This window comes from Pseudoxanthobacter soli DSM 19599, assembly GCF_900148505.1.
GTDB classification, from domain to species: Bacteria; Pseudomonadota; Alphaproteobacteria; order Rhizobiales; family Segnochrobactraceae; genus Pseudoxanthobacter; species Pseudoxanthobacter soli.
The window spans coordinates 287522-369228 of record NZ_FRXO01000006.1 but is presented as its reverse complement, the minus strand read 5'-3'; the positions used below and the strand labels follow the sequence as shown (position 1 = coordinate 369228).

The following is an 81707-nucleotide window of genomic DNA, read 5'->3' as shown; positions in this document are numbered from 1 at the left end:
ATCCTCAAGATGATCGCCACCGGCGAGACCGAAGGCGTCGAGCCCGCGCGTTTCGCCGCCGCACCGGTCTCCGGCAGGGCAGGGGAGGGGGCTGCGATCGAGAGGTTCACGAGTTGGGACAGCGTGCGCGAGCGTTATGTCGAGATTGCCGGCCGGCTTCATCGCAAGGTGACGGACGTGGAGCTGGCCGAGATCGAGGCTGCGTTCGCGGCACTTGGACAAGCTGTGTCCAACATTCTGGAAAGTCACATCAAATTCCAGAATATCGGCGCCAATGAGTCTCAGAACGAGCGGCACAAACAGAATTCAAACCCAAACCGTTCCCTTGATTCTGAACCTCGCTTTCAAGAAAGCAGGGGCGAGGCCGGGCACAACACAAAACCCGCAGGGCAGGGGAGGGGAGAAGGGGCAAAACCAGGCACTGAGCCTGATGCCAGCACCACGGCCGAAATCGGGATTGAGGCCGATAGCAAATCGGAGGACACCCCGCCTTTGCCCGACGCGGATAGGGCAGGGGAGGCCGAAGCGCCGCCCGCGGCACGGCCGGACGGTGCGAAACCGGCCCGCGCCGCATCCGACGGTGCCTTCCCGCTCGGCATGGTGATGCAGGCCTGTCCGGACCTCGCCTCCTATGCCCCCGACGGCGTCCGAAACTGGCGCGATTTCCTAGACACCGCCGCCAAGGTCCGGCCCATGCTCGGCATCAGCCCCAGCGCCTGGGAGGAGGCGGAGAGCGTCATGGGCGAGGTCCGCGCCGCCATCACCGTCGCCGCCATCCTCCAGCGGGCCGAGACCATCTCCTCGCCCGGCGGATATCTCAGAAGCCTCACCGCAAAGGCCGAAACCGGCGCCTTCTCCCTCGGACCCATGCTTATGGCCCTCCTCGCCGCCAACAAGCCAAATCTCAGGAGATCAGCATGAGAAAGGCGATAACCCATTGAAATGGCGCCATACCTTGTGCGTTTAACAATTCAAGAAGGCCATTCATTGCGTCACGGGTCGATTTGCCGGATCGGAGCTGCGCCCCTCGCGAGCCGCCAATGCTGGCCGAAACCGCGCTCGCAAGGCGTCTTGCCGTCGAGCCTTCCGGGCCGGGAAAGCCCTATCGCGATCCGAAGCGCGCCTTGGCCGCTTCGGTCACGGGTGTGAACAGGCTGACGAGGGTGCCCTCCGGGTCACGGCATTGGAATGCGCGATTGCCCCATGGCAGCAGCTTGGACTCGTGCACCAGCTCGACCTCGTCCTTCAGGCGGGCGAATACGGCATCGACGTCGGCGACCATGAATTCCAGGATCGCCGTGCGGTTCGCGCCGGGCGCAGCACTTCCGGCTCTGAAGAGCGCGACCGTCTCGGCGCTGCCGATAGCCAATGTCGCGGCGGGGGTGACGATCTCGGCGAATTGCGGAGCCAGCCAGTCGGCGGTCTGGCCGGTCACCGTTTCATAGAAGGCAACCATCGCCGAGATGTCGGCGGCGATCAGACGGGTGGAGGCGAACTTCATCGATGGAGTCCTGTCGGGAACGAACCGGGCTTGTGTCCGACGGGTTTGTCGCACATCGCTGCTGACAGCGTTCCGTCAGCAGCGAGTGAGGGGCCGATGCGCCGCGCCGATCGCCTCTTCCAGATCATCCAGATCCTGCGCCGGTCCCCGAAACCGGTGACGGGTGCCGCCCTGGCCGCCGAACTCGAGGTGTCGATGCGCACCGTCTACCGCGACATCGCGGACCTGATGGCGCAGCGGGTGCCGATCGTCGGCGAAGCCGGCGTCGGCTACGTGCTCCACGCCGATTTCGACATGCCGGCGCTGATGCTGACGCCGGCTGAACTGGAAGCCATCGTTCTCGGGGTGCAGTGGGTCGTCGAGCGGGATGATCCGGCGCTGTCTTCTGCGGCCCGTGACGTTCTCGCCAAGGTGGCGACGGTCGTTCCCGGACATTTGAGGCCGTTCATTGCAGACCCCAGCACGGCGATCGAGCCACCCCTCGATGCCTCGCAGGGGGTGGTGGCGGTCGCGGGCCTGCGTGACGCCATCCGCGGACGGCGGAAGCTGCGCCTCCTGTACCGTGCCGGGAACGGCGAGCGCTCCGAACGTGTCGTATGGCCGGTCGTGCTCGGCTATTCCGACACCCGGCGCATCCTGATCGCATGGTGCGAGCGGCGACAGGCCTTCCGCCATTTCCGCACCGACCGGATGGAGGCCGCCGAGATCCTGGCGGAGCCGATCGGCGAACCGCGCAGCCTGCTGCTGCGGCGTTGGAAGGCATGGCGGTCGACGGAGCTGGCAGAGCGGGCGGACATGCGCCGCCCTTAGAGGGCTTGTCCATCTGACGGGAACATCAGATGGACGAGAAATCGCTCCAGATTCAAAAGCTTGAGCCTATCCTTGTCGTACAGATCGATCTGATCTGAACGGGATAGGCTCTAAGCTGTCCGGCAGGCGGTCTCGCCGACAGCCGGCGCCGTGAAACGGCCGCCGGCTGTCGTGAGAGGGAATGCGGTCGTCACGCGCCGTAGCCGACCATCCCCTTGATCTCCAGGAAGTCGCGCAGGCCGAAATCGGCATATTCGCGTCCGTTGCCGGACTGCTTGTAGCCGCCGAACGGCGCGAACAGGTCCCAGTCCGGATAGTTCAGATAGATCGACCCGGCCCGCAGCCGGCGGGCGACGCGGCGGGCCTGATCCATATCGCTGCCCTGGACATAGGCGGCGAGGCCGTAGGGCGTGTCGTTGGCGATGGCGACGGCCTGATCGACGCTCTCGTAGGGGATGATGGCGAGCACAGGCCCGAAGATCTCCTCGCGCTCGATGCGCATGCCCGGCTTCACGTCACCGAACACGGTCGGCTTGACATAATAGCCGGTCTCCAGCCCGTCCGGCTTGCCGGTGCCGCCGGCGACGAGCGTCGCGCCCTCGTCGATGCCGGCCTGGATCAGCGCCTGCACCTTGGCGAACTGCACGTCGCTGACGAGCGGACCGATCTCGGTCCCGGTGTCCGTGGGCGCTCCGACGCGAACCGCCTCGGCGGCGCGGCGGGCGATGGCGAGCGCCTCGGCGTGGCGCTCGGCCGGCACCAGCATCCGGGTCGGGGCGTCGCAGGACTGGCCGGTATTGGAGAAGCAGGCGTTCACGCCCTTCGTCACCGCCACGTCGAGATCGGCGTCGGGCAGCACGATGTTGGCCGACTTGCCGCCCAGTTCCTGCGCGACGCGCTTCACCGTCGCCGCGGCGTTGCGCGCGACATCGGTGCCGGCGCGGGTCGAGCCGGTGAACGACACCATGTCGATGTCGGGGTGCGAGGCGAGCGCGGCGCCGACTTCCGGCCCCGTGCCGTTGACGAGATTGAACACGCCCTTCGGGATGCCGGCCTCATGGACGATTTCGGCGAACACGATGCCGGAAATCGGCGCGATCTCGGAAGGCTTCAGCACCATCGTGCAGCCGGCGGCGATGGCGGGCGCCACCTTGCACATGATCTGGTTGAGCGGCCAGTTCCACGGCGTGATCAGCCCGACGACACCGACCGGCTCGTGGGTGACGACGGTCGCGCCGCGCACTTCATCGAATTCGAACCGCCGGAAGGCTTCAATGGTCGCCTCGAGGTGGCCCTGACCGGCATAGGCCTGCGAGTCGCGCGCGCGGGCGATGGGCGAACCCATTTCGCGGCTGATCGCCTGGGCGATGTCCTCGTAGCGGCGCTCATAGACCTGGAGCAGGCGCTCGAGGAGCGCGAGGCGCTCGTCCTTCGAGGTGAACTGGAAGCTGGCGAACGCCGCCCGCGCTGCCGCCACCGCCCGGTCGACATCGACCTGCGTGCCGAGCGAGGTGGTGGCGAACGCCGTCTCGGTCGCCGGGTCGATCACGTCGAGCGGCCGGGCTTCGGCCGGATCGACGAAGGCGCCGTCGATATAGAACTTCTGCGTGTTGGGGCTCATGGGGTGTCTCTCGTCGCGGGAAAGCAGGGGGATCAGATGCCGAGCGCGTTGCGTGCGCGGCCATAGGCGATGCGGATGGCCGCGCCGATCGGCCAGAAGCGGTGAAGCGGAAAGGTCTTGAACGGCCGCACCGGCATGTCGAGGGCGTTCGCGTCGGTGCCGGTCGCCCAGCGGGCCAGTTCGCCGCCCATCGCCGTCGCCATGGCGACGCCCCGGCCATTGTAGCCGATGCAGGCCATCAGGCCCGGCGCCGGGTTGGCGAGGGCCGGATAATGATCGGCGGTGATGGCGAGCTGGCCGTTCCAGCCGTGGGTCCACTCCACGTCGCCGAGGAACGGCCACAGCCTGCGGGTGTAGCGTTTGAGATCGGGGAAGCGGTCGGGGCCGTGCAGCGGCCGCAACCGGCTGCGTCCGCCGATAAGCAGCCGGCCGGCGGCATCGAGCCGGTAATAGACGGTGATGGATTCGTGCTCGTAGAGCACATGCCGGCCGGGCAGGATGCGGTCGGTCATGGCCTGCGGCAGCGGCGCGGAGGCGATGATGCCGCCATAGACCGGCACGACGGAGCGCTTCAGCCCCGGAAAGAGGTCGTCGGTGTAGCCGTTGGTGGCCAGAATCACCCGGCCCGCGCGCAGCCGGCCTTTCGGGCCGGTCAGCGTCCATCCGTCGGCGTCGCGCGTCAGCCCGCCGACCGGCGTCTGCGGGAACAGGTGCGCGCCGGCCGACGCCGCGGCCTGGGCCAGTCCGCGGCTGTAGGCGAGCGGATTGAGCGAGCCGCCGCGGCGGTCGAGCGCGCCGGCGGCGTAGCGCTCGCTGCCGGTGATCGCGGCCATTGCGGCGCGGTTCAGAAATTCGACCGGCGCGCCGCGCCGCTGAAGGTCGGCGGTCGCGCGTTCGAGAAAGGCGACCGAGCCGGCGCTGAAGGCCGCGCGGATCGTGCCGGTGCGCCGGGCCTCGCAGGCGATGCCGGCCTCGGCCACCATCTGGAACACCTTGTCCGGCGCGGAGCCGGAAAAGGCGATCATGCGGGCGCCAAGGTCCGGCCCGAACGTCTTCTCGATCTCGGACGGCTCGTGCTTCAGCCCCGGATTGACCTGTCCGCCGTTGCGGCCGGAAGCGCCCCAGCCGAAGCCGTTGGCCTCCACGACCGCGACGCTCACCCCCGCCTTGGCGAGATGATAGGCCGTCGACAATCCGGTGATGCCGCCGCCCACCACCACCACATCGCCCCGCCAGTCGCCGGAGAGCGGGGCGACCGGCGGTTCGGCCCCGGCCGTGAGGGCATAGACGGTGACGGCGTCTCGGTCACGGCGGCCGCTGCCGGCGTTGTCCGGGGTGTGTGCGTTCATGTCGGACCATCTCCGGCCGGGTGTGCGCAGGGGCCTTGCGAACGATGGCCCGTGGCACGGTGTCCGCGCAGGTGCGGCGAGCGGCGCATGATCAACCGGCGGCCGGCAGCAGCGCGCACGCCGCTCCGGCGCGCACCGACACGGACACGCGGTCGCCCTGTCCGACGGTCGGCGGCAGCGTGCCGCGGGTGACATCGGCCATCAGCGCCGTGCCGTCTGCGAGGTGCAGATGAACGCGCAGGCTTCGCCCATGGAACGAGGTGTTGTCGACGACGCCCGCAGTCGCGCCGGCGGACGGCTCCTCTGCGGCCGTCAGCACCACATCCTCGGGTCGGATGCCGGCGACGATCTCCGGTCCGGGCGGCACGGATGTGCCGGGACCGGACGCCACCGGGAAGGTCATTCCCCCGGCGGTGACCGTCGTCGTCGCGGCGTCCGCTCCGGCGATCCGCGCCGGCAGCAGGTTCATCGCGCCGATGAACCCGGCGACGAAGCGGGTGGCGGGACGGTCGTAGAGCGTGGCCGGCGATGCCGCCTGCTCGATGTGGCCCCGGTTCATCACCACGATGCGGTCCGAAATCGACAGCGCCTCGGTCTGGTCGTGGGTCACCATCACGAAGGTGGTGCCGAGGTCGCGCTGCAGCCGCTTCAGTTCGAGCTGCATCTGTTCTCGCAGATTGGCGTCGAGCGCGGAGAGCGGCTCGTCGAGCAGCAGCAGCCGCGGCTCGCAGACCAGCGCGCGCGCCAGCGCGACCCGCTGCTTCTGCCCGCCCGACAGGGCCTGAACGCGCTGCCCGGCCTTGTCGGACAGCCCGACCCGGGCAAGCGCCTCGCTGGCCCGCCGCTTCCGCTCCGCGCTCGCCATCGCGCGCAGCGACAATCCGAATTCGACATTCTCCGACACGTTCATGTGCGGAAACAGGGCGTAGTCCTGAAACACCGTGTTCACCGGCCGTGCGAACGGGCGCAGCGCGGTGATGTCGCGGCCGTCGATCAGCAGCCGGCCGGCGGTCGGGCTCTCGAAGCCGGCGATCACGCGCAGCGTGGTGGTCTTGCCGCAGCCGGAGGGGCCGAGCAAGCTGAGGAACTCGCCTTCCGCGATGTCGAGGCTGATATCGTCGAGCCCCACGATTCCGCCGCCGAAGCGCTTGCTCACCCGTTCCAGCCGCAGCAGTGCCTCATTCGCCATCGCGCGGCTCCTTCATCCTCTGGCTGTTGACCCAGACGATGCTGCACCGCTCGGACCGGGTGTTCCTGAAGGCGTGCAGCAGCGTGCTCTTGAACGCGAAGCTGTCGCCGGCGTGGAGCACGTAGCGCGTGGAATCCACCGTCAGCTCGATCTCTCCCTCGGTGACGAGCCCGAACTCGTGTCCCGAATGGGAATAGGCATCCGTGCCCCCGCCTGGCTCGACGATCACCATCATGCCGGTCAATCCGGCACCGGGGGGCGACAGCAGATCCTTGGCGATCCCCTCGGACTGGACCGGCAGCGGGCGCCGTTTGCCGGCGCGCACGCAATAGAGGTCGTTCTCCACCGCATCGTCCGCCACGATCAGCGCCGAGGGCGGGACGTCGAGCGCGGCGGCGAGCGGCCAGATCACCCGCACCCGCAGCGAGGTCAGGCCGCGCTCGATCTGGCTGAGGGCGCCGATGGAGATCCCGGCCCGGGCGGCCAGATCGGCGAGCGAGAGATTGCGGGCAAGCCGCAGGGCGCGCACGCGCCGCCCCACGCGGATGTCGGCCTCGTCGGCATCCTGGCTGGGTCTCTCCGTCATATCTGCAGCGTCATTCATCCCGCGATCCCTGTCGGCAACGGTCGTCCCGGCGGCGATCGCCGCCGGGAACGGAAGGCGACGTCAGCCGCCGGCCTTCACCTTCTCGAACATCTTGGCGAGTTCGTCGGCCTGCTTCATCGGCCCGGTGAAGATGGTGGTCTTCAGCGCGACGTTCGGGTCGGCGGGAAGCTGCAGGCTCTCCAGCGTCTCCTTCGGCACGGCGTCGAAGGCCGTCGTCGTCGAGGCGCCGTAACCGTAGTCCTCGATCAGCTTCTGGCCGGAACTCGCCTCCAGCCGGCTGTTGATGAAGTCGTAGACGAGATCGGCATGGGGCGTGCCCTTCAGCATCACGAAGCCGCAGGCCCAGGTGAGCATGCCTTCCTTCGGCTTCATGAACGTCACCGGCACGTTCTGCTTGCGCAGTGCCACCGCCGAGGCATTCCACGTCATCGCGGCGACGAGCTGTCCGCTGGCGAGCGCCTGTTCCACCGAGGTCATGTCGGTGGTGTAGCTCGACAGCAGCGGGCGCTGCTCGCGCAGCTTGTCCGCCACCTTGTCCATCTCGGCCGGCGTCATGTCGAACGGGTTCACCCCGGCGAGCACGGCGGCGACCAGCGGGGTGTCGTGCACCGCGTCGATGGTGGCGAGGCGGCCGCTATAGGCCTTGTCCCACAGAAGGTTCCAGCTCTGCTCGGGATCCTTCACGAGGTCGGTCCGGTAGAGGACCGAGGTATTGCCCCAGTCCCACGGCACCATCCACACCTTGCCCGGTCCGGCCTGCAGGTCCGGCAGGTCGCGGAACACCGGGAAGATCTTGTCCCAGTTCTTGATCCGGGAGATGTCGATGGGCTCGATCAGCCCTTCCTTGTTCCAGCGCGCGACCTTGTCGTAGCAGGGATGCGCGATGTCGGGCCGGAAGCCGGCTTTCACTTTCGTGAAGGCATCGTCGTCGTCGCCGAAGGTCGAGGCGTCGACGCCGTCCGGGTGCTCCTTGAGGAAGGCGGCGTCGAACTCGGGCAGCTCGTAGCCGGACCAGGTGAAGTAGGTCAGCTTGTCGGCCGCGCTGGCGGCGACCGGCGACAGCGCCGTCGCGCAGGCGACGGTGGCGGCAAGGAGGCTCGAAAGGATCGTTCTCGGCGTCTGAGACATGTCGGTCGTCCTCTGGTCGACGCTCTCTGGCGTCCTTCTGGAAGGGTTCAGTTCGGCAGGCGACGCAGGCCACGCCGGCGCAGCAGTTCGGCGGCACCGGCAATGACGATGGAGGTCACGAGGATCGCGGTGCCGAGCGCCATGACGGTCGGCAGCGATTTCGGAAAGCGCAGCTGGCTCCAGATGTAGAGCGGCAGGGTCGGCTGGGTGCCGGCGAGGAAGAAGGCGACGATGAACTCGTCGAAGCTCGTCAGGAATGCGAGCATGAAGGCGGAGACCGCCGCCGGCAGCGCCAGCGGCAGCATGATGCGGCGGAACACGACGGCGTCGCTGGCGCCGAGGTCCTGCGCGACTTCGGGAATGCTGCGCGGCACGGCGGCGAGACTGCCGCGGATGACGATCACGGTGGTCGGCAGCGCCACCAGCACATGGCCGAGCACGATCGCGAGCCGCGACGGGCCGAGGCCGATCAGGTTGACCGCGATCAAAAGCGCGATGCCGATCACCACCCCGGGAATGAGGATCGGCATCCGCGCGAGCCCGGCGATCACCCGGGAGAGCCGCGACCCGATCGTCAGCTCCGCATAGGCGATGGTCAGGCCGCACAGCGTGGCGACGAACGCCGCGCTGATCCCGATGCCGATCGAGGTGAACAGCGCCGCCCGCAGTGCCTCGTTGCCGGCGAGCCCGCGGTACCAGTCGAGGGTGAAGCCCTGCAGCGGAAACGCCGCCTGGACGGAGTTGTTGAACGAAAACAGCGGGATCAGCACGATCGGCAGATAGAGGAAGATCAGATAGCCGACGATGTAGACGCCGAGCCAGCGCGGCCTGCGGGGACCGGGAAGGGGGGTGTCGTGGCTCATGCGCGGCTCCCGAAGCGGCGGTCGATCCGGCGGACGCCGAGAATGACGACGAGGATCACCAGCATGACGACAAGGGCGATGGCGGAGCCGAACGGCCAGTCCTGCGCCTTGCCGAACTGGGCCTGGATCAGGCTGCCGATCATGGTGCTGTTGGGGCCGCCGACCAGCGCCGGGGTGACGTAGTCGCCGACGGTCGGCACGAACACGACGACGGCGCCGGCCAGCACGCCCGGCATGGAGTTCGGCAGGATGATCCGCCGGAACACGGTGAACGGCCTGGCGCCGAGATCCGCCGCCGCCTCGGTCAGCGACCGCGGAATGGCGTCGAGCGAGACCAGGATCGGCAGGATGGCGAAGGGCGCGTAGGCGTGGGCGAGCGTCAGCACCACCGCCGCGGGCGTGTTGAGGAACGCGGTCGAGGGCTCGCTCCAGATGCCCGCCGCCATCAGGCCGGAATTGAGCACGCCGTTATAGGCGAGCACGATCTTCCAGGCGAACACCCGCAGCAGATAACTGGTCCAGAACGGCAGGGTCACCAGGAACAGGATCAGCCCGCGCGACCGGGCGTGGAACGACAGGTAGAACGCGACCGGATAGGCGGTGACCACGGTTGCGGCGGTCACGAGGCCGGCGATCACGAGCGAGCGCAGGATCACGATCCCGTAGAGCGGCTCGGTCGCGAGAATCTGGAAATTCCCGAGGGTGAAGCCGGCGCCGAACAGCGAACCGTCATTGAAGCGGAAGGCCAGAACGCACAGGAGCGCCAGCGCGAAGAGGATCAACCCCAGGGTGACGGCCGCGCCGGGCAGCGTAAGCGCCAGGCGGAAGGCCGTGCCGCCCGGCCGGGTCCGTTCAGAAGTGCCGCGCTTGGCCATCGCCGCCTCAGTTTCATGAAACTGACGCAGAGTTTTTCATTTTCATGAAACTGTCAAGCGCGCATGAACGACCCGCCGCGACCGCTGCCGGCGCGGGGGACCGTCGCGCGGTCCGGCGTTCGGGCACCGCATCGCGAGCGCAGCGCCTGTTTCGTCCGGCGCACGCGTCAGGAGAAGAGGGGAGGGAGGCGGCGCGCCGGTTCGTCTTCCGCCGCCGGCACCGGGCCCTCGAGGCGGCGGGCGCGCCAGAACGGCTTGTCCGGCCAGCGCGTCTCGGCGGTGTAGAGCGCGGCGCGAAGCCGGAGGTTCGCCGTGAAACGGGCGAACGCAATCGCCTGATAGGCCGCGAACGCCCCGGCATTGCCGCGCTGCCGATCCGTGATCGCCGCCGCGGCGGCGATGCCCTCCATCAGGGCCTTGGTGATGCCCTGTGCCGTCAGGGGATCGCAGCTCCAGCCGGCATCGCCCGCCGCCAGCCAGTCCGGGCCCGCGATGCCGCTCAGGATCGCCGAGGATGCGCTGCTGCCGCCGGCCGACAGGATGCCCGCCGGACGGGCGGCAGCAACGGCCGGGCCGACGAGGTGGGTCGCCTCCAGAGCGCGACGGAAGCCGTCGGTGCTGCGAAGCGAAAGGCCGGCCTCCGCGGCCGCCGCCGGATCGGTCGCGACCATCGCCACCATGCGGTCGCCGGGGATCCGGGTGGCGTACCACCAGCCGTAGGGCACGGCTTCGAGGAATGTCCGCGCCGCCGTCGCCCCGGTCGCCTCCACCGCCAGGACGGCATGGCGCACCGTGAGCTCGTCGACCGGATTGCGGGCGATCCCGAGGCGGCGCAGCGCGGTGGCGCCGGCGCCGCTGGCGTCCAGGAGAACGTCCGCCTCGATCGCGCCGGCCGCCGGTCCGCGAGCGAAGGCGAGGCGGAAACCGCCCGCCTCCGCGCGGCGGACCTCGGTGAGGTGCCCGGCGACGAGGGCGATGCCGCGGGCGCGCACCTCCTCGCGCAGCGCCGCGTCGAAGGCCGCGCGGTCGAGATGCCAGCCGGCGCCGTCCGGATCGCCCAGCGCGTCGTTGTGGCCGGGCGTGTCCTTGCCCCACAGCGACGTGGATCCCGAGCTTTCGAGCGGGCGGAGCGTGGCTGCCCGCCCGTAGGCGCCGAGCCGCTTCAGCAGGCCCACCGCGAAGGCCGGAATGGTCTCGCCGAGCCGGAATGCCGGCGCCCGGTCGCGGTCGAGGACGACGACGTCCGTGAGGCCGGCCGCCTGCAAGGCGAGGGCGGCGGCGCATCCGGCGATCCCGGCGCCCGCGATCGCGACTGAGACCCGGGCGGGAAGATCGTCAGGGCGCCGGCGGGACATTGAAGGACGGCCACTCCGCAACCGTCTGGTCCGGGGACGTCTCGAAGAAGCTCGCCACTTCGAGGAAGGGATCGTCGGCCGATGCCGGCCGCGCCGCGGGGTCGATCCGGCTCGCCTGCACCACGAAGCCGACCTTGTACCAGTTCAGAACGAACGCGCGCTGAACCTGGAAGCGTCCTTCGAGCGCCGGATAGTGGGTCGTCGTTCCCGCGCCCCGCACGGCATAGACCTGTTGCCCAGGGGTCCATCCGCGTTCCGCGTCGAAGTGCGAGAGCGATTGCGGGTGCACCACGAAAGGCCGTTCCGCCGGCCACGACCAGTAAAGCGTCTTGTCGCCGTTCGGATTCGGGAAGGGCGGGTGGATCGTGCACTGGTTGAAATCGGTCAGCCAGGGCACCGCCATGAACTTGGTCAGGTCGCCGGGCTCGACCGGCGCGTCGCGCAGGGGCACGTAGCCGACGCCGAGGAACGGGCGGTCCTTCCGGGCCGCCGCATAGTCGAGCGTGGCCGCGTTGATACGGAACGGGCCGCATCCGGCGGTGCGCCAGTCCCGCCGGAACAGGTGGGTGTCGAGGATGACGAAGGGATATTGCAGACCCGGGTTCATCCGGCCGGCGACCCCATTGACGAGCGTCACCCGGTCGAGGGTCTCGCCGGGGCCGAGCGGCCTGCGGGGGTTCTCCGCGAGCAGCTTCCCATGCCACTGGTGCAGCATGAAATATTGCGTCGGGGTGATCGACAGGAACGGCTTTCCGGCGGAGCCGAGCGAGAGCGGCATCAGCGGCTGGCCGATCGAATCCTGCGACGGCACGAACGGGTTGCGGATGAGCGACTTGAAGTTCGGCAGCTTGGCCGTCGGATCGTCCGCGGGCTTGATGTCGCCGATCGCGTCGTGTGCCATCACGGCGTAACGCGGCAGATGGATGTTCCAGCGCAGCAGCTTCACCGCCTGGAACAGCGGGCGGATATCGTCCTCGAACACCGGGCGGAACCCCGGCATGTAGCCCCTGCCGTCGTGGAGTTCGGGAACTAGGCCGAGTTCACGGACGAACACGTCGTAGACATCGTCCCAGACCGTGACGACGTTGCGGACCTGCGGCGCGAACCCGGGCGCCCCGGCGAGCGCCCATGCGCCGGCGACCGTCTCCACCGATCCGTCCTCGAACACCAGCGTGGCATCGACCGGGCCGTCGGAGACGTCGTCGAACCACTGGTCGTGCTCGATGAAGATCGGGCTGCCTTCGAGCGAGGGCACCTTGCCGTCGACCATGATGCCGACGGTGTTGCCGAAGCCGGGCGCGAAGATCAGGCGGCCGGTCTCTGCCTCGATGCGGATGTCGCCGAGGCTGTCGATCGGACGCAGCGGCACGTCGAGCGTGAAATGATCGGCGGGAAAGCTCTTCGGATAGTCGGCGGCAACGGCGACGGTGCCGTCCGGCTTGGCGAAACTCGCGGGCGTCGTCCGGTCGAAGGCCGCGACCTTGCCGGCGTCCGCACGGGCCGACAGGGCGCGTGGTCCTGGATCGATCACCAGGGTCGCAAGACGCTTTTCGCTGTCGAGCGGCCCGTCCCCGGGGCGGCGGACCGGCGGCGTTCTGCCGTCGCGGTAGAAGCTGAGATTGACCTCCTCGGCCCCGCTGTTGTGGGAGAAGTTGTTGAGCTTCTTGTTGGCGACGTGGACGGTCCAGACGATGTCCTTCACGGTCCTGCCGTCGACGACGCTGCCGAGGACGATTTCCTGCCCCTCGCCGGTGGGCCAGCCCGCCTCGGTGTAGGCATAGATGCGGTATCGGGTCGCCTGGCGCTTGAGCCGCCCCTCGGCATCGCGGAACCCGTCTGCGTCGAGCGGCGCGCCACTCGACGGGTCGAGAGGCAGGCCGCCCCACAGCGCCTCTCCGGTCGTGGCGAGTTCGCCGGCGGCGGTTTCCGGGGCGAGATAGAACGCCGCGCTGTTTCCGACGCGGGAAAGCCCCATCGCGGGATGGATGCGGAACGTCGTCCGCTGCGGCCGGGCGGGCTCGCCCTCCGCGGCGGCCGCGGGCACGGGCGCGCTGAACGGCAAGACGGCCGCGACCGTCGTCGCGGCGCCTTTCAGCAGTTCCCTGCGGTCGAGAGCCGGATGTGCGAAATCCTCGCGATCCATGGTTGTCCTTCCCCCAAAAAGGCCGCCCACTTGTCATGCAAGAGCTATCCGGGCGAGAGGACGTGAGCAAGCATGGGCCGTGCTCGGAAAGGTTGAGGGGCCGGCCGATCGCGGGCCGGGATCCATCTCCGCCCGACGGAGGCTCCCGGTCGGGGCTTCGAAGAGCGGCGGGCAGGCCGGCAGGGGCTGCGGCGGCCCCTCCCGGCGCAATCCGGCCCGAAGCCCCTCCCGGTCGGACGGAGGCATCCGGGCGCGACGCAGCCGCGCCGGATTCGACAATCGAACCAAGACCTTATCCGTGAGACGGCCCCGCTCCGCGCGCGATGGCTCAGGCTTGCCGCGACGCTCAGGCCTGCCGTGCGGCCTTGTCCGATCGCGCGGCGGCGGAGGCGATCTCCAGGGCCGGATAGAGCGCGCTGACGGCCTCCACGTCGGCGGTGAGTTCGGCGATCATCCAGTCGCGGACCTTGCCCACGATCGGGCGCGCCGGCTTGTCGCGCAGCCGGACGAGATGGCAGCGGCGGCCTGTGACCATCAGGTGCTCGCGCGCCGGCACCAGCGCGCGGGTGCGCAACCAGTAGGCGACGACGTTCAGCCATCCGAGCGCGACGCCCTGTCCGAGCAGCGCGGCCTGAACCACGATGGCGTAATCGGAAAAGATCATGGAGTTCTGCGAGGTGCCGCCGTCGGCGGGGGCGAACAGCCGCGACCAGTCCGGCTGGGCGTCGCTCAGGTTGATCTTGGTGTCCGGCTCGCCGATCCTGCCGTCGTGCACGCCGTGGCCGGCCCGATAGTCGGGGCTGCAGATCGGCAGCAGCATCTCGGGCATCACGAACACCGCCTCGTGGCGCTCGTCGGCTCCATCGACGAAGCGCATGCCGAGATCGACATCGTTCACAGGGCCGGACAAGGCGCCCATCACAAGCTGGAAGCGCAGGTCGACCGTCGGAAACACCCTCTTGAAGTCCGCCATGCGCGGCATCATCCAGTGCGTGGTGAAGCCGGTCGAAACCGACAGCGTCACGGTTTCCATGCCCGTCCGCCGGTCCTCGATCTCGCGCAGCGCGCTTTCGATGCCCGCGAAGCCGCGCGCGATCGCGTCGAACAGCAACTGTCCCGTCTCCGTCGGAACCACACCGCCCGGCTGGCGGACGAACAGCACCGTGTCGAGATGGTCTTCCAGGCGCGAGATCATGCGGCTGACCGCCGCCGGCGTGACGTTCAGCTCGTCGGCGGCCCTGGAAAAGCTGCCGCAGCGGGCCGCGGCCTCGAACGTGAAGAGGCCATTCATGGAAGGAAGGGATCGCCGCAGGAAGGTCATTACATTTTGTAACACCCCATCGTCTTTTTTTCAATTGTGCGGAACGGTCATGCTTGGTCTGTTGGCTAACAACACGGGCATCAGACCCGCCACCTGACCCAGGGGAACAGGACGGATCGACGGAGGTGAGGTCGCTTATGCGTTTCCCGTTCAGATCGAGCCGATCTGAACGGAGGAGATGCTCAAAGCGTCGAATCTGGAGCGATTCCTTGTCGGCGGATGAGTCCGTCCGCTTGGAAAGCGCTCCAGGCACCCGCGCATGTCGGTGCCATCGGGTTCCTGCAAGACCGCGCCGTCAGGCTTCGGGACGTGTCCGAAGCTGAAAATCTGCAATGGAATCCTATGATTGAACAACCGAAGAGAGAGCGCGTCGGCGTTTCCATCAGGAAGGCGACAAAAGCCTACGGGACTTTTCGCGCCCTTGATGAAGCGAGCCTCGATGTCGCCCCCGGCGAGTTCGTCTCCATTCTCGGCCCGTCCGGCTCGGGCAAGACCACGCTTCTCGGCATTCTCGGCGGCTTCGTCCAGCCGAGTTCCGGTTCGATCTGGATCGGGGATCGGGACATTACATTCGAGCCGCCGCACAAGCGCGACATCGGCATCGTCTTCCAGAACTATGCGCTGTTTCCGCATATGAGCGTCGGCGACAACATCACTTTCCCGCTGCGCGCCCGCCGGCTGCCCCGCTCCACCTGGGCCGAAAAGCTCAAGTCGGCGCTCGAGATGGTCGAACTCTCCGGCTACGAGAACCGGCGCATCCACGAACTCTCCGGCGGCCAGCGCCAGCGTGTGGCGCTGGCGCGCGCCATGATCTTCGAACCCGGCCTGATCCTGATGGACGAGCCGCTTTCGGCGCTCGACAAGCAGCTTCGCGAGACCATGCAGATCGAGCTCAAGCGGCTGCACCGGCGGCTGAGCGCCACCATCATCTATGTCACGCACGACCAGCGCGAAGCGCTGACCATGAGCGACCGCGTCGCGATCATGAACAAGGGCCGTCTGGTCCAGGTCGATACGCCGGAGCGCCTGCACGATCACCCGGCCAATGCCTTCGTCGCCCGCTTCATCGGCGAGGCGACGCTGCTGCCGGTCCAGCGCGGCGCCGACGGCGCGGTGCGGCTGGGTGGCCAGGTGATGACGACCGCGCACCCCGTGCCCGGCGGCGAGGCGCTCTATCTCGTCGTCCACGCCGAAAAGCTTGTGGTGGCCGACGGCTCCCAGGCGCCGGGTTTCAACCGGCTCTCCGGCATCGTCACCGACACGCTCTACCAGGGCGAAAGCATCCGCGTGTTCGTCCGTCTCGATGTCGGCGGCGAACTGAGCTTCCGCCTCCCCAGCAACCATGCCGGCCGCGCGCTGATGAAGGCGCCCGGCGACGCGATCACCGTCGCCCTCCATCCCGAGGACACGGTCATCGTCCCGGAAGCGGCCTGAAGCGACCCCATTCTCTGCGTTCAACGAGGAAGAGACGATGCAACTCACCCAATTCAAGGTCATGACCTTCGACGTGGTCGGCACTTTGATCGATTTCGAAAGCGGGGTCCTCAACGCCGTGCGTACCCTCGGCGGTGAGAAGGCCGCGAAGGCCAGCGACGACGAGATCTTCGAGCCCTACAAGCGCGGCCGCGACAAGTTCTACGGCCGCTCCTCCTTCGCCATGAAGGACGTCTACCTGTCGCTCGCCGACGAACTCGGCTTCAAGAACGACGAGGCCACCGCCGAGGCGTTCCAGCTCGCGGTGCTGCGCTGGCCCGCCTTCGCCGATTCCGTCGAGGCGCTGGCCCGGCTGCGCAAGAATTTCCGCCTCGTGGCGATGACCAATGCCGACCGCACCGCGTTCTCGGCCTATTCGGACACGCTCGGCAACCCGTTCCACGACAGCGTCACCTGCGACGAGGCCGGCTGCGCCAAGCCCAATCCGCAGTTCTTCGCCTTCAACAAGGGCCGCCAGTCCGCCTTCGGCTTCAAGCAGTCTGAAATCCTGCATGTCGCCCAGAGCCAGCATCACGATATCGGCGTGGCGCGCGAGCTCGGCTACACGACCTGCTGGATCGAGCGTCGCCAGGGCCAGAACGGCTTCGGCGGCACCCCGGTGCCGAAGGTCGTGACGAAGCCGGACTTCCACTTCTCCACGCTGAAGCAGCTCGCGGACGCCGTGGACGCGGAACTCGCCGCCGGCGTGAAGACGGCGGCCTGATCCGGACGATGCCGATGACCGCCCGCCCCCCCTTTCCCGACATCGCCTCGCTCTGGCAGGAGACGGCATCCGCGCGTCCGGCCTTCGGAACGCTGTCGGGCGGTCATCGCTTCGACGTCGCCATCGTCGGCGGCGGCTATACCGGCCTGTCCGCCGCGCGCTATCTCGCCCGGCGGGGCCTGTCGCCGGTGGTGATCGAGGCGAGCCGGATCGGCTGGGGGGCGTCCGGCCGCAATGGCGGGGTCGTCTCGGGCAAGTTCCGGCTCTCCTTCGCCGACATCGCCGCGCGGCACGGCATCGAGACCGCGCGGCGGATGCACGATCTCGGCATCGAGGCCATCGACCATGTCGGCGAGCTGGTGGCGGAATACGGCATCGCCGCCGCCGAATACCGGCCGACGGGCTCGCTGCGCTGTGCCCATAACGCCGTGTCGCTGGAGGCTCTCGGGAAGGAAGTCGCGTGGCTGCGCGGCGCGCTCGGCGATCGCGCCTGCTCCATGCTCTCGCCCGGGGAGATGGAAGCCGAGACCGGCTCGCGCGATTTCGTCGGCGGGATGCTCAACACCCACGGCGGCGTCATCCATCCGCTGAACTTCGTGCTCGGCCTCGCCGCCGGCCTTCAGGCGGCGGGCATCGCGATCCACGAGCGCTCGCCGGTCACGGCGATCCGGCGCGACCGCGACGGCATGGTGGTGGAAACGCCGGATGGCACCGTGTCGGCGCGTCAGGTGGTGATCGCCACCAATTCCTACTCGGATCTCACGCCGGCGACGGCGGCGGTGCGCAAATCCATCATCCCGTTCCGCTCGGCGATGATCGCCACCGAGCCGCTGACGGGCACGGCCGGGCAGGGCCTGCTGTCGCGGGGGCGCAGCTACACCGAGACGCGCCGCATGATGCGCTGGTTCCGCAAGGCCGGCGACCGGGTGATGTATGGCGGTCGCGGCGCCTTCGGGAAGACCGATTCCGAAAGCGCCTTCGCGGCGCTCCACAAGGCGATGGTGCGCCAGTTCCCGGAACTGGCCTCGGTCGCCGTTACCCACCGCTGGTCGGGCCTCGTCGCCATGACCATGGACAGCCTTCCCCATCTCGGCCGCCTCGACGACAGGGTGGTCTATGCCGTCGGCTACAACGGAACCGGCGTCGCCATGGCCTCCAACATGGGCCGCTACGTCGCGGCCCTGGTGGCGGGCGAGACGCCGGACCTCGGCCTGCTCACCTCGACGCCGCTCAGGGCGGTGCCGTTCTACCCCGTCCGGGAACCCGCCGTCCGGCTCGTCGCCGGCTGGTACCAGTTCCTCGATGCCATCGGGCGCTGAGCGGATCTCGTTCAGATCGAACCGATTGGAGCCGCCATCCGCCGTCCGGCCCCGTCCGCCCGGCGGCCACGCTCCAGGGCCCCGAAAGTCGCCTGCCATCCGGGACATCGTGTCCTGCCAAAACAGAGGAGAACGACGAATGCGGTACCGAGTTTCCATGATCGCGCTTTGCGCGTCAGCGGCGATCTTCACGGCCGGCGCGGCGCGCGCCGATCAGATCACCTTCGTCTCGCAGGGCGGCGCCTACCAGGAGGCGCAGACCAAGGCGATCCTCGATCCCGTGGCGGCGCAGCTCGGCATCACCATCAATCAGGACAGCTCCCCCGATGCCTGGCCGGTCATCAAGACCCAGACCGCCTCGGGCAAGGTCATCTGGGACGTGGTCGATACCCCGGCCAAGGATTGCATCCGCGGCGGCGAGCAGGGCATGATCGAGAAGCTCGACTTCTCGCAGATCCCCAACGCCGAGAAGATGCCGGCCGAGTACAAGAGCCCCTATTCGGTCGCCTATGAATTCTATTCGAGCGTGCTCGCCTACAACAAGAAGAAGTATGGCGACAACCCGCCGAAGACGTGGGCCGATTTCTGGGACGTGAAGAAGTTCCCGGGCACCCGCGCCCTGCGCAACCATCCGCTCGCGACCCTCGAGGCGGCGCTTCTCGCCGACGGCGTTCCGGCCGACAAGCTCTACCCGCTCGACGTCGACCGCGCCTTCAAGAAGCTCGAGCAGATCAAGCCCTACATCACGGTGTGGTGGACGTCGGGCGCGCAGTCGGCCCAGCTCCTCGCCGATGGCGAGGCCGATATGGAGATGGCGTGGAACGGCCGCGTCGCCGCCGTCGTCAAGGAAGGCGCGCCGGTCGGCTACTCGTTCAACGAGGGCTTCCTGCAGTACACCTCGCTCTGCATCCTCAAGGGCGCGCCCAACGCGGCCACCGCGGTCAAGTTCGTGAACGCCGCGCTGACGCCCGAGATCCAGGCGAACTTCCCGGCCTATATCGATTACGGCCCGGGCAACCCGGAAGCCTACAAGACCGGCAAAATCTCGCCGGAGCGGGCGGCCGAGATGCCGAGTTCGCCGGAGAACGCGAAGCTTCAGGTGCTCGTCTCCGACGCGTGGTGGAGCTCGCCGGCCGGCGAAGAGGCGCAGAAGCGCTGGGCCGAGTTCATCCAGAAATAAGGACCGGCCTGCGGAGGGTCATCCATGGTGCAGTCGACGATAAACCCCGCGGAGCGGCATGAGCGGCGCGAGCAGATGCTCATGCTGGCCCTGCTGGCGCCGGCCCTGCTGGTCATCGTGGCCCTTCTGGTGGTGCCGCTGCTGTGGCTCGCCTGGCAGTCGGTCCGTCAGGACGGGGGCTTCACCCTCGCGCACTACGCGCGCTTCCTGACGGATCAGGTCTACTGGATGACCTTCCTGCAAACCTTCCGCATCGCGGGCATCGTCACCGTGATGACGATCCTGCTCGGCTATCCCGTCGCCTACGTGGCGGCGGGCCTGCCGCAGCGCTGGAGCATCGTCGTTCTTTCGATGGTGCTGCTGCCGTTCTGGACGTCGGTGCTGGTGCGTGCCTACGCCTGGCTGATCCTTCTGCAGCGCAACGGCATCGTGAATTCGGCCCTCACCGGCCTCGGGCTGATCGACGAGCCGCTGCGGCTCGTCAACAACGAGCTCGGCACCATCATCGCGACCATCCACATCCTGCTGCCGTTCATGGTGCTGCCGCTCTACGCCACCATGAAGAAGATCCCCGGCGAACTGACGATGGCCGGCGCCAGCCTCGGCGGCTCGCCGCTGCACGTCTTCCTCAGGGTGTTCCTGCCGCTTTCGCTGCCGGGCCTGGTCGCGGGCACGGTGCTCGTCTTCGTGCTCACGCTCGGCTTCTACATCACGCCGGAGCTTCTGGGCGGCGGGCGCACCTACATGGTCTCCATGTTGGTCTCGCGCAATATCGAGGTCTACAACGAGTGGGGCGCCGCCTCGTCCATCAGCGTCGTGCTGATGATCTGCGTCTTCCTCGTCTTCCGCCTCGCCAGTCTCCTCATTCCGTTCGAACGCATCATGGGAACGAGGTGACGCATGAGCCTGTCCCGGATTGTCCTCTACGGCCTCGTCGCCCTCATCCTCGCCTGGCTGATCATCCCGATCCTGATCATCCTGCCGATGTCGTTCTCCGGCGCGCGGTTCCTGGCGTTTCCGCCGCCGTCTTGGTCGCTGCGCTGGTATGAATCCTATCTCGGCAGCGCGGCCTGGATGCAGGCGACCCGCGTCAGCCTGACGGTCGCGGTCTCGAGCGCCGTCATCGCCACCATTCTCGGCACGGCGGCGGCCTACGCGCTCAATCTCACGCAGTCCCGGCTGGTGCGCAGCCTGCAGGCGCTCCTGCTGCTGCCGCTGATCGTGCCGATCGTCATCACCGCCGTCGGCGTGTTCCTCGTCTACGCCCAGGTCGGGCTGCTCGCCACCATGACTGGCCTCATCCTCGCCAACGTCATGCTCGGCCTGCCTTATGTGGTGACCTCGGTCCTCGTCGGCCTGCGGAAGTTCGACCACACCCAGGAGATGGTCTCGCGCAGCCTCGGCATGAACCGCTGGCGCACCTTCTTCGTCGTCACGCTGCCGCAGATCCGCCCGAGCGTGATCACCGGGCTCCTGTTCGCCTTCATCTCGGCGATCGACGAGACGGTGGTGTCGATCTTCATCTCCGGCGGCGAGTACCAGACCCTCACCAAGCGCATGTTCACCGCGCTGCGCGACGAGATCGACCCGACGATCGCGGCGATCAGCTCTCTGCTGACGGCGATCTCCTTCATCCTGCTGATGCTCGCCGCGCTGAACGCGCGCAATGCCGAGCGCCCGCAGGGGCATTCGTGATGATCGTGGATCACCTGATCCTGGGAGGCGGTTCGGCCGGCTGCGTGCTGGCCGCCCGGCTCTCGGCCGATCCCGGAAGAACGGTCGTGCTGGTCGAGGCCGGCCGCAACATCTCCGCCGACGACATTCCCGACGCGATCCGCAGCCGCTATCCCGGCCGTGCCTATCTCGACACCGGCAACATCTGGGCGCGGCTCACGGCGCTGATGGGTTACGCCCGGTCCAATGCCGCGCCGCGCACCTCGCGGCGCTACGAGCAGGCGAAGCTTCTCGGCGGCGGCTCGGCGATCAACGCGCTGATGGCCAATCGCGGCGCCCCGGCCGATTATGCCGAATGGCAGGCGCTCGGCGCGGACGGCTGGGGCTGGGACGACTGCCTGCCCTATTTCCTCCAGATCGAGGCCGACCGCGACTTTTCCGGGCCATTGCACGGCAGGGACGGCCCCCTGACCATCCGGCGCATATCGGACGCGCGGATTTCGCCCTTCGTCGACCGCGTCATGAAGACCCTCGACCGCCGCGGCCATCCCATCCGCGCCGACCAGAACGGGCCGTGGGAAGACGGCACCTTTCGCGGCGCCGTCGCGGTCAGCGATGCCGGCGAGCGGCTGCCGACCTCGCTCGCCTATCTGACGGCGGAGGTCCGGCGCCGGCCCAATCTGCGCATCGTCACCGAATGCGTGGCCGACCGCATCCTGTTCGAAGGCCGCCAGGCCGTGGGCGCCGTCCTGTCGGGGGCGGCGAGCGAGACCGTCCGCGCGCGGGAAGTGATCGTGTCCGCCGGCGCCATCCACACCCCGGCGCTCCTGATGCGCTCGGGCGTCGGTCCTGCCAACGATCTCGCCACCATGGGCGTTCCTGTCGCCGTGGACAGCGGTGCCGTCGGCCGGAACCTGATGGAGCATCCCTCGATCGCGGTCGCCGCCTATCTGCCGCCGCACATGCGGGTGCGCGACCCGGCCGAGCATCACGAGCAGGCGATCTGGCGCTTCTCCTCCGGTCTGGAGGGCGCGCCGCAGGGCGACATGCACGCCGCCATCCTGTCGCGCTCCGGCTGGCATTCGGTCGGGCTGCGCATGGGCAGCCTGTTCTTCTGGGTCAACAAGTCCTATTCGCGCGGCGTCGTCAGGCTGGCCTCGCCCGATCCGCGCGCCGAGCCGGACGTCGACTTCCGCATGCTCAGCGACGCGCGCGATCTCGAACGCCTCAAGCTCGCCCTGCGCATGGGGGCCGCGGCTCTGTCGGATCCGTTCATGGACGGCCATCGCGGCACGGTGTTTCCGTCGAGCTATTCGCCGCGCGTGGCGAAGGTCGCCGTGCCCGGCACCTGGAACGCGCTGCAGCGCGGCCTGCTGTCGGGCCTGCTCGACGTGGCCGGGCCGCTGCGGCCGGCGCTGGTGCACGCGGCGGTCACGCTCGGCACCACCCTGCAGGGCCTTCTTGACGACGACGACGCGCTGACCGAATTCGTCCGCCGTCATGTCGGCGGCACCTGGCATCCCTCCGGCACCTGTCGCATGGGCGCGGCCGGCGATCCGGCGGCGGTGACCTCGCCGACAGGGCAGGTTTACGGCGCCGGGGGCCTCAGGGTCTGCGACGCCTCCCTGATGCCGTCGATCCCCTGCGCCAACACCAACATCCCCACCATCATGATCGCCGAGCGCATCGCCGATTTCGTGCTGGACGGCCGCTGAGGCGGCTGGAGACCGACATGGACAGATATCTCACGTTCTATATCGACGGCGCATGGGTCGATCCGGCGACGGACGCCCGCCTCGCCGTCGTCGACCCGGCGACGGAACGGCCGTTCGCCGAGATCGCCATGGGGTCCGCGGTCGATGCCGAACGCGCCATCGCCGCCGCGCGCCGGGCGTTCGCGTCGTTCTCGCTGACGTCCCGTGAAGAGCGCCTCGCCCTCCTCGAGCGCATCGTCGCGGTGCTGAAGCGGCGCAACGACGAGATCGGCGACATCATCTCGCGCGAAATGGGCGCGCCGCGGCGGATGGCCCGCGACGAACAGGCCGGCATCGGCATCGTACATTTCGAAGAGACGATCCGCGCCATGGGCGCCTTCGCCTTCGAGTACGCCCAGGGCACCACCCGTATCGTCCACGAGCCGGTCGGCGTGGTCGGGATGATCACGCCGTGGAACTGGCCGATCAACCAGATCGCCTGCAAGGTCGCGCCGGCGCTCGCCACGGGCTGCACCATGGTGCTGAAGCCGTCGGAAATCGCGCCTCTCAACGCGGTCCTGTTCGCCGAGGTGCTGCACGAGGCCGGCGTGCCGGCGGGCGTGTTCAACATGGTGCAGGGCGACGGCCCCGGCGTCGGCACCGTGCTGGCCAGCCACCCGGATATCGACATGGTGTCGTTCACGGGTTCCACCCGCGCCGGCATCGCGGTGGCGCAGGCCGCGGCTCCGACGGTGAAGCGGGTGCATCAGGAACTCGGCGGCAAGTCGCCCAACATCGTCCTCGCAAGCGCCGATCTCGCCGCCGCCGTCCGCTCCGGTGTCAGCCGCTGCTTCGCCAATTCCGGCCAGTCCTGCAATGCGCCGACGCGGCTTCTGGTGCCGGCCGGGCGGATGGAGGAAGCCGTGGAGATCGCGCGGCAGGCGGCGGAGGCCGTCCGTGTCGGCGACCCGTCCGATCCGGCCACCGAACTCGGCCCCGTCGCGAGCCGGGCGCAGTTCGACAAGATCCAGGGCCTGATCCTGAAGGGGATCGAGGAGGGCGCGACCCTCGTGGCCGGCGGTCCCGGCCGCCCGGCGCACCTCGAAGCCGGCTATTATGTCCGGCCCACGGTGTTCGCCGGCGTCACCAACGACATGACCGTCGCGCGCGAGGAGATCTTCGGCCCGGTGCTGTCGATCCTGGGCTATCGCTCCGAGGACGAGGCGGCAGCCATCGCCAACGACACGCCCTACGGCCTGGCGTCCTACATCCAGGGCGCGCCGGACGAGGCCCGCGCCTTCGCCCGCCGGCTCAGGACCGGCATCGTGCGCCTCAACGAGGCGCCCTGGGACGGCGCGGCGCCGTTCGGCGGCTACAAGCAGTCGGGCAACGGCCGCGAGTACGGCACGTTCGGCCTCAACGAATTCACGGAAATCAAGGGCATCGTCGGCTTCGGCGATTGACCCTCGGCCGGTGTGGCGGCGCGCGCCGTGTCAGCCCCGCATTCCTCTCAGGTGAACACATGCTCAAGCTGAAAGACCCCTCCCTGTTCGTCGAGCGGGCGCTGATCGGCGGCGTCTGGACGCATGCCGCCGGCGGCGCGACCGTCACCGTCGACGATCCCGCCACGGGCGCCGCGCTCGGCACGGTGCCGGATTGCGGCGCCGACGACACCGCCCGCGCCATCGAAGCGGCGGCCGAGGCCTTCCGGAGCTGGCGGCTCACCACCGCGGCCGAGCGCGCCCGCCTGCTGGAGCGCTGGCACGACCTGCTTCTGGAGAACGCAGACGACCTCGCGCTGATCATGACATCGGAGCAGGGCAAGCCTCTTGCCGAAGCGCGCGGCGAGATCGGCTACGGCGCCTCCTTCATCAAGTGGTTCGCCGAGGAAGCCCGCCGCGGCTACGGCATGACCATCCCCGCGCCGACGGCGGACCGCCGCATCGTGGTCAACAAGGAGCCGGTCGGCGTCGCGGCGGTGATCACGCCGTGGAATTTCCCGAATGCGATGATCACGCGCAAATGCGCGCCAGCGCTCGCCGCCGGCTGCACCGTGGTCATCAAGCCGTCTGAGTTCACGCCCTATTCCGCGCTGGCTCTGGGCGTGCTTGCCGAGCGCGCCGGCATTCCGGCCGGCGTGATCAACATCGTCACCGGAATGCCGAAGGCCATCGGCGCGGCGCTGACCTCAAGCCCCGACGTGCGCAAGGTCTCCTTCACAGGGTCCACCGCCGTCGGCTCGCTGCTGATGGCGCAATGCGCGCCGACGGTGAAGCGGCTCAGCCTCGAACTCGGCGGCAACGCGCCCTTCATCGTGTTCGACGACGCCGATCTCGATGCGGCGGTCGAGGCGGCCATCGTCTCCAAGTTCCGCAACGGCGGCCAGACCTGCGTCTGCGCCAACCGGCTTCTGGTCCAGGCAGGCGTCTACGATGCCTTCGCGGAGAAGCTCGCCGCGCGGGTCGCCGCCATGCGCGTCGGGCCGGGCGTGGAGGAGGGCGTGCAGATCGGGCCGATGATCAACGCCGCGGCGGTCGGCAAGATCGCGGCCCATGTCGAGGACGCGCTCGCCCATGGCGCCCGCAACATCACGCCCCGGGACGCGCTGCCGGCCGGTCCGCTCTATGTGGCGCCGATGGTGCTGACCGGCGCCACGACGGCGATGCGGCTCGCGAGCGAGGAGACCTTCGGCCCCGTGGCGCCGCTGTTCCGCTTCGAGACCGAGGCGGAGGCGATCGCGATCGCCAATGCGACGCCCTACGGCCTCGCGGCCTATTTCTTCACCGAGAACCTGCACCGGGCTTGGCGGGTCGGCGAGGCGCTGGAATTCGGCATGGTCGGCCTCAACACCGGCAGCGTGTCGATGGAAGTCGCGCCGTTCGGCGGCATCAAGCAGTCGGGCCTCGGCCGCGAGGGCGGTCCGACCGGCATGGACGAATATCTCGAGACCAAGGCCTTCCACCTGGGCGGCCTCAAGACCCGGCCGCTGTGAGCGGACCGTGCGGGACATGACGATGAACGAGCGCACCTACGATATCGCCGTGATCGCCGGGGACGGCATCGGCAAGGAAGTGATGCCGGAAGGCGTCAGGGTCCTGGAGGCGGCAGCCCGCCGCCACGGCTTCACGCTGCGGCAGAAATGGCACGATTTCGCCCATTGCGACTATTACGCCCGGCACGGCCGCATGATGCCGGAGAATTGGAAGGAAGAGATCGGCCGGCCCGATGCCATCTTCTTCGGCGCCGTGGGCTGGCCGGCGATCGTGCCGGACCACGTCTCGCTCTGGGGTTCGCTGCTGCAATTCCGGCGCGAATACGACCAGTACGTCAACCTGCGCCCCGTGCGGCTGATGGAAGGCGTGCCGTGCCCGCTCGCGGGCCGCAAGCCCGGCGACATCGATTTCTGGGTGGTGCGCGAGAACACCGAGGGCGAATATTCCGCCATCGGCGGCCGGATGTTCGAGGGAACCGACCGCGAACTCGTGATGCAGGAGACGGTCATGACCCGCAAGGGCGTCGACCGCATCCTGAAATTCGCCTTCGACCTCGCCCGGACGCGCCCCCGCCGGCTGGTGACCTCGGCGACCAAGTCCAACGGCATCGCCATCACCATGCCCTACTGGGACGAGCGGGTGGAGGCGATGGCCGCGTCCTATCCCGAGGTGTCGTGGAACAAGTTCCACATCGACATCCTCACGGCGAACTTCGTGCTGAAGCCGCACATCTTCGACGTGGTCGTCGGCTCGAACCTGTTCGGCGATATCCTGTCCGATCTCGGCCCGGCCTGCGCGGGCACCATCGGCATCGCGCCTTCCGGCAACATCAATCCCGAACGCGAGCATCCCTCGCTGTTCGAGCCGGTGCACGGCTCCGCGCCGGATATCGCCGGGCAGAACGTGGCGAACCCCATCGGCCAGATCTGGTCGGCGGCGATGATGCTCGATCATCTCGGCGAGAAGGGTGCCGCGGCCGAGATCGTCGCGGCCATCGAGGCCGTGCTGAAGGAGCCCAGCCTGCGCACGCGCGATCTCGGCGGATCGGCCGACACCGCGAGCTGCGGCAAGGCGATCGCCGCGCTCCTGTCCTGACATTTGTGGAGTTCGGACCGATGTCCAACCTGATCGTCTTCGACCTCGACAATCCCGGAACGCCGAAGGAGAGCAAGGCGCTGCCCGAACGTCTGGTCGACGGCGACCCGTCCTACAGGACGTGGGAGCAGGACACCGTCGACGGCGGCCGCATCCGTTCCGGCATCTGGGAGGCGACGCCCGGCGCGATGCGCTCCATCAAGGGCGAGACCTGGGAATATTGCACCATCCTGTCCGGCGTGATGGAACTCACGGAGGACGGCCGGGAACCCCGCCGCTTCACCGCCGGCGATACCTTCGTCATGCGCCCGGGCTTCACCGGTACCTGGCGCACCATCGAGACCGTGCGCAAGCTCTGGGTGATCGTGTCGCCCGAAAGCGTATGATCCCATCTGATCCCGATGGTGTTCCGGCCCGCGATCAGCGGGCTGCGAGCGGTGAGTGCGCGCGGGCGCGGTGGCGGCCCTGGCCCTTGGGTCCGACGAGGGCGCCCTCGTCGACCATCACGGTGCCGCCGAGGATGACCGTCACCGGCCAGCCCTGCACCTCCAGCCCCTCATACGGGGTGTAGTCCGAGCCGTCGTGCAGGTCCGCGTGGCGGATGGTGCGCCGCACGGCCGGGTCCCAGATCGCGATGTCGGCGTCCATCCCGACCGCGATCCGTCCCTTGCGCTCCAGCCCGTAGAGCTGGGCATGGTTGGTCGCGGTGAGGGCGACGAAGCGCGGCAGGTCGATCCGTCCCTTCATCACCCCTTCCGAGAACAGGATCGGCAGCCGGGTTTCGACGCCCGGAATCCCGTTCGGGATGTGGCGGAAGCTGGTGCGGCCGCGGGCGTTCAGCTTGCCGGAGGGGTCGTCGAACAGGAACGGGCAGTGATCGGAGGAGAACAGGTCGAACACGCCCTGCTCGATGCCGCGCCAGCAGGCGTCCTGCTCCTGCTTGTCGCGCGGGGGCGGCGAGCACACGAATTTCGCCCCCTCCCAGTTGCTGCGGTCGAGATCGTCGGCGGTGAGCATCAGATATTGCGGGCAGGTCTCGCCCACCACCTTGCGGCCGCGCGCGCGGGCCGCACGGATTTCGTCGGCCGCCGCGCCGTTGGAGACATGGACGATCACCACCGGCACGTCGACCACTTCGGCGAGCGACAGCGCGCGATGGGTCGCCTCGCGCTCGACCACCACCGGGCGGGTGCTCGCATGGGCGCGCGGCGCGACGTCGCCGGCGCTCTCGTGCTGGCCGATCAGATAGCGGATGGCGTCCTCGTTCTCGCAATGGACGAGCACGAGCGCTCCCGTCCGCCGCGCGACGTCCATGGTGGCGAGGATTTCGGCATCGTTCAGCCGCAGCCCCTCATAGGTCATGAACACCTTGAAGGAGGTATAGCCGTCGGCGACCAGCGCCGGCAGTTCCTGCCCGAGCACCGCCGGCGTCGGGTCGGAGACGATCATGTGGAACGAGACGTCGGTGTAGCACTGGCCCTCCGCCAGCGCGTGATAGGCGGTCACCGCCTCGCGCAGCGACTGCCCCTTCTGCTGCAGGCAGAACGGCAGCACGCAGGTATTGCCGCCGAACAGCGCCGAGCGGGTGCCGCTCTCGAAGCCGTCAGCCATGCGGATGCCCTCGCCCGAGGGCTGGGCCATGTGGACGTGGCTGTCGACGCCGCCGGGCAGGACGTAGCGTCCCGTCGCGTCGAGGGTGCGGGCGCCGTCCGGCAGGCTCTCGCCGATCTGGACGATGCGCCCGTCCCGGATGCCGATGTCGGCGGCGAACACGTCGGATGCGGTGGCGATGGTGCCGTTGCGGATGACGAGGTCGAACATGGGTGCTCTCCGATCCCTGGTGTCAGACCATCACGTCGCCGCCATTGGGGGAGAGCGACTGGCCGCAATAGTAGCCGCCGGCGTCGGACGCCAGCATGAGCGCCGTCGGCGCGATCTCGTCGACGTGGCCGAACCGGCCCATCGGCAGCTGGGCCTGCTTCATGGCCCGCCAGGCATCCGTCAGCCCCATCAGCATGTCGGTCTCGATCGGTCCCGGCGCGATCGAATTGACCGTCACCCCCTTCGGCGCCGCCTCGTAGGCGAGCGCGCGGGTGAAGCCGACGATGCCGGCCTTGGCGGCGCAATAATGCGCGAGGCCCGGCGCGCCCTTGTAGGCGAGCTGCGAGGAGAAGTTGATGATCCGGCCCCAGCCCTTCGCGGCCATCGCCGGATAGAACCGCTGGGTCACCATGAAGGTGCCGCGCAGGTGCACGCCGATCATGCGGTCGAACGCGGCCGTCGTGATGTCCTCGAACGCGAGATCGCCGCCGATGCCGGCGCAGTTGACGAGGATGTCCACCGGGCCGAGGGCATCGGCACTCCAGGCGGCGAGGGCGTCGACCGAGGCCTCGTCGGCGACGTCGCAGACGGTGTGGACCACGTCGTGGCCGGCGGCACCGAGGCGGGCGGCCAGCGCGGCGGCATTGGCGTCGTCGCCGAACTGGCAATAGCCGACGCGCGCGCCGTGGGCGAGGAAGATCTCGACGATGGCCGCGCCGATGCCGCGGCTGCCGCCGGTCACCAGAGCGGTGCGGCCGGCGAGGCTGAAACTGGTCATGGTCCTGTCTCCGGAATGGCGCTGTCAGGCGCGACGGTCCGCCAGCCACGCGGCATAGGCGCGAACGCCGTCCTCCAGCGTGTGGCGCGGCACGAAGCCGAGATCCCGCGCGATGGCGGTGGTGTCGAAACGGTGCTGGTAGTCGTCCAGCGGATCTGGTCCCGGGGCGACGTCGATGTCGGCGCCGGGCAGCACGCGCCCGACCACCTCGGCGACTTCGCCGATGGTCAGGAAGCTGCCGCCGGTTGCGGTGTAGACCGGTTGCGGGCACGACGGCGCGTCGTGTGCGCGCAAGAGCGCGTCCACCGCGTCGTCGACATGGATGAACTGGCGGGGAAAATCGCGCCCGAATGGCAGTCGGCTCGGCCGGCCGGCCTGCGCGTCCTCGATCAGGGTCCGGATCACGCAGTCCGTGGTGCGGCCCGGTCCGTAGACCCAGCACAGCCGGACAGCCACCGCGTCGAGGCGATGCTGCTGGCGATAGCCGGCCAGTAGTTGTTCGGCCGCGACCTTGGTGGCGCCATAGACGCTGGAGGGCCGGAGCGGCGTATCCTCCGCCAGTCCGGGCGTGCCGGCCTCCGGCGCGCGCGTCGGGCCGAAGGCGCTGGTGGACGAGCAGAACACCAGCCGGCGCATCCCGAAGGTCCGCGCCAGTTCCAGCATGTTGGCCGTCCCGGTCACATTGGCCTGAACGATGCCGTAGGGGTTGTCGATCATCACCATCGGCCCGGAGACCGCGCCGCAATGGATGATCGAGCCGACGCCCTCGGCACGCGCGAGGCCATGAAGCCGGTGGATGTCGCCGAGATCGGCGATGGTGACGGGGTGCTGGCCCGGCTTGAGCGCGATGTCGATGCCGAGCGCCCGCCGGCCTTCAGCGGAGAGGCGCGCCAGTACGCGCTGGCCGATCAGGCCGGAGGCACCGGTGACGAGAATGGTCGGTTCGGATGTCGTTTGGCTCACCGCAGAACTCCCTGCAGATGGTCTTCATGGGGCGGCGCGGCCTGTTCGATGGCGAGCTCCGCCGACAGCAGCTTGCGCGTATAGGGGTCCTTCGGCCGGGCGAAGACCTCGTCCATGCTGCCCGCCTCGACGATCCGTCCCCGGTTCATGACGGCGACGTCGTGGGCGAGCGAGCGCACCGAGTTGAGGTCGTGGGTGATGAACAGGGCCGAGAGCTGCATCCGGCTCTGCAGGTCGCGCACGAGATCGATGATCTGGGCACGCACCCGGATATCGAGCGCGGTGGTCGGTTCGTCGAAGATGACGAAGTCCGGGCGGCTGGCGAGCGCCCGCGCGATGCCGACGCGCTTCTGTTCGCCCGCCGTGAGTTCATGGGGAAACAGCTCCGCGGTGCGCGTCGGCAGGTCGACGAGCGCCAGCACCTCGTGGACCCGCTTCAGGCGCTCGGCGGCGGACATGGTCTCCAGCATCGCCAGCGGCTCGTTGACGAGCTGACGCACCCGCCAGCGCGGGTTGAGCGCCACATAGGGTTCCTGGAACACCATCTGGATCCGGCGGCGCAATCCGCGGAAGCGCGCCTCCGGCCAGTGGGTCACGTCCTCCCCGTCGAACAGGATCTGGCCCGACGTCGCCTGCAGCAGCCGCACGAGGCACTGGCCGATGGTGGTCTTGCCCGAGCCGCTCTCGCCGACGAGGGCGAGGGTCTCGCCCCGGCGCACGGTGAAGGACACGCCGTCGACCGCGCGGACGAGTTCGCCCGGTCGGCTGCCGGGGAAAATCTTCACGAGGTTCTCGATGGCGAGCAGCGGCGCGGCGTCCGTTCCGGTCCCGCGAAGCGAGGGAACCGGCCGCGCCCGCGCCGCGTCCAGGAGCGCACGGCTGTAGGGTTCGCGCGGCGCGGCGATGAATTGGGCGGTCGGCGCCATCTCCTCGATCCGGCCGCCGCGCATCACCGCGACGCGGTTGCAATAGTGCGCGACGATGCCGAGATCGTGGGTGATGAGCACCACCGAGCAGCCCATCCGCCGGCTGCGCTCCACCAGCATGTCGAGCACCTGCACCGACACGGTGGCGTCGAGCCCGAGGGTGGCGTCGTCGGCGAGCACGATCTTCGGCTCGGCGATCAGGGCCATGGCGATGACGACGCGCTGGGCCATGCCGCCGGACAGCTCGTGGGGATAGGCCTTGGCGCGCTCCTCGGGGTTGACGATGCCGACATCGGCGAGAAGCTGCACCGCCTGAGCCCAGGCGGCCTGCCGCGACAGCCGCCGGTGGCTGCGCAGCACGCGCACGAGCTGCGCCCCCACCCGCTCGACCGGATCGAGCAGCGCCTTGGCGTTGGTGCCGATCAGCGACACCGTCCCGCCGCGCAGGGCACGGCGTTCGCCCGGCGTCATCTGGCTGACGACGCGGCCTTCGACCAGCACCTCACCGCGCTCGCGGCGCACGCCCGGGGGAAGCAGGTCGATGATCGCGCGCGCCAGCAGCGACTTGCCGGCGCCGGTTTCGCCGACGATGCCGAGGATCTCGTGCGGCATCAGCCGGAGATCGAGCCCGTCCAGCAGGACGCGCTCGCCTTCCTCCCCGTCGGCGACGAGGGTCAGGCCGTCGATCCGCAGCACGGGCGTGTCGGCGGTTTCGCTCGTCATGCCGTTTCTCCGGTGGTCTGCGGCCGGCGCCCGGCGCGGGCCGGCTTGCGGGCACGCGTGGGATCGAGCGCATCGCGCATCACGTCGCCGAGCAGGGCGAAGCAGAGCACGGCGACGACGATGGCGAGCCCGGGGAACAGCGACACCCACCACACGCCGAGGATCATCTGCTGGGCACCGGTGGAGACCATCAGCCCCCATTCCGGCGTCGGCATGCGCACGCCCGCGCCGATGAACGAGAGGCCGGCGGTGAGCAGGATCGCCATGCCGATCGAGATCGAGACCTGCACCATGGCCGGCATCATCGCGTTCGGCAGCAGGTGGCGGAACATGATGTGGCGGTCGGTGGCGCCCGAGCACCGCGCCGCCGCCACGAACGGCCGTTCCCGCAGCGACAGCACCTCGGCGCGGATCAGCCGGGCGAAGATCGGGATGAACAGGATCGCGAGCACGATCGCGACGTTCCAGATCTCCTGGCCCATCACGGCCACCAGCGCCATGCCGAGCACGAAGATCGGAAAGGCCTGGATGAAGTCGAACAGCCGCATGGCGAGGCTGGACGCCGGGCCGCGATAGAAGCCGATCAGCAGGCCGAGCGGCACGCCGACGGCGAAGGCGACGGCGACCGAGACGACGCTGATCAGAAGATTGATGCGCGTCGCGTAGACCACCCGCGAGAACACGTCCATGCCGGTGATGTCGGTGCCGAACCAGTGCGCGGCGGAGGGCGGCTGCAGCGAGGCGAGGGCATCGGCCTCCACCGGGCTGTAAGGGCTTATCACCGGCGCGAACACGATCATGACGATCTGCAGCGCGAGCAGCAGGAGGCCGATCACAGCCGCCGGGCGTCGGAGCGCGAGGGGCAGCTTCATACCTTGATCCTCGGGTCGGCGAGTTCGTAGAGGATGTCCACCACGAGGTAGACGACGAGAATGAAGGCGGCGGCGACGAGGATGAAGCCCTGCAGCGCCGGGTAGTCGCTGTTCATCACCGCCTGCACGGCGTACTGGCCGAGGCCACCCCAGGAGAAGATCGTCTCGACCAGCACGGCCGCGCCGAGCAGGAAGCCGACCAGGAAGCCGATGATGGTGATGATCGGCGGCAGGCTGTTGCGCATGGCGGCGCGGATGATCACGCGCTCCGGCACGCCGCAGGCCCGGGCATGGCGCACGAAATCGGACCGCCAGACGCCTGCGAAGATGCTCTGGGTCATCTTCATCAGCGCGCCGGCATTGACGATGGCGATGGTCAGCACCGGCAGCACGAGGCGCCCGGCGGCCGATGTCAGCGCGGCGAAATTGCCGGCGATCAGCGCGTCCACCGTGTAGAAGCCGGTGACGTAGGGCGGCGGGTTCATCATCGCATCGATGCGCCCGAACGGTGCGGCCGCCCAGCCGAGCATGGTGAAGAACACGTAGATCAGGATGAGGCCGATCCAGAAATCGGGAATGGCGCCGGCGGCGAGGCCGTAGATCCGGGCGCCGACATCGACGGTCCCCCCCGGCCGCACCACCGATGCGACGGCGACGGCGAAGCCGATGATCACCGTCAGGATCATGGCGTAGGTGATCAGTTCCAGCGTTGCCGGCGCGCGCTCCATCAGGTCGACCGTCACCGGATTGGAGGTGAAGATCGAGATGCCGAGATCGCCGTGCAGGACGTTGCCGCAATAGGTGAGGAACTGCACCCACAGGCTGTCGTTGAGGCCGAGCCGGTCACGCAACTGCGCCACCGCCTCCGGCGTCGCCATGTTGCCGAGCAGCAGCACCGCCGGATCGCCGGGCAGCAGGCGGATCAGGAAGAACGTCACGAACAGCACGCCGAACATCTGCGGCACCAGCAGCGCAAGCCGTGGCAGCACGATCTGGAGCGCGCGCGGAACGCGCTCCCAACGTCGTCTCAGGGCGAGGAGCATGTCTGCATCTCCGCAATCATCGCGAGAAATATCGCCGGTCTGTCTTCGGCAGCGCATTCGGAACATTCCGTCATGCGCGCGGCATCCATGCAAAAGTCCGGCCGGAAGCCCGCGGGCCTCCGGCCGGCATGGCTCATTTGCTGAAGTCGTACCAGGCGTTGCTGTTCGGCGTGTACCAGGAGAAGCCGTTCACCTTGGCGCCTACTGCAAGTTGGTAGCCGGGATTGAACAGGAACACCCAGGGGGCTTCCGAGACCACGATCTTCTGCACGGTCTTCATGTCCGCCTCGCGGGCCGCCTGATCGGTGGAGGTGAGCGCCTTGTTGATGAGCGCGTCGACCTCGGCGTTCTTGTAGTGCGAGAAGTTCACCATCGACTGGCTGTTGATGAACAGGTTGGTCACGTAGGCCGCGTCGGGCACGATCGCCATGTCGCGGATGAAGAACATCGGCATGGTGCCCTTGGTGTAGCGCTCCACCAGGCTCGATGCCGGCAGCTTGACGAGGGTCACGTCGACGCCGGCCCGCGCGAAGGCGGTCTTCAGGATCACCGCCATCTGTTCTTCCAGCGGTTCGCCGGTGCGGTAGCCGAGTTCCGTCTTGAAGCCGTCGGGATAGCCGGCCTTGGCCAGCAGTTCCTTGGCCTTGGCGACGTCGTCCTTGTAGGGGAAGCCTTCGTCCGTATAGGCCGGGTAGATCTCCGAGACAGGGCTCTTGGTCGGCCGGGCGGTGCCCATGTAGACGCTGCTCTCGATGTCGGGCCGCGGCACGAGATAGTTCATCGCCTGGCGCACCTCAACCTTGTCGAACGGCGGCAGCGAATTGTTCATCTCGAGGCGGTGCGTGTAGTTGCCGAACACCTCCCACACCTTGATCGTCGGCACCTTCTTGGCGAGGGCGATCTCGCGCGGGGTCAGCCATTCGGCGACGTCGATCGAGCCCGCCTGCAGCGCCGCGAGGCGGTTGGAGGAGGTCGGCATCTCGCGGAAGATCACCTTCTTCAGCTTGGCCTCGCCCCGGTAATAATAGGGGTTGGCCTCGTAGATGACTTCCTGGCCCGGCGAGAACTTCGCGATGTGATAGGGCGCGAACGAAGCCGAGTCCGTCGACAGGAAGCGGGAGGCCCAGGGATCGTCCTTGGTGATGTGCTTCTTGGCTTCCGTCGAGTCGATGATGCCGAGGTCGTTGTTGATCCACAGCCGCGCCAGCAGCAGCGAGGGGTGCGGGATCGAAACCTTGACGGTGTAGTCGTCGATCTTCTGGAAGGAATCGAAGCTCTCGATCTTGAGGATCTGCGTCATGTACCAGTGGAACGTGGCCTTCATGTTCCAGCCGCGCTCGAAGGTCCACATCACGTCGTCGGCGGTCATCTCGTTGCCGGCGGCGCTCTTCACACCCTTGCGCAGGTGGAAGGTGATGGACTTGTTGTCCGGCGCGATCTCGTAGCTTTCCGCCAGCGCGCCCTCGATCTTGGAGAAGTCCTCCACCTTGGCGCCGTTCGGGTCGTCCTTCATCGCGTAGACGAGCAGGCGCTCGAAGATGTTGCGGCGCGCCTCGTGGCCGGCTTCGGTCGGCGGATATTCCTGGTCGAGGGATTCGGGCGTGCGGGGGCCGGCGACGATCAGGGTCTCGTTCGCGCTCTGGGCGTGCGCGGACGGGCTCGCGGCCATCACCGCGAAGGCGAGGGCCGAGAGCGTATACGACAGGCGGTTCATGCGCATCGGGTGGTCTCCTCGGGCAACGGGTCAGAGGGGGGAGGAAGGGAGGGGAGGGGCAGGCACTGCGCCCAGCCGGATGCCGACCGGGGAAATGTCGCGGAACTCGCAGTCCGCGTCCGAGCCGTCCTTGTGGACGTGCATCGCGAGACGTCCCGATGCGCCGAGCATCGTCATCGGGACATGCCAGACGGCGGTGCGGTACTGCACGCCGGTGTCGCCGGGCACCGCGAAGGCCGTGAGGCCGTCGAGATCCGGTCCGCCGTCGGGCGCATCCGGCGCGACGACGACGAGATAGCTCTCACCGTCGAGGGGCAGGAACGCCTGCGTCGAATGGAGATGGCGCTCCATCAGGCTCACCACATGCCGGCCGGGTTCGCTCGGTCCCGGGGGCGCGACGACCTCCAGCACCGCCCGGGCCCCGGGCCGGCCGTTGAAGGGCAGGATGGGGCGGGACACCTCCGCCACCACGTCGCCGAACGGGGCGAACGCCTCGGGCGTCAGGGGCTGCGCCGCGATCTCACGCATCGCCCGCCTCCTCGGAACCGGCGTCGCGTTCGAGCCAGGCGCGGGCGATCTCCTCGCGGGTCGTGAACCAGACGTCGTGGTACTGGCGCGCATAGTCGAAGAAGCGCTTCAGCGAGCGGATGCGGCCGGGGCGCCCGATCATCCGCGGATGCAGCCCGATCGACATCATGCGCGGGCCGCGCGCCGCCTCGGCGTACAGCACCTCGAAGCTCTCGCGCATGTAGAGGAAGAAGTCCTCCGCCTGCGCCAGACCGGGTGAGTTCCAGAAGCGGATGTCGTTGACGTCGCAGGTATAGGGCACGACGAGGCGCCGATGGTCGCCGACCGTGACGAAATAGGGCACGTCGTCGTTGTAGGCGTCGGAATCGTAGAGGAACCCGCCTTCCTCCGCGACGAGGCGGCGGGTGCGCACGCTCGGTCCATAGCGGCAATACCAGCCGACCGGGCGCTTGCCGCAGGTTTGCTCGAAGGAACGGATCGCGCGGACGATGTGGTCGCGCTCCTCCTCCTCGGTGAGGTGGAACACCTCTTCCCAGCGATAGCCGTGGCTGCAGATCTCGTGGCCGCCGGCGACCGCCGCCCGCGCCACGTCCGGGTTCTGCTCGAAGGCGACCGCGCAGGCGAAGAACGTCGCCGGGATGCGGGCATCCGCCAGCGAGTCGAGGATGCGCCAGATGCCCACGCGGGAGCCGTACTCGTACATGGATTCCATGGCGAGGTTCCGGATGTCGCGCGGGAAGGCGTAGCTGCCCCATTCCGTCATCGGCTCCTGGTCGGGGTCGCCCATGGCGAACGAGCGCTCCGAGCCTTCCTCGTAGTTGATCACCACGTTGATCGCGAGGCGCGCGCCGTTCGGCCAGGTTCCCGCCGGAATGCGCGGGCCGTAGCCGACGAGATCGCGCTCGGGCGCTGAGAGGGAAGGAGATGACATACCGGCCTCACATATTGCCTGCACTATTGCGTGCAATATTGAAGGCAATGCAATGGCCATGCCAGCGTGCGCGAAATGGGCTGCCGGGGAGGAAATTTTTCGGCGGGCATGGACGATTGCGCCGCCGCGCAGGCGCCGCGCACGCGGCAGCCGTCGGCCGCAAGCGGCCGCGGGGGCAGGGGGCATCGGGATCGGGTGGGACCGGTTCGCGTGGCGATTCCGCACGGATTCACGGGCGTTCGGCACCGTCCCGCTGTCTTGCGGAGGCAGGGAGATTCCGGCCCCCGGCGGGCGGCTTCAGCCGCGCAGGAATTCGTAGATGTCGGCTTCCTGCCGTCGGGCTTCCGACAGGTTGAGGCTGGAGACGATATGCTCGAAATGGTGGGTCATCTCGTGGGCCGCGTCATCGGGCCGGTTCGCCTCGATGAAATCCACCACCCGCTCGTGCTCATGCGTCAGGCACAGGATGCCGGTCTTTTGTTCATAGACCGACTGGATCAGCACGCCACGGCGGATCAGCACCGCCAGCATCTTCTCGAACACCGGGTTGCGGGCGATCTCCGCGATCAGGTGATGGAAATGCGCTGCGACCCGGTTGACGCTTGGATCCTGCCTGTCGAACATCTCGCGCTCGTGGCGCAGGTGCTGGCGCAGACGCTCGATGTCGGCCGCCGTCGCCCGCTGGCAGGCGAGGCGGACCACGATGCATTCGAGTTCCCGCCGCGCCTCGTAGACGTGGTGCGCATCCTCGATGGTCGGACGCGAGACGAAGGCGCCGCGATTGAGCTGGAACACGACGACATCCTCGTCGCGCAGCCGCTCCAGCACGCGCCGCACCCGCGACCGGGGCACGTCGTAGGCTTCGGCCAGCTTGACCTCGTTCAGGTGCTCGCCGGCCCGCAGATGTTTGTCGATGATCGCGTCGACCAGCCGCTCATAGATGAGGTCTTCCGTGGGGTGCTTGCCACGAAGCCGGACCCCGTTATCCTCGCTGGACATGTCCACCCGCGCCGCGACATTTCGGTCTGGTTCTCTTAAAGCATGGGCGAGTTCGGCGGGAAGCGCAATTTTAAGGCACATGCCGCTTGAGGCACCTGGCGGCTTAAGGCACATGGCCGCTTAAGGCTCTTGGCGGCGACGGTGCCGGCCTGCCGGTGCGCAGGCGCGCGGACGCCAGCAGAGGGGCGCGCCGCCGCTCCGTCGATGCCGACCCCCTTTGCCGTCTCCGTCCTGGCCCCGCATCCGGCACCCGTATTGTGGGACGAAGGCGCCGGATGCGGGTTCCGGACGACGCCCCCTGACCGACCGTGGGCAACGACGGCAGGGGAACGGCCCGGATTCGGACGCCTGAGCCGTCCTTGTGGTTCAGAGCGCGCGGATCGGAACGCGGCGTGTTCTAGGCAAAGGTGCCGCCGGAGGACGGATCGACCGCCTTGTGCCTGAACGCGTCGGCCACCGCGATGAGGCCGAGAACGAGGGCGATCGCCGTCGGCAGCAGGATCGCGCCGGTGCTGAGCACGTATTCTCCGATCAGGAAGCCGATGCCGCCGCCGGCGGCGAAGCCCAGCAGCACCAGGAAGAAGATGCCCGACCACAGCAGGTTCGGCTGCCCCTCGATGCCGGTGCGCTTGAACAGGCCCTGCACGAGAAAGTTGAACGCCATCTGCACGACGAAGGTGACCGCCACGTTGCCGTAGAGCATGCCGTGGTTCTTGTGGAACGCGTTGCCCTGCATCCCGGCCACGAAGCTGATGCCGTAGGCGATATGGTGCGGGTTGATCCCGGCGTCGCCGATCAGGCGCTGATGGGCGAAATAGGCGAACACCAGCAGCATGGCGGCCTGCAGGAACAGCACCACCGGCGTGAAGATCTCGCCGCGCTTCAGGATGGTCGTCATCAGCGCGCCGCAGAACGCCGAGCCGAGCCCGAACGCGATCACGGACACGAAGGGAAAGGTGAACTTCTCCCAGTCGCCCTGCACCAGCCAGTAGCCGCTTTGCACCACGTTGCCGGACTGCACCGTCGCGAAGGTCTGGGCGTTCGGCAGCGTCCACGCATTGAGCGACCCCGCCATGAAGGCGAGCAGGAAGCCGACCACGGGCCGTTCCACCAGCGGATCGGCATTGCTGTTGTCGTTCGCCGTGAGAACAGTCGTGGCCATGGGGGTTTTCCCGTTGAGCGGTCGGTGGACCCGCGTGCGCGGGCTTCGAAGGCGCGAGGGATCGTTCGCACCCCGGCCGGTCAGGCTCGCAGGGTGCGTCGTGCCGCGTGGTGATCTCGCCCCTCATCCGGCGAAGGCACAGGGGGCATGTGCCTCTCCCCGGATGGGGGCGTCGTCCCGGCGAACCGTCAGCCCTTGACGACGGGCTGCCGGGTGGGACGGAAGGCGGACATCAGGGGATCGCCGACATCGAGGTGGCCCTCGACCAGGTGGCGGGGCGTCAGCGCGAGCCAGTTGTTCAGCGAGACGTCCTTGTAGACGCCGGTGTGGAACACGTTGAGCACGCGCACGGGCTCGTCGCCGGTATTCTCGATGTAGTGGGCGAGGGTCTTCGGCACGTAGCCGACATCGCCGGCCACGAAATCGAAGGTTCGCGCGTTGCTGACCGCATCGAACACGGTCATGCGGGCCTTGCCGCTGATGTAGTACTGGATTTCATCGGCGTCGGGATGCCAGTGGATCTCGCGCATCCCGCCCGGCTCCAGGTCGATGAACAGCGCGGCGAGGTTGGTCACCTCGAAATTGCGCGAGTCTACCACCGTCGTCGCGCCACCCGGATAGGGGGTGGGAGCGATTCTGGAGGCGCGGAAGACATATTTGTCGGTGAAGGTCACGGCGCCGAGTTCGGCCCGCACCTGCTCCAGCGGCGGCGGCACCGGCTGGCGGAAGATGTACTTCTCCGAAGCCGGGATGCCGTCGAAGGCCTCGGCCGGCACGCCGAAATTCTTCGCCAGCACCTCGCGCGGGGTGTGGGCGAACAGTTCGGTCACCAGCAGCGTCTGGTTTTCCGAGAAGTTGCCGTCATTGAACACCAGCACGAACTCGGTGCCTTCCTCGAGGCCCTGGATCGCGTGCGGGAACCCTGCCGGAGCCAGCCAGAGATCGCCGGGCTCGAGGTCCTCGATCAGGGTCTGGCGCTGGTCGTCGATCAGGTAGAAGCGCACGCGGCCCTTCAGCACATAGGCCCACTCGGCTTCCTTGTGCCAGTGCATCTCGCGCACCACGCCGGGCGGCAGGCGCATGTTGACGATGGCGAGCTCCTGAAGGGTGCCCATCTCGCGCCGGGTGACCTCCCGCGCCCAGCCGCCGTCTTCCAGCCGGTTATGGGCCATGGCGAACGGGAACTTGAGGTTCGGAATGCCGCCATTGTCCGTCAGCGGCGGGATCAGGATGTCGGGGTTCTGCGCTTCCACCGCGGGATTGCGCGGACCGACGATATCGGCGCCCCTGGTGCCGACGATCGGCTGGATCAGTTCGCTCATGGTCTTGGGTCTCCGCCTTCAGGAGGATCTCGGGACGGCGCACGGTTTCGCACCGTCGCCATACGGACATTGGTTTCGGACTTTGCAATATCAAGATAAAATTCGGAATATATCGGCAAAAATTCCGAGTATTACAAAGATATAAACGAGATATACGTTCCGTGACCTCCGTCGTCATTTATACATGGGTATAGGAGCGGTGGGTTCCGCCCCGGAAAGGCATCGAGGGAAGCGACCTCCACCGCAGCAACGGATCCGGCCGCAAAGGTGTGACACGGCCATGCCTCTCTATTTCGACCCAACCCCGCAAAAACGGGCGCGAACTGTCGGGTTTCCAGGATAGAATGCACGCGATTTTCCCAAGACGAGTTCCGGGTGAAAGCGATGCCACGCAGCGTCTTTTCGCTCAATATCCCGTATGGGATACAAATACGCGGGAGCCTGCGGTCCGGTGGAATCTGCCCCGAGACACGACATTACGCGGGGAAATTGCCCGGTCGATCTTGCCTCCGGGTGCGTGCCTGGCCATCATGGGTCGGTGTAAACATCGTTCGCCGCAGACTTCACGATTGTTTTATCGCTTCGAAGCGTCTTGTCGGCTCCAATAGTCCTGTCGGCTTGAACCGACCCGCGCCCCGGGTGCTTATGGCGACCGGATGATTTGCGGCCGGATGATTTTCGCCCCTCACGTCGCGTGCGCCCTGTGACGACGCCCAGCCGATGGAACTGCGAGTGCCCGCCTTCAACGACACGCTCTACCGCATCTACGAGGCCAGCCTGACGCCCGGCGACTGGCCCGCCGCGCTGAACGACATCGCCGCGCTGTTCGGCTCGAAGGGGGCGCTGCTCTATGTGCGGCAGCCGGCGCGCTGGACCGTCGCCGCCCATTCGGCCGCCCTCGACAGCGCGGTCGTCGCCTACGACGCCGAGGACTGGTCGACGCGCAATCCGTGGCTGGCGCCGCGCGCCACGTTCGGCTTCCGTTCGGGCGACGTCTACAGCGACCGCGACATCCTTACCGACGCCGAGATCGCGGCCGATCCGTTCTATGCGGACTTTCTGCCGAGGTTCGGCCTCTACTGGCAGATGGTCGCCATCATCGAGTCCGATTTGGGGTCGCCGGCCGGATTGCTGGTCCAGCGCGGCCGGGATGCCGGGCCTTACGAGCGGGCGGAGGCGGATCGCCTGCTTCTGGTCGCGCGTCATTTCGAGCAGTCGCTGCGCATATCCGGCCGGCTGGCTCAGACCGGTGCCGCGCACCGGACCGTCGCCGGTGCGTTCGATGCGCTCGACCGGCCGGCGTTCATTCTCGACGGCGCGCGGCGTCCTCTCCTGGTGAACGGTTCGGCGCGCGGGCTGATCGGCGACTATTTCGCGGCCGGCGACGGGGCGCTGCGTCCCGCGCTCTCCGACGAGGACGCGGCCTTTTCGGCCGCGCTCGACCGCGCCCATTCCGAAGCCGGCGAGGCGGGTGGCGCACCGCGGCCGATCACCGTCACCGCGGCCGGCACCGGCAAGCGCCTCGTGCTGTGGGTGCTGCCGCTGCTCGGCGCGGCGGCGGCCCATCTCGGCATCGTCAAGCCGGACCGGCATGTCCTGGTGGTGGCCCAGCATCTGGAGCAGGAACGGGTCGTCGAGCCGTCGGTGGTGCGCGATGTGTTCGGGCTCACCTTCGGCGAAGCCCGCCTTTCCGCCCTGCTGGCCGCCGGCCATGCGGTCAGGGAGGCCGCGGCCGCGCTCGGCATCACCGAGGGCACGGCGCGTGTCGTGCTGAAGCGCGCGTTCCAGAAACTCGGCGTCAACCGGCAGTCGGAACTCGTCGCCAGAATCTCGGCGCTCGCCCGGCGGTGAGCGGACCTGAACGCTTCCGGCCTTCTCCGCGCGGCTCGCGCCGCGCACGACCGCCGATCGCGGTGGTAGATTGATGGCAGGCGTTTCGAGCCTCGTTCCGGAGACTCGCGCACGACGGGAATGGGAGACGCGACAGGATGACCAGCGCTGCAGACGTCAGAACCGGCCAATGCCATTGTGGTGCGGTGCGCTTCGAAGTGTCGCTCAGCGACGGCTTCAACGCGGTCCGGCGCTGCAACTGCTCCTACTGCCGCATGCGCGGTGCGGTCGTCGTGACGGCCGACATTGGCGGGGTCAAAATCCTTCAGGGCGAGGAGCTGCTGACGAGCTATCGCTTTCATTCCGGGTCGGTGGATCACTTCTTCTGTTCCCGCTGCGGGATCTATACGCACCACCAGCGGCGGTCCGACCGGAACCTGCACGCCGTAAACGTCGCTTGCCTCGACGGAATAAGCCCGTTCGATTTCTCCGAAGTGCCCGTCATGGACGGCGTCAACCATCCGAACGACACCGGCAAGCAACCTCGCTTGGCCGGCATCCTGCGCTTCACGCCGGAAAACTGACCGTCGCGGTTCAACTCAGGCCGTCTGCGCAGCGAAGAACGAGCGGTGGCCTTCGCAAGCCGGGCGGCGGGAAACCGACGTCCGGCGCGCCGGCGCGCTTCAGTACGTCTTGAGCACCGCGCGCGCCGTGCCGGCGTCCGTCACGAGAATGCTGGCATAACGCCCTCGGAGCATGCCGGAGATCGCCGCGACCTTCTCCATGCCGCCGCCGATGCAGATGCGCTCCGGCACCTGGAGAAAGTCCTCCAGCGGCATGACGATATGGCGGGCGTCGATCTCCGTCAGCACCGGCTTTCCCTCCCTGTCGAAGAAGTAGCCCGACACGAACCCGATCGCGCCGCGGCTCTGATAGTCCGCCAGGATCTGCTCGGACATGAAGCCGGAGTCCTTGAGGAGCGTCTCGCTGCCCACATGGGTGACGCCGAACAGCGTTCTGGTGCAGGTGCGCAGCAGCCTGAAGTGCTGCTCGATGATGGGCTCTCCCATCAGCAGCTGCTTCATCTTCGCGCTGGAAACGATGCCCGGAGCATGCAGGTTGATGCACCGCGCGCCGACCCGGACCGCGATGTTCGAGGTGCATAGTTCCGGCGAGAAGTCGTAGGTCGCGATCGAGGATCCCGTGACCTGCGCGATCGAGGCGCCGGGCAGCGACATCGGCGCCAGCGCCTTCGAAAGCGACATCACCGTGCGCCCCCAGGCGACGCCCAGCACATCCGCGTCGCTCAGCCGCTGCTCCAGGAGCCGGGCCCCGAACCGGCCGATGCGGTCGTAAAGCGGTTCCGCGGCGCCTTCGTCGGGGATGATGAAGCACTCGTCGATGCCGGTCGCGCTCTCGATCTCGCGCGCCAGACTGACCCGCTCCATGCGGGCCGGATCGATCTTGATGTTGACGACCCCTTCCTCCCGCGCCCGCTGCAAGAGGTTGAAGACCGAGGCCCGCGACACGCCCAGTTTCTCGGCGATTTCGTCCTGCTTCAGCCCTTCCTCGTAATAGAGCCATGCCGCCCAGAGCACCGGGTCGAGGCCAAATGCCCCGGGCACCCCACTCTGCCGCCGCCCCCGGCGGGACGCCGCTTCCGCTTCCGTCATGGCCTGCCCCCTAGAGCATATCCCGTTCAGATCGGATCGATCTGAACGACAAGGATATGCTCAAGCTGTTGAGTCTGGAGCGATTTCTTGTCGATCTGATGTTTCCATCAGATCGGAACGCGCTCCAGCTGTCTTCCGCATCGCCTGCCGCCCGCCTTGCCCGCCGTTGCTGCGACCGCCCCCCGCAGGACGGTCGATCTCGCGAACACGCGCTCCGGTAGGCCCCGATTCCGTCATCCCTTCTATCGGATTTCAGGGCCGCGAACATCCATTTGGCAAATGCCATAACGTCGCGAAAAACGACATTGACAAAATTCATGACTGATTGAAGAATGCCACAAAACAAGACGAGCTTCCCTGGGAGGGAGAAACGGCATGAATCGCCCCGTTACGGCGCGCGAAGGCGGGCGGGCACCCTCGTCCGCATCCTGGACGTCGCTGATCGATGACGTCACCGCGGGCCGGTGGATCGACCCCGATACCGGCCAGCCTGCCGGAGTTCCGTTCGAACGCGTTGTGATCGCCGACGATCTCGGGGGCGCCTATGCCGATCTCGTCGGCAGCGTCATGCCGGCGGCGAGCTATGCCGTCGTCAGCGACCATGACACCCGCGACGCCCAGGGTGCGGCGATCGCCGCTGCCCTCGGCGCCTCTGCGATCGAGGTCGTTCTCGACCATCCCCATGCCGATGAAGGCGAAGTCGAGCGGCTCAAGGACAGGACCCGCGGCGCCGACGCCCTCATCGCGGTCGGCTCCGGCACCATCAACGATCTCTGCAAATATGCGACGGCACAGGACGGGCGCCCCTACAGCGTGTTCGGCACCGCGCCGTCGATGAACGGCTACACCTCGACGACCGCCTCCATCACGCTCGCCTCCGGCCTTAAGACCACCCAGCCGGCTCACGCCGCGCGGGGCGTGTTCATCGACCTCGCCGTCAACGCCGCGGCGCCGTCCTATCTCATCGCCGCCGGCCTGGGCGACAGCCTGTGCCGCTCGACGGCCCAGGTGGACTGGTACTTTTCCCACCGCATGTTCGGCACCGCCTATCTCACGGCGCCCTATGCGCTGCAGGACGAGGACGAGCGCGAACTGCTCGCCCGCTCGGCGGATCTTGCGCGGGGCGACCGCCTCGCCGTCGGCTATCTGCAGCGCCTGCTGACGCTCACCGGGTTCGGCATCAGCGTCGCCAAGATGAGCCATCCGGGCTCGATGGGCGAACACCAGATTTCGCACTGGATCGACAGCTTCGCCGGCGACCGCCATCCGGGCACGGTCCATGGCCAGCAGGTCGGCGTGACGTCGGTGACGATGGCCCGCCTTCAGGAGGCGATCCTGTCGGAGGCGAGCGCACCCAGGATACGTCCCGTTCAGTTCGACGAAGCCGATCTGCGCCGGCGCTACCCCGCCGCCGCGGTCGAGGCCTGCATTGCCGTGTGCCGCGCCAAGACGATGGACGAGGCCGCATGCGAGCGCTTCAACGCGCGCCTTGCGGACCTGTGGCCGGACCTGCGCCCGCGGCTTCAGGCGATGTCGATCCCGTCCGCCGTGCTCGCCGACCATCTCCGGGCCGCCGGGGGCGCGGCGACGGCCTCCGAACTCGGCATCGACATCGGCCTCTATCGCGACGCGCTGCGCCACTCGCCGGAGATGCGCGACCGCTACTCCTTCCTCGATCTCGCGGCCGGCATGGGCATCCTCGACGATTTCATTGCGGAGGAAGGACGATGAACCTTCGCCCCATCACCGAGCTCGATGCCGCGTCCCTGGCCGGGGTCGAGGTGGTGTTCACCGATATCGACGACACGCTGACCTGCGAAGGCCGGCTGCCGGCCGCGGCCTACGAGGCCCTCGAACGGCTCGACGCCGCAGGGCTGGCGGTGGTGCCGATCACCGGCCGGCCTGCCGGCTGGTGCGATATGATCGCCCGGTTCTGGCCCGTCGCCGGCATCGTCGGAGAAAACGGCGCGTTCTACTTCTCCTATCAGCGGGACCGGAAGCGCATGATCCAGCGCTTCTTCGCGACCGACGACGAGCGCCGCCAGAACCGGGCGCGGCTTTCCGTCCTGCGGGAGCGCATCCTGCGCGAGGTCCCCGGAACCGGCATCGCCTCGGACCAGCTCTATCGCGAGGCGGACCTCGCGATCGATGTGTGCGAGGACGTTCCGCCCCTGCCCAAGGAAGCCGTCGACCGGGTGCTCGCGATGTTCGCCTCGGAAGGGGCGGTCGCCAAGCTGTCGTCGATCCACGTCAACGGCTGGTTCGGCAATTACGACAAGCTGTCGATGAGCCGGCTTTTCTCCAGGGACGTGCTCGGTCTGGACCTCGACGCGGACAAGGATCGCATCGCCTTCGTGGGCGACAGCCCGAACGACGGCCCGATGTTCAGCTTCTTTCCGAAATCGTTCGGCGTCGCCAACGTGCTCGATTTCAAGGACGAGACGAGCCATCTGCCGCGCTATGTCACGAACGGCAGGGGCGGTGAAGGCTTCGTGGAGGTCGCCGATCTCATCCTCGCCGCCCGCACCGCGCCCTCGCGGGAGGCCAGCCATGGCTGAGCGTGCTGCGACGCAGACCTCCGACACCTACGATCTCGCCATCATCGGTGGCGGCATCAACGGCTGCGGCATCGCCCGCGATGCCGCAGGCCGCGGCCTCAAGGTGTTCCTGTGCGATCGCGGCGATCTCGGCGGCGCGACGTCCTCCGCATCGACCAAGCTGCTGCACGGCGGCCTGCGCTATCTCGAGCACTACGAGTTCCGCCTGGTGCGGGAGGCGTTGAAGGAGCGCGAGGTGCTGTGGGGCATAGCCCCCCATATCGTCAGGCCGCTGCGCTTCGTGCTGCCTCATGTGAAGGAGATGCGACCGCGCTGGATGCTCCGGCTCGGCCTCCTGATCTACGACCATCTCGGCGGCCGCAAGGCGCTGCCGGGCACGAGTTCGGTCGACTTCGCCCGCAGCCCGATCGGACAGGGCCTGAAGCCCGGGCTCCGGGTCGGCTTCGAATATTCCGACTGCTGGGTCGAGGACAATCGCCTCGTCATCCTGAACGCGCGCGATGCCCGGCGTCTCGGCGCCGAGATCCGGTCCCGCACCGCCTGCGTCGCCGCCAGGACGGGGCCGGGCGGATGGACGCTCACGGTGGAAGGCGCCAACGGCGCGCGCCGCGATATCCGGGCGCCGATCGTGGTCAACGCGGCCGGGCCGTGGGCCGGCGACGTCGTGCGCACGCTCGCCGGGCGGCGGACCGGCGGCAGAACCCGCATGGTGCAGGGCTCGCACATCGTGGTCCCGAAGCTCTATGACCACGACCGCTGCTTCATCTTCCAGAACGGCGACGGCCGGATCGTCTTCACGATCCCCTACGAGGGCGATTTCACCCTCATCGGCACGACCGACCGCGATTATTCCGGCGATCTCGACCGCGTCCGGGCGAGCGAGGACGAAATCCACTATCTGTGCCGCGCCGCCAGCGCCTATTTCAGCCGGCCGATCGCGCCCGCCGACGTGGTGTGGACCTATTCCGGCGTCCGTCCGCTCTACGACGACGGCGCAAGCGCCGCGCAGGCGGCAACCCGCGACTATGTGCTCGAACTCGACCAGTCCGACGGCGCGCCGATGCTGTCGATCTTCGGCGGCAAGATCACGACCTACCGCCGCCTGGCGGAATCCGCCCTCGACAAGATCGAACCGCTGCTCGATCCGTCGCACCGCGCGAAGGTGGCCTCCATGCGCGGCTGGACCGGCCGCGCCAGCCTGCCGGGCGGCGACTTTCCGAAACAGGATTTCCCCGCCCTCGTGCGCGCGCTCGCCGAGGCCTATCCGTTCCTGCCGCCCGGCGAAGCCACCCGCTTCGTGCGCTATTACGGCACCGAGGCCCCGGCCATTCTCGGCCATGCCCGCAAGACGGCGGATCTCGGACAATCTTTCGGCGCCGGCCTCACCGAGGCCGAAATCGACCACATGCGACGAAACGAATGGGCGCTCACCAGCGAAGATATTCTCTGGCGGCGCAGCAAGCTCGGCCTGCGGCTGCGCGAGACCCAGGCGCAGGAAATCGACCGCTATCTGACCGGCCTGTCGCAGGTCGCCTGAGACCCGGCCCGCAAGGCCGGACGGCATGAACGCGTTCGCGGCCCGCCCCGCGAACGGAAGACCGGCGGAAGCCGCACAACGACGGCCACAAGGCCGCCAACGAACGGGTCGCCGACGAAGCGCCCGTCAAGGGAGAGAAACCCAGGGCCGAATATCCCGGGTCGATACACACCGCATAAGAACGGGTGAAGACATGTATCTGGGGATCGACCTCGGCACGTCCGGGGTGAAGGCCATCCTCATGGATGGCGACCAACGCATCGTCGCGGAAGCGTCGTCCCGGCCGCTGGCGGTCGAGCGGCCCCATCGCGGCTGGTCGGAACAGCATCCCCACATCTGGTGGGATGCCGTCTGCGAGGCGCTGGACCGCCTCACCGCCAGCCATCCGCGGGAGCTTTCCGCCGTGCGCGGCATCGGCCTATCCGGCCAGATGTATGGCGCGACGATGCTGGACGCCGCCGACCGGCCCATCCGCCCCGCGATCCTCTGGAACGACACCCGGTCGACGGCGGAATGCCGGCTGATGGAACAGCGCGAGCCGGATCTGCGCCGCATCGCCGGACGGCGCGCCACGCCCGGCGTCACCGCGCCGAAGCTGATCTGGATGCGGGAGCACGAGCCGGACAATTTCGCCCGCATCCGGACGGTGCTGCTGCCGAAGGATTATGTCCGCCTGCGCCTGACGGGCGAAAAGGTCTCCGACATGGCGGATGCCTCCGGCACGCTGTGGATGGACGTCGCCGCGCGCGCATGGTCCGACCGCCTGCTGGCGTCGACCGGCCTCGACGTCTCCCACATGCCGCGCCTCGTCGAGGGCACGGAACCGGCCGGCACGCTGCTGCCGGGCCTCGCCGACCGCTGGGGCATGGTCAACCGGCCGGTGGTGGCCGGCGGCGGCGGCGACAATGCCTGCGGCGCCTGCGGCAGCGGCATCGTCGAACCGGGAGACGGCACGGTTTCCCTCGGCACCTCCGGTGTCCTGTTCGTCGCCACCAGCGAGGCGCGGCCCAGTCTCGACCATGCGATCGAGACGCTCTGCCATGCCGTTCCCGGCGTCTGGCATCAGATGTCGGTGATCCTGTCGGCGACATCCTGCCTCAACTGGCTGGCGTCGGTGCTGAAGCGGCCGGCGGCCGAGCTCGTCCGCGACCTCGGCGAAGCGCCGAGGCCGGCGACCGGCCTGCTGTTTCTTCCCTTTCTCGACGGCTGCTGGAGCCCGCAGGACGACGCCGACATCCGCGGCGCCTTCGTCGGCCTCGAGCACGGCACCGACGAGAGGGCGCTGACGTTCGCGGTGCTCCAGGGCGTCGCGTTCGCGCTCAACGAGGCGGCGAACGGATTTCGCGACAACGGCGCCCGTTTCGACCGGCTGCTCGGCATCGGCGGCGGGTCGCGCTCGCCGCTGTGGATGTCGATGGTCGCGAACGCGCTCGGCGTCGGCATCGACATTCCGTCGGCGAGCGAGCTTGGCGCGGCCTTCGGCGCAGCCCGCCTCGGGCTCATCGCCGCGACCAACACCCCGCCCTCGGACGTGCTGAAACGCCCGCCGATCGCGCGGTCCATCGAGCCCGACCCGGCGCTGACTGAGAGCAGCGGTGCGGCATTCGAACAATGGCGCGCCCTTTACGCGCCCGTCCGGGCAGCTTCCGCCGCCCTGCGCACCCGCGTCTGACCGCACGGTTCGGTGCCGAAAGGGCCGGACGCCCCAGTCAGACGCGGTTCACCGATCCGGCTCGTTCGCGACCGGTCTCACGCTCGAAATCCGGAAGACAACGCCACTGCGGCCCCAAACGGCGCAGCAAGGCGAAGCAACAATAATCAGGGAGGAAGAGACGATGAACGACACCACCGAGTTTCAAGGGGCTGCCGACCTCGATGGCGACTCGATGTCCACCGGCAACGACGGCCAAGGCGGGGGCCGTTTCCAGATTTCCCGGCGCGGCCTGCTGACGGCCGGCACGGCGCTGCTGGCCGCGCAATATCTCGGCGTCCGTCCGAGCTTCGCGGCCGATTACAAGTTCGCCGCCGCCCTCGGCTGGACGACCTACGATTCCGGCCGCCACCTTCAGGACGGCTTCAACGCGGCGGTGAAGGAGCTGGGCGGCACGCTCACCACCACCGATGCCGGCTTCGACGCCAAGAAGCAGTCGGACCAGATCGATTCCCTCGTCGCCACCAAGCCGGATGCCCTGTTCATCACGCCCGCGGATGCCGTCGCCATCGCGCCGGCCGTGCAGCGGGCGCTGAATGCCGGCATCCCGGTGTTCGCCGCCGACAGCATGGTTCCCGGCGTCGCGGTCAACACCACCGCCATGTCGAACAATTTCGGCATGGGCTTCTACACCGGCGACTACATCGCCCGGAAGCTCAACGGCAAGGGGCCGATCGCCCGCGTGCTGCTGCCGCAGAACGAAAGCTGGGACCAGCGTACCCTCGGCATGGAATGGGCGCTGAAGCGCTATCCGGACATCAAGATCGTGACGAGCTGGGCGTTCGCGCTGGCGGGCAACGTCACGCCGCGCCAGGCGGTCGACAATATCCTGACCGCCCACGACGACCTTGCCGCCGTTTGGTGCGCCTGGGACGGCGCGGCGGTGGAAGGCACGCTCGCGGCCCGTGCCGCGGACCGTCCGAACCTGATCATCACCGGCATCGACGGCGGCTCGCAGGCGTTCAACTACATCGCCGCCGGCTCGCAGCTGAAGCTCACCATGGCGCAGTCGTTCTACGAGATGGCCTATCTCGACGTGTTCTACGCCCACGAGCATCTCGCTGGCCGCAAGACCCCGCGCACGGTCATCACCCCCGCCTATGCCGTCACCCAGGAGATGCTCAAGGCCGGGCTGCCGGACGACTACGACGTTCCCGGCCGCGCTGGCGAACTCGGCTGGGTCCGCGCCGTCTGATCCGCGCCGGCCGGGCGGCGGGGCGCATTGCCGCCCGCCGCCCGGCCTCGCCGTTCCGACATTCTTGCCCGGGCTGACCAGCCGGAACATCTGTGAGGGAGGTCACGCGGTGGCCCAACCGATCCTGACCATATCGCGGCTCGCCAAGCGCTTCGGCGCGGTGCAGGCGCTGGACGATGTGGATTTCACGCTGGAGCGCGGCGAAATCCACGCCCTGCTCGGCGTCAACGGCGCCGGCAAGTCGACCTTCATCAAGATCCTGTCCGGCGTCTACACCAAGGACGAGGGCACGATCGACATCGACGGCCGCGCCGTGGAGTTCCGTTCCCCGCGCGATGCCCTCGCCGAGGGCGTGGCGGCGGTGCAGCAGCACCCCGAACTCGTGGCGGACCTGACGGGCTATGAGAATATCTTCCTTGGGCTCGAAGGCGCGCGGCGCGGCTTCTTCAGCCGCATCGACCGGCAGGCCATGAAGCAGCGCGGCGACGCCCTGCTCGCGCGCTTTCCCGTGAACATCGATCTTTCCCGCCGGGTCGCCACGATGTCGATGGTCGAGCGGGAGATCGTCGCCGTGCTGCAGGCGCTGTCGCGGGACAATATCCGGGTCCTCATCCTCGACGAACCGACGTCCACGCTGACCGAAGTCGAGAAGGGCGTGCTGTTCAGCCTGATGACGACCTTGCGCGCCTCGGGCATCTCGATCGTCTACATCACCCACCGCCTGGAAGAGGTGATGGAAATCGCCGACCGCCTCACCGTGTTCCGGGGCGGCCGCCGCATCGTCACGATGACGGCCGAGCACGCCCGCACCCAGGGCATTTCGCTCGCGGAACTGATGCTCGGCGAGACCCTGGACAACATCTATCCGCCGAAGCGGGAGCCAGGCCTCAGTGAGGACACCGTGTTCGCGGTGGAGGGATTGCACATCCCGGGCGTTCTGGAAAATGTCCGGTTCGAGGTCCGGCGCGGCGAAATCCTCGGCGTGTTCGGCCTCGTCGGCTCCGGCCTCGACGAACTGTCGAAGGCGCTGTTCGGCGCCGCCGGCCACGTCTCCGGCACCATTCGCGTCAACGGGCTGGAGGTGCGGCCCCGGTCGCCGCGGGAGGCGCTCGCCAAGGGCATCTTCCTCGTGCCCGGCGACCGGCGCGTGGAAGGCCTGACCCTCGGCCAGCCGTCGATCTTCAATATGACGCTGGCCAATCTCGGCAAGGCGTCCGGCCTCGCCGGGCTGCTGCGGCACGGGCGCAACCGGCGCGCAAGCGCCGAACTCGCCGCAAAGGTCGCGTTGCAGCCTCCGATCCTCGACCGAGCCGTCAGCGGCTTCAGCGGCGGCAACCAGCAGAAGATCGTCGTCGCCAAGGGCCTGTTCACCGAGGCCGACGTCTACATCTTCGTCGAACCCACGGTGGGCGTCGATATCGGCGCGCGGTCCCGCCTCTATGCGCTGATGCGCGAACTCGCCCGCACCTCCGCGGTGATCGTGATGTCCACGGACTGCGACGAGGTCCACGGCCTCTCGGACCGTGTGTTCGCACTCTACAAGGGCCGGCAGGTGGGCCAGCCTTCAACCGAGACGTCCCGAAGCCGGCTTCTCGCCGCCGGGATCATGGGGAGCCTGCAATGACGATGAGGGAGCGAAGCGTTCGAAAGGAACTTCCACCGGCGCTCTACCGCGCCATCGCCTTCTTCGTGCTGGCCGCGCTGGTGATCGCCATCTTCTCCGCCATCGAGCCGCGCTATCTGTCGGCGCGCAACCTGACGGCGGTCACCCGCCACATGGCTGCGAACGGCCTGGCGGCGCTGGGGCTGACCTTCGTGGTGGTCGTGCGCAAATACGACCTGTCGTTCCCCGGCATCGCCTCGTTCGCGGCCATGACCATCGGCTTCATGATCGCCGGCGGATACAGCCTGTGGGTCGCCATCGCCGGCGGGCTCGCCGTGGGCATCGCGGTCGGCCTCGTCAACGGCATCGCCGTCAGCTATGCGCGGCTGCCCGACATCGTCACCACCATCGCCACGGGCTCGGTCGTCGGCGGAGCGGCGTTCCTCTACACCGGGGGGCGCACGATCTTCCAGAATTTCATGACCTCCGGCCTGATCGACCTCAACGACATCCGCTTCCTCGGCCTCAACGCCTCGGTCTATTTCCTGCTCGCGGTCTATGTGCTCGCCTACGTCGTGATGCACCGGTCCCGCTTCGGATCGTCGTTCTACGCCACGGGCGAAAATCCGGTTTCCGCCCATTTCTCCGGCATCCCGGTGCGGCTCTACACCATGAGCGCGTTCGCGGTGTGCGCGGCGACGTCGGTGCTGGCGGTCGTGCTGATCCTGGCGGAATCCGGCACGGCGGACACGAACGAGGGCGCCAATTTCCTGATGCCGGCCTATGCCAGCGTGTTCCTCGGCGCCGCGCTGCTCGGCGGAGCCTCGATCCCGGCGACGCTCGCCGGCACCGCCCTCATCACCATCCTGCTCGACGGGTTCTCGCTTCTGGGCGTGCCCTACTATTACAGCGACGGCGTGGTCAGCACGATCCTGCTCGCGGGCGTCATCCTGTTCGACGAGAGGCTCCGCGGCCGGTTCGCGATGTTCGCCGGCTTTCTCGGCATCGGCGGGGCGGGTTCGCGCGAAGCCGGCGCAGGCCGGAAGATCGGCACGGTGCGGTCATGAGCGATATCACCACAACCGCCCGCCCCGAGGCGCCCGTGTCCGGCGTCAGGATCGTCGGCCGCTGGTGGCTTCTGTTCGCGCTGGTGGCCTGCCTCGCCGCCTTCACGATCGTGCGGCCGCAGATGCTGGAAGCCGGCAACATCGTCACCATCCTGCGCAGCGCCAGCCTCATGGCGATCATGGTGCTCGCGCTGACCTGGGTCATCGCCGCCGGCAAGATCGACGTCAGCTTCATGCAGGTCGCCGCGCTCGCCAACATGACGGCCGCGGGGCTGCTGTCCAAGGGCTCCGGCTGGGCTGTCGCCGCGGTCTGCGGCATCGCCGTCGGCGCCATCGTCGGGCTGGCGAACGGCCTGCTCGTCGGCCGCATGCGCCTGTCGCCGCTGATCACCACCATCGCGACCGGCGGCATCTGCGCCTCCGCCGCGGCGGCGATCGGCGCCGGCACCTCCATCCGCATCGACGACCCCGGCGTCCTCGGCGCGTTCCTGTCCGCGAGCGTCGGGCCCATCCCGCTGATCGCGATCGTCGCGGCCGTGCTCTATGTCGCGGCCTGGTGGCTGCAGGAGCGGCTGACCTTCGGCCACTACATCTACGCGGCCGAGCAGAACGAGGAAGCGCTCATCGACGTGGGCGTGTCCGCAAGCCGCCTCCTGGTGCTGGTCTACGTGATGAGCGGCGTCTGTGCCTCGGTCGCGGGCGTTCTGCTCGCGGCCAGTCTCTCCTCCGGCCAGCCGATGATCGGCGCCTCCTATTTCATCGACGGCCTGACGGCCGTGTTCCTGGGCGGCATGATGATCCGCATCGGGCGGCCGAACGTGATCGGCACGGCGACGGCGGTGCTGCTGCTGGCGGTGCTCGTCAGCGGCGGCGCCCTGCTCGGATGGCCGGACTATCAGCGCGAGATCATCAAGGGGGCGCTGCTGTTTGCCGGCGTCGTCATGGCGGTCCGCATGGGCCACGCGCCGGAAGGCCTCAAGCGGGGGAGCGGCACATGACGGCCCGCACACCTCTCGTGATCGGCCTCGACTGCGGCACCGGCGGCGCGCGCGCCATCGTCTCCGACCTCGCGGGCACCGTGCGCGGAATGGCGACGCGGCCCTATCCGACCTCGTTCCCGCGGCCGGGCTGGGCGGAACAGAAGCCCACCGACTGGTGGCGCGCCGCTTGCGAAGCGGTTCGTGAGGCCGTGTCGCTGGCCGGGGCCGCGCCGGAGGACATTCTGGCGATCTCGGCGGACGGCACCTCGAGCACCCTCGTCGCGCTCGACGAGGCCGGCGCGCCGATCGGTCCGGCGATCCTGTGGATGGACAGCCGCGCTTCCGCCCAGGCCCGGCGCATGACGGCCTGCGGCGATCCGGCCTTGTCGCGATGCCGGGCCGGCGTCAGCTCCGAATGGATGATCCCGCGCATTCTCTGGCTGAAGGAGAACGAGCCCGAAATCTTCGACCGCGCGCGCTGGTTCGTCGAGATGGCCGACTACATCTCCTTCCGCCTGTCGGGGCGCCTGACGCTCGGCCTCAACCAGGCGACCAACCGCTGGTTCCACGGCGGGCTTCAGGGCGGCTGGCCGACGGAGTTCTTCGCGCGGATCGGGCTTGCGGGCATCACGGACCGCTTCCCGGCCGATGTGCTGTCGCTCGGCGCCCCCATCGGGCCGATCGCGCCGCTGGTGGCCGACGCCATGGGTCTCGGCCGGAACACGCTGGTCGTCTGCGGCGGCACCGACGCCTATGTCGCCATGGTCGGCCTCGACGTCTGCGAGCCCGGCCGCACGGCCTTCATCACCGGATCATCCCATCTGGTGCTGTGCATGACGGACAGGGCGGACGAGGTCCCGGGCCTGTTCGGGCCGCATCCCGATTGCGTCGTGTCCGGTCTCTACGTCCTTGAGGGCGGGCAGGTGTCATCGGGCTCGATCATCAAGTGGTGGCACGATCATTTCGGCATCGCCCTGTCTGAGGGCGAGGACCCCTATGCCGCGATGATGCGCCGTGCCGCCGACATCCCGATCGGAGCCGACGGCCTCGTGGCGCTCGATTTCTGGCAGGGCAACCGCAATCCCTACACCGACTACGATCTCCAGGGCGCGATCTGGGGCCTCACGCTGAAGCACTCCCCGGACCACATGCTGCGCGCCCTGATCGAATCCGTCGCCTACGGCACGGAGAATATCCTGCGCACGCTGGCGGCGAACGACGTTCCCGTCACCTCGCTCACGGCGTGCGGCGGCTCCGTGCGAAGCCGGTTCCTGCTGCAGATGCATGCCGACGTCAGCGGCCTGCCGATCTCCGTTCCGAAGGTCAGCGAGGCGACCGCGTTCGGCTCGGCGATCGTCGCCGCGGTCGGGGCGGGGGCGTTCCGCGACCTGCCGGAGGCCGCCTCGGCCATGGTCTCGGAAGATTTCGTCATCGAGCCCGATGCCGAGGCCGGCGCGCGCTACGCGCCCGTGTTCGAGGATTACCGCGCAACCCATGCGGCGCTCGCCCCGCTGATGCACGCCAAAGCGCGGGGCAATCCGATGCCGACCTGATCTTCGTCCAGAAAGCGCGCGCGCCCGAACCGCCCGAAAGCATGGGCGCGCGACCGAATACGCTGCCGGACGGCAAGATTTTCCTGAAGTCCCCTCTCGCGTTCCGTCCGGCCCGGACGGGGCATGCCCCTGCTTTTGCTTTATCGGAGTGTGTAGAAATGGCTCATATCGGAGATCTGGTCGCCGAAATGCTGGCGCAATACGGCGTCGAACTCGTCTTCGGAATGCCCGGCGGCCAAACCACCGCCCTGCATGACGGCATCTCGCGGCGAACCGACCGTATCCGCCACGTCCTGATGCGCGACGAGCGCAACGCCGCCTACGCCGCGGACGCCTATGCGCGACTGACCGGCAAGCCCGGCGTCTGCGACGTGACCGTCGGCCCTGGCGCGAACCTGTTGCCGGCCGGCTTCATCGAGGCGCTCAACGCCTCCGTGCCGATGATCGGCATCGTCGGCGAACTGCCGCTCGACTGGCTGACGCTGAAGGAAAAGGGCATCGCCAGCCAGGGCTTCGACCAGCTTTCGTTCTTCAAGACCATCACCAAGGATTCCTGGCTGGTGCCGTCGGTCACGGCGCTGCCGGAAATGATCCGCACCGCCTTCCGCGTCGCCACGTCCCCCCGTCCGGGTCCGGTCGCGCTGATCATTCCCCACGACGTGTTCGATGCGGAATGGGATGAAAGCCGCGTCAGGATCGCGGTGGACGACCGGGCGATCCGCGCCCCGTTCGTGCGCTCCGCCCCCACCGGCGACGCGATCGACGAGGCGGTCGCGCTCATCGGCCGCGCCCGGCGGCCGGCTCTCGTCTGCGGCGGCGGCGTTCACGGTGCGGATGCCACCGCCGAAGTCGGCCGCGTCGCCGACAAGCTCCAGGGCCTCGTCGTCACCAGCCTGACCGGACGCGGATCGGTGCCGGAAACCCTGCCCTATGCGGCGGGCACACTGAACCCGCTCGGCTCGTGGGCGGCGATCGAGCTCATCAAGGAAGCCGATCTCGTCATCTGGTGCGGCTCCAAGGCCAGCCAGAACACCGCGATGAACTGGACGCTGCCGCTGCCGGAGCAGGCGACGATCACGATCGATTCCGATCCGAACGAACATGGCCGCACCTTCCGCCCGACCGTGTCGCTGTTCGGCGACGTCCGCGAGGCGCTCCGCCTGATCGACGGTAAACTCGCCCCGCAGAGCCATCCCGAATGGCTCGCCCGAATTGCCGAGGTGAAGGAAGCCGGCGAGGAACAGAAGCGGGTGGAGATCGCCAGCGAGCGCATCCCGCTCGATCCGCCGCGGGTCATGGCCGCGCTCGCGGAGCGGCTTGGCGAAGACGACATCGTCGTGTCCGACGCCAGCTTCTCGGCCGGATGGATCGCGAACTTCCTGCCCGCCCGCAAGGCCGGACGGCAGTTCCTCTATGCCCGCGGCCAGGGTGGGCTCGGCTATTCGACGCCGGCGGCGATCGGCGCCGCCGAGACCCGTCCGGATGCCCGCATCGTCACGGTCGCCGGCGACGGCGGCTTCTCCTACACCATCGGCGAACTCGCCACCCAGGCCCAGCGCAACCAGCGCGTGGTCAACATCGTGCTGAACAACGGCCGCCTCGGCTGGATCCAGCTCTGGCAGGAAATCTTCTTCAAGAACGTGCAGTCGGCCCTGCTGGAGAGCCAGAGCTGCCATCCGAATTTCGCCGAGGCCGCGGCCGGCCTCGGCCTCAAGGGGTTCTATGTGGAGAAGCCGGACGAGATCGGGCCCGCGCTCGATGCCGCCTTCGCCCACGACGGGCCGTCGGTGGTGGAGTTCCGCATCGACGATCTGGCGACGCCGATCCATTCCTTCAAGCGACGGATGCGGGAAGGCGGCGATGCGCCCCGTCCGCGGCCCGGCACGGTGTACAAGCTGCGGGACTGGAAGACCTCGCCCACGCTGGCCTGACGGGACTGCGCCGGCAAGGGTGGTGCCGGGGAGGATCGCGCCGGCAAAGATCGCGCCGGCAAGGATCGCACTGGTAAGCCTGTGAATGTGACGGCAGCGCGGCCCCGCCGGGCTGCCGAATGAAGACGAACTGCCGCATGAGGTCATCTCCGCGGCCGGATCGAGTCCGGCCGCCGGGATCCCGGGGCCGCCTTGCGCCCCGACGGTGTGTCGCAGTCCCCGGCTGCCGTTCCCGCCTGCATTGGCCGGCCCGCAGCAGGGCAACAACGAGCGCGAACGCCGCTCCGGCCAGACTGGCCGCCGTGACGGGCCGCCATAATCCTCTAGCCCAGCCCTGCCGGCCGTGACGGCCGCGACTGCGACCGCGAACGCGGCGCGGATGCCGCCCGTACCCGCTTGCTCTCTTCAGAACAATCGGGACTTTTGAGGCGTCTCGCCGGAGAGGGGACGGCCGCTGCCGTCTTTCCCAAGCCGGGTCCTCCAGCCCGCTTTCCATAACGCGTTCGGGCGCGCGGCGGGCCGTTCCGCTGCTGCACCGGCGCCGAGATGGCCTGGGTTGCGGCCACGCGCCCGAACAGCCGCTCACCCCGCAAAAATCCGCATCAGGGACTCGACAGCCGTCACGCGTGGGTGATATGAGAATTCTGTATACAGAGTTCTGAATATCAATTTTGAGTTCCAGCTGCAGGGGACCTATGACGACCTCGCCTCTGAACGCGATCCCGTCCGCGCCGCCGCCGTCCGAGGAACCGCTCGCGCCGCTTGATGCGATCGTCACCCTCGCGGATCAGGTCGCCGATCGGATCGTCGACGCGATCGCCGCCCGGCGTCTCGTGTCCGGCCAGCGCCTGATCGAGACGGAGCTGGCCGACGCTCTGAAGGTGAGCCGCGTTCCGGTGCGGGAGGCGATCCGCATTCTGGCCAGTCAGGGCATCCTCGTGCCGGCACCCCGGCGGGGTATGCAGGTGGCCACGTTCGATGCCGCCTGGGCGACCCAGCTGCACAATGCCCGGGTCGCGATCGAGCGGCTTTGCGCGCGGATCGTCGCCGACAAGCTGGCGGCCGATCGCACGCCGCTGCATCGGCTTGAGGCCTGCGTGGCGGCGATCGATGCCGCCGCGCAACGGCCCCAGGACGGCTGGCTGCGGCTCAATCGGGCCGATATCGCCTTTCACACCGCGATGTTCGAGATCGCGGGCAGCCCGCTGTTGACCACCCTGTGGAACGCGATTTCCCGGCACGTCCTGATCATGTTCTCGATCGAGACCTACCGGGACACGGACTTCGAGCGCGTGACGCAGGAGCACCGGATTTATGTCGACGTGCTGCTGTCCGGCTCCCGCGAGAAACTCGATGCGGAGATCGACACCCACGTCGCGGGATTGCGCACCTTTCCCCACGCGCTGCCTCTTCCAGACCCTCAATGAGAAGCGGGAGTATGACAGATGTCCGAGCCGACCTCCGGGCCGCAGGCCCCAGGCGAGACGTGCGGTGCCGTTCGATCCCTGTCGTCCCTGACGCGCCGCGGCGCGCTGGTGACGGGCCTTGCGGCCCTCGCGTCGCCGTTCGTCCTGCGCTCCGCCCGCGCCGCGGGTGAATTGAGGGTGCTGACCTGGGAGGGCTACGCTGAACCCGAATGGGTCAAGCCGTTCGAAGAGAAGCACGGCGTCAAGCTGTCGATCGTCTATACGGGATCGGTCGACGAGATGTTCGCCAAGATGCAGGGATCGAAGGGGGCGGACTTCGACGTCGTCGCCTTCGATACGTCGAGCTTCAAGCGCTATATTGACGGCGGTCTGATCCGGCCGCTCGATATGGCCCGGATACCGAACGCGGCGAACCTCTCCCCCGCCTTCCGCGATGTGCCGTCGATCCGCCGCGGCAGCGACCAGTACGGCATCCCCTTCGCCTGGGGCTCGCTGCCGCTCATCTACGACAAGAAGGATTTCCCGGCCACGCCCGATAGCTGGGAGGTGATGTGGGACCCGGCGAACGCCCAGCGCCTCATCGCGCTCGACGACGCCAACAACAACATCACGCTTGCCGCCATGGTGCTCGGCTTCAAGACGCCGTTCAATCTCGACGATGCCCAGTTCGCGGCCGTGAAGGACAAGCTCGTCGCCCAGAAGAAGCTGCTCCTCACCTATTATGCAGGCTTCGACGACGGCGTGAACATCTTCGCTCAGTCGAACATCAAGGCGATGTTCTCGATGGGCGAGCCGCAGGTCGCGGGCCTCAAGGCCAAGGGCGTCGACGCCGCCTTCACCATCCCGAAGGAAGGCGCGATCGGCTGGCTCGATTGCTGGACCGTCTCCGCCGGTGCCCGCGATCCCGATCTCGCCTTTGCCTGGCTCGATGCCTGCCTGTCCCCGAAGGTCGGCGCCTATCTCTCCGACAAGAAGAGCTACGGCAACACGACGGACGAGGCGGCCAATGTCCGCAACGGCTTCACCTACGCCGACAAGCTGACCTTCCTCGAAACCCCCGAAAGCTTCGAGAAGCGCGTCGCGCTGTGGAACGAGGTCAAGGCCGCGCCCTGACCGATACGTCTGTTTCCGGCGCGGCATCCGCTCTGCCGCGCCCCTATCTGCCGCGCCCATAGCTGCGGCGCCCAAATCTGCCGTGTCCTTGCGGTACCCGACGGCGCCATCCGCCAACCTCTCATCAGAGTGCGTTTCCCATGCGAACCGTGTCCCCGGTGCTCGACGGCGCGCCGCCGAAGCTCGTCATCACCAACGTCATCTGCCACGTGCTTCTGGCGCCGGACTACGATCCGAGCTTCACCTCCTCGGCCCAGGACAATCTCGTCGTCCTCATCGAGACCGATGCGGGCATCACCGGGATCGGCGAGTGCGATGTGAACCCGTGGATGGCCAAGGCGGTCATCGAGGCGCCGGGCACCCACACCATGGGCCTCGCGGTCAAGGAGATGCTGATCGGCGCCGATCCGTTCGAGATCGGCGAGCTGTGGCGGAAGATCTATCTCGGCACCGCGATGAACGGACGCCGCGGCGTCGTGATCCATGCGCTGAGTGCGATCGACATGGCGTTGTGGGACCTTTGCGGCAAGGCGCTCGGCAAGCCGGTCCATGCCCTGCTCGGCGGCGCCACCCGCGACCGCATCACCCCCTACGCCTCGCTGCAGCCGGCCGGCCACGCCTTCGAGGACTATCGCGATGCGCTCGTCCAGTCCGCACTCGACGCCAAGGCGCTCGGCTTCAAGGCGATGAAGAGCGAGGTCACGATGAACGGCCCCTATGCCCATTCCGGCATGCGGGAGAACTACGACCGCCACACCGAGGTGGTGGCCGCGGTTCGCAAGGCGATCGGCCCCGACATAACGCTCATGATCGACGTGCAATATCTCTGGGAGGACGCCGCGACCTGCCTTTCCGTCGTGAAGGACTGGGCGGAATTCGACATCTTCTTCCTGGAGACGCCGATCTGGTCGGACAACGTGGAGGAGATGGCCAAGCTCGCGGCGGAGGCGCCGATGAAGATCGCCTGCGGCGAGTGGCTCGCCACCCGTCACGAGTTCAAGGAGCTGATGGACATCGGCAAGGTCCACGTCGCCCAGCCGGACGTCGGCCGCGTCGGTGGCCTCGGCGAGGCGAAGATCGTGTGTGACATGGCGGCCGAGCGCGGCCTCACCATCGTGCCGCACTGCTGGAAGACGGGCATCTCGATTTCGGCGACCGCCCACCTCGCGTTCGTCACCGACCACTGCGCCTTCGTCGAGTATCTGCCGCCGCAGCTCTGCATCGAGCGGCTGCGCCGCGAACTCGCCCACGAGGAGCTGGTGCTCGAGAACGGCACGATCCCGCTGCCGGTGAAGCCGGGCCTCGGCGTCGAACTCGATTACGACGTCCTCGAGCGCTACACGGTGGCCTGAGTGATGGGGCTCGCACTTGAGGGCGTCACCAAGGCCTACGGCTCCGTCGAGGTGCTGAGGCCGGTGACCTTGAACGTGGCCCACGGCGAATTCCTCACCCTGCTCGGTCCCTCCGGCTCCGGCAAGACCACGATCCTGCGGCTGATCGGGGGATTCACGCAGCCGAGCGGCGGCCGCATCCTGCTCGACGGCCGCGACCTCACCACCGTTGCGACCAACAAGCGCCCCTTCAACACGGTCTTCCAGGATTACGCGCTGTTTCCGCACATGTCGGCGGCCGACAATGTCGGCTACGGCCTGATGATCCGCGGCCGTGCGAAGCCGGAGATCCGGCGCATTGTCGGCGAGGCCCTGGAGATGGTCGGCCTCGGCCATCTGCCGGACCGTTATCCCGCCCAGCTTTCCGGCGGCCAGCGCCAGCGCGTGGCGCTCGCCCGCGCGATCGTGTGCGAGCCGAAGCTCATCCTGCTCGACGAGCCCCTGTCGGCGCTCGATGCCGAGCTTCGGCGGCAGATGCAGGGCTTCCTCAAGGACCTTCAGCGGCGCATCGGCACCACCTTCCTGTTCGTCACGCACGATCAGGAGGAGGCGATCGCGATGTCCGACCGCATCGTCGTCATGAACACCGGCGGCATCGAGCAGATCGGCTCGCCGAAGGAGATCTACTACGCGCCGCGCACTCCGTTCGTCGCCGGCTTCTTCGGCGACAACAATCGCATCGCAGCGAAGGTCGTTGCGGGAGGCCGGATCGAGGCACCGTTCATCGATCTGCCGCTCCCCCCGGGGCGGGACGCGACGCCGCGGCCCGTTCTGCTCGCGATCCGTCCGGAGCTCGTCACCCTCGATGCGCGACCCGGCGCCGTCGAAATTACCTGCGTGGTCGACGAAGTGGCCTTCGGCGGCGCGATCAGCCACGTTCGGCTGCGGCCGCTGGCGGCACCGGACGAGCGCCTCGTCGCGAAGCTGACGAGCGCGCGCGATCCGAGGGGTCTTGAGCCCGGCGCGGCCGTCACGGTGTCCGTCGCTCCGGACGACATCGCGATCGTGGAGACGGCGCCGTGACCGCGCGGGGCCTGAGTCACGGCCGACGCCCCGTCATGCGGGCGGTTGCGTTCGCCGCCGTCATGGCGGTGCCGATCCTCATCGTCGTGGTGCCGATCTCCGGCTTCTTCGCGATGTCGTTCTGGCATGTGGAAAGTCAGAAAATCGTCCGCGACTGGTCGTTCGCGAATTACGAGGCCTTCTTCTCCAGCCCGGCCTACTGGCTGACCTTCCTCTACACGCTGCAACTTTGCCTGGAGGTGACGGCGATCGGCCTCGTCGTCGGCTATCCCGTCGCCTATTTCATCTGGAAGCGGCGCGGCCGGCTGCGCTACGCGCTGCTTCTTCTGTTCGTCATGCCGCTCTTCATGAGCTACATCGTGAAGATCTACACGATGCGGTCCATCCTCGGGCTCGACGGCCTCCTGAACCGGTCGCTCGTCGCCAGCGGCATTCTGCAGGCGCCGAGCCTCGTCTTCCTCTACAACCGCCCCGCTATCCTGATCACCATGGCGGTGATCTTCCTGCCGTTCGTCATCCTGCCGATCTTTCTCTCGCTCGAACGCATCCCGGGGAACCTCATCCAGGCCTCGGCCGATCTCGGCGCCGGGGCGGGAACCACCTTCCGCCACGTCGTGCTGCCGCTTTCGCTGCCGGGCACGCTCGCCGGCGCCCTGTTCGCCTTCGTGCTCGCGCTCGGAGACTTCATCACGCCGCAGATGGTGGGCGGCCCCTCCGGCTTCACCTTCGGCAGGGTGATCTGGTCGCAGTTCGGGCTCGCCTACAACTGGCCGTTCGGCTCGGCGCTCGGCGTCGTCCTGTTCCTCATCGCGCTCCTCGCCATCCTCGTCGGTGGCTGGGCCGCCGGCCGGCAGAGGGTTTGAGGCCATGCGCAAATCCCGCCTGGAACGCCTCGTCGAGATCGGCCTCGGGCTCGTCGCGTTCGCCGCCTTCCTCGTCCTCTACGCCCCGGTCGGCATCTCCGCGCTGTTCTCGATCGTGCCGATCGACCGCGCCGGCATCCACTGGAACGAAGCCACGTTCGCCTGGTACGGGCGGCTCGCCGGCAACGCGTCGGTCATCGGCGCGGTCGAACTCACGCTCGCCGTCGGCATCATCTCGGTCGCGCTCGCCACCGTGCTCGCGCTCGTGCTCGCCTTCTATGTGGAATGGGAGGGCGCGATCGCGCGGCGGTTCGTCGAGGTCGTGGTCTATCTGCCGTTCCTGATGCCGCCCATCATCACCGGTCTCGCGCTCCTCGTCTTTCTCGATCAGCTCGGCATCTCGCGCGGCGCCGCGACGATCGTGATCGGCCACACCGCGCTCGTCCTCGCCGTGCTCTATCGGCTCGTGCTGACGCGGCTGCGCGCCCTGCCGCGAACGCTGGTCGAGGCGTCCGCCGATCTCGGCGCGACGCGCTGGCAGACCTTCCGCCACGTGCTCTGGCCGCAGCTCCGCTCCGCGGTGGCGACCGGCGCGGTGCTCGCCCTGACGCTGTCGTTCGACGAGACGCTGATCACCGTCTTTCTCGCCGGCGACGCGACGACGCTGCCGCTGCGTCTGTGGGGCATGATGCGGGTCGGCTTCACCCCGGAGATCAACGCCCTGGTGACGCTGGTGCTCGTCGCCTCGATCGCGCTGGCGCTCGTCGTCGTCGGCCGCCTCAAATCGCTCGGTCAGATGGAGGAAACATGAGTGCGGAGCGCCCGAACCCAGAGACCGGCGCGCAGCGCCTGCGGGATCGCGTCGCCGTCGTGACCGGAGGGGCGCGCGGCATCGGGCGCGGCATCGCCGAGCGCTTCGCCGCGGAGGGCGCCCATGTCGTCGTCGCCGACATCGATGCTGCGGAGGCGGAAACCGTCGCCGCGGCGCTCGGCCCGACCGCGCTCGCCGTCCGCGTCGATATCGCCGACGCCGCCTCGATCGCCGCGCTGGCCGAGGCGGTGGCGGCGCGCTACGGCCGCTGCGAAATCCTCGTCAACAACGCCGCGATCCTCGATGCGGTCGGGTTCGCCGAGCTGACGTTCGAGACCTACCGTCGCGTCGTCGACATCAACCAGGACGGTGCCATCCGCGTGACGCTGGCGCTGCTTCCGCTGCTCCGGAAGGGTGGAGAGGGCAGGCGCATCCTCAACATCGCCTCGATCCAGGGGATGCGGGGCGCGCGCGACGCACTCGCCTATTCCACCGCCAAGGGCGCCATCGTCAATTTCACCCGCTCGCTCGCGTGCGATCTCGCCGACGAGGGGATTGTCGTGAACGCGCTGTCGCCCGGCTTCATCGACACCCGCATGGCCCTGCTGCCGGACGGCTCGGGCCATGAGCACGAGACGGACTGGTTCAAGGACATCTACATCCGATATGGGCGCATTCCGCTGCGCCGCGCCGGCACGCCCGCCGATATCGCCGGCCCCGCCTTCTTCCTCTGCTCCGATGACGCCCGCTATGTGACCGGCCAGATCGTGCTGGTCGATGGCGGCGTCTCCGCCACCTTCTGAGGGGTTTCATGTCGTCGTCTTTCAAGATCCGCTCGATCCGCTCCGTTCCCCTTCTCGGCGAGAGCCCCAAGGGGGGGTGGACCAACGAGATCGCCCCGGAGGATTCCGTCCACGCGCTGGTCGCGGTGCACACGGAGGCGGGCGTCACCGGCTACGGCTCGGTGTTCACCGACGGCCGGCTGGTCGCCGCCGCGCTCGCGGTGCTGGAGCCGCTGTGGCGCGGCGAGACGGCGCTGGAGCCCGAACGCCTGACCGAGAAGCTGCACCAGAACACGTTCTGGATGGGCCGCGGCGGCACGCTGACCCACACCATCAGCGGCATCGACATCGCGCTGTGGGATATCCTCGGCAAGGTCACGGGCCAGCCCGTCGGCCGGCTTCTCGGCGGCACCCATGCCACGACCGCGATGCCCTATTGCTCGCTTCTGATGGAAGAGCCGGACGTCATGAAGGACGTCGTGGCGCGCTATCACGATCAGGGCTTCCGCGCCTTCAAGATCGGCTGGGGCCCGTTCGGCCGGCGCGACGACGCCCGGCTCGACGAGGCGATCGTGCGGGCCGCGCGCGAGGGCATCGGCGCGGATTGCCGCCTGTTCGTCGATGCCGGCGCGAGCGATGCGTTCTGGCCGAACGGCCTGAAATGGGCGATCCGCACCGCGGAGATGCTGAAGGATTATGATGTCGGCTGGTTCGAGGAGGCGCTGGTGCCGGACGCGCTGGAGGACTTCAGGACGCTGCGGCGGGCGAGCGCGGTGCCGATCGCCGGCGGCGAGGTGCTGACCCGGCGGCAGTCCTTCATTCCGTTCCTCACCGGCGGCGCCTTCGACATCGTCCAGCCCGACGCCACCAAGGTCGGCGGCCTCAGCGAGCAGCGGCGCATCGCCTGGCTCGCGCAGGATTTCGGCGTCCGCTATGTCGGCCACGGCTGGAACACGGCGCTCGGCGTCGCCGCCGACCTTCAGCTGGCCGCCGCGCTGCCGAATGTCGATCTCGTCGAATTCATCGGCGGCAGTGCCTATGTGGACGGGCTCCTTGCCGAGCCGTTCCGGCTCGACGATTCCGGCCGCCTCGCGATCCCCGACGCCCCCGGCCTCGGCATCGCCCTCGATCGCGACAAGGTCGCGCGCTACACCCCGGATCCCGCGCCGCTGTTCGAGCCGTGAGGGGCCGCGGGATCGTGCGGGGCCGGACGATCGTCGGGCCCAGACGATCTGGAGGGGTCAGCCGATCGGGAGGGCTCAGCCGATCTCTTCGGCCGCGATCGAATAGCGGATCTCGACATCGCGGCCGGGTTCGATCGCCAGCGTGGTCGCGATCCCCTTCTCCGAGATCGGATTGGACATCCCGGACAGCGTCTCGGCGAAGTCGAACGCCGAGGCGATCGGCTCGATGCCGAGGCCCCGATAGGTGCCTCCCCAGGGGGCGGATTGAAGCGCCCGGTCGCTGATCCAGATCTGGCAGGAGGGCAGCAGCGTCCGGTCCCAGTCGAGCACGAGCCGCGCCGCCTCGTGCGCGAAAATCACCGCGACCGGCCCCCGCGCGCCGCAAAGCTGCACGACATCCTCGATGGGCCGCGCCTTGGGCAGGCGGCTGAGATCGACGCTGCCCCCACCCGCCGCGGGCACCGCATCGAGCCGGTCGAAGTTTTGGCCGATGGCCGCGATCATGGCCTCGCCGGGCACGGCGGCCGGGTAGGTGAGGCCGAACGCGAAGTCCGCCGACAGTTCGAGACTGTCCACCGGCGCCGCCAGCGTCAAGATCGGGTGCAGGCCCACGGAAACTCTCGCCGGCCGGCGGGCTTCGATCCGCAAGGACAGGTGGATGGCCGGCCGTTCGGGATCGATTGCGATCGTTCGCTCTATACCGCGCACCGGGTGGTCGGCGGGGTAGGGCAGGGCAAAGCGCAGAGCCCGTTCGGTCTTCTCCTCAAGCGTCCACACCGCGTTCGCCGCCGGGCCGTGGGGAACGGCATTGCTGTCCTCGATGGGCAGCCCCGCCCACTCCGGCGCGATGGCGTCGAGCGGCCCCCCGACGCCGAACGGCAGGCAGGCGAATTCGGCCCCAAGATCCCGCAGATGGGGCGCCAGTCCGTCGAGCCCGTCACTGCCGATCCACGGCGCCCGGGCGAACGGCTCGAACCGCTTTCCGGACGGCAGACGGAACGAGACCCACCGGATCATCGCACCAACGTCGCCGACGGCAAGCGCCCCGAACTCCCACTCCAGCCGATGCCAGTTCATGCTATGTGATCCCATCAATGCCGGCCCCAACCGCAACGCACTCCGACAGGGCCGCCGACCCTCCGAAGTCTATGCCCATTGCCCCGCGCGATCACCCCCGCCCATTCCCCGATGACGACATGAACCGGCGTATGGTGGCGGCTTGAGGAACGGGTGCGCGGGCATCTCTCTTGGAGGCGCCCAACGCAGGGCTCCTTGCCCGGTCCGCCAGTTCCGATCCGCACAAGCGGAAGGGCGCGACTATCGGGACGGGAGGGGTTGGGGGGCGGGCCGTCAGCTATCCGGTAGCGAATGCAGTGTAGCTGCCTTCTGGACCCGACCCGCGTCGGCCATGGATGTCCGACAACCGAGCCCAAAAGCGGTCAGGTTCGGTAGTTGTCGGCAGCGGTTGCGCTATCATCCACGCCGTCCGGGCAGCACGTTCGATTTGCCGATGGGAAAGACGAACCTCCTCCGGGCATCCATCGCCCGGTGAGCGCCTGAAAATTCAGTCCCTGCTTGGTCATGTGGTCAGAAAATGTCACTCTCCTTCCCTTCAATGAGGAAACGACCTTGCCACGCGACCGAAGTGCTTCACCCGTCCCTCCATCCCCCGGACAGCAAGCAACAATGCGTGCCTTCAGGGCGGAAGAGCTCGTAGCGGAGCTATTTCAGCAGCTCGGCTATAGGGTCCAGCGTGAAGAAGCTATATCGGGTGCCCGTATCGATATAGTGGCCACCAAAGATGAAAGATCGGTCCTTGTCGAAGTGGTCTCGACCAGCCTTAGCCGTAACATATTGAATAAGCTTCGGGCGGACGCAGCACGGCTTCAGAGCGTCATCTCGATTGGAGACGGGAAAGAAGCCGTAATCGCAGTTGTCGCCCCTCTGTCTCCGGCCGCAAAGGAATGGTCGGAGAGTCAGTTTCATGTAAGCGTGTGGGATATTGACATGCTGCTTAGTAAAGCAGCTCCTTTTGCAAATCTCCGCAAGCAATTTGAGGATCTCACCTCTCTCGGCTCACGCCGACCGGCAAAAGCAGATACTGACCTTGGCGGAGATCTCATAAGAGAACTCGAAGACCACATCAGAGAAAAATCTACCCGGACGCCGAGCCAATACGAAGATCTTTGCCAGCGAGTTTTCACCTACGTATTCGACCCAACGCTTTATGGCTTCAAAAGACAAGCACACACATCCGATGGAGCTAATCGATACGATTTCATATGCCGCATAAGATCAGGTAATCAATTTTGGGACAACTTGCGCGCCGACTTTCGTACAAAGGCAGTACTCTTTGAATGTAAAAATTACGATGAGAAGATCACGGCCGATCAGGTATATTCCACCGAGCGATACCTGTTCGCAGGTGCTCTGCGAACGGTTTGCTTTCTCATATCGCGTTTAGGGCCAGACGATGGTTGTATTCGAGCAGCCCAAGGCGCCATGCGCGAATCGGGCAAGCTTATTTTGTTGCTGTCCAATCAGGATCTTATTGAGCTGATCAAATTGAAATCCGACGATGGTGGGCCGGAAGACTTTCTCGATGAGAAGATATGGAACTTTGTAATTAGCTTGCCGCGCTAGCGTAAGGCCAGTCGAAGCGGACGTGGTGGTTGACCGACGCCACATCCTGAAAAGGCGGTCGCGCCGCAAACGTTGGTCAACCCGCCTTTGCCATCTGCGAATGGTGCCCCATGCTCCTTCCACACATCCGTAGGTACGAGCGCGTTGAAGCTCCCATTTTTCTAAAGGAGGGTCGAGTCGTCGTGCTCGTGAATGCACCAATCTTTCCGCCCGCGACGCCGCGTTCGGGTTGTCGCAGGTCGACAACGTAGAACTTCGCGAGTTCAACGTAGGACGCATGGAGTTCCTCTACCGCACGTCGACGGCGCGGGCGGCTCGGAGAGAAAGCCGGTCGGCTCTCCTCGGCGCCGATGTCGGCCGGCGACACCAGAGGCCGTGCGAAGGCGATTAGAGCAACTTGCAAGTTGTCTATAATTACCGATAATAAAGTCCGGACACTGTATCGAATGGATTTCGCCGGGCCACCCCATGCATCGCGTCGTTAGAGCTCATCTCGATGACTTTCAGGTCAAACACGCTGTCAGCGACAACCAGTCCAAGCAGTTCGAGGCGTTCCTAAATTACGCGATCTTCCGCACCCATTGTGCGGAAAATATCGAGCCTCGCGACCTCGTTTATGAAGGGGACGACCCCGGTATCGATGGGGTGATGATCTTCGTCGACGACTCCTACGTTTCCTCGGTCGAGGAGGTTGAGGAGGCGCTTAGAGATCGCAAACGCGACGCAGACGTGACCGTCGTGTTCACCCAGGCAAAGACCTCGGAGAGCTGGTCGAAGGGCGAAATTAACACGTTTGAGTCTGCCATCAACGACTTCCTTTCGGAAGCCGCCTCCTATCCCCACAGTGAGTTTATGAAAAACGCGCGTGAGGTCTTCAACACGGTTCTTACGCACGTTGGCAAAATACGAGACGGTAAACCGAAGGCCGAGATCTATTTCGCCACGACAGCCCGGGCGGCGGACGCTGATGAGATTCTGGCCGCAAGCTCGGCGATCCAGAGGTCGGTTGCTGGAACAGGGTATTTCAGCTCCGTGCACGTCGAATTGATCAACCGTGACAGCATCGTCGAGCTCTGGACCGCAGCCGAGGGGCAGGTAGAGGCCACCCTCAAGGTGCTGGGGATGGCTCCCTTTCCGAAGACGCCAGGCATTGACGAGGGTTACGCCGTCACGGTGAGGGCGAAGGAGTTTATCGATCAAATTCTAGTTGACGGCAACGGGAGGCTTCGCCAGCGCATCTTCGAGGAGAACGTGCGCGACTTCCTAGGCTCGGCCGGCGACGTCAACCAGGAGATGGCGGAAACGCTCCTAGACCAGGTAAAGCAGAAGAGATTCGGAATCCTGAACAACGGGATCACGATGATCTCACCTGACGTCCGCGTCGGCAGCCTCGAAATATCGATCCGGGACTTTCAGATCGTGAATGGGTGCCAGACCTCAAACGTTCTGTTCGAGAATCGCGATTCTATCGGCGCCGACGCGACGATCATGCTGAAGCTGATTGAGACGTCAGACGCGGCCGTAATCGACGACATCGTCCGGTCGACGAACCGACAGGCCAAGGTCGAGGAAAATCAGTTCCTGGCGACATTGGACGCCGTAAAGGCGCTCGAGCGCTACTTCGAGGCCCGCGGCGCCGAAGACGACCTGCGCCTGTATTTCGAGCGCCGCAAAAACCAGTTCTCACACCGGGAGAACGTGAAGGCGATCCGGGTATTCGACATTAAGGAGATCGCCCGGTGCGTCGCCGCAATGTTCCTCGACAAGCCCGACATCGCTAGCAGGTATCCGAACCGTCTGACCAGTGAGATGAGGGCCCAAGTCTTCGACCCTACGTATCAGGAAGAGGTCTATCACGCTGCGGCGTACACTCTCTATCGGCTCAAGATTCTGATGAGCAATAACCGGATCGAGCAGCGCTACTCGAAGCTCCGGTGGCACATGATCATGGCCATCAAATACTACATCTGTGGCAACGTCATGCCGAACATGAGCAGTCGCAAGATAAAGGAAAAATGCGAGGAGATCGAAGCCTTCATGGGCAAGGGCGACGATGGCACGATCAATGCCATTAGAGACTTATGCGCGTCGATCGTCGACATCGACGACATCACCCGGGACAAGCTAAAAGGCAGCTCACTCGCTCAGGATGTGAAAGCGAAAGCCTTGGCCTTTAGGGAGGCCAATCCCCCGAAGACGTCAAAGACCACCGCCTAGAAGGTTGCCGCCGCGGCCACGTGAGCACGCGCAATGAGGGGCTGTGAGCTAGCAACCCGTCGAACATTAACCTCTTCAACGGATATTAGCATCTAATAAATTGGCAGACCGATGCATGCGTTGAAGCTGTCAAGTTGTCGAAGGTCTGCTTTCAGAGAGTGAGCCGATGTCCGCGGTGCCTGCGCAACTAGGACCTCCGGAGCAACAAAAGGTAACGTCTGCTTTCAGGAAAACGCTGATCTGATCTCTACGGCCGCTCCGGCCCGCAAAGCTCAACCCCCGCCACCCCACGGCGCTCCCCCCCACACCCCAACCGCGTTCGTCGATCACGGCTCCCAGATCGGCGGGCTTCCGATCGCGGCGCGCAGGGCTTCGGTGAAGGCTTTCAGCTTGGCGCTCGGCTGCGGCAGGGCGCGCAGGAGGGAGATGCCTGACGCGCCGTCGTTCCACGGTTCGCCGCCGAGCCCGAGCCGCACCAGCCTTCCCGCCCGGACATCCGGCCCGACGACCCAGCTCGCCAGCAGCGCGATCCCCAGTCCCGCCTCGGCGCCCGCGCGCAGGGCCTCGAAATCGTCCGAGCGGAAGGTCACCGTGCCGTTCCCCGCATGGCCGGCCGGGCAGCCGAGCACCTCGCGCCAGCCCAGCAGATCGGCGCCGTGCAGCTTGTCGAGCAGCCGGTGCGCGCGCAGGTCCGCCGCGCTGCCGGGCGTGCCCGCGCGCGCCAGATAGGCCGGGCTCGCCACCACGAGCCGCGTGAAGGGCGCCAGCCGGGTGGCGATCAGCGTGCTGTCGGTCAGCGCGCCCATGCGGATGACGGCGTCGAGCCGCTCGACCACCGGATCGGCCAGCCGTTCCGTCAGGTCGAGTTCGACATTGAGGCCGGGATGTTCGGCCTGCAGCGCCGCGACGACCGGCAGCACATAGCGCTTGCCGAAGGTGGGCAGGCAGGCGATCCGCAGCGTGCCGCAGACCGAGCCGCCGAAGGCGGCGACTTCCGCGCGGGTGTCGGCGAGGTCGTCGAGGTGGCGCTGCGCCCGCTCGTGCAGGCGCTCGCCGGCATCGGTGAGCGTGAGCGCCCGTGTCGAGCGGATGAAAAGCGCGACGCCCAGATCGTCCTCCAGCGCATCGATCTGGCGCACCACCGCCGAGGGCGTCACCGCGCGCCGGCGCGCGGCGCCGGAAAAGCTCCCCGCCCGCACGACATCGACAAAGGTGCCGAGGAATTCGGCGAAATGGGGTCTCATCTTTGCGTTCCCGGCAAAGCCGTTTGCAGCAGGTTCCGGCTTATCGCCGCTGCCGGACACTCGCATATTCGCGCCGTTCACGTTAGCGGCGGTTCCGCCTCGCCCCACCACGATCGCCGGGGCAGGGCGGTTCGGCCGTTCCATCTCGCAAGGCGCGGCGCCGGCCATGGCATTTCGAAATAGGTCGTGTCGGGCGCGCCCGCATAACCGGGGTCGGGATGGCACATCGCCGCCCCGGTCCGGTGCCTCCCTGCACCGCCACCGCCAAACCGGCCGCCGAGGCCTGTGAAACCGTTCATCGAGAAGGTCATGCCATGAAGATCCTCACCGACAAAATCCTCTCGCAGTCCGCCTATACGGCGGATATCGACGTTCCCTTCGAGAAGATCGACATCGCCGAGTGGCTGTTCAGCCTGCCGGAAGCCGAATATCTGCGCTGCTGCCCGCCCGACCATATCGGCTCCGGCGTCTCCACCACCGACGATGGCCGCCGCATGGTCATCAATGTCGAGATGATCGGGACCGGTCTCGTCATCCAGCACTATGTCGCCGAGGAAGCCACCGCCGGCTATTGCCGGATGAACTCCATCTCCGACGTGTTCACACCGGTGGGGCGCACGCAGGTCAACGTGATCTGGGAGCTGATCGCCGAGGCCATCGAGGGCGGGCGCACCCGCTACACCAACCGCGTCACCTCGCACCCGACCGACGTGTTCCTGGATTTCCTCGCCGCCCACGGCCAGACCTTCGAACAGGCGGCGGTGGCCCGGCAGGAAGCCGGCGGCGATCACAACCGCCGCGAGACGCCGCTGTTCGCCGCCAGCATCGCCCGCCGGGCGACGGCCAGGGCCTCCGAGGCCGCCAAGGCTGCCAAGTCTGCAAAGGCATAAAGGCATGAAGGCGATCACCTTCGACGATTTCGGTGCGGCGGACGTGCTCCGCCTCACGGACGTGCCGGTGCCGCAGGTCCGCCCCGGCGATGTTCTGGTCAAGGTGCATGCCGCCGGCGTCAACCGCGCCGATCTGCTGCAGCGTCAGGGCTATTACGGCCACCAGCGCTATGGCGAGAGCGACCTGCTCGGGCTGGAAGTCGCCGGCGAGGTCGTCGCCGTCGGCAGCGATGTCGACGACCTCCGCCCCGGCGAGAGGGTGATGGCCATCGTCGGCGGCGGCGCCTATGCCGAATATGCCCGTGCCGACCGTGGCATGACGGTGCGCATTCCCGAGAACCTGCATTTTCTCGCGGCCGCGGCGGTGATGGAATCCTTCGTCACCGCCTGGGAAGCCGCCGTTCATCTGGGTGGCATCGGCAAAGGCGAGGCCATCCTCATCCACGCGGCGGCGGGCGGGGTGGGTTCCGCTGCGGTGGAAATCGCCCACGCCCTGGGCGCGCGCGTGTTCGCCACCGCGAATGCCGAGCGGCGCGCCGATGTCCGCGGCCTCGGCGCCGAGGCGGTGTTCGACTATCGCGCCGAGGACTTCGAGCAGTGCGTGGGCGCGGCGACGGGCGGGCGCGGCGTCGACGTGATCGTCGATTTCGTCGGCGGCGACTATCTCGCCCGCAATCTGCGCAGCCTCGCCCCCGGCGGGCGGCTCGTTCAGGTCGGCCTGCTGGGCGGGCAGGACAGCGCCACCATTCCGCTCTCCGTTCTGCTGCACAATCACCTGCGCCTCATCGGCACGGTGATGAAATCGCGAACGACGGTCGAGAAGCGCGCCATGGCGCGTCGCTTCGCGGACGGCGCGCTGCCGATGTTCGCCGATGGCCGGCTGAAGCCGCTGGTCGGCAAGGTCCTGCCCCTCGCCCAGGCGGCCGAGGCCCATCGCGCAATGGAAGCCGGCGGCGGCTTCGGCAAGATCGTGCTGAAGGTGGCCGCCTGAGGCACGGCCGCGCGCGCCGCCCGGCTCCCGGTCGGCGCCCGCACCCTCATCGGGCGCTCGCCATGAAGACCGGTCGTGCCGGGGCGTCAGGCGTGGCGCAACACCACGGCCATGGGCGCGCCGTGGGGGAAGCCGACGACCTCACGCGGCAACGGCCAGTCCCGGATCGATTCCGGTTCGTCCTCTCCGGCGACATCGGCGTCCCCGAGCCGCGAAGCGAGCTCGTCCAGCGTCGTCTCCGCGTGCGGCGGCCACGCGGCTGAATCGCGGGAAAGGTCCTGCGACAGGCCCCAGTAGTCCCAGGGCTTCAGCTCGAGCTTGCGCAGGGCGGCCATATCCCGCATCAGGCTTCCCGCGACGAACCACGCCCCACGAAGGTCGAGACCCGAAACGCCAAATCGCGCGGCGCTGTCCGGCGCGCGCCGGATGCGGAACCATGCCTCGCCGGCCGTGATGAACCGGTCGCGCGGCACATCCAGGGTGTCGAAGGCAACGCCCCGGATCGCCGTGAACTCCACATCGAACCGTCTCCAGCGCCCGCCGTCGTGCCATTCGCAAAGCCAGTGATCCTCCCAATGGCCGGGCACGATATAATCGGCGAACCCGGCGCGCAGGCGGGCCGGGGTGCCGCGCGCGCGAAACAGACCGGCCGCCAGGATGGCGAAATCCCGGCAGACGCCGCCGACCTTGGGCTGCGCGCCATCGCCATCGGGCAGGGCGCGCGCCACGGCGACGGACAGGATCTCGGCGACGGAACGAAGCTCCAGATCGGCGGCCTGTTCAGGCGTGAATCCCCGTTCCGCGGTTTCGGCCCCGCGGGGGTGCTGCATGAACGAGCCGATCCAGCGGGCAACCTGCCGGGGTTCGGCGCCCCCGCGCATCAACGTGTCGCGATAGGGCCCGGGCTCCGAATAGAGGCTTTGGGACGCATAGAAGGATGTGCGCATGGCCGTCTCTTTCCGACTTGAGGATCGAGACACGACAAGGAGGGCAAATTTCCGAAAATTGTCAATCAAGCCCGTTTCGAAACGGCCCGGCTTGATCCTACGACGCTTCCACGCTCTCCCGCACATCAAGGCTGCGTGGGGGGCCGGGAGTGGACCTGCCGGTTTCGCCTGTCGTTGTGGAGATAGCTGCCGTTCTACAGCCGAGCCCAAATCGGTCGTTCGAAGACCGCCGACGGTTTCCCGAAAGCCGTCGTTCCCAGTGCACCCGATGATCGGCATGATCGGGGCCGTCTGCTGCCTATCAGGTTTACGGGGTGTCGACTAGGTTGGGCGACGTTTGCGCTACACCTGCGTTGCCGAACGGAAAACACTGACGTGATTGCCGTCGCCGTAATGTGCTTCATAACTCGCGGCGAAGTATGAGAATAACTTCGGACAACAAAGGCTTGCTAGCATTTGAACTGCGTGAAAGGACCGCTTAGGCCTGGCGGCTGCTAGGCGATCTCAAACTTCTTCGCGATGTCCTGTGCGGCACGGTCAAGCCCCGGGTAAATAGTGCTTGCCTTAATGTTCAGGGACTCTAACTGCCTTAGCAGCTTTGGCTTACTGCGAATGGTAAATCTGTTGATCTTTAGACCGCTCTGCCCGGTTTCGGGCAAAATCGAGTCCTTCCCGAACATCAGGAAGGCGCCGGATTGGGAAACGATGCGTTCGTGACCTAGGCGCGCGCGAACGAATAGAATACGCTCTAAGTCTGCGGGCTCTATGCGGTTCTCGAAGTAGGGCTTCTCGCGTTTAATAAAGTGGACAAGTTTCTTGCAGTCGGCCGTCTCGTTGAACGCCAGCCTTTCAAGCGAAGTGTCCATTCGGTTCTTCTCTTGATCGGTTAGTAGGCTGATATTGGCTATGCAGCTTACCTTATCGGAATCGAAGGGCATCACGTTTGATTTCGCAGTGCTTATGACGAGAACCTCGCCGTCGATCTCGTTACCGAAACCGTCAAACTTGGGAGTGGAAACGCAGAAGTAGAGACCGACCAAGGGATTAGACGTGAGATCTAAGAGGCGCGTCGGCAGCCCAAAGTGCTGCATCCGGACAAGCTTATCCAGCATGTACCCGTCGCTCGCAAAAATAGATGGCTGAGCGGCCAACAGTTCGCGCACCATGACATCTTCGTTCGGGCGGTACTTATACGCGCCATTTGCGGCCTTTCGGAATAGCGTTGGCTCTAGCAGGTAGTTCTTGTCTGAATGGCCTCGATAGAAGAACTCGTCGTCGCTCGCGTCGTGAAGCATCATCACCTCCGCGATATAGTCCTTAAGATCGTCGATAACGATCTTGTCCGTTTCTTCTTGGGTCGGGACAGTCGGAATGGTAGGCAGACCGGGCGGCAAGACTGCCTCGCCGTGACTGATGAGCCCTAAAGTTCGAAGCGCATCGGCGATATTGGTTGGCTTTATAGCCCAGTGTGTACGATGTAACTCGAAACCCTCCATCCCAAAGGCACGCTCGAAAAACTTGCGATCGGAGATTGGCTGATTGCCGAAGTTGCGTTCAAATCGGAACGTGTAGACTAGGTCACGCTCATCAAAGGTTACGTCCAGTATGAACCCAACACGTATGTTGACATAGTCAAGGATCTGGCCCCTCGGCGACTGAAGTTCGCTCATAAACACGGCCGGGATCCCGGTGAGAGCAGTTAGCACAGTCGGAGAGATTGGGGTGAATTGCGCGCGTATATCGTCGTTCGTGTACTCCAAGAAGCGAGCGATAGGGAAACGGTGAGTGGCGGAGGTCTTGAGCGGGACTGCATCCCACTCATCAACATTGCCACGCATAATGAGGCTGAACATCGTTGTCCGAATCCGGGAGTGCGACAGTCTATCGGAATTCGTAGAGCTTGGGCGCTCACCGCGCAACGATCAGAAATGCCCACGGCGGGCTACGGAGCGCAAACGAACGGCAGATTCCTGGAATGCAGCTCGTCAGTCTTAGCCACTGAGTTGAGGGCGCGTAGCGGTTGAAGCGCAGCGGCCACCTGAACGCCGCCGCCATAAGCGGACAGCCAGAAAACCACCCCGAAGCGGACCCTTGCAACAACACTGCGACTATATCGCTGGTGAGGTGCTCGGGGTTGGCCTCGACCAAAAGACCGCGATTGAAAGTCGTCATGGATAACGATAACGTTCTACTCACGATGCTGCTATGGGCGCTTAGCAGGCAGGATATCAAAGAAAACTGAATTTACATAGACAATCGTAGCTGCGCCAGTCCATTACTCAGTTTCACATTAATAGGGCGGCGTTACAATGAGATTTAGATGGCTGTCAGTTATTTTATTAATGCTCGCTGTAGATGCTTCGTGGGCGCAAAGGATAAATTCGCAATAGAGTAACGCAATTAGGTCTGCCAAGCAATATATCTCTATGTCCGGTTTCTCTCGGGAGGGCCTTATTCGTCAACTGTCGTCAGATGCCGGCGATGGTTATGATGTTTCTGATGCTACTATCGCGGTAGATAGCCTGAATATCGATTGGAATGCTCAGGCGGTGAGATCCGCAGAGCAATATCTCCAGATGTCAGGCTTCTCTTGTAGAGGTCTGATCAATCAACTCTCCTCCAGTGCTGGGGATGGGTATACAAAAAATCAAGCAATCTACGGGGCAAAGCAGGCAGGTGCTTGTAAATAGGTCATGGTTACAGGACATTTATTCGGTGCCCCCGTTGCCAATCCATGATCACAATGGTGCGCAGAGCGAACGTTGCTCTAAAGTCAGTCGAAAGGTCCCTTCGGATCTAGACATCCCCCTTCCCACCCCTTCACCCCACCGCGCGCTCCGTGGCCGGGCGGCGGCGCATCGCAGGGTGGGCGATGGCGGGGGGCACGTAGGCGGCGCCTTCGAGCGGGGCGACGTCGGTGCCCGGCGGCACGATCTCGTCGATCCGGTCCATCAGGTCGTCGGACAGCACCACGTCGGCCCCGGCCAGGAGGCCGTCGAGCTGCTCCAGGGTGCGCGGGCCGATGATCGCGGCGGAGAGGGCGGGATGCGCCACGACGAAGGCGAGCGCCATGTGCATCAGCGGGATGCCGGCGCTTTCCGCCAGCGGAATCAAGGCCTCGACCGCGTTCAGGCTCGCCGCGTCGGACATCGCCTTCGGGAAGAACCGCGCGCGCAGTGAGTCGGGCTGCGGCGCGCCCCGCCGGTAGCGGCCGGTGAGCATGCCCTTCGCCAGCGGGCTCCACGCCATCACCCCCATGCCGAAGCGCTGGCAGACGGGAAGCACCTCGCGCTCGATCGACCGGTTGAGGATCGAATAGGGCGGCTGTTCGGTGCGGAAGCGCGCCAGCCCGCGCCGCTCGGCGATCCACTGCGCCTCCACGATGTCGGAGGCGGGAACGGTCGAGGCGCCGAACGCGCGGATCTTGCCCGCCCGCATCAGGTCGGTCAGCACCGACAGCGTCTCCTCCATGTCGGTGTCCGGCGACAGCCGGTGGATCTGGTAGAGGTCGATATGGTCCGTCTGCAGGCGCTGCAGCGAGCCTTCGAGCGCGCGCGTGATCCAGCGGCGCGAGGTGCCGCGCCGGTTCGGATCGTCGCCCATCGGCAGCGCCGCCTTGGTGGCGAGCACGACATCGTCCCGGCGCCCCTTCAGCGCCTTGCCGACGATGATCTCCGACTCGCCGCCGCTGTAGGCGTCGGCGGTGTCGACGAAGTTGAGGCCGAAATCGAGCGCCTTGTGGACCATGCGGATGCATACATCGTGGTCGGCATTGGCGAGCTTCCCGAACATCATCGTGCCCAGACAATAGGCGCTGACCTTTATGCCGGTGCGGCCGAGAGGGCGGTACTGCATGATCGTCTCCCTTGAAAAGGCTGGCGGAAGCCCGGGGCGCGGCGTAGACAGGAAGCGGAACGGGCGTCCGTTTTTATACGGAACAGTGTTCCGTTTAGCAAGGAGCGATTCGAGTGACCGGACTGGACGAGGGGCGGCCGCACGCGCCGGCCGAGCCGGACCGCCCGCAGCGGGCCGATGCGCGCCGCAATGTCGATGCCCTGCTTTCCGCCGCCCGGGCGGTGTTCGACCGGCTCGGGGTGGATGCGCCGATGCGGACGATCGCCGCCGAGGCCGGCGTCGGGGTCGGCACGCTGTACCGGCACTTTCCGCAGCGCTCGGACCTGATCAAGGCGATCATCCGGCGCGAGGTGGACGAGTGCGTCGCCGCGGCCGCGATGCTGGGCGGCACCCTGCCGCCGGGCGAAGCGCTCGCCTCCTGGGTGCAGCGGCTGGTCGATCTCGCCGGCACCAAGCGGGGCCTCGGGCCGGCGCTGCATTCGGGCGATCCGGCCTATCAGTCTCTGCCGGACTATGTTCAGGGCCAGCTCGCGCCCGCGCTGCGCCGGCTGCTCGATTCGGCTGCCGCGGCCGGCGAGGTGCGGGACGATGTCGACGCCCGCGAGGTGCTGCTGGCGGCCATGCGCCTCGCCGCGCCCGCCAGCAACGGTGAGGTCGCGGAGGCGCGCCGAATGGTGGCGCTTTTGATCGACGGCCTGCGCTTCCGGGCGGCGGGCCGCTGAAGCATGGCCCGTTCAGATCGAACCGATCTGAGCGACAAGGCTCTGCTCCAGCTTTTGAATCGGAGCCGATTTCTTCGAGCGGAGAAGGCGCCGTTCATGCCGGCTTGCCATCCCCTGCCATCTTGATGGCAGACGGAACAGAGCCTATTGTCTGGCAGGCAGAAGGAGATCGACATGGCCGAACCGCAACTGTCCGTCCGCAGCGCGCGGGCGCGGGATCTGGCGCACCGTCTGGCGCGGCGGGAAAACCGTACGATCGCCGATGTCGTCGAGCGGGCTCTCGAAGCCTACGAGGCGCGGGAAACGGGACGGACACCGGCGTCCGAATTCTACGCCCGCCTCGCGGCCGAGTGCGGCACCGACCTCGATCTCGAAACGGTCATCCGGGCGTCGCGGCGTCCGCACATGGGGCCGGATCTGTGATCTTTCTCGATACCAATGTCGTTTCCGAGACGCTGAAGAAGACCCCCGACGGCGCCGTCATCGCGTGGCTGGTGCGCCACGACGCCGAACTGGCTTTGCCGACCGTGACGATCGCCGAGATCGCGTTCGGCATCGCCCGCATCCGTCCCGATCAGCGCGCCTCGCGCCTCGAAAGCGGACTGGCCGAGTGGCGCCGCCGCTTCGCGGGACGTATCTTCGGCCTGACCGAGGAGGCTGCGCTTGCCTATGGCGAAATCATGGGAGAGGCCGCGCGCCAGGGCCGGCCGATGTCGGCGCCCGACGGAATGATCGCGGCGATCGCCAGGGTGGCCGGCGGCCGGCTGGCGACGCGGAACCTCTCCGACTTCGCCACCACGGGGCTCGACCTGATCTCCCCCTGGGACTTCTGATTCCTCTGCTTCGACCAGCGCGCCCGACGCTGCCTCCAGCCGGGTCGAAGCCCGAGCCCGGCCCCAGAGCTGAGCCCGAAGATCGGCTTTCCGCCGGGCGCACCGCGTGTTCGCCGCGGCGGCGCGCATTGCACGCCCCTTTGTGTGCGCCGACCGCGCACCAGGCGCGCATGAAGCGTGCACGAAGCGCGCATCGGGGTGCTGTCGGTCGTCCGCGCCGGCGGCGATCGTAACGTCCGGTTGCGGGGATATCCTATATCGCGTCAATTTGGCTGTCGCCGCCCGGCCGGTGCCCGTTGCCGGCCGCCCAGCAGTCTGGCAAAGCCATTGGCACTGCAACATATGAGCGGAAAGCCTCTCAAATGTCCCGACGCCCGCTTCACAAGCTTCAGGCCTCTCTGGTCGCTCGCCGCTTCTATATCGAGCAGAAGACCAAA

71 protein-coding genes (1 of these 71 cut by a window edge) are annotated in these 81707 nt (G+C 67.3%); 42 read left to right on the top strand and 29 right to left on the bottom strand.

What is annotated here, in order from left to right; all coding sequences use genetic code 11:
- A partial coding sequence (gene repC, locus BUF17_RS16385; RefSeq protein ID WP_244530916.1) for a plasmid replication protein RepC occupies positions 1 to 921 on the top strand: 921 nt, incomplete at its 5' end.
- Between the two features lie 181 nt (positions 922 to 1102).
- On the opposite strand, the gene BUF17_RS16380 is transcribed toward repC, so the two are convergent.
- Positions 1103 to 1501, bottom strand: coding sequence for a VOC family protein (locus BUF17_RS16380; RefSeq protein ID WP_073630605.1), 399 nt, complete (start codon positions 1499 to 1501; stop codon positions 1103 to 1105).
- Between the two features lie 96 nt (positions 1502 to 1597).
- On the opposite strand from BUF17_RS16380, the gene BUF17_RS16375 reads away from it, so the two are divergent.
- A complete protein-coding gene (locus tag BUF17_RS16375) occupies positions 1598 to 2311 on the top strand; it encodes a helix-turn-helix transcriptional regulator (RefSeq protein WP_073630603.1) in 714 nt (237 codons plus the stop codon).
- Positions 2312 to 2501: 190 nt separating this feature from the next.
- On the opposite strand, the gene BUF17_RS16370 is transcribed toward BUF17_RS16375, so the two are convergent.
- The 10 genes from BUF17_RS16370 to BUF17_RS16325 all read right to left on the bottom strand — a co-directional run bounded on the left by BUF17_RS16370 (position 2502) and on the right by BUF17_RS16325 (position 14762).
- The gene (locus BUF17_RS16370; RefSeq protein WP_073630601.1) at positions 2502 to 3932 is read right to left on the bottom strand and encodes an aldehyde dehydrogenase family protein; all 1431 of its coding nucleotides are present in this window, start codon (positions 3930 to 3932) and stop codon (positions 2502 to 2504) included.
- Between the two features lie 32 nt (positions 3933 to 3964).
- Positions 3965 to 5281, bottom strand: a complete 1317-nt coding sequence (locus tag BUF17_RS16365) for an NAD(P)/FAD-dependent oxidoreductase (RefSeq protein WP_073630599.1) — start codon at positions 5279 to 5281, stop codon at positions 3965 to 3967.
- A gap of 91 nt (positions 5282 to 5372) precedes the next feature.
- Positions 5373 to 6470 (bottom strand): ABC transporter ATP-binding protein, encoded by a 1098-nt coding sequence (locus tag BUF17_RS16360; protein ID WP_073630597.1) that lies wholly within the window; start codon positions 6468 to 6470, stop codon positions 5373 to 5375.
- A complete protein-coding gene (locus tag BUF17_RS16355; protein ID WP_073630596.1) occupies positions 6460 to 7056 on the bottom strand; it encodes a helix-turn-helix domain-containing protein in 597 nt (198 codons plus the stop codon). Before BUF17_RS16355 ends, BUF17_RS16360 begins: the two co-directional genes overlap by 11 nt.
- 81 nt (positions 7057 to 7137) lie before the next feature.
- Positions 7138 to 8205: an ABC transporter substrate-binding protein gene (locus tag BUF17_RS16350; RefSeq protein ID WP_073630594.1), complete on the bottom strand. Its 1068-nt coding sequence runs from the start codon at positions 8203 to 8205 to the stop codon at positions 7138 to 7140.
- 47 nt (positions 8206 to 8252) lie between these two features.
- On the bottom strand, positions 8253 to 9068 hold the full coding sequence (locus BUF17_RS16345; protein WP_073630592.1) for an ABC transporter permease: 816 nt from the start codon (positions 9066 to 9068) through the stop codon (positions 8253 to 8255).
- Positions 9065 to 9943, bottom strand: a complete 879-nt coding sequence (locus tag BUF17_RS16340; RefSeq protein WP_073630590.1) for an ABC transporter permease — start codon at positions 9941 to 9943, stop codon at positions 9065 to 9067. Before BUF17_RS16340 ends, BUF17_RS16345 begins: the two co-directional genes overlap by 4 nt.
- A gap of 167 nt (positions 9944 to 10110) precedes the next feature.
- Positions 10111 to 11298 (bottom strand): tryptophan 7-halogenase, encoded by a 1188-nt coding sequence (locus BUF17_RS16335; RefSeq protein WP_084564779.1) that lies wholly within the window; start codon positions 11296 to 11298, stop codon positions 10111 to 10113.
- The gene (locus tag BUF17_RS16330) at positions 11279 to 13441 is read right to left on the bottom strand and encodes a LodA/GoxA family CTQ-dependent oxidase (protein WP_210215456.1); all 2163 of its coding nucleotides are present in this window, start codon (positions 13439 to 13441) and stop codon (positions 11279 to 11281) included. Before BUF17_RS16330 ends, BUF17_RS16335 begins: the two co-directional genes overlap by 20 nt.
- Before the next feature lie 346 nt (positions 13442 to 13787).
- Positions 13788 to 14762, bottom strand: a complete 975-nt coding sequence (locus BUF17_RS16325; protein ID WP_073630588.1) for a LysR family transcriptional regulator — start codon at positions 14760 to 14762, stop codon at positions 13788 to 13790.
- A gap of 342 nt (positions 14763 to 15104) precedes the next feature.
- Between BUF17_RS16325 and BUF17_RS16320 the strand changes: the two genes are divergently transcribed.
- From BUF17_RS16320 to BUF17_RS16270, 11 genes are all read left to right on the top strand, one after another.
- Positions 15105 to 16196 (top strand): ABC transporter ATP-binding protein, encoded by a 1092-nt coding sequence (locus BUF17_RS16320; protein WP_073630586.1) that lies wholly within the window; start codon positions 15105 to 15107, stop codon positions 16194 to 16196.
- A gap of 37 nt (positions 16197 to 16233) precedes the next feature.
- Positions 16234 to 16959 (top strand): HAD-IA family hydrolase, encoded by a 726-nt coding sequence (locus BUF17_RS16315; RefSeq protein ID WP_073630584.1) that lies wholly within the window; start codon positions 16234 to 16236, stop codon positions 16957 to 16959.
- 14 nt (positions 16960 to 16973) lie between these two features.
- A complete protein-coding gene (locus tag BUF17_RS16310) occupies positions 16974 to 18278 on the top strand; it encodes an NAD(P)/FAD-dependent oxidoreductase (RefSeq protein WP_073630691.1) in 1305 nt (434 codons plus the stop codon).
- Between the two features lie 139 nt (positions 18279 to 18417).
- Positions 18418 to 19458: an ABC transporter substrate-binding protein gene (locus BUF17_RS16305; protein ID WP_073630582.1), complete on the top strand. Its 1041-nt coding sequence runs from the start codon at positions 18418 to 18420 to the stop codon at positions 19456 to 19458.
- A 24-nt stretch (positions 19459 to 19482) separates the two neighbouring features.
- Positions 19483 to 20355, top strand: a complete 873-nt coding sequence (locus tag BUF17_RS16300) for an ABC transporter permease (protein WP_073630580.1) — start codon at positions 19483 to 19485, stop codon at positions 20353 to 20355.
- A gap of 3 nt (positions 20356 to 20358) precedes the next feature.
- Positions 20359 to 21153 (top strand): ABC transporter permease, encoded by a 795-nt coding sequence (locus tag BUF17_RS16295; protein WP_073630578.1) that lies wholly within the window; start codon positions 20359 to 20361, stop codon positions 21151 to 21153.
- Positions 21153 to 22847 (top strand): GMC family oxidoreductase, encoded by a 1695-nt coding sequence (locus tag BUF17_RS16290; protein ID WP_073630576.1) that lies wholly within the window; start codon positions 21153 to 21155, stop codon positions 22845 to 22847. Before BUF17_RS16295 ends, BUF17_RS16290 begins: the two co-directional genes overlap by 1 nt.
- A 17-nt stretch (positions 22848 to 22864) precedes the next feature.
- Positions 22865 to 24289, top strand: a complete 1425-nt coding sequence (locus BUF17_RS16285; protein ID WP_073630574.1) for an aldehyde dehydrogenase family protein — start codon at positions 22865 to 22867, stop codon at positions 24287 to 24289.
- Between the two features lie 59 nt (positions 24290 to 24348).
- A complete protein-coding gene (locus BUF17_RS16280) occupies positions 24349 to 25818 on the top strand; it encodes an NAD-dependent succinate-semialdehyde dehydrogenase (RefSeq protein WP_073630572.1) in 1470 nt (489 codons plus the stop codon).
- Between the two features lie 22 nt (positions 25819 to 25840).
- On the top strand, positions 25841 to 26914 hold the full coding sequence (locus tag BUF17_RS16275) for a tartrate dehydrogenase (protein ID WP_428977660.1): 1074 nt from the start codon (positions 25841 to 25843) through the stop codon (positions 26912 to 26914).
- A 20-nt stretch (positions 26915 to 26934) separates the two neighbouring features.
- The gene (locus BUF17_RS16270; RefSeq protein ID WP_073630568.1) at positions 26935 to 27300 is read left to right on the top strand and encodes a cupin domain-containing protein; all 366 of its coding nucleotides are present in this window, start codon (positions 26935 to 26937) and stop codon (positions 27298 to 27300) included.
- Positions 27301 to 27334: 34 nt separating this feature from the next.
- Here the strand turns inward: BUF17_RS16270 and hydA are convergent, their stop codons facing one another.
- The 12 genes from hydA to BUF17_RS16210 form a co-directional block, all read right to left on the bottom strand.
- Positions 27335 to 28735, bottom strand: coding sequence for a dihydropyrimidinase (hydA, locus tag BUF17_RS16265; RefSeq protein ID WP_073630566.1), 1401 nt, complete (start codon positions 28733 to 28735; stop codon positions 27335 to 27337).
- A gap of 22 nt (positions 28736 to 28757) precedes the next feature.
- Positions 28758 to 29513, bottom strand: coding sequence for an SDR family NAD(P)-dependent oxidoreductase (locus BUF17_RS16260; protein WP_073630564.1), 756 nt, complete (start codon positions 29511 to 29513; stop codon positions 28758 to 28760).
- A 24-nt stretch (positions 29514 to 29537) separates the two neighbouring features.
- Positions 29538 to 30476: an NAD-dependent epimerase/dehydratase family protein gene (locus BUF17_RS16255; RefSeq protein ID WP_175563719.1), complete on the bottom strand. Its 939-nt coding sequence runs from the start codon at positions 30474 to 30476 to the stop codon at positions 29538 to 29540.
- Positions 30473 to 32125, bottom strand: coding sequence for a dipeptide ABC transporter ATP-binding protein (locus tag BUF17_RS16250; RefSeq protein ID WP_073630563.1), 1653 nt, complete (start codon positions 32123 to 32125; stop codon positions 30473 to 30475). The genes BUF17_RS16255 and BUF17_RS16250 overlap by 4 nt, the downstream gene beginning before the upstream one ends.
- Complete coding sequence (locus BUF17_RS16245) at positions 32122 to 32997, bottom strand: ABC transporter permease (protein WP_073630562.1); 876 nt, start codon at positions 32995 to 32997, stop codon at positions 32122 to 32124. Before BUF17_RS16245 ends, BUF17_RS16250 begins: the two co-directional genes overlap by 4 nt.
- On the bottom strand, positions 32994 to 34040 hold the full coding sequence (locus BUF17_RS16240; protein WP_073630561.1) for an ABC transporter permease: 1047 nt from the start codon (positions 34038 to 34040) through the stop codon (positions 32994 to 32996). The genes BUF17_RS16245 and BUF17_RS16240 overlap by 4 nt, the downstream gene beginning before the upstream one ends.
- 133 nt (positions 34041 to 34173) lie before the next feature.
- A complete protein-coding gene (locus BUF17_RS16235) occupies positions 34174 to 35760 on the bottom strand; it encodes an ABC transporter substrate-binding protein (RefSeq protein ID WP_073630560.1) in 1587 nt (528 codons plus the stop codon).
- Positions 35761 to 35784: 24 nt separating this feature from the next.
- Positions 35785 to 36282 carry an ureidoglycolate lyase gene (locus BUF17_RS16230; RefSeq protein ID WP_073630559.1) on the bottom strand — a complete coding sequence of 166 codons (498 nt, stop codon included), beginning with the start codon at positions 36280 to 36282 and terminating at the stop codon, positions 35785 to 35787.
- Positions 36275 to 37213: an allantoinase PuuE gene (locus BUF17_RS16225; protein ID WP_073630558.1), complete on the bottom strand. Its 939-nt coding sequence runs from the start codon at positions 37211 to 37213 to the stop codon at positions 36275 to 36277. The genes BUF17_RS16230 and BUF17_RS16225 overlap by 8 nt, the downstream gene beginning before the upstream one ends.
- Before the next feature lie 297 nt (positions 37214 to 37510).
- Complete coding sequence (locus BUF17_RS16220; protein WP_073630557.1) at positions 37511 to 38212, bottom strand: GntR family transcriptional regulator; 702 nt, start codon at positions 38210 to 38212, stop codon at positions 37511 to 37513.
- Between the two features lie 397 nt (positions 38213 to 38609).
- Positions 38610 to 39374, bottom strand: a complete 765-nt coding sequence (locus tag BUF17_RS16215; RefSeq protein ID WP_073630556.1) for a YoaK family protein — start codon at positions 39372 to 39374, stop codon at positions 38610 to 38612.
- Positions 39375 to 39562: 188 nt separating this feature from the next.
- A complete protein-coding gene (locus BUF17_RS16210; RefSeq protein ID WP_073630555.1) occupies positions 39563 to 40696 on the bottom strand; it encodes a cupin domain-containing protein in 1134 nt (377 codons plus the stop codon).
- A gap of 720 nt (positions 40697 to 41416) precedes the next feature.
- Between BUF17_RS16210 and BUF17_RS16205 the strand changes: the two genes are divergently transcribed.
- Positions 41417 to 42547 carry a helix-turn-helix transcriptional regulator gene (locus BUF17_RS16205; protein ID WP_073630554.1) on the top strand — a complete coding sequence of 377 codons (1131 nt, stop codon included), beginning with the start codon at positions 41417 to 41419 and terminating at the stop codon, positions 42545 to 42547.
- A gap of 137 nt (positions 42548 to 42684) precedes the next feature.
- On the top strand, positions 42685 to 43110 hold the full coding sequence (locus tag BUF17_RS16200) for a GFA family protein (RefSeq protein WP_073630553.1): 426 nt from the start codon (positions 42685 to 42687) through the stop codon (positions 43108 to 43110).
- Between the two features lie 99 nt (positions 43111 to 43209).
- On the opposite strand, the gene BUF17_RS16195 is transcribed toward BUF17_RS16200, so the two are convergent.
- Entirely contained in the window at positions 43210 to 44151 is a 942-nt protein-coding gene (locus tag BUF17_RS16195) for a sugar-binding transcriptional regulator (RefSeq protein ID WP_175563718.1), read from the bottom strand.
- Positions 44152 to 44574: 423 nt separating this feature from the next.
- Between BUF17_RS16195 and BUF17_RS16190 the strand changes: the two genes are divergently transcribed.
- The 18 genes from BUF17_RS16190 (at position 44575) to BUF17_RS16105 (ending at position 66928) form a co-directional block, all read left to right on the top strand.
- Positions 44575 to 45930 (top strand): iron-containing alcohol dehydrogenase, encoded by a 1356-nt coding sequence (locus BUF17_RS16190; RefSeq protein WP_073630551.1) that lies wholly within the window; start codon positions 44575 to 44577, stop codon positions 45928 to 45930.
- On the top strand, positions 45927 to 46757 hold the full coding sequence (locus BUF17_RS16185) for an HAD-IIB family hydrolase (protein ID WP_073630550.1): 831 nt from the start codon (positions 45927 to 45929) through the stop codon (positions 46755 to 46757). The genes BUF17_RS16190 and BUF17_RS16185 overlap by 4 nt, the downstream gene beginning before the upstream one ends.
- Positions 46750 to 48294, top strand: a complete 1545-nt coding sequence (glpD, locus tag BUF17_RS16180; RefSeq protein ID WP_073630549.1) for a glycerol-3-phosphate dehydrogenase — start codon at positions 46750 to 46752, stop codon at positions 48292 to 48294. Before BUF17_RS16185 ends, glpD begins: the two co-directional genes overlap by 8 nt.
- A gap of 193 nt (positions 48295 to 48487) precedes the next feature.
- The gene (gene xylB, locus BUF17_RS16175) at positions 48488 to 49966 is read left to right on the top strand and encodes a xylulokinase (protein ID WP_073630547.1); all 1479 of its coding nucleotides are present in this window, start codon (positions 48488 to 48490) and stop codon (positions 49964 to 49966) included.
- Between the two features lie 163 nt (positions 49967 to 50129).
- Complete coding sequence (locus BUF17_RS16170; protein WP_244530915.1) at positions 50130 to 51200, top strand: sugar ABC transporter substrate-binding protein; 1071 nt, start codon at positions 50130 to 50132, stop codon at positions 51198 to 51200.
- Between the two features lie 109 nt (positions 51201 to 51309).
- A complete protein-coding gene (locus BUF17_RS16165; RefSeq protein ID WP_073630545.1) occupies positions 51310 to 52824 on the top strand; it encodes a sugar ABC transporter ATP-binding protein in 1515 nt (504 codons plus the stop codon).
- Positions 52821 to 53870 carry an ABC transporter permease gene (locus BUF17_RS16160; RefSeq protein ID WP_073630543.1) on the top strand — a complete coding sequence of 350 codons (1050 nt, stop codon included), beginning with the start codon at positions 52821 to 52823 and terminating at the stop codon, positions 53868 to 53870. Before BUF17_RS16165 ends, BUF17_RS16160 begins: the two co-directional genes overlap by 4 nt.
- Positions 53867 to 54868, top strand: coding sequence for an ABC transporter permease (locus tag BUF17_RS16155; protein ID WP_073630541.1), 1002 nt, complete (start codon positions 53867 to 53869; stop codon positions 54866 to 54868). Before BUF17_RS16160 ends, BUF17_RS16155 begins: the two co-directional genes overlap by 4 nt.
- Complete coding sequence (locus tag BUF17_RS16150; protein ID WP_073630539.1) at positions 54865 to 56403, top strand: FGGY-family carbohydrate kinase; 1539 nt, start codon at positions 54865 to 54867, stop codon at positions 56401 to 56403. Before BUF17_RS16155 ends, BUF17_RS16150 begins: the two co-directional genes overlap by 4 nt.
- 158 nt (positions 56404 to 56561) lie before the next feature.
- Positions 56562 to 58334: a thiamine pyrophosphate-binding protein gene (locus BUF17_RS16145; RefSeq protein ID WP_073630537.1), complete on the top strand. Its 1773-nt coding sequence runs from the start codon at positions 56562 to 56564 to the stop codon at positions 58332 to 58334.
- A gap of 695 nt (positions 58335 to 59029) precedes the next feature.
- The gene (locus tag BUF17_RS16140) at positions 59030 to 59761 is read left to right on the top strand and encodes a GntR family transcriptional regulator (RefSeq protein ID WP_073630535.1); all 732 of its coding nucleotides are present in this window, start codon (positions 59030 to 59032) and stop codon (positions 59759 to 59761) included.
- 18 nt (positions 59762 to 59779) lie between these two features.
- Complete coding sequence (locus BUF17_RS16135) at positions 59780 to 60874, top strand: extracellular solute-binding protein (RefSeq protein WP_084564770.1); 1095 nt, start codon at positions 59780 to 59782, stop codon at positions 60872 to 60874.
- Between the two features lie 140 nt (positions 60875 to 61014).
- Positions 61015 to 62226: a mandelate racemase/muconate lactonizing enzyme family protein gene (locus BUF17_RS16130; protein WP_084564768.1), complete on the top strand. Its 1212-nt coding sequence runs from the start codon at positions 61015 to 61017 to the stop codon at positions 62224 to 62226.
- Between the two features lie 3 nt (positions 62227 to 62229).
- Positions 62230 to 63288, top strand: a complete 1059-nt coding sequence (locus tag BUF17_RS16125) for an ABC transporter ATP-binding protein (RefSeq protein ID WP_073630531.1) — start codon at positions 62230 to 62232, stop codon at positions 63286 to 63288.
- Between the two features lie 35 nt (positions 63289 to 63323).
- Positions 63324 to 64151, top strand: a complete 828-nt coding sequence (locus tag BUF17_RS16120; protein WP_073630529.1) for an ABC transporter permease — start codon at positions 63324 to 63326, stop codon at positions 64149 to 64151.
- Positions 64152 to 64155: 4 nt separating this feature from the next.
- Complete coding sequence (locus BUF17_RS16115) at positions 64156 to 64962, top strand: ABC transporter permease (RefSeq protein WP_073630527.1); 807 nt, start codon at positions 64156 to 64158, stop codon at positions 64960 to 64962.
- Positions 64959 to 65765 (top strand): SDR family NAD(P)-dependent oxidoreductase, encoded by an 807-nt coding sequence (locus BUF17_RS16110; RefSeq protein ID WP_073630525.1) that lies wholly within the window; start codon positions 64959 to 64961, stop codon positions 65763 to 65765. Before BUF17_RS16115 ends, BUF17_RS16110 begins: the two co-directional genes overlap by 4 nt.
- An 8-nt stretch (positions 65766 to 65773) precedes the next feature.
- Positions 65774 to 66928 carry a mandelate racemase/muconate lactonizing enzyme family protein gene (locus BUF17_RS16105; RefSeq protein WP_073630523.1) on the top strand — a complete coding sequence of 385 codons (1155 nt, stop codon included), beginning with the start codon at positions 65774 to 65776 and terminating at the stop codon, positions 66926 to 66928.
- Positions 66929 to 67003: 75 nt separating this feature from the next.
- Here BUF17_RS16105 and BUF17_RS16100 read toward each other — a convergent pair whose 3' ends face one another.
- Positions 67004 to 68005 carry a hypothetical protein gene (locus tag BUF17_RS16100; RefSeq protein ID WP_073630521.1) on the bottom strand — a complete coding sequence of 334 codons (1002 nt, stop codon included), beginning with the start codon at positions 68003 to 68005 and terminating at the stop codon, positions 67004 to 67006.
- A gap of 609 nt (positions 68006 to 68614) precedes the next feature.
- On the opposite strand from BUF17_RS16100, the gene BUF17_RS16095 reads away from it, so the two are divergent.
- Positions 68615 to 69571 (top strand): restriction endonuclease, encoded by a 957-nt coding sequence (locus BUF17_RS16095; protein WP_073630519.1) that lies wholly within the window; start codon positions 68615 to 68617, stop codon positions 69569 to 69571.
- 648 nt (positions 69572 to 70219) lie between these two features.
- Complete coding sequence (locus tag BUF17_RS16090) at positions 70220 to 71788, top strand: AIPR family protein (RefSeq protein ID WP_175563717.1); 1569 nt, start codon at positions 70220 to 70222, stop codon at positions 71786 to 71788.
- 326 nt (positions 71789 to 72114) lie between these two features.
- On the opposite strand, the gene BUF17_RS16085 is transcribed toward BUF17_RS16090, so the two are convergent.
- Complete coding sequence (locus BUF17_RS16085) at positions 72115 to 73032, bottom strand: LysR family transcriptional regulator (protein ID WP_073630515.1); 918 nt, start codon at positions 73030 to 73032, stop codon at positions 72115 to 72117.
- A 314-nt stretch (positions 73033 to 73346) separates the two neighbouring features.
- Between BUF17_RS16085 and BUF17_RS16080 the strand changes: the two genes are divergently transcribed.
- Complete coding sequence (locus tag BUF17_RS16080; RefSeq protein ID WP_073630513.1) at positions 73347 to 73922, top strand: hypothetical protein; 576 nt, start codon at positions 73347 to 73349, stop codon at positions 73920 to 73922.
- A gap of 4 nt (positions 73923 to 73926) precedes the next feature.
- Positions 73927 to 74913, top strand: a complete 987-nt coding sequence (locus tag BUF17_RS16075) for an NAD(P)H-quinone oxidoreductase (RefSeq protein ID WP_073630510.1) — start codon at positions 73927 to 73929, stop codon at positions 74911 to 74913.
- Between the two features lie 86 nt (positions 74914 to 74999).
- On the opposite strand, the gene BUF17_RS16070 is transcribed toward BUF17_RS16075, so the two are convergent.
- The gene (locus BUF17_RS16070; RefSeq protein ID WP_244530914.1) at positions 75000 to 76139 is read right to left on the bottom strand and encodes a transglutaminase-like domain-containing protein; all 1140 of its coding nucleotides are present in this window, start codon (positions 76137 to 76139) and stop codon (positions 75000 to 75002) included.
- 215 nt (positions 76140 to 76354) lie between these two features.
- The gene (locus BUF17_RS16065; RefSeq protein WP_073630506.1) at positions 76355 to 77713 is read right to left on the bottom strand and encodes an FRG domain-containing protein; all 1359 of its coding nucleotides are present in this window, start codon (positions 77711 to 77713) and stop codon (positions 76355 to 76357) included.
- Between the two features lie 546 nt (positions 77714 to 78259).
- Between BUF17_RS16065 and BUF17_RS23510 the strand changes: the two genes are divergently transcribed.
- Positions 78260 to 78550 (top strand): Ltp family lipoprotein, encoded by a 291-nt coding sequence (locus BUF17_RS23510; RefSeq protein WP_428977659.1) that lies wholly within the window; start codon positions 78260 to 78262, stop codon positions 78548 to 78550.
- Positions 78551 to 78680: 130 nt separating this feature from the next.
- Here BUF17_RS23510 and BUF17_RS16055 read toward each other — a convergent pair whose 3' ends face one another.
- Positions 78681 to 79715 carry an aldo/keto reductase gene (locus BUF17_RS16055; RefSeq protein ID WP_073630504.1) on the bottom strand — a complete coding sequence of 345 codons (1035 nt, stop codon included), beginning with the start codon at positions 79713 to 79715 and terminating at the stop codon, positions 78681 to 78683.
- Between the two features lie 113 nt (positions 79716 to 79828).
- Between BUF17_RS16055 and BUF17_RS16050 the strand changes: the two genes are divergently transcribed.
- The 4 genes from BUF17_RS16050 to BUF17_RS16035 all read left to right on the top strand — a co-directional run.
- Positions 79829 to 80437, top strand: a complete 609-nt coding sequence (locus tag BUF17_RS16050; RefSeq protein ID WP_244530913.1) for a TetR/AcrR family transcriptional regulator — start codon at positions 79829 to 79831, stop codon at positions 80435 to 80437.
- Positions 80438 to 80611: 174 nt separating this feature from the next.
- The gene (locus BUF17_RS16045; protein WP_073630683.1) at positions 80612 to 80860 is read left to right on the top strand and encodes a type II toxin-antitoxin system VapB family antitoxin; all 249 of its coding nucleotides are present in this window, start codon (positions 80612 to 80614) and stop codon (positions 80858 to 80860) included.
- Entirely contained in the window at positions 80857 to 81270 is a 414-nt protein-coding gene (locus BUF17_RS16040; RefSeq protein WP_073630500.1) for a type II toxin-antitoxin system VapC family toxin, read from the top strand. The genes BUF17_RS16045 and BUF17_RS16040 overlap by 4 nt, the downstream gene beginning before the upstream one ends.
- 362 nt (positions 81271 to 81632) lie before the next feature.
- Positions 81633 to 81707 carry the start of a sugar-binding transcriptional regulator gene (locus BUF17_RS16035; RefSeq protein WP_073630498.1) on the top strand. Its footprint extends 870 nt past the window's final position, so 75 of the gene's 945 nt are visible here — the first part of the coding sequence; its start codon is at positions 81633 to 81635; its stop codon lies off the right edge, out of view.

Coding starts and splice junctions, on each gene's coding strand:
- BUF17_RS16090 (WP_175563717.1), top strand. CDS start 70,220: ATGATCTTCGTCGACGACTCCTACGTTTCCTCGGTCGAGGAGGTTGAG.
- BUF17_RS16295 (WP_073630578.1), top strand. CDS start 20,359: ATGAGCCTGTCCCGGATTGTCCTCTACGGCCTCGTCGCCCTCATCCTC.
- BUF17_RS16215 (WP_073630556.1), bottom strand. CDS start 39,374: ATGGCCACGACTGTTCTCACGGCGAACGACAACAGCAATGCCGATCCG.
- BUF17_RS16275 (WP_428977660.1), top strand. CDS start 25,841: ATGAACGAGCGCACCTACGATATCGCCGTGATCGCCGGGGACGGCATC.
- BUF17_RS16310 (WP_073630691.1), top strand. CDS start 16,974: ATGACCGCCCGCCCCCCCTTTCCCGACATCGCCTCGCTCTGGCAGGAG.
- BUF17_RS16085 (WP_073630515.1), bottom strand. CDS start 73,032: ATGAGACCCCATTTCGCCGAATTCCTCGGCACCTTTGTCGATGTCGTG.
- BUF17_RS16340 (WP_073630590.1), bottom strand. CDS start 9,943: ATGGCCAAGCGCGGCACTTCTGAACGGACCCGGCCGGGCGGCACGGCC.
- BUF17_RS16375 (WP_073630603.1), top strand. CDS start 1,598: ATGCGCCGCGCCGATCGCCTCTTCCAGATCATCCAGATCCTGCGCCGG.
- BUF17_RS16100 (WP_073630521.1), bottom strand. CDS start 68,005: ATGAACTGGCATCGGCTGGAGTGGGAGTTCGGGGCGCTTGCCGTCGGC.
- BUF17_RS16355 (WP_073630596.1), bottom strand. CDS start 7,056: ATGACGGAGAGACCCAGCCAGGATGCCGACGAGGCCGACATCCGCGTG.
- BUF17_RS16145 (WP_073630537.1), top strand. CDS start 56,562: ATGGCTCATATCGGAGATCTGGTCGCCGAAATGCTGGCGCAATACGGC.
- BUF17_RS16335 (WP_084564779.1), bottom strand. CDS start 11,298: ATGTCCCGCCGGCGCCCTGACGATCTTCCCGCCCGGGTCTCAGTCGCG.
- BUF17_RS16350 (WP_073630594.1), bottom strand. CDS start 8,205: ATGTCTCAGACGCCGAGAACGATCCTTTCGAGCCTCCTTGCCGCCACC.
- BUF17_RS16345 (WP_073630592.1), bottom strand. CDS start 9,068: ATGAGCCACGACACCCCCCTTCCCGGTCCCCGCAGGCCGCGCTGGCTC.
- BUF17_RS16315 (WP_073630584.1), top strand. CDS start 16,234: ATGCAACTCACCCAATTCAAGGTCATGACCTTCGACGTGGTCGGCACT.
- BUF17_RS16135 (WP_084564770.1), top strand. CDS start 59,780: ATGTCCGAGCCGACCTCCGGGCCGCAGGCCCCAGGCGAGACGTGCGGT.
- BUF17_RS16235 (WP_073630560.1), bottom strand. CDS start 35,760: ATGCGCATGAACCGCCTGTCGTATACGCTCTCGGCCCTCGCCTTCGCG.
- BUF17_RS16320 (WP_073630586.1), top strand. CDS start 15,105: ATGATTGAACAACCGAAGAGAGAGCGCGTCGGCGTTTCCATCAGGAAG.
- BUF17_RS16330 (WP_210215456.1), bottom strand. CDS start 13,441: ATGGATCGCGAGGATTTCGCACATCCGGCTCTCGACCGCAGGGAACTG.
- BUF17_RS16325 (WP_073630588.1), bottom strand. CDS start 14,762: ATGACCTTCCTGCGGCGATCCCTTCCTTCCATGAATGGCCTCTTCACG.
- BUF17_RS16095 (WP_073630519.1), top strand. CDS start 68,615: ATGCGTGCCTTCAGGGCGGAAGAGCTCGTAGCGGAGCTATTTCAGCAG.
- glpD (WP_073630549.1), top strand. CDS start 46,750: ATGGCTGAGCGTGCTGCGACGCAGACCTCCGACACCTACGATCTCGCC.
- BUF17_RS16270 (WP_073630568.1), top strand. CDS start 26,935: ATGTCCAACCTGATCGTCTTCGACCTCGACAATCCCGGAACGCCGAAG.
- BUF17_RS16230 (WP_073630559.1), bottom strand. CDS start 36,282: ATGCGTGAGATCGCGGCGCAGCCCCTGACGCCCGAGGCGTTCGCCCCG.
- xylB (WP_073630547.1), top strand. CDS start 48,488: ATGTATCTGGGGATCGACCTCGGCACGTCCGGGGTGAAGGCCATCCTC.
- BUF17_RS16200 (WP_073630553.1), top strand. CDS start 42,685: ATGACCAGCGCTGCAGACGTCAGAACCGGCCAATGCCATTGTGGTGCG.
- BUF17_RS16250 (WP_073630563.1), bottom strand. CDS start 32,125: ATGACGAGCGAAACCGCCGACACGCCCGTGCTGCGGATCGACGGCCTG.
- BUF17_RS16300 (WP_073630580.1), top strand. CDS start 19,483: ATGGTGCAGTCGACGATAAACCCCGCGGAGCGGCATGAGCGGCGCGAG.
- BUF17_RS16130 (WP_084564768.1), top strand. CDS start 61,015: ATGCGAACCGTGTCCCCGGTGCTCGACGGCGCGCCGCCGAAGCTCGTC.
- BUF17_RS16260 (WP_073630564.1), bottom strand. CDS start 29,513: ATGACCAGTTTCAGCCTCGCCGGCCGCACCGCTCTGGTGACCGGCGGC.
- BUF17_RS16185 (WP_073630550.1), top strand. CDS start 45,927: ATGAACCTTCGCCCCATCACCGAGCTCGATGCCGCGTCCCTGGCCGGG.
- BUF17_RS16285 (WP_073630574.1), top strand. CDS start 22,865: ATGGACAGATATCTCACGTTCTATATCGACGGCGCATGGGTCGATCCG.
- BUF17_RS16115 (WP_073630527.1), top strand. CDS start 64,156: ATGCGCAAATCCCGCCTGGAACGCCTCGTCGAGATCGGCCTCGGGCTC.
- BUF17_RS16045 (WP_073630683.1), top strand. CDS start 80,612: ATGGCCGAACCGCAACTGTCCGTCCGCAGCGCGCGGGCGCGGGATCTG.
- BUF17_RS16205 (WP_073630554.1), top strand. CDS start 41,417: ATGGAACTGCGAGTGCCCGCCTTCAACGACACGCTCTACCGCATCTAC.
- BUF17_RS16170 (WP_244530915.1), top strand. CDS start 50,130: ATGAACGACACCACCGAGTTTCAAGGGGCTGCCGACCTCGATGGCGAC.
- BUF17_RS16225 (WP_073630558.1), bottom strand. CDS start 37,213: ATGTCATCTCCTTCCCTCTCAGCGCCCGAGCGCGATCTCGTCGGCTAC.
- BUF17_RS16075 (WP_073630510.1), top strand. CDS start 73,927: ATGAAGGCGATCACCTTCGACGATTTCGGTGCGGCGGACGTGCTCCGC.
- BUF17_RS16120 (WP_073630529.1), top strand. CDS start 63,324: ATGCGGGCGGTTGCGTTCGCCGCCGTCATGGCGGTGCCGATCCTCATC.
- BUF17_RS16105 (WP_073630523.1), top strand. CDS start 65,774: ATGTCGTCGTCTTTCAAGATCCGCTCGATCCGCTCCGTTCCCCTTCTC.
- BUF17_RS16070 (WP_244530914.1), bottom strand. CDS start 76,139: ATGCCGATCATCGGGTGCACTGGGAACGACGGCTTTCGGGAAACCGTC.
- BUF17_RS16370 (WP_073630601.1), bottom strand. CDS start 3,932: ATGAGCCCCAACACGCAGAAGTTCTATATCGACGGCGCCTTCGTCGAT.
- BUF17_RS16245 (WP_073630562.1), bottom strand. CDS start 32,997: ATGAAGCTGCCCCTCGCGCTCCGACGCCCGGCGGCTGTGATCGGCCTC.
- BUF17_RS16140 (WP_073630535.1), top strand. CDS start 59,030: ATGACGACCTCGCCTCTGAACGCGATCCCGTCCGCGCCGCCGCCGTCC.
- BUF17_RS16240 (WP_073630561.1), bottom strand. CDS start 34,040: ATGCTCCTCGCCCTGAGACGACGTTGGGAGCGCGTTCCGCGCGCGCTC.
- BUF17_RS16065 (WP_073630506.1), bottom strand. CDS start 77,713: ATGTTCAGCCTCATTATGCGTGGCAATGTTGATGAGTGGGATGCAGTC.
- BUF17_RS16150 (WP_073630539.1), top strand. CDS start 54,865: ATGACGGCCCGCACACCTCTCGTGATCGGCCTCGACTGCGGCACCGGC.
- BUF17_RS16380 (WP_073630605.1), bottom strand. CDS start 1,501: ATGAAGTTCGCCTCCACCCGTCTGATCGCCGCCGACATCTCGGCGATG.
- BUF17_RS16190 (WP_073630551.1), top strand. CDS start 44,575: ATGAATCGCCCCGTTACGGCGCGCGAAGGCGGGCGGGCACCCTCGTCC.
- BUF17_RS16125 (WP_073630531.1), top strand. CDS start 62,230: ATGGGGCTCGCACTTGAGGGCGTCACCAAGGCCTACGGCTCCGTCGAG.
- BUF17_RS16220 (WP_073630557.1), bottom strand. CDS start 38,212: ATGTCCAGCGAGGATAACGGGGTCCGGCTTCGTGGCAAGCACCCCACG.
- BUF17_RS16290 (WP_073630576.1), top strand. CDS start 21,153: ATGATCGTGGATCACCTGATCCTGGGAGGCGGTTCGGCCGGCTGCGTG.
- BUF17_RS16305 (WP_073630582.1), top strand. CDS start 18,418: ATGCGGTACCGAGTTTCCATGATCGCGCTTTGCGCGTCAGCGGCGATC.
- hydA (WP_073630566.1), bottom strand. CDS start 28,735: ATGTTCGACCTCGTCATCCGCAACGGCACCATCGCCACCGCATCCGAC.
- BUF17_RS16155 (WP_073630541.1), top strand. CDS start 53,867: ATGAGCGATATCACCACAACCGCCCGCCCCGAGGCGCCCGTGTCCGGC.
- BUF17_RS16365 (WP_073630599.1), bottom strand. CDS start 5,281: ATGAACGCACACACCCCGGACAACGCCGGCAGCGGCCGCCGTGACCGA.
- BUF17_RS16160 (WP_073630543.1), top strand. CDS start 52,821: ATGACGATGAGGGAGCGAAGCGTTCGAAAGGAACTTCCACCGGCGCTC.
- BUF17_RS16360 (WP_073630597.1), bottom strand. CDS start 6,470: ATGGCGAATGAGGCACTGCTGCGGCTGGAACGGGTGAGCAAGCGCTTC.
- BUF17_RS16055 (WP_073630504.1), bottom strand. CDS start 79,715: ATGCAGTACCGCCCTCTCGGCCGCACCGGCATAAAGGTCAGCGCCTAT.
- BUF17_RS16280 (WP_073630572.1), top strand. CDS start 24,349: ATGCTCAAGCTGAAAGACCCCTCCCTGTTCGTCGAGCGGGCGCTGATC.
- BUF17_RS16080 (WP_073630513.1), top strand. CDS start 73,347: ATGAAGATCCTCACCGACAAAATCCTCTCGCAGTCCGCCTATACGGCG.
- BUF17_RS16110 (WP_073630525.1), top strand. CDS start 64,959: ATGAGTGCGGAGCGCCCGAACCCAGAGACCGGCGCGCAGCGCCTGCGG.
- BUF17_RS16210 (WP_073630555.1), bottom strand. CDS start 40,696: ATGAGCGAACTGATCCAGCCGATCGTCGGCACCAGGGGCGCCGATATC.